Annotated in this window: 86 protein-coding genes and 1 tRNA gene (1 of these 87 running past the window's edge); 48 read left to right on the top strand and 39 right to left on the bottom strand. The window is 67.0% G+C overall.

Annotated features, from left to right (window positions below; all coding sequences use genetic code 11):
* The 4 genes from DB354_RS07220 to DB354_RS07205 all read left to right on the top strand — a co-directional run.
* On the top strand, positions 1 to 513 hold the 3' portion of the coding sequence (locus DB354_RS07220) for an efflux RND transporter permease subunit (RefSeq protein WP_107834780.1). The gene continues 2568 nt to the left of window position 1, outside the view; 513 of the gene's 3081 nt are visible here — the last part of the coding sequence; the start codon falls outside the window, past its left edge; the stop codon is at positions 511 to 513.
* 114 nt (positions 514 to 627) lie between these two features.
* Positions 628 to 1929 (top strand): TolC family protein, encoded by a 1302-nt coding sequence (locus DB354_RS07215; protein ID WP_158277411.1) that lies wholly within the window; start codon positions 628 to 630, stop codon positions 1927 to 1929.
* 82 nt (positions 1930 to 2011) lie between these two features.
* The gene (locus tag DB354_RS07210) at positions 2012 to 3223 is read left to right on the top strand and encodes a phospholipase A (RefSeq protein WP_158277410.1); all 1212 of its coding nucleotides are present in this window, start codon (positions 2012 to 2014) and stop codon (positions 3221 to 3223) included.
* A gap of 221 nt (positions 3224 to 3444) precedes the next feature.
* The gene (locus tag DB354_RS07205; RefSeq protein WP_158277409.1) at positions 3445 to 4074 is read left to right on the top strand and encodes an EF-hand domain-containing protein; all 630 of its coding nucleotides are present in this window, start codon (positions 3445 to 3447) and stop codon (positions 4072 to 4074) included.
* A 16-nt stretch (positions 4075 to 4090) separates the two neighbouring features.
* Here DB354_RS07205 and DB354_RS07200 read toward each other — a convergent pair whose 3' ends face one another.
* The 3 genes from DB354_RS07200 to DB354_RS07190 form a co-directional block, all read right to left on the bottom strand.
* On the bottom strand, positions 4091 to 4822 hold the full coding sequence (locus tag DB354_RS07200; RefSeq protein WP_107834776.1) for a LytTR family DNA-binding domain-containing protein: 732 nt from the start codon (positions 4820 to 4822) through the stop codon (positions 4091 to 4093).
* 271 nt (positions 4823 to 5093) lie between these two features.
* On the bottom strand, positions 5094 to 7922 hold the full coding sequence (ppdK, locus tag DB354_RS07195) for a pyruvate, phosphate dikinase (protein WP_107834775.1): 2829 nt from the start codon (positions 7920 to 7922) through the stop codon (positions 5094 to 5096).
* Between the two features lie 223 nt (positions 7923 to 8145).
* Complete coding sequence (locus DB354_RS07190; RefSeq protein WP_107834774.1) at positions 8146 to 8397, bottom strand: hypothetical protein; 252 nt, start codon at positions 8395 to 8397, stop codon at positions 8146 to 8148.
* Between the two features lie 219 nt (positions 8398 to 8616).
* Here DB354_RS07190 and DB354_RS07185 point away from each other — a divergent pair, with 219 nt between their 5' ends.
* Together DB354_RS07185 and DB354_RS07180 are read left to right on the top strand one after the other, a co-directional pair.
* Positions 8617 to 10359, top strand: coding sequence for an HDOD domain-containing protein (locus DB354_RS07185; RefSeq protein ID WP_158277408.1), 1743 nt, complete (start codon positions 8617 to 8619; stop codon positions 10357 to 10359).
* A 114-nt stretch (positions 10360 to 10473) separates the two neighbouring features.
* Positions 10474 to 12147, top strand: coding sequence for an NAD-dependent malic enzyme (locus DB354_RS07180; protein WP_107834772.1), 1674 nt, complete (start codon positions 10474 to 10476; stop codon positions 12145 to 12147).
* Between the two features lie 83 nt (positions 12148 to 12230).
* On the opposite strand, the gene DB354_RS07175 is transcribed toward DB354_RS07180, so the two are convergent.
* Positions 12231 to 13604 (bottom strand): DUF3300 domain-containing protein, encoded by a 1374-nt coding sequence (locus DB354_RS07175; protein ID WP_158277407.1) that lies wholly within the window; start codon positions 13602 to 13604, stop codon positions 12231 to 12233.
* Between the two features lie 159 nt (positions 13605 to 13763).
* Here DB354_RS07175 and DB354_RS07170 point away from each other — a divergent pair, with 159 nt between their 5' ends.
* From DB354_RS07170 to DB354_RS07155, 4 genes are all read left to right on the top strand, one after another.
* Complete coding sequence (locus tag DB354_RS07170; protein ID WP_107834771.1) at positions 13764 to 14633, top strand: NAD(P)-dependent oxidoreductase; 870 nt, start codon at positions 13764 to 13766, stop codon at positions 14631 to 14633.
* A 102-nt stretch (positions 14634 to 14735) separates the two neighbouring features.
* Positions 14736 to 15524: an aldolase/citrate lyase family protein gene (locus DB354_RS07165; RefSeq protein WP_107834770.1), complete on the top strand. Its 789-nt coding sequence runs from the start codon at positions 14736 to 14738 to the stop codon at positions 15522 to 15524.
* Between the two features lie 57 nt (positions 15525 to 15581).
* The gene (locus DB354_RS07160; RefSeq protein WP_107834769.1) at positions 15582 to 18944 is read left to right on the top strand and encodes a DUF4450 domain-containing protein; all 3363 of its coding nucleotides are present in this window, start codon (positions 15582 to 15584) and stop codon (positions 18942 to 18944) included.
* A gap of 190 nt (positions 18945 to 19134) precedes the next feature.
* Positions 19135 to 25257, top strand: coding sequence for an autotransporter-associated beta strand repeat-containing protein (locus DB354_RS07155; RefSeq protein ID WP_107834768.1), 6123 nt, complete (start codon positions 19135 to 19137; stop codon positions 25255 to 25257).
* A gap of 135 nt (positions 25258 to 25392) precedes the next feature.
* Here DB354_RS07155 and DB354_RS07150 read toward each other — a convergent pair whose 3' ends face one another.
* Positions 25393 to 26451 (bottom strand): aldose epimerase family protein, encoded by a 1059-nt coding sequence (locus DB354_RS07150; protein WP_107834767.1) that lies wholly within the window; start codon positions 26449 to 26451, stop codon positions 25393 to 25395.
* A gap of 234 nt (positions 26452 to 26685) precedes the next feature.
* Between DB354_RS07150 and DB354_RS07145 the strand changes: the two genes are divergently transcribed.
* The gene (locus DB354_RS07145) at positions 26686 to 26952 is read left to right on the top strand and encodes a glutaredoxin family protein (protein ID WP_107834766.1); all 267 of its coding nucleotides are present in this window, start codon (positions 26686 to 26688) and stop codon (positions 26950 to 26952) included.
* Between the two features lie 373 nt (positions 26953 to 27325).
* Here DB354_RS07145 and DB354_RS07140 read toward each other — a convergent pair whose 3' ends face one another.
* Complete coding sequence (locus DB354_RS07140; RefSeq protein ID WP_146180145.1) at positions 27326 to 28480, bottom strand: helix-turn-helix transcriptional regulator; 1155 nt, start codon at positions 28478 to 28480, stop codon at positions 27326 to 27328.
* A gap of 241 nt (positions 28481 to 28721) precedes the next feature.
* Here DB354_RS07140 and DB354_RS07135 point away from each other — a divergent pair, with 241 nt between their 5' ends.
* The 3 genes from DB354_RS07135 to DB354_RS07125 all read left to right on the top strand — a co-directional run bounded on the left by DB354_RS07135 (position 28722) and on the right by DB354_RS07125 (position 35383).
* Entirely contained in the window at positions 28722 to 29906 is a 1185-nt protein-coding gene (locus tag DB354_RS07135) for a thiolase family protein (protein WP_107834764.1), read from the top strand.
* Positions 29907 to 29917: 11 nt separating this feature from the next.
* On the top strand, positions 29918 to 31954 hold the full coding sequence (locus DB354_RS07130; protein ID WP_107834763.1) for a 3-hydroxyacyl-CoA dehydrogenase NAD-binding domain-containing protein: 2037 nt from the start codon (positions 29918 to 29920) through the stop codon (positions 31952 to 31954).
* 285 nt (positions 31955 to 32239) lie between these two features.
* The gene (locus DB354_RS07125; protein ID WP_107834762.1) at positions 32240 to 35383 is read left to right on the top strand and encodes a thiamine pyrophosphate-dependent enzyme; all 3144 of its coding nucleotides are present in this window, start codon (positions 32240 to 32242) and stop codon (positions 35381 to 35383) included.
* A gap of 292 nt (positions 35384 to 35675) precedes the next feature.
* Here DB354_RS07125 and DB354_RS07120 read toward each other — a convergent pair whose 3' ends face one another.
* The 6 genes from DB354_RS07120 to DB354_RS07095 all read right to left on the bottom strand — a co-directional run bounded on the left by DB354_RS07120 (position 35676) and on the right by DB354_RS07095 (position 43177).
* A complete protein-coding gene (locus tag DB354_RS07120) occupies positions 35676 to 36452 on the bottom strand; it encodes an enoyl-CoA hydratase-related protein (protein WP_107834761.1) in 777 nt (258 codons plus the stop codon).
* 222 nt (positions 36453 to 36674) lie between these two features.
* Positions 36675 to 37007: a hypothetical protein gene (locus DB354_RS07115; protein ID WP_107834760.1), complete on the bottom strand. Its 333-nt coding sequence runs from the start codon at positions 37005 to 37007 to the stop codon at positions 36675 to 36677.
* Complete coding sequence (locus DB354_RS07110) at positions 36991 to 38403, bottom strand: acyclic terpene utilization AtuA family protein (protein WP_107834759.1); 1413 nt, start codon at positions 38401 to 38403, stop codon at positions 36991 to 36993. Before DB354_RS07110 ends, DB354_RS07115 begins: the two co-directional genes overlap by 17 nt.
* A 6-nt stretch (positions 38404 to 38409) precedes the next feature.
* A complete protein-coding gene (locus DB354_RS07105) occupies positions 38410 to 40089 on the bottom strand; it encodes an acyl-CoA carboxylase subunit beta (protein ID WP_107834758.1) in 1680 nt (559 codons plus the stop codon).
* 74 nt (positions 40090 to 40163) lie between these two features.
* Positions 40164 to 41927: a methylmalonyl-CoA mutase family protein gene (locus DB354_RS07100; protein ID WP_107834757.1), complete on the bottom strand. Its 1764-nt coding sequence runs from the start codon at positions 41925 to 41927 to the stop codon at positions 40164 to 40166.
* 17 nt (positions 41928 to 41944) lie between these two features.
* Positions 41945 to 43177, bottom strand: coding sequence for a cobalamin-dependent protein (locus DB354_RS07095; protein WP_158277406.1), 1233 nt, complete (start codon positions 43175 to 43177; stop codon positions 41945 to 41947).
* A gap of 196 nt (positions 43178 to 43373) precedes the next feature.
* Between DB354_RS07095 and DB354_RS21950 the strand changes: the two genes are divergently transcribed.
* Both DB354_RS21950 and DB354_RS07080 read left to right on the top strand, forming a co-directional pair.
* Positions 43374 to 44735: an acyl-CoA dehydrogenase family protein gene (locus DB354_RS21950; protein WP_158277405.1), complete on the top strand. Its 1362-nt coding sequence runs from the start codon at positions 43374 to 43376 to the stop codon at positions 44733 to 44735.
* Between the two features lie 901 nt (positions 44736 to 45636).
* On the top strand, positions 45637 to 50481 hold the full coding sequence (locus tag DB354_RS07080; protein WP_146180143.1) for a putative Ig domain-containing protein: 4845 nt from the start codon (positions 45637 to 45639) through the stop codon (positions 50479 to 50481).
* Positions 50482 to 50643: 162 nt separating this feature from the next.
* Here DB354_RS07080 and raiA read toward each other — a convergent pair whose 3' ends face one another.
* The 4 genes from raiA to DB354_RS07060 all read right to left on the bottom strand — a co-directional run bounded on the left by raiA (position 50644) and on the right by DB354_RS07060 (position 52996).
* Positions 50644 to 51030: a ribosome-associated translation inhibitor RaiA gene (gene raiA / locus DB354_RS07075; protein ID WP_107834754.1), complete on the bottom strand. Its 387-nt coding sequence runs from the start codon at positions 51028 to 51030 to the stop codon at positions 50644 to 50646.
* 136 nt (positions 51031 to 51166) lie between these two features.
* Positions 51167 to 51538 carry a gamma-glutamylcyclotransferase family protein gene (locus DB354_RS07070; protein WP_107834753.1) on the bottom strand — a complete coding sequence of 124 codons (372 nt, stop codon included), beginning with the start codon at positions 51536 to 51538 and terminating at the stop codon, positions 51167 to 51169.
* Between the two features lie 100 nt (positions 51539 to 51638).
* Positions 51639 to 52580, bottom strand: a complete 942-nt coding sequence (locus DB354_RS07065; protein WP_107834752.1) for a protein phosphatase 2C domain-containing protein — start codon at positions 52578 to 52580, stop codon at positions 51639 to 51641.
* Positions 52577 to 52996, bottom strand: a complete 420-nt coding sequence (locus DB354_RS07060) for a serine/threonine protein phosphatase (protein ID WP_107834751.1) — start codon at positions 52994 to 52996, stop codon at positions 52577 to 52579. The genes DB354_RS07065 and DB354_RS07060 overlap by 4 nt, the downstream gene beginning before the upstream one ends.
* A gap of 258 nt (positions 52997 to 53254) precedes the next feature.
* Here DB354_RS07060 and DB354_RS07055 point away from each other — a divergent pair, with 258 nt between their 5' ends.
* The 4 genes from DB354_RS07055 to DB354_RS07040 all read left to right on the top strand — a co-directional run bounded on the left by DB354_RS07055 (position 53255) and on the right by DB354_RS07040 (position 60082).
* On the top strand, positions 53255 to 54289 hold the full coding sequence (locus DB354_RS07055) for a glutamine synthetase beta-grasp domain-containing protein (RefSeq protein WP_107834750.1): 1035 nt from the start codon (positions 53255 to 53257) through the stop codon (positions 54287 to 54289).
* A gap of 172 nt (positions 54290 to 54461) precedes the next feature.
* Complete coding sequence (locus DB354_RS07050; RefSeq protein ID WP_107834749.1) at positions 54462 to 56390, top strand: O-antigen ligase family protein; 1929 nt, start codon at positions 54462 to 54464, stop codon at positions 56388 to 56390.
* 11 nt (positions 56391 to 56401) lie between these two features.
* Entirely contained in the window at positions 56402 to 57697 is a 1296-nt protein-coding gene (locus DB354_RS07045) for a FecR domain-containing protein (RefSeq protein WP_107834748.1), read from the top strand.
* Between the two features lie 108 nt (positions 57698 to 57805).
* Positions 57806 to 60082 (top strand): adenylate/guanylate cyclase domain-containing protein, encoded by a 2277-nt coding sequence (locus DB354_RS07040; RefSeq protein ID WP_158277404.1) that lies wholly within the window; start codon positions 57806 to 57808, stop codon positions 60080 to 60082.
* Between the two features lie 19 nt (positions 60083 to 60101).
* Here DB354_RS07040 and ilvB read toward each other — a convergent pair whose 3' ends face one another.
* Both ilvB and DB354_RS07030 read right to left on the bottom strand, forming a co-directional pair.
* Positions 60102 to 61877, bottom strand: a complete 1776-nt coding sequence (ilvB, locus tag DB354_RS07035; RefSeq protein WP_107834746.1) for a biosynthetic-type acetolactate synthase large subunit — start codon at positions 61875 to 61877, stop codon at positions 60102 to 60104.
* A 255-nt stretch (positions 61878 to 62132) separates the two neighbouring features.
* Entirely contained in the window at positions 62133 to 63848 is a 1716-nt protein-coding gene (locus DB354_RS07030; protein WP_146180142.1) for a hypothetical protein, read from the bottom strand.
* A 434-nt stretch (positions 63849 to 64282) separates the two neighbouring features.
* On the opposite strand from DB354_RS07030, the gene DB354_RS07025 reads away from it, so the two are divergent.
* Positions 64283 to 65065, top strand: a complete 783-nt coding sequence (locus tag DB354_RS07025; protein ID WP_107835019.1) for a TIGR00282 family metallophosphoesterase — start codon at positions 64283 to 64285, stop codon at positions 65063 to 65065.
* Positions 65066 to 65156: 91 nt separating this feature from the next.
* Here the strand turns inward: DB354_RS07025 and DB354_RS07020 are convergent, their stop codons facing one another.
* The 9 genes from DB354_RS07020 to DB354_RS06980 all read right to left on the bottom strand — a co-directional run bounded on the left by DB354_RS07020 (position 65157) and on the right by DB354_RS06980 (position 75387).
* Positions 65157 to 66137, bottom strand: coding sequence for an acetyl-CoA carboxylase carboxyltransferase subunit alpha (locus tag DB354_RS07020; protein ID WP_107834744.1), 981 nt, complete (start codon positions 66135 to 66137; stop codon positions 65157 to 65159).
* Between the two features lie 311 nt (positions 66138 to 66448).
* Entirely contained in the window at positions 66449 to 67327 is an 879-nt protein-coding gene (locus DB354_RS07015; RefSeq protein ID WP_107834743.1) for a hypothetical protein, read from the bottom strand.
* Between the two features lie 36 nt (positions 67328 to 67363).
* Positions 67364 to 68983 (bottom strand): SPFH domain-containing protein, encoded by a 1620-nt coding sequence (locus DB354_RS07010; protein ID WP_107834742.1) that lies wholly within the window; start codon positions 68981 to 68983, stop codon positions 67364 to 67366.
* 12 nt (positions 68984 to 68995) lie between these two features.
* Entirely contained in the window at positions 68996 to 69568 is a 573-nt protein-coding gene (locus tag DB354_RS07005) for a hypothetical protein (RefSeq protein ID WP_107834741.1), read from the bottom strand.
* Between the two features lie 140 nt (positions 69569 to 69708).
* A complete protein-coding gene (locus DB354_RS07000; protein WP_107834740.1) occupies positions 69709 to 70047 on the bottom strand; it encodes a hypothetical protein in 339 nt (112 codons plus the stop codon).
* Between the two features lie 50 nt (positions 70048 to 70097).
* Positions 70098 to 71186: a tRNA preQ1(34) S-adenosylmethionine ribosyltransferase-isomerase QueA gene (queA, locus tag DB354_RS06995; protein ID WP_107834739.1), complete on the bottom strand. Its 1089-nt coding sequence runs from the start codon at positions 71184 to 71186 to the stop codon at positions 70098 to 70100.
* Between the two features lie 395 nt (positions 71187 to 71581).
* Positions 71582 to 72538: an FAD binding domain-containing protein gene (locus DB354_RS06990; RefSeq protein WP_107834738.1), complete on the bottom strand. Its 957-nt coding sequence runs from the start codon at positions 72536 to 72538 to the stop codon at positions 71582 to 71584.
* Complete coding sequence (locus tag DB354_RS06985; protein WP_107834737.1) at positions 72535 to 74709, bottom strand: xanthine dehydrogenase family protein molybdopterin-binding subunit; 2175 nt, start codon at positions 74707 to 74709, stop codon at positions 72535 to 72537. Before DB354_RS06985 ends, DB354_RS06990 begins: the two co-directional genes overlap by 4 nt.
* 12 nt (positions 74710 to 74721) lie before the next feature.
* Positions 74722 to 75387: a (2Fe-2S)-binding protein gene (locus DB354_RS06980; RefSeq protein WP_107834736.1), complete on the bottom strand. Its 666-nt coding sequence runs from the start codon at positions 75385 to 75387 to the stop codon at positions 74722 to 74724.
* A gap of 248 nt (positions 75388 to 75635) precedes the next feature.
* On the opposite strand from DB354_RS06980, the gene DB354_RS06975 reads away from it, so the two are divergent.
* A tRNA-Thr gene (locus DB354_RS06975) sits at positions 75636 to 75711 on the top strand.
* A 46-nt stretch (positions 75712 to 75757) separates the two neighbouring features.
* On the opposite strand, the gene DB354_RS06970 is transcribed toward DB354_RS06975, so the two are convergent.
* Positions 75758 to 76435: an LON peptidase substrate-binding domain-containing protein gene (locus tag DB354_RS06970; protein WP_158277403.1), complete on the bottom strand. Its 678-nt coding sequence runs from the start codon at positions 76433 to 76435 to the stop codon at positions 75758 to 75760.
* Between the two features lie 226 nt (positions 76436 to 76661).
* On the opposite strand from DB354_RS06970, the gene dnaK reads away from it, so the two are divergent.
* The 15 genes from dnaK to DB354_RS06895 all read left to right on the top strand — a co-directional run bounded on the left by dnaK (position 76662) and on the right by DB354_RS06895 (position 92015).
* Positions 76662 to 78614, top strand: a complete 1953-nt coding sequence (dnaK, locus tag DB354_RS06965; protein WP_107834734.1) for a molecular chaperone DnaK — start codon at positions 76662 to 76664, stop codon at positions 78612 to 78614.
* Positions 78615 to 78715: 101 nt separating this feature from the next.
* Complete coding sequence (gene groES / locus DB354_RS06960; protein ID WP_107834733.1) at positions 78716 to 79012, top strand: co-chaperone GroES; 297 nt, start codon at positions 78716 to 78718, stop codon at positions 79010 to 79012.
* Positions 79013 to 79062: 50 nt separating this feature from the next.
* Positions 79063 to 80694, top strand: a complete 1632-nt coding sequence (gene groL, locus DB354_RS06955) for a chaperonin GroEL (RefSeq protein ID WP_107834732.1) — start codon at positions 79063 to 79065, stop codon at positions 80692 to 80694.
* Positions 80695 to 80867: 173 nt separating this feature from the next.
* Positions 80868 to 81323 carry a hypothetical protein gene (locus tag DB354_RS06950; protein ID WP_107834731.1) on the top strand — a complete coding sequence of 152 codons (456 nt, stop codon included), beginning with the start codon at positions 80868 to 80870 and terminating at the stop codon, positions 81321 to 81323.
* Positions 81324 to 81452: 129 nt separating this feature from the next.
* On the top strand, positions 81453 to 82781 hold the full coding sequence (locus tag DB354_RS06945) for a 4Fe-4S dicluster domain-containing protein (RefSeq protein WP_107834730.1): 1329 nt from the start codon (positions 81453 to 81455) through the stop codon (positions 82779 to 82781).
* The gene (locus tag DB354_RS06940) at positions 82781 to 83332 is read left to right on the top strand and encodes a BMC domain-containing protein (protein WP_107834729.1); all 552 of its coding nucleotides are present in this window, start codon (positions 82781 to 82783) and stop codon (positions 83330 to 83332) included. Before DB354_RS06945 ends, DB354_RS06940 begins: the two co-directional genes overlap by 1 nt.
* Positions 83333 to 83398: 66 nt before the next feature.
* Positions 83399 to 84181 (top strand): MBL fold metallo-hydrolase, encoded by a 783-nt coding sequence (locus DB354_RS06935; RefSeq protein WP_107834728.1) that lies wholly within the window; start codon positions 83399 to 83401, stop codon positions 84179 to 84181.
* Positions 84182 to 84445: 264 nt separating this feature from the next.
* Complete coding sequence (locus DB354_RS06930; RefSeq protein WP_107834727.1) at positions 84446 to 85006, top strand: Rrf2 family transcriptional regulator; 561 nt, start codon at positions 84446 to 84448, stop codon at positions 85004 to 85006.
* A 112-nt stretch (positions 85007 to 85118) separates the two neighbouring features.
* Positions 85119 to 86585, top strand: coding sequence for a porin (locus tag DB354_RS06925; RefSeq protein WP_146180141.1), 1467 nt, complete (start codon positions 85119 to 85121; stop codon positions 86583 to 86585).
* 18 nt (positions 86586 to 86603) lie between these two features.
* On the top strand, positions 86604 to 87599 hold the full coding sequence (locus tag DB354_RS06920) for a sulfate ABC transporter substrate-binding protein (RefSeq protein ID WP_107834725.1): 996 nt from the start codon (positions 86604 to 86606) through the stop codon (positions 87597 to 87599).
* An 82-nt stretch (positions 87600 to 87681) separates the two neighbouring features.
* Positions 87682 to 88515, top strand: a complete 834-nt coding sequence (cysT, locus tag DB354_RS06915; RefSeq protein ID WP_107834724.1) for a sulfate ABC transporter permease subunit CysT — start codon at positions 87682 to 87684, stop codon at positions 88513 to 88515.
* A 46-nt stretch (positions 88516 to 88561) separates the two neighbouring features.
* Positions 88562 to 89434: a sulfate ABC transporter permease subunit CysW gene (cysW, locus tag DB354_RS06910; RefSeq protein ID WP_107834723.1), complete on the top strand. Its 873-nt coding sequence runs from the start codon at positions 88562 to 88564 to the stop codon at positions 89432 to 89434.
* 100 nt (positions 89435 to 89534) lie between these two features.
* Entirely contained in the window at positions 89535 to 90590 is a 1056-nt protein-coding gene (locus DB354_RS06905; RefSeq protein ID WP_107834722.1) for a sulfate ABC transporter ATP-binding protein, read from the top strand.
* A 90-nt stretch (positions 90591 to 90680) separates the two neighbouring features.
* Positions 90681 to 91664 carry a cysteine synthase A gene (gene cysK / locus DB354_RS06900; protein WP_107834721.1) on the top strand — a complete coding sequence of 328 codons (984 nt, stop codon included), beginning with the start codon at positions 90681 to 90683 and terminating at the stop codon, positions 91662 to 91664.
* A 126-nt stretch (positions 91665 to 91790) separates the two neighbouring features.
* Positions 91791 to 92015, top strand: a complete 225-nt coding sequence (locus DB354_RS06895; protein ID WP_107834720.1) for a hypothetical protein — start codon at positions 91791 to 91793, stop codon at positions 92013 to 92015.
* Positions 92016 to 92049: 34 nt separating this feature from the next.
* Here the strand turns inward: DB354_RS06895 and DB354_RS06890 are convergent, their stop codons facing one another.
* From DB354_RS06890 to coxB, 5 genes are all read right to left on the bottom strand, one after another.
* Complete coding sequence (locus tag DB354_RS06890) at positions 92050 to 92892, bottom strand: cytochrome c oxidase assembly protein (protein ID WP_107834719.1); 843 nt, start codon at positions 92890 to 92892, stop codon at positions 92050 to 92052.
* Positions 92893 to 92903: 11 nt separating this feature from the next.
* Positions 92904 to 93236, bottom strand: a complete 333-nt coding sequence (locus tag DB354_RS06885; RefSeq protein ID WP_107834718.1) for a cytochrome C oxidase subunit IV family protein — start codon at positions 93234 to 93236, stop codon at positions 92904 to 92906.
* A gap of 193 nt (positions 93237 to 93429) precedes the next feature.
* Entirely contained in the window at positions 93430 to 94284 is an 855-nt protein-coding gene (locus tag DB354_RS06880) for a heme-copper oxidase subunit III (RefSeq protein WP_107834717.1), read from the bottom strand.
* 72 nt (positions 94285 to 94356) lie between these two features.
* Complete coding sequence (gene ctaD / locus DB354_RS06875) at positions 94357 to 96339, bottom strand: cytochrome c oxidase subunit I (protein ID WP_107834716.1); 1983 nt, start codon at positions 96337 to 96339, stop codon at positions 94357 to 94359.
* A 65-nt stretch (positions 96340 to 96404) separates the two neighbouring features.
* On the bottom strand, positions 96405 to 97685 hold the full coding sequence (gene coxB, locus DB354_RS06870) for a cytochrome c oxidase subunit II (RefSeq protein WP_107834715.1): 1281 nt from the start codon (positions 97683 to 97685) through the stop codon (positions 96405 to 96407).
* Between the two features lie 253 nt (positions 97686 to 97938).
* Here coxB and DB354_RS06865 point away from each other — a divergent pair, with 253 nt between their 5' ends.
* On the top strand, positions 97939 to 98451 hold the full coding sequence (locus DB354_RS06865; RefSeq protein WP_107834714.1) for a lipoprotein: 513 nt from the start codon (positions 97939 to 97941) through the stop codon (positions 98449 to 98451).
* A gap of 229 nt (positions 98452 to 98680) precedes the next feature.
* Here the strand turns inward: DB354_RS06865 and DB354_RS06860 are convergent, their stop codons facing one another.
* The 3 genes from DB354_RS06860 to DB354_RS06850 form a co-directional block, all read right to left on the bottom strand.
* Positions 98681 to 99148 carry a DUF420 domain-containing protein gene (locus tag DB354_RS06860; RefSeq protein ID WP_107834713.1) on the bottom strand — a complete coding sequence of 156 codons (468 nt, stop codon included), beginning with the start codon at positions 99146 to 99148 and terminating at the stop codon, positions 98681 to 98683.
* A gap of 79 nt (positions 99149 to 99227) precedes the next feature.
* A complete protein-coding gene (cyoE, locus tag DB354_RS06855) occupies positions 99228 to 100112 on the bottom strand; it encodes a heme o synthase (RefSeq protein ID WP_107834712.1) in 885 nt (294 codons plus the stop codon).
* Positions 100105 to 101082: a COX15/CtaA family protein gene (locus DB354_RS06850; protein ID WP_107834711.1), complete on the bottom strand. Its 978-nt coding sequence runs from the start codon at positions 101080 to 101082 to the stop codon at positions 100105 to 100107. The genes cyoE and DB354_RS06850 overlap by 8 nt, the downstream gene beginning before the upstream one ends.
* A gap of 85 nt (positions 101083 to 101167) precedes the next feature.
* Between DB354_RS06850 and DB354_RS06845 the strand changes: the two genes are divergently transcribed.
* Positions 101168 to 102070, top strand: a complete 903-nt coding sequence (locus DB354_RS06845; RefSeq protein ID WP_107834710.1) for an SCO family protein — start codon at positions 101168 to 101170, stop codon at positions 102068 to 102070.
* Positions 102067 to 103209: a hypothetical protein gene (locus tag DB354_RS06840; protein ID WP_107834709.1), complete on the top strand. Its 1143-nt coding sequence runs from the start codon at positions 102067 to 102069 to the stop codon at positions 103207 to 103209. The genes DB354_RS06845 and DB354_RS06840 overlap by 4 nt, the downstream gene beginning before the upstream one ends.
* A 168-nt stretch (positions 103210 to 103377) precedes the next feature.
* On the opposite strand, the gene DB354_RS06835 is transcribed toward DB354_RS06840, so the two are convergent.
* Positions 103378 to 104148, bottom strand: a complete 771-nt coding sequence (locus tag DB354_RS06835) for an AMP nucleosidase (protein ID WP_107834708.1) — start codon at positions 104146 to 104148, stop codon at positions 103378 to 103380.
* Between the two features lie 805 nt (positions 104149 to 104953).
* Here DB354_RS06835 and DB354_RS22495 point away from each other — a divergent pair.
* The 8 genes from DB354_RS22495 to DB354_RS06795 all read left to right on the top strand — a co-directional run bounded on the left by DB354_RS22495 (position 104954) and on the right by DB354_RS06795 (position 113448).
* Complete coding sequence (locus DB354_RS22495) at positions 104954 to 107134, top strand: hypothetical protein (protein WP_199226809.1); 2181 nt, start codon at positions 104954 to 104956, stop codon at positions 107132 to 107134.
* A 184-nt stretch (positions 107135 to 107318) separates the two neighbouring features.
* Positions 107319 to 107564, top strand: a complete 246-nt coding sequence (locus DB354_RS06820; RefSeq protein WP_107834707.1) for a transposase — start codon at positions 107319 to 107321, stop codon at positions 107562 to 107564.
* 20 nt (positions 107565 to 107584) lie between these two features.
* Positions 107585 to 108565 (top strand): transposase, encoded by a 981-nt coding sequence (locus DB354_RS06815; RefSeq protein WP_107834706.1) that lies wholly within the window; start codon positions 107585 to 107587, stop codon positions 108563 to 108565.
* Between the two features lie 770 nt (positions 108566 to 109335).
* A complete protein-coding gene (locus tag DB354_RS06810) occupies positions 109336 to 110316 on the top strand; it encodes a transposase (RefSeq protein ID WP_107834705.1) in 981 nt (326 codons plus the stop codon).
* A gap of 248 nt (positions 110317 to 110564) precedes the next feature.
* Positions 110565 to 111032, top strand: coding sequence for a hypothetical protein (locus tag DB354_RS06805; protein WP_107834704.1), 468 nt, complete (start codon positions 110565 to 110567; stop codon positions 111030 to 111032).
* Between the two features lie 219 nt (positions 111033 to 111251).
* Complete coding sequence (locus DB354_RS06800) at positions 111252 to 111821, top strand: hypothetical protein (protein WP_146180140.1); 570 nt, start codon at positions 111252 to 111254, stop codon at positions 111819 to 111821.
* Between the two features lie 12 nt (positions 111822 to 111833).
* Complete coding sequence (locus tag DB354_RS21945; protein ID WP_146180139.1) at positions 111834 to 112274, top strand: hypothetical protein; 441 nt, start codon at positions 111834 to 111836, stop codon at positions 112272 to 112274.
* Positions 112275 to 112494: 220 nt separating this feature from the next.
* Entirely contained in the window at positions 112495 to 113448 is a 954-nt protein-coding gene (locus tag DB354_RS06795) for a YndJ family transporter (protein WP_158277402.1), read from the top strand.
* A 33-nt stretch (positions 113449 to 113481) separates the two neighbouring features.
* Here DB354_RS06795 and lipA read toward each other — a convergent pair whose 3' ends face one another.
* Together lipA and lipB are read right to left on the bottom strand one after the other, a co-directional pair.
* A complete protein-coding gene (gene lipA, locus DB354_RS06790) occupies positions 113482 to 114393 on the bottom strand; it encodes a lipoyl synthase (protein ID WP_107834701.1) in 912 nt (303 codons plus the stop codon).
* Positions 114394 to 114466: 73 nt separating this feature from the next.
* Positions 114467 to 115177, bottom strand: a complete 711-nt coding sequence (lipB, locus tag DB354_RS06785; protein ID WP_255420724.1) for a lipoyl(octanoyl) transferase LipB — start codon at positions 115175 to 115177, stop codon at positions 114467 to 114469.
* Between the last annotated feature and the right edge of the window lie 166 nt (positions 115178 to 115343).

Here is a 115343-nt window from a genome sequence, read left to right as displayed (position 1 = left end):
ACGTTCGCGCTCGCCGTGGTGGTGATCTTCCTCGTGCTGGCGGCGCAGTATGAAAGCTGGCGCGACCCGTTCATCATCATGATGGCGGTGCCGCTCTCGCTGGCAGGTGCGATGGTGTTTCTCTTCTTTGGGGCCGCGACGCTGAACATCTACACCCAGGTCGGTCTGATCACCCTCGTCGGGCTGATCACGAAACACGGCATCCTGATGGTCGACTTTGCGAATCGGCTGCAGGAGGAGGGCCACGATGTGCGGAAGGCGATCGAGCACGCTGCGGGCATCCGCCTGCGCCCGATCCTCATGACCACCGCCGCCATGGTGTTCGGCGTCCTGCCACTGGTTTTCGCCTCCGGCGCGGGCGCCGAGGCGCGGTTCAGCATGGGCCTCGTCATCGCGACCGGCATGTCGATCGGCACCTGTTTCACGCTGTTCGTCGTGCCGGCGTTCTATATCCTGATCGCTCACCGTCGCACCGGCACCGTCGCGGCGGCACCGCTTCCAGCCTCGCATTGAGGTGCAATGTCCCGCGCCGGGTCAGTGCCTTTTGGCCCGGCGTTGGGGCGCAACTTCTGTTTCAATCCGCTCTTCATGTCTCCGTATCGCTCTCTTTTCCGTCGCGCGCTTGGCGTGACCGTAACCATTGGCTGCAGTGTGGCCTTCGCGGCTTCCCCCGACCTGCCGGCGACACTGCCACGCCCGCTTACCCTCGAGTCCGCGCTCACGTTCGCTGCCGCCCGCAATCCGGCGCTGCTGCGCGTCAGCGAGCAGATTCGCGAACAGGAAGGCGTCGTGGTCACGGCCACGGCGAACCGGCTGCCGACGCTCGGCACGTCGGCCCAATACACGCGGCAGGAGGACTCCCTGCTCACTTCGCCGCTGTATGAGGACAACAACTGGACCGTGGCCGTGACGGCGCGCCAGGTGATTTACGCCGGCGGCGGCGTGCGCGCCCAGGTGCGGGCGCAGCGCGAACAGCTCGAAGCAGCGCGGCTGGCTTTCACCGCCGCGGTGAACGACACGCTGCTTGCCGTGCGCCGCCAGTTCTACGACGTGCTGCTCGCCCGCGAACTGATCGGCGTGCAGGAGGAGGCGTTGCGCGTGCTCGAGAACGAGCTCGCCAATGCGAAGCACCGCCGGACCGCGGGCACCGGTTCCGATTTCGACGTGTTGCGTGCAGAGGTCGCGGTCGCGAACGCGCGGCCGGCGCTGATCCGCGCCCGCAATACCTATCGGACGGCGCAGGATCAGTTGCGCGCGACGCTCGGGGCGTCCGGCGCGGACGGCGAGGCGACGGATTTGGGCGTCGAGGGCACGCTGGTGGTGCCGGCTCGCTCGGTCGCGCTGGCGGACGCCTTGGCCGCCGCGCGCGCGCAGCGGCCCGAGCTGTTGCGCCAGGAGCGCGTGGTGAAGGCGGCGGAGCAGGGGATCACCGCCGCCCGCAGCGGCTACCTGCCCACCGTGTCGGCCTCGGCCGGCTATCAGTGGACGAAGTCGCCGCTGATCACCGCGACCGAGAGCCATCTCGAGGGCTGGCAGGGCGGGCTGCAGGCGACGTGGTCAATCTTTGACGGTCGGGCCACGGCCGGCCGGGTCACTCAGGCGCGTTCCCGCGTGAACCAGGCGCGGATCGGCGTCGAGGAGCTGCAGCTTTCGGTCGACGTTGAGGTCCGCCGAGCCCATTCCGCGCTGGAGGAGGCGAGTGAGCTGCTTCGGTCATCCGAGAAAGTCGTGGAGCAGGCCCGTGAAAGCCTGCGCCTTTCCCAGGCGCGTTTCCAGGCTGGCACTGCCACGCAGCTGGATGTCCTGACCGCGCAGTCGCAACTGACCCAGGCGCGTTCGAACCTGGCCGGGGCGCAGCACGACTACGCCGTGGCGTTGGCCACCCTGAGTCGCGCCATGGGCGCCACGGCGGCCGCGTCGGGCGCTTGAGCGTTCGTCAATTGCGGTAAGTATCGCTGCCGTCCGGGCGCCGCTCCATCGCCCGGACAAAACGCCGATGGAGGAACCCAGCATGCATCGTTTCCTGCTCCGCTTCCTGCCCCTGCTTCTGCTCATCGCCGCGATGGTGCGGGCGGGTGAGGTGCGATTGACCTACAGCGTCGTGCCACCTGCCACGGCGGTTGGCCCTGGAGGTGTGCTCCAGGTGCAGGTTGCCGCCCTGAATGGCACCACGGAGGAGGCGCTGCCCGCGTGGCCGGGAGCGGTGGCAGGTGCGCTCATCATCGACGGACGACGTGAGCCGGTGGTGGTGCGCTGGGGCGCCGGGCCGACGCCGGTGGCCGTGCTCGCGGGAGGTTTTCAACTACGCACCCTGGAGGTTGCGCTCCCGCCGCGGTGGTCCGGATCGGCCATCCTGGAAATTGAGGCCGGAGCGGCGGGAATCCTCCGTGCCGGCATCGTCGTCACCGCGCCGTCGTCGCCCGCTTCATCTCCCGCCGAGGTGTCCCAGCGCCCGACCACGAGCCTCGTCCGGGTCAAGCCCGCCGCCGCGCGATTGCGGCGGGTGTTCGCCGACCGGCTCGCGCCCCACGAACCGATCTACTTCATCTACGGGCCGGACGACCCGACCGCGAAGTTCCAGTTCAGCTTCAAGTACAAGCTGCTCGATTTCCGCGACGTCGGGGAGCAGCGGATGGCGCGGACCCTGCATTTTGGTTTCACGCAGCGTTCGCTGTGGGACATCGCCGGCGTCTCGAGTCCCTTCTACGACACGAGCTACATGCCGGAACTCATCTACGAGTCGCTCGCGCCCGCGCCGGAGCAGAGGGATACCTGGGTGACCTGGCTGGGATTCCAGGTGGCGCTGAAACACGAGTCGAACGGCCGGGATGGCCCGATGTCGCGGAGCTTGAACACGGTCTATGGACGTTCGGCCGTGGCCTTTGGCGACCTCGATTCGTGGCACCTGCTCGTGGCTCCGGAGGTGTTCGCGTATGTCTCCTCGCTCGAGGACAACCCAGACCTGAAGGATTACCGCGGGTATGGTCGGCTGACGCTCTTGCTGGGGAAGAACGACGGACCCTCGGTCTCGGTCACGACGTGGGCCGGCAAGAAGCTCAACCACGGCAGCGTACAGGTCGACCTGACCCTGCCGATTCGGACGCAGCTCCTGAATTTCGAGACGTATTTTCTGATCCAGTACTTCAACGGCTACGGGGAGAGCCTGCGTTCCTATCGGGAACATTCGGAGACCGTGCGGGCCGGCTTCTCGCTCGTGCGGTGAGGACGGCGACGGGGTGGTGACCGGACGGAACGTTCGGATCGCGGGACGAAGCCGCCGGGGGGCGGGACGGGCTTCCTCAGGTCGTCAGGACCGGCGTCGATCATCTAGACGCGCCCCCGGCTTCGGCTGGTGGCGCTGCAGTCGGCAACACAAACGATGAAATGATCACGTCAGTCAGTAGTTCGTCCACCACCGCGCTCACGAGCGACGACCGCTCCGCCATGCTCCAGAAGCTCTTCGCCCGCATCGACCAGGATGGCGATGGGGCCATCACGGCGGAGGAGTTTACGGCGGCCATGGAAAAACGGCGCGGGCCGGAGGCTGAAAAGACGGCCGAAACCACCAGCGATGCCGCGTCCGCGTTTTCCGCCGCGGATGAAGACGGCGACGGGCTGGTCAGTGAGAGCGAGTTTCGCACGGCCATGGAAGCCATGCGGGGCCAGGGCAATCCTCCGCCGCCCCCGCCGCCCGCCGAGGAAGAGGGGAAGGGATTCGTGAACGACCTGTTTGCCGAACTCGACTCGGATGGCGACGGCGCCGTGAGCCTGGAATCGATCGTTGCCGCGCTGAGCGGCGGAGACGAAACGGCGACTGCAGCGGTATCCGGCAGCGAAGAAGCGACGGCCACGACGAGTGGGGCCGCAACGGAAACGGACACCGCGTTGCAGACCGCCCTGGCCACATTCGACACCGACGGCGATGGCAAGCTGTCCGCGCAGGAGTTTGGGCTGCTGATGCAGCGCCTGCTGTCGGCGCGAGAGTCGGAATCGACCGCATCCGCCTATACTGCCATGGGCGCTTCAACCGCCACCGGCGGCGTGGCGGGGGTGGCGCTGGATACGGAAGCCTGACGGCGTCCGACGACCCTCATCCGCGCTCCAAGAGCGCCTGCAGTTCGCGGGTGCCGCGGGTGAGGGGCAACTGGGTGCCATCGCGCAGCACCACGGACACGGCGCCGGAAGCCGGCGTCGTGACCGAGCGTATCCGGTCGATGTTGACGACGGTGGAACGGCTGATGCGGACAAACTGCGCGGCATCGAGCCGCGCCTCGACCGCGCAGAGGGACTCCCGGAGCACATGAGTGTCGTGGCCGGCGTGGAGGACGACGTAGTTGCCGGCGGCCCCGAGCCAGTCGACGTGCGCGGCGGGGACAATGTCGAGTTGCTGTTCGTTGCGGACGACGAAGCGGTGCAGGGGCGCGGCGCGGGGCGCGGTGGCGGCAGGCACTGCGCGGCAAGCCAGATGCCGGCGGACGCGGGCGAGCATCTGGCGCAGGCGTTCAGGACGGCACGGCTTCAGCAGGAAGCCGGCGACGTCGTGCTCAAACGCCCGCGCGGCAAGTTCGGCGTGAGGTGAGACCACCACGATCGCGGGCGCGGGGGTGAGACCGTCAAACGGGGAAAGGGAGAAGTCGCCGGTGGGACTCCGGCGGGGGCCGAGGAATACGAGTTGCGGACTCAGTTCGGCCAGCAAGGAACCCGGGGCGAAGGACGCATCGGTTTCCGCGACCACGTCGACTCCGGGATCGTCGGAGAGGAGCGTGCGTAAGTGGGTGCGGGCGGCCGCGTCGTCGTCGATGATCAGAGCGCGGAGATTCACAGCACGTAGACGAAGGTGGATCGCATGCGACCCTGAGGAAGAACGCGGGTGGTGACGAAAGCGGAGGAGGCAGGCGGCATCGCAGTCGATTGCCTAGCGCGCGGGCGGTGGCCTGGCAGCGCGTTTGCTGTGACGGCGGCGTGGGACGGGGTGAACGACGGGTGGGGTGAGATGAAGGCATGTCGGCCCGGGGTGGGGCGTGGCGGACGGCTGCGTCCGGGCGCAAAAAAGCCCCGCGCCGGGAGGCGCGGGGCGGGGAGAAATGACCGGATTACTTCTTGGCGGCCTGGGCCTCGACGATCGCGGCCTGGGCGGCGGAGAGCCGCGCGACCGGGACGCGGAACGGCGAGCAGGAGACGTAGGTGAGCCCCACCTTGTGGCAGAACTTCACCGACTCCGGATCACCACCGTGCTCACCGCAGATGCCGAGCTTGATCTCGGGCCGGGTCTGGCGGCCCTTGGCGGCGGCGATCTGGATCAGCTGGCCAACCCCGGACTGGTCGATCGTGGCGAAGGGGTTCTTCTTCACGATTTCGGCCTCCTGGTAGCGCGGCAGGAAGGAGCCCGAGTCGTCGCGGCTCATGCCGAGCGTCGTCTGGGTCAGGTCGTTCGTGCCGAAGCTGAAGAACTGCGCGGTCTGCGCAATCTCGTCAGCGGTGAGGGCGCCACGCGGGACCTCGATCATGGTGCCGACAAGATAGGTGAGTTTCACCTTCTTCTCGGTCTGGACCTCCTGGGCCACGCGGTTGACGAGATCAATCTGGAGGTCGAGCTCCTTCTTGAACCCGACGAGCGGGATCATGATCTCGGGCTTCACCTTGATGCCCTCCTTCTGCACGAGCGCGGCCGCCTCGAAGACGGCGCGGGCCTGCATCTCGGAGATCTCGGGATAGCCGATGCCGAGGCGGCAGCCGCGGAAGCCGAGCATCGGGTTGAACTCGTGGAGCTGATGGACGCGCGCCGCGATCTTCTCGGCGGGGATGCCCATCTTCTTGGCGAGGTCAGCCTGCTGGTCCGCGGTGTGCGGCAGGAACTCGTGCAGCGGCGGATCGAGGAAGCGGATGGTGGCGGGGAGCCCCTTGAGCTCGCGGAAGATGCCCGCGAAGTCATCGCGCTGGTAGGGGAGGAGCTTGGCGAGGGCCGCTTTGCGGTCGGCCAGGGTCTCCGCGAGGATCATCTCGCGCATGGCGTCGATGCGATCGCCCTCGAAGAACATGTGCTCGGTGCGGCAGAGGCCGATGCCGGTGGCGCCGAAGGCGACGGCATTGCGGGCCTGCGCCGGGGAGTCGGCATTGGTGCGGACCTGGAGGCGGGTGGCCTTGGCGCACCAGTTCATGAGGAGCTGGAAGCTCTTGAACTTCTCGGTCTCGCGCGCGGCGGGATCGTTGTCGATGAGGCCGCCGATGATTTCGGACGGAGCGGCCTTGAGCTGGCCGGCGTAGACCTTGCCGGCGGTGCCGTCGATCGACAGCCAATCACCTTCCTTGAAGGTCTGGCCGGCGACACGCACGATCCGGGCGGTGTAGTCCACTTCGATGGCGGCGGCGCCGCAGACGCAGACCTTGCCCATCTGGCGGGCGACGAGGGCGGCGTGCGAGGAGACGCCACCACGGGCGGTGAGGATGCCCTCGGCGGCGATCATGCCGCGGAGATCCTCAGGAGAAGTCTCGAGGCGGACCAGGAGGACCTTCTCGCCCTTGTCGGCGGCCTCGACGGCGCGCTCGGCATTCAGGTAGATCTTGCCGGACGCAGCGCCCGGGCCGGCGGGAAGACCGGTTGCGATGACGGCGGCCTTCTTGACCTCGCCCGCGTCGAACACCGGAGCGAGCAGCTGGTCAAGCTGGTCGGCGGGGTTGCGCAGCACGGCGGTCTGCCAGTCGATGAGCTTCTCCTTTACCATATCGACGGAGAACTTCAGCGCGGCCATGGCGGTGCGCTTACCGTTACGCGTCTGGAGCATGTAGACCTTGTTCTCCTGGATGGTGAACTCGAAGTCCTGCACGTCCTTGAAGTGCTTCTCGAGGGTACCGCGGATGCGCTCGAGCTCGCGATAGGCGTCGGGCAGATGGTTCTGCAGCTGTGCGACGGGCTCGGGCGTGCGGACGCCAGCGACGACGTCCTCACCCTGGGCATTGATGAGAAATTCACCGTAGAATTCCTTCACGCCGTTGGCCGGGTTGCGGGTGAAGGCGACACCGGAACCGGAGTTTTCGCCGGTGTTGCCGTATACCATGGCCTGAACGTTCACGGCGGTGCCCCATTCGGTCGGGATGCCGTACTTGCGGCGATAGACGATCGCGCGGTCGTTCATCCACGAGCCGAAGACCGCACCGGCGGCGCCTTCCAGCTGGTCCCACGGGGAGGCGGGGAAGTCCTTGCCGGCGCGCTCGAGCACCAGCTTCTTGAAACGGACGACCAGTTCCTTGAGGTCGTCGACGGTAAGCTTGGTGTCCTCGATCTCGTGGTTGCCGTAGCGCTCGTCCTTGAGTTCGCCGATCACGGTCTCGAACGGCTCATGGTCCTCGCCGGCGCGCTTCTGCACGCCGAGCACCACGTCGCCGTACATCTGGACGAAGCGGCGGTAGCAGTCCCACGCGAAACGCGGGTTATTGGTCTTCTTGCCGAGCGCCTCGACGGTCTGGTCGTTCAGGCCGAGATTGAGGATGGTGTCCATCATGCCCGGCATCGAGTCGCGGGCGCCGGAGCGGACGGACACAAGCAGCGGATTCTCGAGATCGCCGAACTTCATCCCGGTCTGCTTCTCGATCGAGGCGATACCCGCCTCCATCTGGCCGCGGAGCGCCTGCGGATAAGTGCGCTTGTTGGCGTAGTAGTAGGTGCAGACCTCGGTGGTGATGGTGAAGCCGGGGGGCACCGGGAGACCGATGCGGCACATCTCGGCGAGGTTCGCGCCCTTGCCGCCGAGCAGCGGCTTCATCGAGCCATTGCCATCTGTCTTCTTGCCGAAGAGGTAGACGTATTTCTGCGCCTTGCTGGCGGTGGACTTGACGGTCTTCTTGCCGGACGAAGCAGCGGGCTTCGCCTTGGCGGCAGGTTTGACCGTGCGGATCGATTTCTTCGCTTTGGATTTAGCGGCCATGTTGGGAGGTAGAGATATTACGGGAGTGAGATAAACGCGTTACGGGGCTCAACGCCAAAGGATGGAGGGCATACCGCGAGCCTTTCGCTGTCAACGGAACACCCCTGCGTGGTCAGCCGGCGCGCAGTAATTGCCAAAAAATGACACGGATTTGCGCTCGAAATCCGGCCTTGAGTGCGTTTGAGGCGCGCGCCCGTCCCGGCCGGACCGGCCCGCCGGCGACTCATTTTTCGCGGCTCGCGGCGCGCTGCTCGCGCTGGAAACGGAGCACCACGCGAAACATCTGCAGGGCCACCCAGAACAATGCCGCCATCAGCGCGGAGGTCAGGCCGCCCCAAAGCAGCACCATCGACGGGTTCGTCGAGGGCACATGCGAGGCGAGCACGGAGTACATGTAGAAGAAGAAGCCGATCACCAGCACGGCATCGACGACCCGGCTGGCGCGGTTGGTGGGTGTGGGGGTGGGCTGAGACATGGGAGGAAAAAGGAGAAGCACAAGGTACGGCTTGTCCACGGGAAACTCGATTTTTGGCGGGGCGCGGTTCCGCGGGGCGGGGGCGCTGACGCTATGCTTTGGCTCTAGTTGAGCGGGATTGTGCCGATGAAGGGCGGTAGTAATCCCATTCTTTTGCCGGCAGTTGGCACTCTGGTACCCCTGCCGTCTCCGCGATCCTTCCCTCGGCAAACCTGCGCAATGGCCAACATCCTCCTCCTCGATGATAGCGAAGTGGCGGGCCGAGCCATGCGTGGGATACTGGGCAAGGCGGGCCACCGATGCGCCGTTGCCACCAACCCCGATGATGCCTGGCGGATCCTGCGCGAGGGGGTTCTGGTCGACTTGGTATTCGTCGAGTTGCTGGTGGTGGGCAATCTCGGCATGGGCTTCATCCTGCGGCTCCGCGACGATCCTTATTTCAAGAACCTGCCCGTGGTCGTCTATACCGCGGAAACCGATACCAAGCAGGTGCGCAAAGCGTTGGACGCCAAGGTTCAAAACTACCTGATCAAGCCCTATCGCGAGCAGGTGATCTTTGCCGAAGTGGCCAAGGCGGCGGTCAATCCCTGGCGCAGCCTCCTTTTCGAGGAGCCGCGTTCGTTTTGCGCCCAACTCGGCTTTGGCCTGGATACGCTGACGAAGATGCGCCGGCAGGTCATGTTGGCGTACGACGAGGCGGTAAATATCTACCCGGGGTGGGCACGCTCCCGGGACAACGCGGAGGTGTATTCCCGCCTCGACACCTTGGCGAACGACGCCGAGTCGGCCGGCATTTGGGCCGGCGTCGACTACGTGCGCAGCCTGCGGGAACAGGCGGAACTCGGAAATTGGGACGCCTTCAAGGAATGCGCGCCCATGCTTGATTTCGCCAGCCGGCTTATCTTCTGCCAGATCAACCCCGATTATATTCCCGACGTGCTCAAGCCCGCCGAGGAGATCGAGGAAACACGCCAGGCGGCGGAACGGCCCAGATGGATGAACGTTGATGTCGACGTCAGCGGCCCCGTCCTTACCGCCGGCCTCATCGAGAAGGAAGTTGCCGGGCTGAATGGCTGTCCGGTGATCGATACCGCGGCGGCCACGTTCGCCATGGCCGCGGACGGTCGGGTGACGAGCATGACGCGGTGCATGGAGCTCGGGCACGACGATCCGGGAATCTGCGCCCAACTGTTGATTGCCGCCAACCGACTCGATCGTGACGACGGCGCGACGATCGACGACGCGAAGGCGGCGGTGACGCTGCTGGGCGAGATCCGGCTGAACGCGTTGGCGAAGTCCACGCTCATGATCAACGAGAAGTACCTCCGGGTTCCGCCGCTCAGCTGGCCGGATTACTGGATGTTCCTCGTCGGCGTCGCCCGGGTCTCGCAGTACATCTGTCAGTACCTGGAGTTTGATTACCTTCGCTCGGTCGCGTACACCGCGGGCCTGCTGCACGACATCGGCAAGCTGCTCCTGCTGCGGCTTCATCCCTGGGGGTTTGCGGCGACGGTCCGCTATGCGCAGCAGCGCAAGGTGCCCCTCCGGGATGCGGAGCGAAAGTACCTTGGCTGCACAACGCGCGACCTCGCCGTCCAGTTCGCGACGAACCAGAAGCTGCCGCCCACTCTCGTTGAGGTGATCCGTTCCGTGGAGACCCCGCTGGCCGCGACGCAGTACGCTGAACTCGTGGCGATCGTGGCCCTGGCGCGACATATCTGCCTGCACAACCGGATGGGGCACTGCGGCGACACGCCGGGCGACTCCTGTCCCCCAATCGTGTCTACGGAGGCCTGGCAGGTGCTGGAGCAGCGCCTTTTCCCGAGTTTCGACCTGCGAAAATTCGAAGCCCAAGCGCACGCGTGCTGTCGCGAGATGCGCATGGAACTGCTCGGGCAGCAGCAGCGGCATGGCGTCCGCCCGCGTCCCGAGGCGGCCGGCGAACTGGCGGGAGCATCGTAACCCGACCGGTCGGCGCGATTCTGCGTCATATTCCCGCGAGACTAAAATCGGCGCAGCACTTCGCAAAATGCGCGAAGACGTTGCGAAAAGGAGCCGGTTATCGTGCCCGCGCACATGACCCCCCCGGCTAATCCCCCCGGATTGTCTGCCCTTGGCGACGTCCCCTGCCTGTCCGGCACTGCGCTGCTGACGAATCCCCTGCTCAACAAAGGCACCGCCTTCACCGAGCGTGAACGGGACGCCCTCGGTCTCCGCGGCCTGCTGCCGCCGCGGGTGTTCACCCTCGAGGAACAGGTGGAACGCTCGCTCAACGCGGTCCGACGCAAACCCGACCCGCTCGAGAAGTACATTTACCTGGTCAATCTTCAGAACCGGAATGAGACGCTCTTCTACCGGCTGGTGATGGACCATATCGAGGAGTTCGTGCCCATCATCTATACGCCGACCGTGGGCCAGGCCTGCCTCGAGTACGGCGCGATCTTCCGGCGCCCGCGCGGCCTGTTCATCAGCCTGCGCGAACGCGGCCGCATTGCGGAGATCCTGCGCCATTGGTCGACGCCGAACGTGCGCCTGATCGTCGTGACCGACGGTGAGCGTATCCTCGGCCTCGGGGATCTTGGCGCCACCGGCATGGGCATCCCCGTCGGCAAGCTTTCCCTCTACACCGCCTGCGCCGGCGTGCATCCGGGCTATTGCCTGCCGGTCACGATCGACGTTGGCACCGACAACCCGGCGCTGCACACCGGCACGGCCTATATCGGCCTGCGGGAAAAGCGGCTGCGCGGTCCCGAGTACGACGCGTTCATCGAGGAGTTCATCGCCGCCGTGAAGACGGTGTTCCCGCGGGCGCTTCTCCAGTGGGAGGATTTTGGCAATACCAACGCGTTCCGGCTCCTCCGCCGGTACCAGAGCCAGCTGCCGAGCTTCAACGACGATATCCAAGGCACCGCCGCCACCGCGCTCGCCGGCTTGCTCGCAGCCCTGCGGCTCACCCGCGGCAAGCTCCAGGACCAGCGCGTGCTGTTCCTCGGCGCCGGCGAGGCCGGCACCGGCATCGCCGACCTGTTCGTCGCCGCCGCCCGCTCCGAAGGCTTGAGCGAGAGCGAGGCGCGTCGCCGCTGCTGGTTCGTCGATTCCAAGGGCCTCGTCATGAAGAACCGCGGCGACCGGCTCGCGGAGCACAAGGAACCGTATGCGCACGACCACCCGTTCATTCCGACGCTGACTGAGGCCGTGAAGGCGCTCAAACCGACGGCGCTGATCGGCGTGTCCGGCACGCCCGCAACCTTCACCCGCGAGGTGATCGAGATGATGGCCTCGTTCAACGAGCGGCCGGTCATCTTTGCGCTTTCGAATCCGACCTCCAAGGCCGAGTGCACTGCGGAGGCGGCCTACACGTGGTCCGAGGGCCGCGCGATTTTCGCGAGCGGTAGCCCGTTCCCTCCCGTCGAGTTCAAGGGCCGGCGTCATGTGCCGGGCCAGGGCAACAACATCTATATCTTCCCGGGCGTGGGCCTGGGGGCGCTCGCCTGCGAGGCGCGCGAGGTCACCGATGCCATGTTCCTGGCTGCGGCGCGCACGCTCGCGTCAATGGTGGAGGAACAGGATCTGGCGATCGGCCGCGTGTACCCGGCGCTCACCCGCATTCGCGACGTCTCCGCCCGAATTGCCGCAGCCGTGGCGCGCATGGCGCACGATGAGGGCCTCGCCACGTTGCCGCGTCCGGCGGACATCGAAGCTGATATCCGCAGCCGGATGTTCGATCCCGTGTACCGCGAGTACGTCTGATCCAGCGCTCCGCTGGATCCGGCAATGCTTGCGCCCGCGCCTTGACGGCGCGGGCGTTTTTCTTCCGGCCGAGCCGCCGACAATCAGTCCCGGTCCTTCTGCTTCGAGTCGTTCCGCTGCGGATCGGCGCGTGGCGGTTCGGTGCGATTCTGAACCGGCGCCGGCGGCGGCGTGTGATCCATCCGCGGGGCCGGGGCGGGCTCGGCGCGTTGGGGCGGCGGTGAAGACGGCGTCGGCTGCGGGCGATCCACGCGTGGCGCTGGCGCCGGGCGTTCATAACGCGGGCCGGGGTTGCCGTGATTCGTGGGCACCGCGTTGCGCATGGGGCGAGGCGGGGAGGTTGGCGCCGGTGCCGTCGTCTGCGGCGGAGGCGTGGTTGGACGGGGAGCCGGGTTCATTGCCGGATTGGGCTGGCGGTCGGGACGACGATTCTCGCGGGGAGACTGGCGGGAGACGTCAGGATTCCGGTTCGGCCCGGCGGCACCGGTGTTGACCGGAGGGGTGATGTGGGCCGGACCGGTGGTCGGCTCCGCCCGGGGGTGTGAGGGGGCGCGCCGATCGGGCTGGCTGCCGGGCCCGGGGCGGGGCGCGGGGCGATCGCGATCCGGGCGGTGCGGCGTCGGCCGGACCACGTCATGCGGACGACTGGGCGTGATCTGGGGTGGGCGGCGATCGGGCCGCGGGCGCCAGGGCTTGATGTCCGGGGGCGGCGGACCGTAGGGCGGCCTCACGTGGTGATTCCAGTCGCGATGATAGTCGCGCCAGTGCCGTTCGCGGTAGTCGTGGTGAACCGACCAGAGGCAGTGGTCCTGCCAGTCGAGTCCGTAGGAGAGCCACCAGCCGGCGGCGAAGCCCAGGCTGAATCCGTAGTAGGATTCAGAATACGAGCGGACGTACACCGCGTTCGGGTTGTAGTAGGGAATGTAGATGACCTCGGGCTCGACCGGCAGGATGAGGATCAGCGTCCCGCGATAGACCACCTGCTGCTGCGGGGTCGAGATGAGCGAGCCGGTCGCGATCGCGGTCCGCCGCAGGCGTTGCACGGCGTCCATCACGTCCCCGGGCTGGTTGGCGAACGCGTCGCCCAGTTGCTTCGTCCAGGCGAGATTGTCATCCATCCACCGCAGGACCTCCGGATAACGTGCGAGCGCCTGCACGCTGTCGTCCCACGGCTGCGCTTCCGCCTGGTTGGGATCGCCGCCGGCGGCCAGATAGCGCGCGGCGAGGACGACATCGGAGAGATTCGTGCTGGCGGGCAGGATGAGGGCGATGAGGGGATCCGGATAGAGGGCGATGGGGCCGAGCAGCACGTCGAGCTGTTCGGCGGTGAAGAGTGCGGCCGGGGCGACGGCCGACGTTGTGGTGGTGGCCACAACCGGGGTCGCGGAGGTGCGCGCGGGGGCGACGGCGCACCCCGGGAGCAAGGCAAGCAGGGCGAGGCAGGTAAGCGTTTTCATGAAAGCAGGACCCTGGGGTTGGGACTTCGAATGGGCGGCAGAGTGCCGACGATTTGACGCCACGCCCAGAGGAATTATTCGCCGCGGGCCGCGGCCAGCCCGCTTTTTCGCATCGCGCGCCACTGCGGCCGGGCTTTCACTCGGCGGCATTTCCGCCATATGCCGCCATCCATTGCATTCATCGGGACCGGAGTCATGGGGCGCAGCATGGCCGGGCACCTGCTCAAGGCCGGCCATACGCTGCACGTGTACAACCGCACCAAGGCCAAGGCGGAGTCGCTGCTGGCGGCCGGCGCCCACTGGCATGACTCCGCGGGGGACGCTGCGGCGCAGGCCGACGTGGTGATCACGATGGTCGGCTACCCGGCAGACGTGGAGCAGACCTACCTGGGCGCAGATGGCGTGATCGCCCGGGCCAGGGCCGGGGCGCTCCTGATCGACATGACCACATCGAGCCCGGTGCTCGCGCGACGGATCGCCGAGGCCGCGGCGCAGCGAGGCCTGGGGGCGCTCGATGCGCCGGTTTCCGGCGGGGATGTCGGCGCCAGGGAAGCCCGTCTCGTGATCATGGCGGGCGGGGCCGAGAGCGATTTCGCCCGGGCGCGGCCGATCTTTGAGCTGATGGGGAAGAGCATTGCGCGGCATGGCGGTCCCGGCGCGGGCCAACACTGCAAGATGGCGAACCAGATCGCCGTGGCCGTGGGCATGGTGGCGTGGTGCGAGGCGCTCGCGTATGCACGCCGGGCCGGACTCGATCCCGCCGGCGTGCAGGCGGCCATCGCGGGCGGCGCCGCCGGCAGCTGGGCCATGACGAACCTCGCCCCGCGGGCGTTGGCGGGGAATTTCGGCCCCGGCTTCTACGTGAAGCATATTCTCAAGGACCTGGGAATCGCCCTCGATTCGGCGGCCGCGATGAAGCTCGACCTCCCGGGGCTCGCGCTGGCCCGTCGACTCTACGACCAGGTTGCCAGCCAAGGCTGGACCGAGGAAGGGACGCAGGTGCTGTACCGGCTGTACGTGTCGCTTTGACGGCGCGCCGTTTCCTTTGGGCCACTGTTCCGTCCAGCCAATCCGTCCTTAACACCCGGGCCGCATCCGCCCAGCCTCCTGCCGCGTCCTTCCCGCGTCCCCATGAAACTTCCCTCCGACTTTCGCCAGCGCGTGCTCGCGCGTGAGTGGCTCTGCGGCACCTTCCTTAACCTGGGCTCGCCAGTCACGACCGAGATCGCCGGACTGGCCGGGTTCGACTGGGTGCTGATCGACCACGAGCATGGCCCGGGGGGTGAGGACACGCTCCTGCATCAGTTGCACGCCATCGGCTCGACGCCGGCGTTCCCGGTGGTGCGCGTGGCCGCCAACGAGGCCCCGCGATTCAAGCGCGTGCTCGACCAGGGCGCGTTTGGCGTGATGGTGCCCTACGTGAACTCGGCCGCGGAGGCGCAGGCGGCGGTCAACGCGATGCGCTATCCGCCCCGGGGCATCCGCGGGGTCGCGAAGTTCAATCGCGGCGCCGCCTACGGGAACGATTTCGACGAGTACTTTGCCCACGCCCACGAGCGCATCCTGGCGGTGATCCAGATCGAGACGCCGGCCGCGGTGGCGGCGGTGGATGACATCGCCGCCGTCGACGGCGCGGACGTCGTTTTCGTGGGGCCGACCGATCTCTCCTACAACATGGGCATCCCGAACCAGCTGCAGAGCGATGCGTTCAAGGATGCGATGCGGCGCGTGTGCGCGGCGGCCCGGCGGCACGGCAAGGCGGCCGGCATCCTCGTGCACAGTCCCGAACTGGTGCCGATGTGCCGGGAACTTGGATACACCTTCGTCGCGCTGGGCAGCGATGGCGGCGGCGTGCGCGCCGCGCTTCTGTCCTACGCGGCGGCCCTGCGCCAGGGCGCCCCGGGACCGGCGGGCCGCTGACGGTCTGAGCGGGTTGCGGCTGGCGGAAACGCCGGCACCGTTCGACAGTCTCCCGTGATGCGTTTTGTCCGGCTCGCGCTCGTCTCCCTCGCCCTGGCTGCCTGCGTTTCGCCCCTCGCGGCGCAGATCCGGCCGGCGGCCTCCCGGCTCACCCCCAATCTGGCGGACGCCATCGACCGGCCGTTGCGCTATCAGCCGGATGGCGCGGATTTCGTCATCACCAACGGCACCGAGCGGTTCAACCGTTCGCTTTACGGCGGCAACACCGCGTTTCGCGCCGACGGCGGCGACGCGCCGGAATTCGTCCTCTACCTGCCCGGCCGCGGCGGTAACCTCCGGTTCGCGGTGCGCACGCCCGCGGGCGCCAAGTGGCTGCATGACGCGGCGCAGATTGAAACCCGGTACCGGCCGGGCGAACTGCACTATTGCATCCAGGATCCGCTGCTCGGCGCCGGCGGCGAGATCCGCCTGGCCGTCCTCGCGTCCGCGGAGACCGAGGGCCTCCTCGTCCGGGTCGAGGCGGGTGGAATCGGCGCCGGCGTGGAACTGGGCTGGGCGTTTGGCGGCGTGAACGGCCAGCGCGGCAAGCGCGATGGCGACATCGGCACCGAGAGCGTCCCGATCAGCGAGTGGTTCCAACTCCGGCCCGAGTTCTGTCGCGGCAACCAGATTGAACTCACCGCCAGCGGCTTTGTGCTGCGCGCGCGCCCCGCCACGATCGTGGGCGTTGTGCCGGCCGGAGCGGTCGTCGCGGTGGCGGATGCCGGGCGCTGGGCCGACGCGGCCGCGGTCTTTGCCCCGGCATCGCCCGCGGCGGCTCCGGCGCTGCCCCTCGCCGTCGGGCGGGTGCCCCTCACGGCCGGCGGCACGCTCTTCCTTTCCCTGCAGCGCGTCGCGGCCCAGTCCGCAGTGCCCGCGGATCTGGCGACCTACCGGGAAGTCACGGCGGTCCGGCCGGGCGGCGACCGGCCGGCGAGCACGCCGACGCTGGCGGCCCCGTTCTCGCGCGACGAGTTGCCCGAGCGTTTCGCCGTGGCGACCGCTCATTTCGCGGCGGTGCGGACGCGCGTGGCTGTGGATACGCCGGACCCCTTCCTGAATGCCGCCGTGGGGGCATTGAACGTCGCCGCCGACGCGGTGTGGGACGAACCCCAGCAGGCCATCATGCATGGGGCGATTGCCTGGCGTACGAAGCTGCTCGGCTGGCGCGGGCCGTACGCCCTCGACGCGCTCGGCTGGCACGACCGGGCCCGCCGGAATCTCACCTATTGGTGCGGTCGCCAGAACACCGATCCCATCCCGCCGACGGTGCCGCCGGCGGACGAGGCGGCGAACCTCGCGCGCAACGAGGCGGGGCTGCACACCAACGGCGACCTCTCGAACTCACACTACGACATGAACCTCGGGTTCGTGGACGCGGTGTTCCGGCACCTGCAATGGACCGGGGATCTGACGCTCGCGCGCGAGGTCTGGCCGGTGATCCAGCGCCACCTGGCGTGGGAGCGGCGGCTGTTCCGCCGCGAGTTTGGGCCGGAGCGCCTGCCCCTCTACGAGGCGTACGCGGCGATCTGGGCGAGCGATGACCTGCAATACAGCGGCGGCGGGGCCATGCATGCCTCTGCCTACAATTACTACCATCACCAGCAGGCGGCGCGGCTGGCGCGACTGCTCGGCGAGGATCCGGCGCCGTATCAGCAGGAGGCGGACAGGCTGGCGCGGGCGATGCGCGCGTTGCTGTGGGTGAAGGACGATGCGACCGGAGCCGGCGGCTGGTTTGCCGAGGCCAAGGACTGGCTCGGCCTCCAGCGGGTGCATCCGAGCGCGGCCTTGTGGACGTTCTATCACACGCTGGACTGTGGCGTCCCGGATGCCCGGGAGGCGTGGCTCTTTTCCCAGTATGTCGACAGCCGGCTGCCGCAGCTGCCGGTCCGCGGCCCCGGCGTGCCCGCGGGGCTGCGGACGCTGGGCACGAGCAACTGGATGCCCTACGACTGGTCGATCAACAACGTGGTGATGGCGGAGGCCGTGCATGGCGCGCTGGGCTACTGGCAGGCGGGCCGGCCCGACGCGGCGTGGGCGGTCGCCAAGGGTTCGCTCCTGGCCGCGATGTACATGGGCATCTCGCCGGGCAACGTCGGCTCGATGTCGTACCTCGACGTTTATCGCCGCGAATCGCAGCGCGATTTTGCCGACGGCAGCGGGGTGCTCTCGCGCGCGCTGATCGAGGGGCTCTTCGGCGTGCAGCCCGACCGGCTGGCCGGCGAGTGGCGCGTGACGCCGGGGTGGCCGGCCGCCTGGACGCGGGCGGCGATCCAGCACCCCGACTTTGCGCTGGGTTTTACGCGTCAGGACGCGGTCGACACCTATCGCCTGAGCTTCCCGGCCGGAACCACGCCGCAGGGGCTGCGGCTCGTCGTGGCGGCGGTCCGCGACCGCGTGGTGGGCGTGACGGTAAACGGGCGCGAGGCGTCTTGGACGCCGGTGATGGAAGCCGTGGGCTTGCCGCGGATCGAGGTGCGCGCGCCGGCCGCCGCGAGCCACGAGGTGTGCATTCGCTGGGCGGGCGAGGCGATCCGGCCGACCGCCGCCTCAGCGGATACGTTCGTACCCGCGGAGCAAGGACAGATGCGCTGGCTCCGCCCGCCGCTGCCCCGCGCCGCGACCGCCCCCGTGGTGGTGCCCACGTTCGCCCTGCCGGCTGACGCGCGCTGCGAGCCCGTCGACCTGACCGCGGCCTTCAATGACCGCGTCACGCAGATCTTTCGGAACGAGTACCGTTCCCCGCGTTCACCGTTCGTCTCGCTTGCGCTGCCCAAGCAGGGCCTGGGGGGGTGGGCGGGTGGGGTGAACAAAACCGCGGAGATCGACGATCGCGGCGTGCGGGAGCTCGCCGCGCGGTCGGGTGGGCGTTTGACGCTGCCCAACGGCGTGCCTTTCGCGACGCCCGCGCAGGGGCCCAACGTGTTGTTTACGTCCCAGTGGGACAACTACCCCGACGATGCCACCCTCCCGCTGGCGGGCCGCGCGCGCGCCATCTTTCTGCTGCTGGCCGGCTCGACGAACGCCATGCAAAGCCGGTTCGAGAACGGTGAAGTCGTGGTCACCTACGCCGACGGCACGACGACCCGGCTGCCGCTGGTGAACCCCGAGACGTGGTGGCCCATCGAGCAGGACTACTTCCTGGACGACTTCCAATTCCGGAGCGAGGGACCGTTGCCGCTGCGCGTGGACCTCAAAACCGGGATCGTGCGCGAGCTGACGCGGCCCAGATTCAAGGGCCGCGGCGCCGTGGTGCCCGGCGGGGCCGCGACTGTCCTGGTGCTGCCGCTTGAGGCCGGGCGGGAGTTGAAGTCGCTCACGGTGAGATGCGTGGCGAATGACGTCGTCGTCGGCCTGATGGCGGCGACGCTGGTGCGCTGATGCGCAGCTGCAAGCCGCCGGCAAATAGCGCGGGCGGGTGGCGTGTAAGCCCGAGGTAAATCTGGCCGGCGGGGCAGGGCGCTCATCGCCGCTGCACCCCGGCAAGCCGCGGCGTTTTGCGGGGCGGAGCGGTTGCGACGCAGCCGGTTTTCACCTTGTGGCTGTCACTGCTCTCGGGCATTTACCAACCATGCTGTCCAGCCGGCATTTTATCCCTGTTTGCGCGGCATTTGCGTGCGCCGCCTTCGCGCAGGCCGAGAGCCCGACCTTGATCTGGTGGAATACGAGCGGAAGCGGAACCGATTTCGCGACCGCCGCCAACTGGGTCGAGAACACCAGCCCTTCGGCCAACGTCACCGTCGCGTTTGGCAATGTGGCGCTCGCGCAGCCCGTCGTGGATACCGCGGTGACCGTCGCCGGTATCAAATTTGATGCTACGGCGGGGAATTACACGCTCACCGGCGCCGGCAGCCTCACCATCACCGCCGGGGGAATCCAGAATCTGTCCGGCGCCACCCAGACGATCGCGGCGCCGATCATTTTCACCACCACCGCGTCGCCGATCACCGATGACCCGGCCGGTTCCGGCGGGTTGGTCATCTCCGGCAGCGTCACCAACAGCACCGGCTCCGCACTGCTCCTCAACGGCAGCGGGCTCGAGAGCGTGATCAGCGGCGCGATCGATTCGCCGCTTGGCCTCATCAAGGACGGTTCCGGCACCTGGACGCTCACGGGGACCAGCACGGGCGATCTCCAGGTGAACGCGGGCACGCTGGTGCTCGGCGCCTCCAACGTGCTCACGCCGGCTGCGACTATCACGCTGGGCGGGACGGGGTCGCTGACGCTCGCCGACAACCGCACGCAGACCGTCGCCGTGGTCGAGGGCGACACCGGCGCCAAGATCACGCTCGCCCCCGGATCCGCGCTGACGCTCGCTCCCGCCGCGGACGCGTCCGGCGGCTGGTATTTCGGCACGCTGCTGGGCGCCGGCAACCTGACCATCGCGGGCGGCAGTGGCTCCACGTTCGTTCTCGGCGCCAGCGACACCGATGGCTTCACCACCTATTCCGGCGCGATCACTGTCGCCAGCGGCACGGTCAATCTGGTCGCCGGGGCTACGCTGGGCAATGGCACCTTGAGCGTGGCCAGCGGCGCGACGCTGGGGGTGCACAACTCGGGAACCCCCATCATCAACAACCCGGTGACGCTCGCGTCGGGCGCGGTGTTGAAGGCGCTGGGGGGCGATAGCGGACTCTACTTTGGCGGCAACGTGTCCGTCCCGGCCGGCAACGCCGTGGTCAACCTCGGCGGCACGATCGCTTTCGCGGGCGGGCTCAAGGCGGTCTCGAGCACAACCAACCTGACCTTCGCGGCGGTGCCCAATCTCGCCAGTCAGCTGGTCCTCACCGGCCCCGTCGACGCCAGTGTGACCAGCCTGACGCTGAGCGGCGTGTCGTTGACGTTTGATTACAGCGGCGTCGACACGCTGACCGTCGCGGCGCCAATCGTGATGAGCGGAACGGCGACGCCCGTGACGAACAATAGCTCCGGGCAGGTGGTGCTGGCGGGTGGGATCACCAACAACACCGGCTGGGGACTGATGCTGACGGGGACGGGCGCCAGCGGCGTGGTCGCGGGCCCGATCACCGGCGTCGGTCTCGTGAAGTCCGGCTCCGGCAGTTGGACGCTCGCTGGAAGCAACACGTATGCCGGCGTGACGTCGGTGAACGAGGGCACGCTCGTGGTCGGGGCCAGCAATACCCTGCCGACGGCCACGACCTTGATCATTGCCAGCGGCGCGTGCGTCACCCTGGCGGCCGAAACCAGCAACACGATCGCGGCCTTGCATGGAGCAGTGGCCTCCAACCTCAACCTGGGCGCGCCGACCTCGAGCCTCACGGTCGCGCCCGCCGCGAACGCATTCGGCGGTTACTTCGCGGGCTCGCTGAGCGGCGCGGGCAACCTCACGCTCGCCGGCACGGGCAACACGACCTTTGTCATCGTCGGCAGCAACTCCGAGTTCTCCGGCAGCACCACGATCAGTGGCGGCACGCTCACCGTGAAGGGCTCGAATCCTCTCGGCGTTGGCAACGTGGCGGTGGGTGCGAACGCCACTCTGGCGGTCGCGCCGGACGCGATCTCCGACGTGGGATTGACCAATGCGGTCAGCGTCGCGAACGGCGCAACGTTGATGGGCCAAAACGCCCACGCCCTCGTGCTCAACGGCGATGTCACCGTGCCCACGACGACGGCCACGGTGCAGTTGGGCGACCTGGTTCAAATCGGCGGGATGCTGCGAAGTGCGAGTGGCACCACGGCGCTGACGCTCACCTCCAGCCCCGATCGTTTTGGTCACGCCCTGATCCTCGGCTCCATCGACACCAGCTCCATTTCGAGCGTTACGCTCAACGCCGCTGGTCTGCTTTTCGGCTCGGCTGCCGCGGTGCCGGTCGCGACCTCCTATTTGAAGGGCACCAATGGATACGTCGGAATCCTGAACCTCGGCAGTCCCGCGCCGGCGAGCGCGGCTTCCGTCCTCGGCCTCATCGACGCGCCCAACTTCTCCGGGGCGCTGGGCTTCGACTCGCCGACCGATGTGACCACCACGTTCGCCGATGCGATCGACCTGACGAATTTCGCCAACGTCACCCTTGGCTCGAGCACGAGCGCACAGCTCACCGGCACCATCACGCCGCACGCGAGCGGCTACAAATTCGGCAACGGCGGTGGGGCGCTCGTCATCAGCTCCACGCTGACCGGCGCGAACAACGTCAGCGTGAGTTCGGTGCCGGGCCTCGACGGCAATTATCTGGTGACCGTCTTTCGCGGCGCCAACGACTATACCGGCGGGCTCAGTGTCGCCAACTCGCTCGCGATTCTCGATTCCGCGACGGCGTTACCTGCGGGTTCCAGCGTAACGCTCGGGGCTTACGGCTACGTTGGCCTGACGGAGAACTTCGCCGGCGGCAGTATCGGTGATTTCGCGACGAACCGGGTGACTTCCTACACGGCCACGTCCGTCCTGGGAATTGATTCCACCAGCGGAATCAGCGCCCGCATGTCCGGCTACAACCAAGGTGGCCGCTCCTTCAGTGACACGATCGATCTCCGGCATCTGGGGTCGATCTACCTCGGCACGGCGACGAATGCCACGCTGAGCGGCCTCATCTACGCTCCGACCCAAGGTGGGGCCAATGGCACGCTTTCCCTGCTCGCGGCTGATGACGGCACGCTCGTCATCTCGTCGCCGCTGGTGAATGGATATGTCAACCGCGTGGTCGTCGGCGCCGGCGGCTCCCCCTATGCCAGTGGCATCGTGGGTCTGGTGGGCGCCAATACGTTCAGCGGCGGCACCACCCTCGAGAGTGGAGTGCTCGTGGTGACCCAGGACAGCACGGTGCACGACGGCACGATTCTCAGTGGCTCGCTCGGCACCGGCGCCCTGACCGTTGCCGCCACCGATGCGAAGAAGGCGCTTGTCGCACCTAGCGGCAACATCACGCTGCACAACCCGATCGTCCTCTCGGGCATCCTTGCGGTCCAGGTTTCGCTGAAGGAGGCGGGGGCGGACGAGCCCAATGACTTCGCCCGGCTGGCGAGCAGCTGGGCCGGCGACTCCCTGGTGCTCCGGGGGCTGATCAGCGGCACCGGCAGCCTGGACGTCTACGGCAATACCACCCTGACCGAGGCGAACACCTTCAGTGGCGGCCTGACGCTGCATGATGGCGTCCTGGCACTCGGGAACGATGCGGCGCTCGGCACCGGCACGTTCACCATTTCCCCGCAAAGCTCGCCGGTTTACGGGTTGTCGCTCGTGACGCTCGGCGGTTCCCGCACCATCGCGAACAACGTCGTCTTCGCCGGTCCGGCCAACGTCCCGCTGACCTTTGGCGGTCAGGGCGGGTTCACGTTCACCGGCTCGGTGGCCTTCAGCAACACCCTCTCGCTCGTCACGGGATCCGACCCCGTGTTCTTCAACGGCGTCGTGACTGGTCCCGGCCGCTTCTACGGCGCGGGCACGGCCGCCCTGGTGTTCAAGGGAGGCTCCTCCGGCATGACGGGTGGGGTCGAGTCGACCTCCGGCGCCATCGTGTTCGGAACCGCCGGCTCCCTGCCCACCACCCCTGCGTACGGCACCTTCGTGTCCCAGAGTGCCGGCTACATCGGCATCGGGTTTGTGCCGGCTGACGTCCAGACGACGTTCATCGACCGTTTCGACAAGCAAGGTACCTCCGGCGCGATCGGGTTCGATAGCGCGTCCGCCGCTTCGCCCAATACTTTTGCAGGCAACATCAACCTCACCGGCTTCACCAGCACCGCCCGCCTCGGCTCCGCCTCGGGCGCCATCCTCACGGGCACGATCACGCCGGTCGATACCACCTATCGTTTTGGCAACGGCGGCGGCCTGTTGCAGGTCACCTCCGCGCTGGTCGACGCCAACGGCGGCAACACGGTCCGCAGCGTGGACGTCACCTCCGCCGAAGCCAATCCGCTCACCGTGCGGCTCGTCGGCGCCAACACCTACACCGGCGGCACCGTGGTCTCCAACTCGGGCGTGATCTTCGGGGCCGGCGCGCTGCCGGCGAGCGGCCTGCTCAGCGGTTGCGGCTATATCGGGACCGAGGACGTCGCTGCGTTCGGCGCCACCCCCGATAGCTTCATCAACCGCTTCGCCAGTTCGACCAGCACGATCATCGGCTTCGATTCGTTCACCGGATCCTTCGCCGTCACGGGCAATATCACGCTTTCGTCCTTCGACAGCACCGCGACCGTGTTCCTCGGCACCGCCACCTCGGCGACGCTCGGGGGCAACGTGAGCATCACATTGTCCGGCACGGACACCGCATATCGTTTCGCCGGCTACAAGGGCGGCCAGCTCACGGTGCTCACGCCACTCTCCGGCGCCTTCGGCGTCATCGTCGGTGATGCCCGGTCCATCGCGACTTCGGTCTCCGGCGACGGGCTCGGCCTCGTCTCCAGCGTCACGCTGGCGGGCAACAACACCTACACCGGGGACACGACGCTGCAGGCCGGAACGCTGTACCTCGGCAGTGATACCGCGCTCGGCACGGGCACCCTCAACGTGACCTCGACGGCGGCCGTCAACGCGCTCGGCGCCTCGATCCTCACGGCGGGGGGGACGCGTACCATCAGCAACGCGATCAACCTGGGCAGCAGCTCCGTCGCGGTCGGTGGGGCCTACGACCTGATCCTCCAGGGCGTCGTCACCGGCGGCGATCTCCGCAAGGTCGGCGCGGGTACGCTCAGTCTGTTCGGCAGTCACAGTGACCGCACGGGCGATCTGCGCCTCGAGGAGGGCAATGTGATTTTCAACACCGCGGCCTCCGTTGGCGGTGGCGCGCTGGTCTTTGCCGGCGACTCCGCCGTGGGCGCGACGTTCCTCGACCACAGCACCGTGAACGGAATTTCCGATGCGCTTGGCACCGGCACCCTCACGCTCACCGGCAAGTCGCTGACGGTCGTGCAGGGGGCTGACGCCGTGTTTGCCGGCGCCATCGTGGGCGAAACGACGGGGCTTACCTATTCCGGTTCGGGCGCGACGCTGAAGTTGACCGGCACCAACACCTACACGGGCAACACGACGATCCTGGAGGGGGCGAACATCGTCGCCGGCTCCAGTGCCGCATTTGGTGCTACGTCCAACCTCGTGACGCTTTCCGGCGGCTCTCTCGCGGTCGGCAGTGGCGCCACCGTCTCCAATCGTATCGCCGTGACGTCCGGCATTCTCGGCGGCACCGGCACCTTCTCGGTTCCGAGCGGCACCACCGGCTTCAACATCGGGAGCGGTATAGTGCTCAGCCCCGGGATGGGCGGGATCGGCAGCGTCACCTTTGACGGCAGCCTGATCAGCACCAGCGTCCTCATCCTCAGCGGTGGCGGCGTGTACCAGTTTGGGATGAACGATGCGGTCACGATTGGCGGATGGGACATGATCATCGTCAACGGCGATGTCCAGGTCGCCGCCACCTCCGCCACGCCGTTCGTGTTCAGCCTGTCTTCCGTCGGGCTCGATGGCGCCAGCCTGATGGCCATGAACTTTGACCCGACCAAGGCGCAGTCGTGGACAATCCTTTCGGCGACTTCGATCACTGGTTTCACGGGATCGGATCAGTTCTGGGTTAATGCATCCAACTTCACGAACCAGCATGGTGGTCAGTTCACGATCGGGCTGTCGGGCAACACGCTGACGCTCAACTTCGATCCGGTCCCGGAGCCGTCCACCTACGCGCTCCTGCTGACCGGCCTCCTCGCCACGTACGTCCTTTCGCGTCGGCGGCGCTCGGCTCGCTGAGCCGCACGTGGCATCAGGCTCGTGCCGCGCGGCAGGCGAATGCCGCCGTGGCGGCGCGGCGGTGCAGGACGTTTCCCCGCTCGGCGGCGACACCCGCGCGTGCGTCGGCTGCGGGGGCGAAGACCGCCGCGGTGTTCAGCGCGCCTTGAAACGGAAGACCGTCGTCGAGCGGTACGACCGGCCCGGCCGCAGGATCACCGACGGAAACCCTGGCTGGTTCGGCGAATCCGGGAAATGCTGCGTCTCCAGGCAGAGGCCGCTGCGACGCGGGTAGGTGTGCCCGTTCTTTCCCGGCAGCGTGCCATCGAGGAAGTTGCCGCTGTAGAACTGCACCCCGGGCTCGGTCGTGAGGACCTCGAGTTCGCGTCCGGAGAGGGGCTCCAGCACCGTGGCCGCCAGGGCCAGGGATCCGCTGCCATCCAGGACGAAGTTGTGGTCGTAACCGGCACCGAACCGCAGTTGCTCATTGGGCCGATCGATCCGCTCGCCCACCGTGTGCGGGGCGCGAAAATCGAAGGGGGTGTCGGCCACCGGCGCAAGTTCACCAAGCGGAATCAGCCCCGCGTTCACCGGGGTGTACCGCGTCGCGTTGAGCGTGAGGACGTGCCCCAGCACGGAGCGCGAGCCTTCGCCGGCGAGATTGAAATACGCGTGATTGGTCAGGTTGACCGGCGTGGCCTTGTCCGTCGTGGCGCTGTAGTCGATCCGTAGCGCCTGGTCTGCCGTGACGGTGAATTCGACCGTGACGTCCAGGTTGCCCGGATACCCCTCTTCGCCCTCGCGGCTCTGGTAACGGAGGCGAAGGACCGGGTCGCCGCCCACCGTGGTCTGCTCCGCCTGCCAGAGCACCTTGTCGAAACCGCCGGGGCCGCCGTGCAGGTGGCAGGGAATTCCCGCCGGGGCGTTGTTCGTGGCGAGGGTGTAGGTCTTGCCATCGAGCGTGAAACGGCCGTGCGCGATGCGGTTGCCGCAGCGTCCCACCGTGGAGCCGAAGTAGGGGCACGTCGGCTGCGTGTAGCCGCGGACGGAATCGAAACCAAGGACGACGTCGGCCAGCTCGCCGTGCCGATCAGGCGCGAACAGCCGCACCAGGGTGCCGCCAAAATCTGAGATGTCCGCGCCAAAGCCGCCGTCGCGGCGCAGGCTGAACAGGTGGGTTTCACGACCGTCTGGGGTCAGGCCAAAAGCTTTCATGCCGGGGAGGCGGGAAGTCTGGACGGTTGGCCGGCGAAATCCAGCCTCTGGTGTGCTATTCCTTGAACGCCCAACCTCGGGACACGGGAGGAGGCCGATGACCGGCCGGAAAAACCGCCGCGGCGCGCTTCGGGGCCAGGCGCGTGCCGTCCCCGGATGACTCCTGGTGCTCGACGCGCGGTGCGCGCGGACGACGGAGGAACATCCGGCCCGCGCCCCTGACCATGCCGTCGCATGGTCGCCGACGATCTTCCCATCCTGTACACGAAGAATGGCTGCCCCTGGTGCCACGAAGCGGTCGAGTTCCTCGACCAGCATGGCGTGAGCTACAAGCTCCGCGAGGTCACGGGCGACCCCACGGCGATGGAGGAGATGCGCCGCAAGTCAGGCCAGACCAAGGCGCCGACGCTCGATTGGAAGGGGGACGTCCTGGCCGATTTTGGCGTCGACGAACTCGTGCCGTTCCTGCGCAAGCACAACGTCAAGCTGGAGGACAGCTGACGCGCGCAGGGTAGGGTGCTTGGCGCTCTGGCTGCCGCGCTGTTGCCTGCTGGGAGGCCCAAAGTGCCGCGGGGGTTGCTGGTGGTGTTGGCGTTGGCGGCGGAACTGACCGCGAACCTGGGCGCGTGGGGCCGCCTGTTGCCAGGCGACGCGCCAGGTTCGCGAACCAGTTTCTTAACTCGCACACTGGCTCGGGTAGTCAGCAGACATACCGTTTTTAAGTCGTGGGTATGGGGAACGACCTAAAAAGAACAGTCCACACACACACACTAGCAACTAACGGGAACGAGTGTATCGGACTCGGCCCCGGCTGACCATACACCGAATGGGCTAAAGCCAGCGGTGACGCGACCGCACGCGAACTGCTGATCTTCTAACGGTTGAGCAATGCCGCCACGCGGGTGCGGCTCCCCACCTCGAGCTTGCGGAAAATCGCGGCGAGCTGGGTCTTGATCGTCAGCGGGCTGCGATGCAGTTCGCCGGCGATCTCGCGCGTGCCCATGCCCTCGCGGACGCGCATCGCCACTTCGCGTTCGCGCGCGCTCAACCGGGCGAGGAGCGCCACGGCGCCCGGCGAAAGCGGTCGGTTGCGGTCGCCGCGGGGCCGCCGGTAATCGAGCTGAACCTCGAACGCCGGCCGGAGCAGCGGGTTCGTCAGCACGGGCCGGAGCACGATGTTCGCGTGCAGCCCGAGGTTGTCGTCACTGAGCACGCGAGGCTTCAACGCCGACTCGCGGGCCGAGTTGGGCGCGTTGAGCCACTGCGTGCGCATTTCACTGCACGCTTCGGCCAGCGCGGGTGGCAGCCGGAAAGTGCGCTTCGGGCTGAGGGCGGAAGCGCGACGTTCGCCGTGATTCCAGACAGCACAGGCGTGGGCTCCCTCGCGGTTGTACCAGAGTGGACGCAGGTCCCAGTCCACCAGCAGCAAGCCCACGGGTGCGTCTTCCAGCAGCCGGGAAACCTGTTCGCCGCGATAGACCGCCTCCTCATGGTCCAGCACCCGCCGCAGCGCGGCGGCAAAATGCGGCTGCAGCGACTCGGCCAGCCGCTGGTCACGCTGCGAGAAGTCCGACTCCGAGGGGCTGCGGTGAAAATTCCACATTCCGAGCACCTGCCGGCCCCGCCACGCCACGATCGACAGCTGCTTGTCCCAGCCTGCACGTCGCATAACGCGTTCGTAGTAAGCGGAATTGCGCAAATCGCGCAGCGTGACGCAATCCGATAGCCGAAACACCGGCGCGCCCACATGGCGGGTCAGCCACTCTTGGGCGGGGTGCGCCAGTGCCCGGGCATCGCGGGCGGCCGCGGGATGGCCCTGCCGGTAGGTGCGAAGCGCTGCGCCCTCGCCGGTCAGATCGAGCTCGAGCGTGACCGAGGTGCTCGGCATCGCGGCCCGACCGAGCAGGCGCAGGGCGTGCCAGAGATCACGTTGCGTGAGCGTGGCGTGCACCCGCAGCAAGTCCCCCGACAGGGCGGGAGGCGCGACTTCAGGGGAGATGAGGAGCGAGGGAGAACCGGAGGGACGCACGGCGCGAGTCGAGGGGATTTTCCGGGCCGGCGCAACATCGGCGCGGCGTCGTTTACTCCGTCTGGCGTATTGCCGGACGGGGGGCGCGCCGCCCGCGCGTGGCGGGCGCAGCAAATCCGCCGGTCACTTGCGGGCTGGCCGAACCCTGCTTTGTTGCGCGCCCACCCCTCCCACATGCCTCTCCCACGCAGGCCGGAATCGTTCCCCGCCGGGCGGCGCGTGGCTCCGCCGTGCTGACGCCATGAGCCACGCCGTGATCCTCGCTGCCACCCGCACCCCGATCGGCTCCTTTCAGGGCCGGCTCGCCGCGGTGCCGGCGCCCCGCCTCGGCGCGGTCGCCATCCAGGGCGCGCTCGCGGCGACCGGCCTTGCTCCCGCGCACGTGAGCGACGTGCTGATGGGCAATGTCCTGCAGGCCGGGCTCGGGCAGGCTCCCGCCCGGCAGGCCGCCTTGCAGGCCAACCTGCCCGCGTCCACCCGCTGCGTGACGGTGCACAAGGTCTGCGGATCGGGGCTGCAAGCCGTGATGCAGGGAGTCCACGCCCTCGCCGCGGGCGACGCCTCGCTCGTCGTTGCTGGCGGCATGGAGAACATGAGCGCCGCGCCGTACCTCCTGCCCAAGGCTCGCGAGGGGTTCCGGCTCGGCCACCAGCGGGTGCTCGATTCGATGGTGCACGACGGCTTGTGGGATCCCTATGCCGACTTGCATATGGGCGGCTGCGCTGAAGAGTGCGTGCGCCGATTTGCGATCAGTCGCGAGGAACAGGACGCCTACGCCGCCGAGAGTTTCCGGCGCGCCAATGCTGCCCAACAGGCGGGTCGGTTCGCGGGTGAGATCACCCCGGTCGTGGTGTCGGACGGACGTGCGGAGCGGCGCGTGGAACAGGACGAGGGGCCGGGACGCGTGAACTACGAGCGCCTGCGCACGCTCAAGCCGGTGTTCGAGCCGGGCGGCACCATCACGGCCGCCAATGCTTCGACGCTGAACGATGGCGCCGCGGCCCTGGTGCTGGCGCGGGAGGAGACGGCCACCGCGCTCGGCGTGAGGCCGCTGGCGCGCATCGTCGCGTTTGGCGCGCACGCGCAGGACCCGGTGTGGTTCACGACTGCCCCGATCTCCGCGGCGGGCAACGCGCTGCGCCGAGCGGGTTGGACCACCCGGGATGTCGACCTCTGGGAGGTCAACGAGGCTTTCGCCGTCGTGCCGCTGGTCTTCCAGCGCGAGACGGGCGTGCCGGCCGACCGGCTCAACGTGCGCGGCGGCGCGATTGCGTTGGGCCATCCAATCGGCGCCAGCGGGGCGCGTATCCTCGTCACGCTTCTCGCGGCGCTGCGCGAGCGCGGCGGGCGCCGCGGCCTCGCCGTGATCTGCATCGGTGGCGGCGAAGCGCTTGCGATCTGCGTGGAACGGGTTTCAGAAGCGTGAGCCCTTCTGCCATGGCCGCCGCCCTGCCAGTCCGTTTCACCGTGGACCGCGATGGAGTGGGGTGGATCGTCTTCGACGCCCCCGGCGCCCGGGCCAACGTCTGCAACGCCGCGCTCCTGCAGGCGTTCGCCGCCGTGCTCGATGCCGCCGAGGCCAGCGCCGCGGTCGCCCTGGTGTTGGTGAGTGCGAAGGAGCGGGTGTTCCTCGCTGGCGCCGACCTGCGCGTGTTGCAGAACCTGCCTGATGCCGCCACCGCGGCTGCGTTCTCCCGCCACGGGCAGCAGTTGCTGGAACGGCTGGCCCGGAGCCGCGTGCCGGTGGTCGCGGCGATCCACGGCGCGTGTCCGGGCGGCGGACTGGAGGTGGCGCTGGCGTGCGGCTGGCGCATCGCGAGCGACGCCCCTGAGACGCGGATCGGTTTTCCGGAGACAAGCATCGGGACGATCCCCGGCTGGGGCGGCAGCGTCCGGCTGCCCCGGCTGATTGGCGCGAAAGCCGCCCTCGCGCACATCCTCCGCGGTCAGTTGCTGCCGGCGCGCGAGGCGCTGGCGGCGGGCCTCATCGACGAATGCGTGCCCGCGGCCGACCTCCGGCGCCACGCGCAGCTCACCGCCCTGCGCCTGGCCGCCGATGGGCTGCCGAAGCGTCCCACGCCGCCGCCGCCCGAGCCGACGCTTTGGGCCGACACGCGTCGCGAGCTGGCCGTGCGCTGCGGCGGCCGACCCTATGCGGTGCTGCACGCGGTCGACGTGGTCCAGCATACCGCCGGGCTGTCGCTGCCCGGGGCATTCGCGATCGAGGCCGAGCGCTTCGGCGAGGCGACGGCGCAAGCCGACTGTCGCAACATGATCCACGCGTTCCTCCTGCGGGAGGCCGCCCGCAAGCGCACGCTCGACGGCTGGTTCACCGACCAGCCCTGCGCCGAGGTCGGGCCGCCGGTCCGCCGCGTCGGCGTGGTCGGCGCCGGGGTGATGGGCGCCGGCATCGCGCACTGGCTCGCCACCCGCGGCTTCGACGTCGTGCTGCGCGATGTGCAGCTCGAGTTTGTCGAGCGCGCGCTGGGCGTGATCCGCGGGTTGATCGACGACGGCGTGAAGCGCGGGCAGGCCACGCCGCAGGATGGCCGCATCGTCTACGGGCGTATTCGCACCACCACGACCTGGGAGGGCCTTGCCGACTGCGACCTCGTGATCGAGGCGATCGTCGAAAGCGTCGAAGCCAAGCAGCGGCTGTTTGCGGAACTGGCCGCCATCGTGCGGCCCGACACGCTCCTGGCCTCGAACACCTCTGCGCTGCCGATCGACGAACTCGCGGCGTCCGTCGCGGGGCGGCACCGCCTGCTCGGAATTCACTTTTTCAACCCCGTGAGCCGGATGGCGCTCGTCGAGCTGGTCATGGGCACGCGCACGTCCCCCGAGTCGGCGGCGCGCGCGCTGGAGTTCGTGCGCCTGCTCGGCAAGGCGCCCGTGATCTGCCGCTCCTCGCCGGGGTTCTTGATGACGCGCGTGCTCTTCTTCTATCTCAACGCGGCCGTGCGGGTGTGGGAGCAGGGCGTCGACGCCGGCGCGATCGATCGGGCGCTGCGCAACTTCGGCTGGCCAATGGGACCGCTGCGGCTGATCGACGAGGTGGGCATCGACGTCACCGCATTCATCTTTGGCGAACTCGCGCACTACTTCCCACGCCGCTTCACCGCGACCACGGCGTGCGACCGGCTCCTCGCGGCGGGGCTCAAGGGACGGAAGAATGGCAGCGGCGAGGGGTTCTATCGCTACGATGGGCGCCGTGAGGCCGTGAACCCCAAAGCCGCCGCGCTCGGGCGGACGACTGCCGACTCGGCCAAGCCCCTGCCCCCGCTGCAACCGCAGGAGGATGCGATCGTGCAAGCCCTCATGAAGGTCATGGTCGAGGAGGCGCGGCGTTGCCTCGCCGAACGCGTCGTGCTCTCGGCCGACGACGTGGATTTTGCGCTCCTTGCCGGCGCCGGCTTCCCCGCGTTCCGCGGCGGTCTGCTGCACTGGGCGGAGGAAGAAATGGCTGAATGCTGAAGGTGAAGCCGCGCCCCTTCTCCGCATCGCGGCGGCATTTTGCATGATGCGAATTCTGGCCAGCGGTCCTCAACCGCGACGGCGCCGGTCCGCTCCCTCTTTATGCGCGTGCTCTCGCGCCCACGTTTCCGCTTCTGGTCCCTTAGCCCGGACGGCGTAATCGGGCGGCGCCCCCGCGGCCGGAGTCGGAAAACGCGTTGCGAACCGAAGCCGCCTGCGCAGGGTGTCCGCAGTTGCCCACCTGGCCGTCTCACTCCGGCTCGTTCTCACCCCCACCGAGTGCCCATGACCACTGTCGCCACGCTATCGACGGAATTGAAGCGTCGTCTGCTGCTCACGATTCTGGAGAGCCGGCACGGCGATCTCCGCGAGGAGAGTCTCAACCGGCAGGGCAAGGGGCATTTCCATGTGTCGGGTCGCGGCCACGAAGCGATGGCCGCCGTCGGGCTGCTGATGGAACCCGACGATTACGCGTGCCCGTACTATCGCGACCGCGCGCTGGTGCTGGGCCGAGGAGTGTCCACGCGACAACTCGCGCTCGACTATATGGCCAAGCGCGAGTCGTCCTCGCACGGCCGGCAGATGCCGTCGCACTACAGCTTCCCCGACCTGCATATCTGGAGCGTGCCCACGCCCACCGCTTCGCAGCTCCTGCCGGCGTGCGGCATGGCGTGGGGCATGCAGCTCGACGGCAAGTCGAGCCTCACCGTCGCGACGGTTGGCGATGCCGCGGCGCGGCAGGGCGACTTCTATGAGACGGTGGCGTTCGCGAAGGAGCGGCGGCTCCCGCTGCTGCTCGTCGTCGAGGATAATGGCTATGGCATTTCGAGTCCCACGCGCCGCACCAACCCGCTCGCGCTGAACGTGCTCGCGCCCGACGAATGGGTCGTCGTCGACGGCTGGGATGTCGAGCACGTGTACCAGGTCGTGGGGGAACTCATGGCGCGGATCCGTACGGGCGAGGGCCCGGTGTTCCTGTGGGTGCGGATGGAGCGGCTCTCGAGTCACACCAGCTCCGACGACCAGAAGATCTACCGCTCGGCGGAGGAACTGGCCACGCTCGAGGAACGCGACCCGTTGCGCGTGCTGAAGGAGCAGATGATCGCCGAGGACCTCCTCAGTGTGTCCGAGTACGCGCGGCTCGAGAACGAGGTAAAGGAGCAGGTGCGCGCCGACTACGCCGCTGCGGAGGATGCGGAGAACCCGCTGCCCTCCGAGCTCGAGGCCAACGTGGTGCGGCCGATGCCTGACCTCGACGAGGAGATCTTCAAACCCGGCCGCTACCGCATGGGCGACACCATCAACCTCACGCTGCGCGCCGGCCTCGACGCTGATCCGCGGCGGATGATCTTCGGCGAGGATGTGCAGGATCCGAAGGGTGGCGTGTTCACCCTGACGAAGCGGCTCTCGACGGACTTTCCAGAGCAGGTATTCAACTCGCCGCTGGCCGAGTCGACCATCCTGGGCGTCGCCTGCGGACTCGCGAGCTACGGGCGCCGGCCGGTGTTCGAGCTCCAGTTCATCGACTTCATCTATCCGGGGTGGAACCAACTCGTGACGAATTTGGCCACGCTGCGCTGGCGGACGTTCGGGCGCTGGACGTGTCCCGCCGTGATCTACGCGCCGTACGGAGCGTATCTCCCCGGCGGGTCGCTGTGGCACTCGCAGGCCAACGAGGCGGTGATCGCGCATTACCCGGGGCTGAACGTGGTGATCCCAAGCACGCCGGAGGACGCCGCGGGCCTGCTCTGGAGCGCGATGCACGGCGAGGATCCGACGCTCGTGCTGATCCCGAAGCACATGCTCTGGGTGGAGCGCGACGTGGCGCGCACGATTACGGCGGTTCCAATCGGTCATGCGAAACGCGTGGTCGAGGGCAGCGACGTCACGATTGTCGCCTGGGGCAACACGGTCGAGAAGGCGCAGGAGGCCCTCGCCGAGCTGGGCGAGGCAGTGAGCGTGGAGCTGATCGACCTGCGTTCGATCGTGCCGTGGGACCGCGAGATGATCGAGGAGTCGGTGCGGCGCACCGGCCGGTTGATCGTGGTGCAGGAGGACACGGAGAACTGCAGCGTGGGACAGATGATCATTTCGCACCTGACGAGCCGGGCCGACGTGTGGAGCCGGCTCGTGAGCCCGCCGCTGCTGGTTTCCAAGGGCAACGTGATGATCGGCTACAATCCGATCTATGAATACACGGCGCTCCCCGACGCGAAACGCATCGTGCAGGCGGTGCGGCGCGTGATGACCGACCGGGCCGCGCCGCGGCCCGTCGCGCTCCAGCAGGAGGCGCCGCTGCAGCTGACGCCGAGCGGTCCCGGCCCAAGCGCCCGCGTCAAGGTGGTGCGTGGCCGGGACGTGCCGCTGGTGGTGCCGGTGATGGGCGAGGGAATTCGCGCCGCGCGAATCGTGTCACTGCTTAAGAAGCCTGGTGAGCCCATTGGGCTCGATGAGGCACTGTGCGAGGTGGAGACCGACAAGGCGGTGTACCCGATCGAGTCCGCGGTGGTGGGCGTCCTCAAGGAGTGGCGCTGCCAGCTGGGCGACCTGGTCGAGATCGGCCGGGAGATTGCGCGGCTCAGTGTGCCCGGTGCGCTGGAGACGACCGAGGCCGAGTCGGCGGCGGCGTCCGCGGCGGAGTCGCCCCGGGGAAGTGAACCGTCGCCTGTGGCGGTTGCGCCGGTGTTGCCGGCGGAGGCACCGAGTCTGCAAAAACTGCAGGAGACGGCGCGGGTGCCACGCTTCGAGGCGCCGCCACCCGCGGCGGGGCAGATCATGGCGCCGGCGCTGTCCCCGGCGATCACGCGGCGGCTGACGGGGCTCATCACCGCCAACATGCAACTCGATGCGCCGTGGCCGCCGATCCGGGCGGCGCGTGAGGCCGGCAAGGCGGCGGGCCGGGATTACTCGCCCTCCTTGTTGCTCGCCTGGTGTGTCGTTCGCGCGATGCAGCGCCATGCGCCCTTCCGGCGGCTGGTGCAGAAGGACGGCACGATCGTGGAGCACGAGACGTTCGACCTCGGGATCGCGGTGGCGCTCGAGGGCGACCGGCTCGCGACGGCCGTGGTGCACGGGGCGGCGAAGCTCGGCTGGGATGCCTTTGTTGCCACGTACACGCAGGCGATCGCCGACGTGCGCGCCGGCCACGTGGAGGACGTGCAGGCGCCGTTGAACATCACGAGCCTCGGCGCGTTCGGGGTGGAGGTTGCCACGCCGATTGTGGTGCCGCCGGCGATGAGCACGCTCTTCATCGGCAAGGCGCACGAGCGCATGGTGAACGACGAAGGCGTCGTGTATCCGAGCGAGGTCGTAACGCTCTCGCTGACCTTCGATCATCGCGTGGTCAATGGGGCCGGTGCCGCGGCCTTCCTACGGACCCTCAAGGACGGGATCGCCACGTTCACGTTGCCAGGCGAGACTGAGGCATAGGGGCCCGGCGGCGAGGCTTTCGCCACCGAACGGAGACGTCTGCGCGCCAGTTGGGTCCTCCTGACCTCAGCTCCCAATCTCGGCGCCTGGAGCGGGCGACACGGCCACCGCGCGTCCGCTTCCCGACATGGCGCGTCCGTCTGAAACTAACAAGGTGACCGTTGCTGACCCGATTCCGACGGAGCCAGCGTCACTTTGTCAGCGTTTCCGACGGGGACGGAGCGGAGTCTGCGGTCAGGACAAGGAACGCAGTAGAGCGGCCGGAGAAAGCGGGCACGTGCAGGGGCGCAGGTCACGGCGCCCAGTTGGGGCGGCGTTTCGCGTGGAAGGCGGCGATGCCTTCCTGGGCTTCGGCGGAAGTGCGGGCGGCGACGTGGATCGAGTGGGCGCGGGCGAAGTCCGCTTCGTAAGTCGAGGGCCAGAGTTCCGCCAACTCGCGCTTGGTCTCGCTCAACGCCTGCGGGGCGCCTTGCAGGAGCGAGCTGATGATCGACTGCACCTCCGCGTCGAGGGCGGCGGCGTCGGCGACAATCCGGTTCAGGAGGCCGATGTCGTGGGCGTGCTCGGCGGTGAAGAGCTTGCCGAGCAGGAGGAGCTCACGCGCGTCGCGTTCGCGCAGCTGGCGGCGAAGGAAAGTCATGATAATCGCCGGCACCAGGCCGCGGCGCACCTCGGGGTAGCCGAACTTGGCGTCGCGGGTGGCGATCGCAAAATCGGTTGCGCTCATCAGGCCCGCACCGCCGGCGACGGCCGCGCCCTGCACGGCGGCGATCGTCATGAGCCGTGTGCCGGACAGCCGCCGCAGCGCGCCTTCCACCAAGTCGGCCGATTTGGCGGCGTTCTCGCCGCGGGACATCTCCTCGAGGTCGAGGCCCGAACAGAACACGGTGCCCGCGCCGCGGAGCACCAGGATGCGCTGCGTTGGGTCTGCCTCGGCATGCCCGACCGCGGCGATGAGGTGGTCGAGCAGCGGCACGTTGAGCGCGTTGCGCTTCTCGGGGCGGTTTAGGGTCACGGTCGTGACCGGACCGGCGGTGGCAACCAGGACAGGGGCGGAGGAATCGCTCATGGAAGGAGAAAGGTAGGAAAAACATTAGCTGGAGGCCAAGCCGGCCGTTTCCGACAGAAAGCGGGCCAGACTTACCGCACGTTCGGCCAAAATGTGACGCGGTGACGCCCTAACCCCGTCCGGATGGGGTCAGCGTCACGGCGTCACAAGCCGCTGCTGGTCGGGACGGTTCATACTCAAGGGGCGTCACCCGTTCGCCGACTTTCACTTTCACTCTCACTGTCACTCCAGCCGCGGCGGGACCGCGGCCGGCTCGATCGCCATCTCCAGCAGCGCCATCCCGAGGGTCTTGCCCTGCGCGTCGATGCGGAGGGAGCGCGAGCCGCCGCCGCCGAGCACGTGCGGCAGTACGAAGTTGAGCGCCTCCAGGTTCGGTAGCTCGTAACGCGTGACCTCACCGACGCCGAGCGCGCGAAAATGGCGCGCCACGACGTCGGCCGTCAGATGCTGGCGCAGCCAGGCGTACGCGGCCGGCGAGCGCGCGAACACCGCCACGTTGGCGGAGTCACCTTTGTCGCCGCTGCGGGCAAACGCGATGTCACGCAGGTGCGGCATGGCGAAACGGTGACGCCTCCGAGACACCCCGGGACCGAGGGTCGAACCAGTGGATTTCCGGCCGGACTGCTTCCCGGTCGATGAGGCACGGCCAGTAACCGAAGATCGGCAGCGCGCGCGGTCGGGCGTTGGCGTAGCCGGTGGTGCCTTGAGGACCACATGTCACCAGCGGAGCGATCTCGCGTGCGAACCGCTCGACGGGCTCGTGCTCGTCAGCCGCGACGCTCACCCGCAGCACCGTCTCGACCATCCGGACCTCGGTCTCCGGCGCCACGATTCCCGGCATGCACGCGCCGGCGCCCAGGCACTCGATGACCGTTTCACGAAACAGGCAGCCGCGCGCGGCGAGCCGCCGCAGAAGTGCCTCGCCCGCGGCGCGCGCTTTGGTCACGGCGTCGTGCCCGAAAACCGTGAGCTGGCCGTGGGCCTTGAAGCCGTCGCGGTAGGTAGCGGACACCTTCAGCGTCTCCGGCGGTGGCCGGCCCCGTGCGCCCGCAACGCGTACCCGGTCGGCCCCGACTTCCTGCACGGTGACGCCGAGCAGCGATACCTGCGCATCGGGCGAGAGGTACGCGCCGGGATCGCCGATCTCGTAAAGCAATTGCTCGCGCACGGTGTCGCGCGTGACGGCCCCGCCGGTGCCCGCGGGCTTCGTGATTACGCAGCTTCCGTCCTCGACCACCTCGGCGATCGGGAACCCGATGTCGGTCACGTCAGCCAGCTGTAACCAGTCGGTGGAGAACCCGCCGCACGCCTGCGTGCCGCATTCGATGAGGTGTCCGGCGAGCGTCGCGCCGGCGATCTCGTCGTACTGTTCGGCCCGCCAACCAAAGTGCGCGAGGCACGGCCCGACGGTCAGCGACGGATCGGCCACCCGGCCGGCAATGACGATGTCGGCTCCGGCGCGCAACGCGTCCGCGATCGGCGCGGCGCCGATGTACGCGTTGGCCGTGACGAGCCGCGCGGCGACGCCCACGAGCGAAGCACCGGTCTCGAGATTCGCGAACGCGGCAGGTTCCGCGCGCAACGCGGGCAGCACGTCGTCGCCCGTGATCACCGCGATGCGGAGTCCCTGCAGCCCGGCTGCGTCGAGGACGGCGCGCGCCGCGCGGCCGCAGGCGAGCGGGTCCAGGCCGCCGGCGTTGGTCACCACGCGCGTGCGACTTCCGGCAGTCCACGCCGGCGCCAACGATCGCAGGACATCGAGGAAGTCACGCGCGAAGCCGGCTTGCGGGTCTTTTGCGCGCTGGATCGCCATGATCGAGAGCGAAACCTCGGCGAGGTAGTCGAGCGTCAGCACGTCGACCTCCGGCGCACGCGCGAGCAGGCGGGCGGCAGCCTCGGGTTGGTCGCCCCAAAAGGCGGAGGCGTTGGCGATGCGCAACGGGGCGGTCATGGCGGGCTACACCTGCAGGACGCCGGTGTGAAACGAGGCGCGCACGGCGGGCCGGGTCGCGTACGCGAGCGCGGTGGCGAGCACCTGGCGCGTGGTGTGCGGGGCGATGATGGCGTCGACCCAGCCGCGTGCGGCCCCGTAGCGGATGTCGGCCTGCTCGACGTAGTCCTTCTTCACCTGGGCGCGGAGCGCGGCGAGTTCATCGGGACTGCGGTCGCCGGCGCTGCGCGCGAGAATGTTGTACACCACGCCGCTGGCCTGGGCCGCGCCCATGACCGCGTAGCGCGCGCTCGGCCAGGCGAAGATGAAACGCGGGTCAAACGCCTTCCCGCAGAGCGCATAATTGCCGGCCCCATAGCTGCCGCCGACGACGACGGTAAGCTTCGGCACCGTCGAGTTGCTCATCGCGTTCACCAGCTTAGCACCGGCGCGGATGATTCCGCTCTCCTCGGCGTCGCGGCCAACCATGAACCCCGAGACGTCCTGCAGGAAAACGAGCGGCACGCGCGTCTGGTTGCAGTCCATGATGAACCGCGCCGCCTTCTCGGCGCTGCCGGCGTAAATCACTCCTGGCATCTGCAGCCCCGATTTAGGCGACTGCACACGCTTGCGCTGGTTGGCGACGATGCCGACCGGCTGGCCTGCGATGCGCGCGTAGGCGCACACGAGCGACTTCCCGTAGTCGGCCTTGTACTCGTCGATCGAGCCGGCATCGACGATGCACGCGAGCAGGTCGCGCGCGTCGTACTCGCGCCGGCCGTCGAGGCTGACGATGTCGTACACCGCGTTGGCCGGCTTGTCGGTCGGCCGTTTGCGCAACGAGAACTCCGGCGCGGCGGGCGACGCCGGCAGGAGCCCGACCAGCGATTTCAACCGCGCGAGGCAGGCGGGATCGTCGCGTTCCTTGAAATCGACGGTCCCGCTCACCTCGGCGTGCATGGTCGCACCACCAAGCGCCTCGCTGTCGACTTCCTGACCGATGGCGGCTTTGACCAACGACGGTCCGGCCAAGTACAGGCCGCTGCCTTCGGTCATGAGGATCTTGTCGCAGAGGACCGGGAGGTAGGCGCCGCCGGCCACGCAGTTGCCCATGATGGCGGCGAACTGCGGCAGCCCCGCGGCGGAGAGCACGGCGTTGTTGCGAAAGATGCGGCCGAAGTCGTCCTCGTCGGGAAACACCTCGTCCTGCATCGGAAGGAACACGCCGGACGAGTCCACGAGGTACACCAGCGGCAGCGCGCACTCGAAGGCCACGCGCTGGGCGCGGATGATCTTCTTGCAGGTCATGGGAACGAACGCGCCGGCTTTCACGGTGGCGTCGTTGGCAATGAGCATCACGGGCCGGTCGGAGACGCGGCCAATGCCGGTGACCACGCCGGCGGCGGTGAACGTGCCCCAGTCGCGGTACATCCCGTGCGCGGCCCAGAGCCCGAGCTCCAAAAACTCATCGGAAAAATCCAGGAGCGCGGCGATGCGTTCGCGCGCGGTGAGGCGGCCGAGCTTGTGCTGGCGCTCGCGGCCCGAGGCGCCGCCACCCTCGCGGAGCGTGGCCTCCTCGGCGGCGAGTTCGCGGCAGCGGGAGTCCCAGTCGGCAGAAGCGGCGGGCGTGCCGCCGGACGCCGCGGCATCCCTCCGCGACGTCGATGCCGTCGGTGTAGGCGAGGGCGCGCGGGCGGGGGCGGGCAAAGCTGCTCGCGCGGCTCGCGCGGCCGGTGCGGGCGAACCCGGACTAGGGACAGAGGTGGACAGGGGAGGCGGTTTCACACGGCGGGGCGGTATTGGCCGAGGACGGACTGCAGGCAGGCGGTGATCTGGCCGAGGGAGCAGACCTCCACGGTGCGGAGCAGTTCGGCGAAGACATTGCCCTGCGGCGTGCGCGCGACGTTCTCGAGTCGCTGCAGCGCGTCGGGCGCGCGGCGGGCATGGCGGCGCTTGAATGCGCTCAGCCGGTCGACCTGTAGTCGCTGCCGCCGCGGCGAGGTGCGGGCCAGCGGCACGTTCGGGAGCGATGGTTCGCCGGCATAGCGGTTGAGCCCGATGATCGCGCGCGCGCCGGAGTTGACCTGCTGCTCGTAGTGGTGCGCGGCCTCCTGGATGCGGCTGCGCTGGTAACGCTGTTCCATCGCTGGGATCACGCCGCCGAGCGCGTCGATCTCGCGGAAGACGGCCAGGACTTCCTGTTCGACGGCTCGTTCGAGCGCCTTCAATCCCGGCGCGCCCGCGAAGAGATTCATCGTGTGGCGGAAGAGTCCGCTCTCCTCGAGCAGGATGGACTGCGCGTGGGACGCGAGGCGCACGTACTCCTCGGTGGGCGTGGTGAACGGCTCGTCGGCGCTGTTGCTGTGGCAGGAGTTGGTGGCGTTGAGGTACGCGAGGAACAGCTCCACGGCGGTGCGGGTGAGGTTGTTCTTGAACTCGGCGGCGATGAGCGAGCGCCCGCTGGTTTGCGTGTGCAGCTTGAGCCGCTGGGCGGGCTCGGCGGCGCCGATGGCGTCACGCATCCCAATGGCCCAGATCCGGCGGCAGACGCGGCCGAGGACCGCGTATTCCACGTCGAGTCCGCAATCCAGAAAGAAGGACAACCGCGGACCGAAGGCATTCACGTCGAGGCCCCGTGCGCGGAGCATCTCCACGTAGGCAAACGCATTGCTCAGGGTGAACGCGGCCTGCTGCACGGGCGTGGCACCCGCCTCGGCGATGTGGTAGCCGCTGATGCTGATCGGATAGAACCGCGGCATCGCGGTGGTGCACCACGCGATCATATCGCCGAGGAAGCGCAGCGAGGCCTCGACGGGAAACAGCACCTCGTTCTGGGCCTGCACTTCCTTGAGAATGTCGGCCTGGATCGTGCCGCGGAGTTTCACGACGCAGTCCTCGCCGAAGCGGCGGCGCGCCGCGGCGACGTACATGGCGAGGATCGCGGGCCCGGGACCGTTGATCGTCATCGAGACCGAAGCGTTGGGCGCGGTCAGGTCGAAGCCGGCGAAGAGCCGCGCCATATCGTCGACCGTGTCGATCGCCACGCCGCCTTCGCCAACCTTGCCGAGCACGCCGGGGTGATCGCTGTCGAGGCCGTACAACGTCGGGCCGTCGAACGCGGTGGAGAGCCGCAGGCTTGGCTGGTGCCGCGCGAGAAAGCGGAAACGCGTGTTGGTGTCTTCCGCCAGGCCGAGGCCGGCGAACAGCCGCATCGGCTCCTCCCCGGGCGGAGGCGCGCCGGCCGCGGCGTCGGGCGCGAGGTACATTTCGCGATAGGCGGCGTTGGCGAACGGGAACTCGCCCGGCGCGCCCTCGCCGAGCAGGTACTGGGCAACGGCGCCGGGTTCGTCGGTGTCCGGCAGCGCGAGCCTCGGTACCGGCGTGCCGGTGGGCGAGCGGGTGGGGCGCACGCTGTCCCGCAGCGTGGACCAGCGTTGGCCGAGTTCGGCGGCGAACACGGGATCACGCCGGGCGCGATCGGTCTCGGCGGCCACGTGCCGGTTGTAGGCGGTGACGGCATCGGCGACTTGCGAGAGGAGGGGCATGGGGAACAGGAGGCGGCTCAAGTCTCGACGCAGAGCAGACACGGGCGCTCGCCGCCCGGTGGGGAGAGCCCGGCGCGCGCGGCGATGGCGGCGTAGAGCTGATCGACGCCCGGGTCGTCGTGGCGCGCGGCGGTGGTGAGATGCAGCGCGGGCGGGGGCGTGTCGCGGACGAGGGAGGCCGCGAGCTCGGCGCGCGCGGTGCCGCAGCGCGGATCGTCGCACTTGTTGAGCGCGACGAAATCGGCGCCATGGAGCAGGGCGGTCTTTTCGAGCTGGATGCGCCCGCCGTAGTGCGGCGGCAGCACGAAGAGCACGGCGTCGACGAGCGCGCGCTCGTCGCGTCCCAGCGTGCCAAACGGATCGCTCTCCTGCCCGATGCCGACGGACTCGACGATGATCAGATCGAAGCCGCCGCGCTCGCGCAGGACCTGGAGCGCGCCCGGCAATGCGGCGGAGCGGCCGGCCTGGGCACCGCGGGTCCCGAGCGAGCGGAAGAAGACGCGGTCGTTCTGCGCGTAAATGGCGGCGACGCGGTCGCCGAGGAGCGCGCCGCCGGAGCCGGGCTGGGAGGGATCGTTGGCGAGGATGGCGAGACGTCCGGCGCGTTGGTCGTGAAGAAAGCGCGCGGTGAGCTCGTCGATGAGCGTGGATTTGCCGGCGCCGCCTGGCCCGGCGACGCCGAGGACGAAAGGCGAACGAGGTGCGACGCGGCGGCTCGTCGCGTGGGCGCGAGCGGCGGCAGACGACTCGTTCTCCGCGAGCGAAATGGCGCGGCCGAGTGCGCGGTCGCCGTTGCCAGCGGCGAGACGCCGGCGCGTGGAGGCGTGGCGGAACAGCTCGTCGACCATCGCCGCCAGGGGAGTGCCGGCGAAGAAGATGCGGGCCACGCCGGCGCGCTGCAGGAGGCGGGCGTCGGCGGCGGTGATCGTGCCACCCCCGCCGCCGAAAACGGGGATGTCGGCGCCGCTGCGGGCACGGAGTTCGGCGAGCACTTCGCGGAAGAAGACGAGGTGGCCGCCGTTGTAACTGCTGATGCCCACGGCATCGACGTCCTCCTGTACGGCGGCGCGAGCGATGGCGGCCGCGGATTGGTGGTAGCCGAGGTACACGACTTCTGCGCCATGCCGGACCAGCTCATGGTTGACGGTCATGACGGCGCTGTCGTGTCCGTCGCAAAGCGGCACGGCGGTCAGGATGCGGGGCGGGGTGGGGGAACGGCGGTTGCGGCGCGGGGGTACGGCTACAGCCATGGCGGGGACGCTACCCAGAGTTGCGGTTCCGGCAAATGGGGCGCCGCGCCGGGTCGGCCTTTCATCCTTTAGGCGTAAAGCCCGGCAGGAGGCGGGCGCGGGCGGTTGCGCGTCGAGGCAAGTGCGGCAACGTGCGCGGCCCCGGGGCGGGTTTCCCCTCAACCCCACACTCGTTCCGCGCCGGGAGTTCCCACCCATGACGAACCCCACGATCGACCTCGTTGCCGACCAGAACTCACCCTGGCGCGGCCACCTCAGCGCCGCCGAGCGCGCCTTCCTGAACCGCGTTGCCGTCTTTGCGACGGACGAAGTCGCGCCGCATGCCGCGGCGTGGGACGAGGCGGAGGAACTGCCGCGCTCGGTGTTTCAGGCCGCGGGAGAAGTCGGACTGCTCGGCGTGACGGTGCCGCGGACGTTGGGCGGCCGCGGCTTCGGCTATGCGGCGTACGCGCTGGCGATCCGCGAACTCGCGCGCTACCAGGGTGCGCTTGCGATCGACATTGCCGCGCACAACGCGCTGGCGGTCGGGCACATTCTTTTGCGCGGCAGCAAGGCGCAGCACCGGCGGGTATTTCCGAAGCTGGTGAACGGCGAGTGGCTCGGGGCGTGGGCGCTGACCGAGCCCGAGGCAGGGAGCGATTCGGGCGGCGTGCAGACCGTGGCGCGGCCGGATGGCGACGGCGGCTGGGTGCTGAATGGCTTCAAGCGCTTCATCACGCTCGGGCGAAAGGCGGACGTGCTCGTGGTGATGGCGCGGTCGGACTCGGAGGCAACCGGAGGCCAGAAGCCAGAAGCCGGAGGCCGGAAGTCGGAGGACGGAGGTCGGAAGTCGGAAGCCGGAGGGCTGGCGAAGGACGGGGGCCGGAGGCGAGCGGCGGGGCTGTCCGCCGGCGGCGTGGCGAAGGTGGACGGCGGACGGGCGGGCGAGGAGGAGCGGCGGAAGGAGATCAGCGCGTTTCTTGTCGAGAAGTCACAGATCCGGCCCGTGCGCAAAGTGCCGACGTGCGGCCTGCGCGCGAGCGAGACGAGCGAGTTCAAGTTGGTGAATGCGCGCGCCGAGATGCTCGGTGAGCGCGGATCGGGACACACCGGCGCGCTCGCGTGCCTCGACAAAGGGCGCATTGGTGTGGCCGCGGTTTCGCTCGGGCTCGCGCGCGCGGCGCTCGATGCGGCGCTGAAGCATGCGACGACGCGCAAGCAATTCGGCAAGCACCTCGCGGATTTTCAGGCCGTGCAGTTCATGCTCGCGGATTGCGAGACGGAGTTGCGCGCCGCGGAGTTGCTGGTCCTCGAAGCGGCGCGGCTCGCGACGCTGGGAGTGCGGCATACGCGCGAATCATCGATTGCGAAACTCTTCGCGAGCGAAGCCGCTTCGCGAATCTGCAATCGCGCGCTGCAGATTCACGGCGGCTACGGTTACACGCGCGATATTCCCGTGGAGCGTTACTGGCGCGACGCGCGGCTCAGCGAAATCGGCGAAGGCTCGAGCGAAGTGCAGCGGATCGTGATCAGTCGAAGCCTGCTCAGCAGTTTTCGCAGTTTTCGCAGTTTTCGCTGACGCGAAAACTGATTCGGGAGGCAAGACGACCGAGACTGCGGAGAATTGTTGTCGGATTTCGCGGGAGGCGGCGTTGGTATCGCTGCGATCGCGCGAGCAGTCCTGCGGGAATTCCGCGCGACTGACTTTTGTTTTCGCCGTGGCGGCGAAAACAAAAGATCCGGACATTATCCGGACATTATCGGGCAGTATCTGGACATTATTCCGGAGTATCTGGACATTATTCCGGAAGTGGCCGGCCCTAGGCGCTTTATAATTGTTGCCCTCGGACCCTCTGGATCGAAGGAAGCGCGGTCGCGAAGACCGAGAAAGGAGGAAGACTACGAAGAGAGGAAACGGAAGCGGGGCGCAAGAAGGGCGGAATTGGGGCGGGGTAAGGGCAAGACGAGGGCGCGGAAAGGGCGCCGGCGGGGCGCGGATTTGCGCGCCGAGGGCGAAAAGCGCGCGCCCATTGGGGGCAATTTGGCGGAACGGGGGGAGGACCGGCAGATGTGATGAGTCTGCCCGGATCAGTCTGATCAGTCCGATCAGTCGGATAGGTCGGATAGGTCGGTTCTCGGCCGGCGTATGCCGGCCGAGAACGAGAACGAGAACGAGGAAGAGTAAGAGAAAGAGAGTGGCAGGGCGTCGGGTGGGGATTCACCCACCGCAAAGCTGGGTGACCACCCAACAGTCGGGGCAATCGGTTTGGCCTAGGATCGGCGCGGAATCTCCGGACAAAGCGTCCGCCGAAACAAGGACTCCAACTCAGTCCAAACCAACTATGACCTCCATGTTGTCTGCCCCTGGCGGGATTGGGCGAACGCCCCAGTCTCCTCGAAATCGCGGGTTCGCGCTCCCTTCGGCGCTCACCCTCTTTTGTGTGCTCCTGCTTTCAGCCTTACCGACTTTCGCGCAAAGCGTGGTCACGACGCTTGGCGCGGCGAATAGCCTGAACGGGCCGACGTTCCTGGCGCTGGACACCCGGACGATCGGCGGAGTGAACGCCACCTGGCTTTACGTCTCGGAACACGGCAACACCGATGACACCGGCGGCGGCCGCATCCTGCGCTACAACCTCACCTCCGGCGCGACGACCGCGACGGTCGTGGCGAGCGATTTCACCAGCCCCGACACGATCATCGTCGACAGCTCCGGTGACCTGATCATCGCGGACCGCGCGGCGAACACCGTCCGCCGGATCCCGAACACGGGCGGAGCGGGCTCCGTCGTGATCGCGACGGGGCAGGTGCACGGCCCCACCGGCATGGTGCGGGACGGGGCGGGCAATCTCTTCGTGGCTGAGCACGGCGACACCACCGGTTCCCTCGGGAACGGTGGTGGCGTCGTTTCCAAGTGGAACGCGTCCGGCGCGCTGGTCACGGCGTTCGGTGGCGACGGCCGCATCAACGGTACCGAGGGCGGCGGCACGGCCTTCGCGGTGACCGGCCCGTACGGCGTTGCGCTCGACGGCAACCGCCTCCTCGTCACCGACAGCTTCAGCTCCTTGATCCGCGTGTTCGACGCGACGACGGGAGCCTTCATCACGGAATACAGCACCGGCTCCGGCACGCTTCCGCTCGGCATGAGCATTGATTCGACTGGCGATCTCTGGGTGGCGGTGAGCAGCGGCGGTGGCACGGGCGCGACGCAGGAAGTCCGCCGCATGTCCACGACCGGTGGCGCGGCGTCGATGACGCTGACCGGCGGCCTCTCGCTGCCTTTCCACGCCGTGGTGGATACCGCGGCCAACCGCGCGTACGTCGGCGACTACAACAACGACCGCGTGGTGGTCTTCAGCCTCACGGGCGGCACCGGCTCGGCTCCGGTGATCAACAGCGCGGCGAGCGCGACGGCGACCGTCGGCCAGAATTTCACCTATCAGATCACGGCCTCCAATTCGCCGACGAGCTACGCGGCGACGGGCCTGCCTGCCGGGCTGACGCTGAACACGAGCACGGGCGTGATTGCGGGCATTCCGACCACGGCCGGCACGAGCACGGCGCAGCTCACTGCGACGAACGCGTCGGGCACGAGCGCGTCCTTTGCGCTTTCCTTCAACGTTTCCGCGGCGTCCTCGCCCGGCACTCCGGCGGCGCCGCTCGGGCCGACGGTGACGGCATTTGACCTGGTGCTCGCTTCGGTTGTCCCCGGCGTGAGCGCCGAGTGGGAGATCGTCTTCGACACGCCGGTTACCGGCGTCGATGTCGGCGACTTCATCGTCAACACGCAGGGCGCCGCGACCGCGACGCTCACCGGTGTCACGGCGGTCAACACGACGACGTACCGGGTCGCGATGAACTACACGGATACGAACGGCGCCATCCAGGTTGCGATCCGCACCTCCGGCACGGGCATCAGCGGCGGCGGCAATGCCTTCCGGGGCAGCGGTCTCACCGCGACTCCGGTCTATGGCACGGGCACGGCGCCGGCGGCCGACACCACGTTGCCACAGGTGGCCTCGGTCACGGCGGGCGCCGCGACGGGCAACAATGCCACGTTCACCGTCACCTTCAGCGAGGCCGTCACCGGCGTGGATGCGAACGACTTCATCATCACTGGCACGAGCGCGACCATCGGTGCGGTCTCGGGCAGCGGGACCACCTACACCGTTCCGGTCACGGCCTCTGGCAGCGGCACCGTGACGCTCACCGTCGTGGGCGGCGCGTCGTCCGCGATTCGCGACGCCGCTGGCAACTACCTCGGCGGCGTGGGCAACACCTCGGGCTCCGTCACGATCGCGGGCGGCAGCGGCGGTTCGGCGCCGACGATCTCCAACCAGACCGCCACCGGCACGGTCGGCAGCGCCTTCAGCTACCAGGTCTCCGCCACCGGCGCGACGAGCTACTCGATCACGAGCGGCACGCTCCCGGCCGGGCTTAGCATGTCGGCCGCCGGCCTCATCAGCGGCACGCCGACCGCCGCGGGCAGCAGCGTCGTCACGGTCCGCGCGACCAACGCCAACGGCAATGCCTCGGCGCAGCTGACGATCACGATCGACCCGGGCTCAACCGGCACGGTGCCGACGATCACCAGCGCCACGACCGCCACGGCGACCGTGGGCACGGCGTTCACCTACCAGATCACTGCAAGCGGATCGCCGACCGGCTTCACCGCGACGAACCTCACCGGCACCGGCCTCGCGATCAACGCCACCACCGGCGTGATCTCGGGCACCCCGACGACCGCGGGTACGATCTCCTCGCAGCTGCGCGCCTCGAACGCGAACGGCACGAGCAGCGCCGTTACGCTGACGATTACGGTCAGCCCCGCTTCGTCCGGCAGCGCGCCGACGATCTCGAATCAGACGGCCTCGGGCACGGTCGGGACGGCGCTCAGCTATCAGGTCTCCGCCACGGGCGCGACCAGCTACGCCATCACGGCCGGCACGCTTCCGAGCGGCCTGAGCATGTCGACCGCCGGTCTCATCACCGGCACGCCGACCGCGGCCGGCAGCAGCGTGGTGACGGTCCGCGCGACCAACGCCAACGGCAATGCTTCGGCGCAGCTCACGATCACCATCAGCCCGGCCACCGCCCCGTCCATCCCGGTCGTCACCGCGGCCACGGTCAACGGCACGGTCGGCGTGGCGCTCTCGCACAGCGTCGTGGCGACCAACAGCCCCACGGGCTATGCGATCGTCGGCCAGCCGGCCGGTGTCTCGATCAACGCCACCACCGGCGTGATCTCGGGCACGCCCACCGCTTCGGGCACCTTCAGCGCGACCGTCACCGCGACCAACGCGGCCGGCAGCGGCACCGGCACGATCACCTTCGTGATCGGCAACTCGCAGGAGCCGCCCAAGAAGGCGCAGACGATCAGTTTCAGCGCACCGACGAGCTCGATCGTCATCGGTATGCCGGTGCGCCTCGGCGCGTCCGCCAGCTCCGGCCTGCCCGTGAGCTATGTTGTGATCAGCGGCAGCGCGACGCTGCGCGGCGACATGCTGACGGTCACCGGGCCCGGCCCGGTCACGGTCCGCGCCACGCAGATCGGCGACAACACTTGGGCGCCCGCGAGCGCCACGATCACCGTGACGGCCGACAAGGCCGCGCAGGTCATCCAGGCGAACTCGACCATCCGGGAGATCGACGCCGACAGCAGCCTCACGCTGACGGCGACGGCGACCTCCGGCCTGCCGGTCACGTACACGCTGGTGAGCGGTCCCGCGACCCTCAGCGGCAACGTGCTCACGCCGACCGGCGCGGATGGCGTGGTGATCGTCCGCGCCTCCCAGGCTGGCAACGACTCCTACCTGCCGGCGGCGAATGTCGTGCTGACGTTCCACGTCAACGCGGTCGGCCAACAGGTCTACTTCGGCTCGCTGGGGACGGATCACGTGGCCGCCGCGGTGTCGCAGGACGGAAGCAAGGGCACGCTCGTGCTGCGCGTCAGCGCCACCGGTGAGGTCGTCGTGGTGCGGTTCAATATCGCGCTCGGCATGTTCCTGGCCCAGGCGACGTCCACGACGCCGAGCAAGGCGCCCGCTGCGGAGGACAACGTGATGGAAGGCCAGGTCGTCGAGGCGACGGCCGGGCGCACGGTCAGCGGCACCGTCGCCGACGGCGTGATCCGCGGCACGATCGAAGGCCTCGGCGCCTTCACGGCCAACGTGCAGCCGGCCAGCGGTTCGCTGGCGGACTACGCGGGCCTGTATGTCGCGACCATCCCGGGCTCGGCCCGCGGCGAGACGTACGTCTTCATCGCCGCCGACGGCACCGCCTACGGCCTCGTGGTCACCCCGACGTTCTCGGTCGCGGGCACGGGCACGGTCTCCGCCAACGGCGCGGTCTCGATCGACCTCTCGGACGGCGGCAAGATGACGGCGAACGTGAGCGAGAAGAAGGACGCCCTCACCGGCACGGTGAAGCTGTCCAACTTCGAGTCGCGCTTCGCGGGCATCAGCGTCTCGGTCAACGCGACCGACCGCATGGTGAACATCTCGTCGCGCCTGAAGGTGAGCAAGGATCCGAGCCACCCGTCGATCGTCGGCTTCGTGGTCAACGGCACGACGCCGAAGCAGATGCTGATCCGGGCGGTCGGCCCCACGATGTCGGTGTTCGGCTTCACGAACCCGCTGCCCGAGCCCCGGCTGAAGCTCTACAACGCCGCCGGCGTGGTGATCGCGTCGAACAATGGCTGGGCGGACAACGCAGATGTGACGGCTGCGGGCAAGACCCTCGGTGCGTTTGACCTGCCGACGGGCAGCAAGGACGCGGCGATGGTGGTGACGCTGACGCCGGGTCTGTACACGGCGATCATCGATTCGAACGGCGAAGGCACCGCGCTGATCGAAGTGTACGACGTTGCCTCCAACGCGCTCGTGCCGAGCAAGCAACTCGTGAACATCTCGACCCGCGGCTACGTGGGCACGGGGAACGACGTGCTGATTGGCGGCTTCGTGGTCAGCGGCAACCAGCCGAAGCGGGTGCTCATCCGCGCGGTGGGCCCGTCGCTGTCGAAGTTCAACGTGGGCGACCTGCTCGCCGATCCGGTGCTCAATGTCTATGACGGCGCCGGCAAGGTGATTGCGAAGAACGACAATTGGGGCACGCCGCAGACCGTCGGCAGCGCGCAGATCGCCGCCTCGGTGGCGGACATCAACGCCGCCTTCTCGGCCACCGGCGCGTTCCCGCTGGACAATGGAACCAAGGACGCGGTCGTCATCATCACCCTCGATCCGGGTTCATACACGGCGATGGTCTCGGGGGCGAACGGGACGACAGGCTCGGCCATGGTCGAGATCTACGAGATTCCCAACCCGTGATGAGCTGGCGCCCGGCGGATCGTGAGCCAGGGGCTCGCTCCGCCGGGTGCACCGGCTGCCCCAGTCACGGATTGAGTTGGTCCCGGACGTGCCGCCAGGCGCGCCCGGGACTTTCGTATTTGGAGAGCGAAAGAGTCAGCGCGGCGTCGGCGATGAAGGGCGTCAGCGGCCCGGGATCTTCGGCAGCGGGGCGTCGATCTCGATGTCCTCGGGGTGATTGCGCTTGTCCTTGCGGCGCTCGTGGCGGTCGCGGAGCAGCTTGTCGAGCTTGTCGACAAGCCCGTCGAGCGCGCTGTAGGCATCGTCGCTTTCGACATGGGCCACGAGGTCGGGACCACCGATCTCGATGTGGCCGGTGGCGGTGAAGTGGTTCTGGCGGCCGCGGGCCTGGTCCTTGTTCAGCCGGATGTTGAGGCGGATGATCCACTCGTTGTGCCGCAGGAGGACGCCGAACTTGTCGCGAATCACATCCTGCATCGCCGGCGTGAGTTCCACGTGGACTCCCTGGAGAATGAGTTTGGAGGCGAGGTCGTCGGGATTGGTATTCATGGCGCTCCAGACAACGAGGTGGGGGCTTGGTGACGCGGGCGCCGGACGGCGGATCAGCGGATGCAGGCGCGCCGACGCGGCGGGAGATGTAAATCGCGAGCGCGCCGGCCGTAGGGAGAAACGCGGCAACGTGGAGTCAAATCGGCCAGTGCGGCCCCAGGCGGGGGTAGTCGGACACCGGTAGCAGGTACACGTAGGTGTCGACCTCGAGCAGGTGGTGGGGCGGGCGTAACGGGAGCCGTTGGCGCCGATAGAGCCCCTCGGGCACGCCCTCGAAGCGATCGAGCGCGGCGAGGCAGGCGGAGCTGACGGACCAAAGTTCGCCGGCGACACCCTCGGCGTCGGCGGGATCGGCGACCAAGCCCGGGTATTCGCCGAGGTGGTACAGCGTGTGGCCCGGCACGGTCCGGGCGGGAGCGACGTACCGCTGCGCGGCGAGCAGGTGATGATTGGGGCCACCGCGTTTCAGCGTGCCGTAAACGAAGAGGAGATGCGGGCCGTTCGGCATGGCGGGGTTGGGGTGGCGGAGAGTCGAGGAACGCAGGCGGGAGGCCTCTCCGAGTGAGTGCTCCCGGCTGCCAGCATCCGCTACGCCGATGCAGCAGGTGTCAGGCCGCCGGCGCCGAACTGTTGTTGCCGGGAGCGCCGCCCTCAGTGCTGCCGGCGCGAATCTCGACGATGACGGCGGTGGTGTTGTCACGGCCGGACCGCTCGATCGATTCCTCGACGAGGCAGCGGGCGGGGGGGAGTTCGGCGCGTTCCGGCGGCGGCGTGCGGATGAGCTCCTCGAGTTGGCGGTCCCAGAGACCGTCGACGAGGCCGTCGGAGCAGAAGAGAAAACGATCGCCGGGATGGTGGTGGACGGCGCCGATGTGGGGTTCGACGAACTGGTGGCCGGCGCCGAGGACCTGCTGGAGGGCGTTGCGGCGCGGGTGGGTGCGGGCCTCGCGTTCGTTGACCTTGCCCTGGCGGCGGAGCCAGCCGACGTGCGTGTGGTCGTGGGTGACCTGGGTGAGGCCGCCCTCCTTGGGGAGGTAGTAGATGCGGCTGTCGCCGATGTGGGCGAAGTACATCCACTCCGGCGTGAACCAACCCAGGCTGAGGGTGGCGCCCATGCCGGCGCATTCCTCGTACGAGTAACCGAGCTTCAGCAGGTCGTTGTGGATCGCCATCACGAGTTCGTTGAGCAGGTCGGGGAAACCGCTGCCCATGCCGGCGGCGGCTAGTCGGAAGGCGCGCGGAAAGAGTTTGGTCACCCGGTCGACGGTGATGCGGCTGGCGAACTCGCCGGATTTGGCGCCGCCCATGCCGTCGCTGACCGCGAAGACGAAGTCGCCACCGCAAAGGGATGCGTCGCCGACCTTGCCCAAGTACCGGACATCGTGGCCGTCGAACGTCAGGGCCAGAAAGGCGTCCTCGTTGTTGGGGCGGACCTTGCCCACGTGGGTCATGCCGGACCAGTGCAGATGGATGGGCGGACGAGCCCCGGCGGGACCGGCGGCAGGCGCGGGCTCCGCGGAGGGCGGGAGGGACGGGTCGGACGGGGTCATGCGTCGGGAGAGGGCTTGAGGGTGGCGATCTCGTTGCCGGCGTCGTCGAGGATCGTGGCGAATTCGAAGTCGATGATGCAGAACCGGCCGTCGGAGGTGCGGTACGTGATGTTTCGTAACGCGCGGTCCTCGTGGCGGATGCCGTATTTCTCCAACTCGGCGAAGATCTCGACCTGGCGCTGCTCGCCCAGGTGTTCGACGCGGCCGCCGCAGTTGGTGGTGACGAGACGGAGGCCCTTCGGATCGGCTTCGAGAACGCGCGGGACGAAGTCGCACCCCCGGGCTTCGAGATGCCGCAGAACCCGGGTCTCGTGGTCGAACCGCTCCCGGGCACGATGCCCGCGGTAGGTCTTGTAGACCCGGCCGTCGAAGCCGATCCGCACCATGGCGCGGGCGGTGTCCTTCATCTCTTGCATGTCGTGCGGCGAGTGTCCGCGGCGGTCGGGACGGAAGCAAGGCCGTTGACGGAGGCCGGCGATTGGCGTCGGCGTCGGGCCTCGGCCGGAGCAGAAATCCGGTTGCTGCGAAAGAAAGTGAGCATGAATGCGATTTCTTCGTGAGGCTGGCATGCCCGCTGCTTAATTGCGTTCACTTCTTTCCGAGGGCTTTCTCTCGAAAACGCTTCACGCACCCCCGGTAAAGGTCCAATCACTCCTGCCCAACGCACGACACCTATGGCGAAGATCAAACTGGAATACATCTGGCTCGATGGCTATCAGCCGGTCGCGAACCTTCGTTCCAAGACGAAGATTATTGATGGCGAGTACGGCAGCTTGAAGCTGGCCGACTTGCCGGTCTGGGGCTTCGACGGCAGTTCAACGCGCCAGGCCGAGGGCAAGAGCTCCGACTGCCTCCTCAAGCCCGTCGCCCTCTATCCTGACTGTACGCGGACCAACGCGTATCTGGTCATGTCCGAGGTGCTGCTGCCGAATGGCCAGCCGCATCCGACGAACAGCCGGGCGACGATTCCGGATGACGAGGGTACCTGGTTCGGTTTCGAGCAGGAGTATTTCTTCTTCAAGAACGGCAAGCCGCTCGGCTTCCCGGATGATGGTTTTCCGGCGCCCCAGGGTCCGTACTACACCGGCGTTGGCTACAGCAACGTGGGCTCGATCGCCCGTGAGCTGACCGAGAAGCACATCGACATCTGCCTCGCGGCGGGGATCAACATCGAGGGCATCAACGCCGAGGTGGCGAAGGGCCAGTGGGAGTTCCAGATCTTCGGCAAGGGTTCGAAGAGCGCGGCCGACCAGATGTGGGTCGCCCGGTACATCCTGGTGCGTCTCTGCGAGGCGTACGGCGTCGACGTCGAGTTCCACTGCAAGCCGATCCGGGGCGTGTACAACGCGCCGCTCGACTGGAACGGCTCGGGCATGCACTCGAATTTCTCGACCAAGCACATGCGCGAAGTCGGCGGCAAGGACTACTTCGACCGCCTGATGGCCGCGTTCAGCAAGTACATGGACGAGCACATCGCCGTGTACGGGCCGGAGAACCACCTGCGCCTGACGGGTCTCCACGAGACGCAGTCGATCGACAAGTTCAGCTTCGGCGTGGCCGATCGTGGTGCGTCGGTGCGCGTTCCGCACAGCTTCATCAACAGCGGCTACAAGGGCTATCTCGAGGATCGCCGTCCGAACTCCGCCGCTGACCCGTATCTGGTCGCGGGCCGGATCCTTAAGACGATTCTCACCGTCCCGACCAAATAAGTCTCGGCAGAGGCAGACCGGGCGGCAGGCTCGGTTCAGCCCATTGCTTTCGCGGCGCCGCCATCGTGCGGCGCCGCTTTTTTGTAGCCGGGAAAGGCCCTTTGGGCCGGTGGGGAGAAACCGAGTTGCCGGTAGGGGGCCCTTCGGGCATCAGCGGCTCAACGCCTTTTCGATGCCCCCGACCACGCCGCTCGTCCGCATTTCACCCTGGGAATGGCTGCAGACCATGCTGCTGGCGGTGAACCTGCTGTGGACGACGCTGTGTCTTGGCGGCTACCTGCCGGGCACGATGGTGGTGACCAGTTGGCTGACTGCAGCACTTCTGCTGGTGCATGCGGTGGGCTGGTGGCAACGGGCGCGGCGTGGTGCCGGCTGGCGGCCTCATCCGGCAGGGTGGCTGTTCCTGCCGTTCCTGGCGTACGCGGCGGTCAATGTGGCGTGGGTTTCGCCCGTGCATTGGCTGGGCTGGATGGACTGGCTGACGTGGGCGCAGTTGATCGCGGTTTTCTGGGTGGTGCTGAACGGCAACGAATCGCGACTCACGCAGCGCCTGCTTTACGTCGTGCTGTTTACGTTGGCCGTCGTGGCGGTGGTGCTCGGCTGTCATCAGAAGTTTGTCGACCCCACGTGGCTGATGCTCGGTCGGACGCAGGCGGAGCAGTTTTTTGGGCGGGCGAGTGGTCCCTTTGGCATTCCGAACAGCCTCGCGGCGTTCCTGATGCTGCTGCTCCCGGTGGCGGGGGCGCTGACACTGCGCCGCGGCGCGAGTGCGGCCGAGCGGGTCTTCTACGGCTGGCTCACGCTCGTGCTGCTGCTGGGCGTGGGGATCACCATCAGTCGCGGCGGCTGGCTGGCGTTGGCGTTGGCGCTGACGGTGTGGCCGCTGCTGGCGGCGGGGGATTCATGGCGCCGGCGGATGGCGCGGGCGGTGCTGGCACTGGCGGTGGTCGCGGTGGTGGGGACGTTGACGTACGCGGTGTCGCCGGCCGTGCAGGAGCGGTTCGACGATTTGGCGCGCGGGATGGGGGAGCGCAGCCGGCCCATTCTCTGGCGCGCTGGTTGGAGCATGTTCGGCGAAAAGCCGGTGTGGGGGACGGGAGGCGGCAGCTTCGATGTGCTGTTCGAACGGTATCGTCCGGAGGGCTTCCTACTGACCCCGCGTTGGGCGCATAACGACTATCTCAATACGCTAAGCGATTATGGCCTCGTCGGCTTCCTGCTGTTTTTTGGCGCGGCGGGGGTCGTCGTGGTGCGCGCGTATCGGGGTGCGGGGCAGACGTCGGTTGGCGGAGCGGGAGGGGAACGGCTCGACGCGCTCGACGATCGCTGGGTGCGGCAGGCGCAGGGGATTGGACTGCTGGCCTTTGGGCTGCAGCTTTTCGTGGACTTCCATTTCAAGCTGCCGGCGCTCGCGATGACCTTTGCCACGCTCGCGGCGATCACGGTGCGCCGGGCTTGGCCGGCTGGTTCGCAGGCGGTCGCGCGAGGAAAGGCGTGGCTGGCGGTGCCGGGTGCGATGGCGCCGATCGCTGCTGCAGTCGCGACTGTTTGGGTGGTCGTGCCGCAGTACCGGGCAGAGAAGCTGAGGCAGGACGGACGTCGGCTCATCAACGAGTTGGCGGAGGAGGCAACCAGCTCGCCCCGGTTCCGCGAACACCTGGAACAGGCTCGGGAAGCGCTTTCGGCCGCGGTCGTCCTCGCACCCGGCAACGCGCAGGCCTGGGCCGATCTTGCGTACATGCGGGCCCAAGCATCGCGAGCGGACCCCCGGCGGGAGGCAATCTTGGGGCGACTCGCCGAAGCCGATGCCAACCGCGCGGTTGCGCTGGCGCCGCTCCTGGCCGAGGCGTGGGTGCGTCGCGGTGTCGCCCGGGACATGCAGGGAAGGTGGAACGAAGCCGGGGATGACTTTGCCAAGGCGATCAAACTTAGCCCCAAGTCGGTTCTGCCATGGTTCCATTACGCGTACCATCTGGCCCAAAAGCCCGCAGGTCATGAACTTGCTAAAGCATTGGTGGAGTTCTGCTTGAGGCTGGATGGGAAAAATTCCGAAAGCCTGCGGTTGCGCGACTCCCTGGCGACCGGCCATACTGGGCGGTAAGGAAACCCATCATGCACCCCCGGCTCACGCTCTGGTTGGCCTTCTTCATGTTTGCGGCGGTTGGCATCGTTCGCAGCCAGACACCGGCTGCGCCGGCTCCCGCCCCATCGATGCCGCCCGGCCAGATCGTCGCGAAGCAGGTGGTGGGCGCGGTGTCGATGGCGGTGAATGGCGTGACCTCCGAACTGAAGAACGACGCGCCGGTCCCGCAGTCTGCGATCATTACCACCGCCAAAGAATCCAGCGTCGTGCTGGTTTTCTCGAACGGCGCCACGACTCAGCTCGGACCTGACACCGTGCTTACGGTGGAAGAGTTTCTGCAGGACCCGTTCAGCGGGACGCTCGCGGTGGGTGAATTGAAGGAAGAGCCGACGCGGTCACGGACAAAGCTGCGCATGGCGCGTGGTGAACTCGTCGGCAAGGTGGCCAAGCTGCGCCACGCCGAAGGCTCGGCGTTTGTCATCCAGACCCCGGTGGGCGCGGCCGGCATCCGCGGCACCACGTTCCGCATCGTTTTCCGCCCGACCGGCACTGGTCAGGCCTTCGCCGTTTTCTCGATCAGCACGGTCGAGGGTAATGTGAACTTTCAGCAAGGCGGCGCTGGTGACCAAGGTGGGGTAGGCGGCGCCGGCCAGGGGCAGGGCCAAAGCCAAGGTCAGGGGCAAGGGCAGGGCCAGTCTGGCGACCAGGGGCAGGGCCAGGGCCAAGGGCAGTCGGGGGATCAAGGCCAAGGCCAAGGTCAGGGACAGGGCCAAGGTCAGGGGCAAGGTGGCCAAGGGGCTGGCCAAGGCCAGGGCGGCGGGGCATCGGGCCTCGCGGTGGTTGGCGGGCAGGAGGTTGTCCTTACCCTCTCGGTGGAGGTGAATCCGACGACCGGTCAGGTCGTGATGACCGCGCCGCCGACCGTGACCTCGACCCAGCCTATCAGCGCCGAAACACAGGCGCTCATTATCCAGATGGCGCAGACGCTCGTGACCACGGCGTCGACGACAAGCTTCAGTCAGGGCGAAACCAGTGGAGGCTCGACCAGCGGTTCGTCGTCTGGTGGCAGCGGTACGAGCGAAGGCAGTGGCACGAGCGACGGCAGCGGCACCACGAGCGATACCGGCACGACGTCTGGCTCCGGCACCACCACCGGTACAGGTACGACCTCCGGAACCGGTACGACGTCCGGGACGGGCACCACTTCGGGCACCGGATCGACCTCGGGTACGGGATCGACGGGCGGAGGCAGTACCCCGGCTCCGACCTCGCCGGCTCCCACGACGCCACCGGCCACTCTCACGCCTGGCGCCGGTGGCAGCTAAGCCTGGTGACGCGCGGCGCCCATGGCTTGCCAGGCCGCGCGTCTGAGCACAGCGCCGCGTCCGGAAATCAGCTTCCGTTCTGAATCCGCGCAGCTAGCCTCGCCCCCGATGTCGCTGTTTCAGAAGGGGAAACTGAGGTCCCAGCTTCATTGGCTTCTCCTGCTGCCAATCCCGCTGCTCTGGTGCGTGCTGCATCAGTACGGGGTGCTCGACGCGGCGGAAAACACCTCCGTCGACTGGCGCTTCCGCTACCGGGGCGAGCTCACGCCGCCGGTGAAGGTGATCTATGTGGACGTCGATTCGCTGTCACTCGATGCGATCGGCAACATGCCCTGGGACCGGGTCTATTTTGCGCGCGTGGCGGCGGCGCTGGTGAACGAGGCCAAGGTGAAAGCGGTGGGTTTCGACTTCGTGCTGTCCGAGGCCGGCATGGCTGAGTCCGCCGACCGCCGGAAGATGGTGATCGGCAACGTGGAGTTCGGCCGGTTCCTGCACAAGCAACCGCCCGTGGTGCTGGCGGCGGGTTACGGCGGATGGCACTTTATCGACGTGCATGGCAAACGGCGGGAGCGGGCGCTACCCCTCATCGCGCGCGAGCGACGCCGGCTGGAGGACATCGATCCGCCGGAGTTGCCTGCGTTTGAGACCAGTCCGGATCCGGACAAGACGCGGCCATTCAGTCCGCCGTTTTCCGGGTTGATCGACACCCTTGATCAGGACACCCGGCTGGTGCCGGCCTATGCGCCGACCGCCACGCGCACCTACCATCACATGGCGGTGGAGTTGGCCCGGCTCTACTGGGGGCTGCCGCCCGGCAGCATCAAGATCGGCGACGACTACCTCGATTTCGTGCGGCCCGACGGCGGGCGCGTGGCGCGCGTGCCGCTCAAGGACCGGCAGTTGATCGAGGTGAATTGGTTCACGCGCTGGCGCTCGCGGTACACGGCGCATGTGGAGTTCGTCGATCTCTATCACTATGCGGAGTCGCTGGTGTCGGGCACCGCTGAGGAAAAGGCGACGGCCCGGGAGTTCTTTTCGAATCCGGAATTCAAGGACGCCGTCGTGCTCGTCGGGCCGGTGGATCCGCTGTTGCAGGATATCGCTCCGACCTCGCTCGATCCGAACGCGGTGCCCCGCGTCGGCGTGCACGGCAACGTGCTGATGACGATCGTGTCGGGCCGGTACCTGCAGCACGTGCCGCGGGTGGTGGAGCACGCGATCATCTTTGGCCTAGCGGTCGTGATGGCGGCCTTTGCGGTGATGGGCGGTTCGCGCGCGGTATTCGCGAAGATCGCGGCGCTGCTCGTGGTGGGGGCGTTCGTGGCGGTGACGTTCACGGCGTTCAGCCGTGTCGACCTGGTGCTGCCGCTGGTGGCGCCGCTGGGGGCGGCCTTCAGCACGAGTTTTGCAGGACTGATCTGGCAGGTCGTCGCGGAGCAGAAGGCGAAGAGCCGCATCAAGGGCATGTTCGGCACGTATCTCGCGCCCGCGGTGGTGAACCAGATGATCAACTCGAAGCGAGACCCCGAGCTCGGCGGGCACGACGCGGAGATCACGGCCTACTTCAGCGACATCCAGAGCTTCTCGGCGTTTTCCGAGGTGCTGCCCTCATCCAAGCTCGGCGAATTGCTGAACGAGTACCTCACCGCGTGCACGGACATCGTGCAGTCGGAGATGGGCACGCTCGACAAGTACATCGGCGACGCGCTCGTCGCGATGTTCGGCGCGCCGCTGGATGCGCCGGACCACGCGTACCGCGCGTGCATCGCGTCGCAGCTCGTGCAGCTGCGCGCGGCCGAGCTGCGCGCGAAGTGGAAGAGCGAAGGCGACAAGTGGCCGGCGCTCGTGCACAATCTTCGCAACCGCATCGGCCTGAATACGGGCGTCTGCATGATCGGCAACATGGGCAGCCGGACGCGTTTCAACTATACGATGATGGGCGACAACGTGAACCTGGCGGCGCGCATGGAGAGCGGCGCGAAGAGCTGGGGCGCGTACACGATGTGCACGGAGTCAACGCGGCTGGCGTGCCTCGGGCACAACCCCGACCGCGTGGTGTTTCGGGCGCTGGGCCGGATCGTGGTGAAAGGCCGCACTCAGCCGGTGCCAATCCATGAGATCGTCGGGCTGAAGGAGAACGTCACGGATCAGACCCGCGAGTGCATCGCGCTCTTCGAGCGCGCGCTGGAGCGTTACTACCAGCGGGACTGGACCGGTGCGCACGGGCTGCTCGAGCAGAGCGGGCGGCTGGAGCCGAACCAGCCCGGCCGGGACGGTGGGGTGGGCACGAATCCGTCGCTGGTGTACGTCGATATCGTGCGCCACTGCCAGGTCGAGCCGCCGCCCCCGGATTGGGACGGCCGGTATGTGATGAAGGAAAAGTGAGGCGGCCGCGCGGCGCGCCTTACTTCAGGAGCATGTCCTTTACGGTGCGGCCGGCGGGGATCATCGGCAGCACGTGCTCGGTGTAGGGCACGACCACGTCGAGGACGAACGGGCCATCGTGGTCGAGCATCTCCTGGATGGCGTCCTTGAGCTCGCTCTTCAGGTGGACGCGGCGGCCGGCGATGCCGAAACCCTCGGCGATCTTCACGAAGTTCGGATAGAGGCCGTCGAGGTTGTCGGGGCTGCCGACGTTGGTCTCGTCGCCGAGAATCGTGTTGCCGCGGACGCTGCCGTAGAAGCGGTCTTCCCACTGCACCACCATGCCGAGGTGCTGGTTGTTCAGGATCATCGCCTTCGCACCGATCTTCTCGATCTTCGCCGTGGCGAGCTCCTGGATGTTCATCATGAACGAGCCGTCACCGTCGATATCGATGACCTGGCGGTCGGGGAACGCGACCTTGGCGCCGATCGCGGCGGGATAACCGAAGCCCATGGCGCCGAGCCCCAGCGAGCTGATATAGCGGCGCGGTTCGGAGAACCGGTAGAACTGGGCCGACCACATCTGGTGCTGGCCGACGCCGGTGGCGATGATGGCGTCGCCCTTGGTGAGTTCGTAGAGCGTCGCGACGGCGGCCTGCGGCACGATGTACTTGCTGTCGTCGTACCGGAACGGGTGCTGCTTCTTCCACGTGGCAATCTGCTCGTGCCAGGCGCGGGTGTCGGGGGGCGTGAACGACTGGGCGGCGAGGAGCTCGTTGAGCCGGCGCAGCGCGTGCTTGATGTCGCTGATGATGGGGAGCTGGACGCGCTTGTTCTTGTTGTGCTCCGACGCGTCGATGTCGATGTGCACGATCGTTGCGCGGCTGGCGAACTTGCCGGTGTCGCCGGTGATGCGGTCGTCGAAGCGGGCGCCGAGCGTGAGCAGCACGTCGGCCTCGTCGACGGCCCAGTTGCCGTACGCGGCGCCATGCATGCCGAACCACTGCATCGAGAGCGGGTGAGTCTCAGGGAACGCGCCCAGCCCCATGAGCGTGGTGGCGACGGGGATGTTGGTCTTTTCGGCGAACGCACGGAGTTCCTTGTGGGCCTCCGCGGAAATGATGCCGCCGCCGGCGTAGATCACCGGGCGCTTCGCGTTCGCGACCAAGGCGATGACCGCTTTGAGCTGTTCATCGGTGGCGAGCTGGGTGGCGGAGGCGTAGGCGCTGCGGAACTGGACGTTGGCCGGGAACGTCGGCGTGAACTTCGCCTGCTGCACGTCCTTCGGGATGTCGATGACGACCGGGCCGGGACGACCGCTGCGGGCGAGGTGGAACGCCTCCTTGAAGACGCGCGGCAGCTCCTTCACGTCCATGACGAGGTAGGAGTGCTTCACGATCGGGAGCGTCAGCCCGAAGAAGTCGGTTTCCTGGAACGCCATCTTCCCGATGTACTTCGAGTACACCTGGCCGGTGATCGCGACCAGCGGGACGGAGTCCATGAATGCGTCGGCAATCGCGGAAACGAGATTGGTGGCGCCGGGGCCGCTGGTGGCCATGCACACGCCGACGCGACCCGAGGCGCGGGCGTAGCCCTCGGCGGCGAACGAGCCGCCCTGTTCGTGCCGCGGGAGGATGACGCGGATCTTCTCGGTGCGGGCGAGCGCCTGATGCAGCTCCTGCGAGGCACCGCCGGGATACGCGAACACGACGTCGACGCCCTCGCGGACCAGGCACTCCACGACGCAGTCGGCGCCCTTCATTTCGCGGCCCACATCAGGTTTCGACGGCACGGCGGAGGAGGTGGCTTTTTTCATGCGAGAACGTGGTGGAGGTACACAGACGGCGGACAGCAAAGGCCATCGCTTTGATGCGACGCAAGGCCGGATTCCGGAGCGTCCGACGCCAAGTGTGTCACAAGCATCGCCGGTGGCAATCGGCAGGCCGGAGGTGCGCGGGCGATAAAAAAGAGAGCCCGGCAGCAATGCGGCTGCCGGGCTTGCGGAGCCGGCCATGATCGCGGGGCCGGCTCCGCCTGACTTTGCTTCTAACCCAAAGGGACGAAGTTCGGATCAGTAGGTGTAGGACGGAGTCTGCTGATCGAGCTTCACGAGGGCGGCATCGTAGAGCATGCGCCGTTGGGCGGGGGCGAGGCCCGGGAGGAGAACGGCGTCCTCATAATCGCGGTACTGGCGCCAGAGTTCCTCGACGAGGATGGTGCGGGAGTAGTCCGCCAGGATCAGGTCGACGATGCGGGTGGAGACGAGCGGGGCGAGCGGGCCGGAGGCGTTGATGAGGGCCTCGCGGATGGCTTCCTTCTCCTGCACGAGGCGATCGTACGTCTTGATCTGCTCGGCGTTGAAGGAGGCGAGCTCGGCGACGACCGCCTGGGCCTTGGCGCTGTCCTCGGCGTTCAGCTTGCGGCTGGGGACGAGCTGGATGCCGAAGCCACCGGCCATCTTCACGAACTCGACGCGAGAGGTGGAGAACTGCTTCGCGAGGTCGGCGCGACGCTTGTTCATCGTGCGCTGGTACCCGTCGCGGTCCTCGACGAACTTCGCGAGCCGGTTGCGGAACTCCTGCGGGATCGCCGGGGTAGCGGCGCGCGGGCGGTTCGGCAGCGGGTAGGCGACGAGCGCGCGACGGATTTCCTCGGCCATGGTGTCGAGCGCCGCGAGGCGGGTGGCCTGGGCCTCGGCGAGCGCCTTCATGGCGGCGGTGCGTTTCGAACCGAACCAGCGGCGGTCCTCGCGATAAAGGGCATCGCGCAGTTCCTTCTTAAGGGCGGACTTTTCCTTGGTGTAGTTCGCGATCAGCGTCCGGGTTTCGGCGGGCAGGCTGGCAGGAAGGCGGAAGCGGCTGGTCTCGGGGCTGAAGTACAGGTAGGGCCCGCGGGCATCGAGGCCGATCTCGGCCATGGGGCCGCGGCCGGAGTCATCGAGCTCCATCGCGTATTCGCGCAGGAGACGGCGCTGGGCGGGCGAGAGTCCCTCCTGGAAATAGGAGGCGCCGCGCATGAGCTTGGCCTCGTCGAGATTCGATTCCCAACGTGTGTCGTCACCGAGGCGCCAGTCGCGGGCCTCGTTCCAGTCGGAGCTGTTTGAGAAGAGGCTCCAGCCGGTGAACTCGTCGCGGATCGCGTAGCCCATCTTTTCGACCTCGAGGGCGCGGGGCTCCTGCTGGCGGGCGAAATCGGCGAGCTGGGCTTCGCGGGCTGCGGGGTCGAGCGCGCGGACAGATTCGATCTTGGCGCGGAGCTCGTCGACGAGGGCGGTCTTGGCCGCCGAGTAGTCGTCGATCATCTTGCGGCGCTTTTTCGAGAGGCTCTCCTCGTACAGGAACGGGCTGAGCGGCGAGTAGTACGGCTCGTTCACATGCTCGGAGAGTTCGAGCGGGATGGTTGAGAGGCTCAGGCTCGCCGAGCGCGTGCGATTGCGCGGATAGGATTCGCCGAGCGCGGGAGGGGTGGGAGGAAAGAAATAACGGCGTGGCCGCCAAGTCGTCGCGGAGGAGTAGCCCCAACCCGGGGTGAATGTGTTCCAATGGCTGCTGCCGTAGTACCCGGAGCTGCCTCCGTAGTAGGTGCCGCCCCAGACGGGCGTCGTGACGGTCGTCACGCTCGACTGCGGCTGTTCGATGTAGGCGTTGGACGAGACGGGCGCGCTACCTCCGCTCGAGGTGGGAGCCGTGGTGGTTGCCATCGCGGAGCTCGCGGTGGCAAACGAGAGCAGGGTCCCGGCAACGGCGAGGAGAGCTGGGCGAACGAGGAGAGCGGATCGTTTACACATGGCGGATACGGGGTTGAGAGAGAGAAAGGAAACGACTGGCGTAATCCTATGCGTGGCGCGTGCCAAGGCTTACAGTAATCGCGTTAGATGCTATTTATCAATATATTGCAGTGCCGATGCCGCCGATACGTGCCGACGTCCAGAGTGAGCGTTGGTTGCTGACAACCAATTTGGTGCCAAGTCGGCCGATTCTCCGGTTGTGGGCGCCCACATATGCTCCCGAAGGTGCAGGAGAATCAGGGGCTCGTACGCGCCCATATGCCTGCGGTTGTCTGACGCCGTGCTCCAGTCGCCGGCCTGAGCAGAGGCAGGTGTCGAAATCGGCGTCCGCGGAGCATCGTTGGCGGGGCGCTCCCGACGGTGCATTTGGGAGCAAGGGCGGGCGCGTCGATTTTTCGTGTGGCACCATGCCGGCGGAGCCTCAGGGTGAAATCATGCTCAAGCTGCTCTTTATCGGTGACATCGTGGGTCGTCCGGGCCGGGAGATCATCCTGGAGAAGTTGGGGCGCCTGCGGCTCGATATGGGCTTGGATTTCGTGATCGCGAACGCGGAGAACGCGGCCGCCGGGGCGGGCATCACGGGGTCGATTGCCAAATCGCTGCTCGAGGCGGGCGTCGACGCGATCACGCTGGGTGACCACGTCTGGGACCAGCGGGGCTGGGAAACGGAGATTACCCAGGTGGACAAGGTCTGCCGGCCCGCAAATCTCCCGGCGAAGTGCCCCGGGTGGGATCACGTGATTATCGAGACGCGCGGCTTCCGCGTGGCCGTGTTTACGGTGCTTGGCCGCAGCTTCATGAACACGAAGGCAGACTGCCCGTTCCTGACGGCGGATCGCCTCATCGATCAACTCAAGGCGCAGGCGGACGCGATCATCGTTGAAATCCACGCCGAGGCCACGTCAGAGAAGCAGGCGCTCGGCTGGTATCTCGACGGGCGCGTGACGGCGGTGGTGGGCACGCACACGCACGTGCCGACGGCGGATGCGCGCGTGCTGCCACGCGGCACGGCGTTCATGTGCGATCTGGGCATGACCGGTCCGTACACGAGCGTGCTGGGGCGGGTGGTCGACCCGATTATCGCGCGCTTCATGGACGGCATGCCGCGGCGGGTGGAAGTGGCGACGGAGGACGTGCGCATTTCGGGCGCGTTGATCGAGATCGACGCGTCGATGGCGAACGCGCGCAGCATCGAGTTGGTGACCGTCCGCCGCTGACCTCAGGTCGGCCCGAGACGCGCATGTCACCATGGGGCGGCTCACGTGAGGAGCCGCGCGCGGGGTGATATGCGTCGGAGTCTTGCCGGACTCAGCTCTTCACCTTGCCGGCTTCCTCGTACACGCCGAGGTGCCGGTAGCGCTGGTAACGGGCGTCGAGCAACTGGTCGGTGGAGAGTCCGCGCAGGTCGTTGAGATGCTTCTGGATGATGTACTTCAGCGCGCTCGCGGCCTGTTGCGGGTCGTGGTGGGCGCCGCCGAGCGGCTCCGGCACGACCTCGTCCACGACGCCGAGCTTCTCGAGGTGATCGGCGCTGACCTTCAATGCTTCGGCCGCCCTGGGCGCGGCGGCGGAATCCTTCCAGAGAATGGCGGCGCAGCCTTCGGGTGAGATGACGGAGTAGTAGCTGTTTTCGAAGATCAGCACGCGATCGGTGACGCCGATCCCAAGGGCGCCGCCCGAGCCGCCCTCGCCGACGACGATGGAGACCGTGGGCGTCTTCAACAGCGACATCTCGCGAAGGTTATACGCGATCGCCTCCGAGACGTGGCGCTCCTCGGACTCGACGCCGGGGAACGCTCCGGGGGTGTCGATAAAGGTGAGCACCGGGATGCCAAACTTCTCCGCGAGGCGCATGAGGCGAATGGCCTTTCGGTAGCCCTCGGGCTTGGGCATGCCGAAATTCCGGGCCATGCGCTCCTTGGGGTCACGGCCTTTCTGCTGGGCCACGATCATCACCGCCTGACCGTCGAAGTACGCGGTGCCGCCCACCAAGGCGCGGTCGTCGTTGTACTGCCGATCGCCATGCAGCTCCTGAAAGTTCTCACAGATCATCCCGACGTAATCGAGGGCGTAGGGGCGTTTCGGATGACGCGCGATCTGCACCTTCTGCCAGGGCGAGAGGTTGGAGTAGATGTCCCGCTGGGTGCTTTCGATCTTGGACTCGATTGCCTGGATCTCGGCGCGCAGATCGACGTTCGTTTCGATCGAACGCTGGCGAAGCTCGTCCAGCTGCTTCATCAGCTCGCGGAGCGGCTTTTCGAATTCCAGGACGTAGAGTGGGGATTCCATGCGGGCGGGAAACTAGGGGGCCGGCGCGAGCGCTGTCAACGGACCGCCCTAGGCTCGATTTCCAGCTGGGCGGAGACCGAAAGATGGGGGCATCGGCGCTGGACGAGGGCCCCCGGTGTGAGCAATTGGGCACGGTTTTCCGCGTTCATGAGAATTCCATAAATAACTTCAGGGAAGTGGGCTACGTGTGATGCAGAGGGTTTGCGTGCAGCTTTGGCCCACCTCAGAGGCGGGCTTGGCCGGGTGGCCTGGAAGGCCGACCGGCGAGGTTCGGAGCGGCGCGAGTGCTTGTCGCCCTGGCGCCCCTGACGTCAGCCCTTGCCGGACGGTTTGCGGCCGGCTTGGCTGGCGGCGAATTCGCGGGCGCGAGCCTGCAAGGTTTCGAGCGGGCTGGCCGGCGTCGGTTTCTTGTTCGGCGTCGCTTGGCCTTGGGCGGCCGTTGCCGGGTCCGAAGGCAGGACGGCGGCGGCGACGTGTTCGGCGCGATGCAGCCAGTCTTGGGCGGCCGAGAGGGTTTGGCCGATCCCCGTGTCCGGGAGCTTCAGCTCGGCATCGACGGCGTGGCCGATGCGCGCGAGCTTCTCGAGCGCGTTCTCGGCCCGGGCGAAGGCGGTGCCGGTCGGACCGGCGGGGACGACTCCGGAATCCTGATACCCGTTGACGAGCCACTCAAGAGCCCCGGTCTTCAGGTCGAGGAGCAGCCCGTGCACTGGTACCTTGGCGCCGATCAGCGGGCTGGCGCGCGCGATCTCTACGCTGCGCTGCACGTTCTGCCGCTCGGAGCCGAAGAGGCCGAAATACTCGACGAGGTTTTCGGGGAGGCGCTGCCGATCCACGCCGAGCGTGCCAAATCGCTCGAGCAGCTGGAGCATGGTGTTCTTTCCGGAGAGTCCATCACTGTGGCCGATGACCACGATCTCGCGGGCGCCCTTGAGCGCGCTGGCGAGGCCCAACGAGCGCATCGTGCTGCTGAGCGGTCCGGTGATGACGCCGCCGGCGTTGCGCAACCAGATGAACTGGTCGTCCGGCACGCCGAGCGCGTCGGGCAGCAGCGAGTTGAGACGCGCGTCGAAACAGGTAAGGGCGGCCACCGGCAGCGCGTCGGCAAAGGTGCCGGCGGGGATGAACGCGCTGCGGTCGCCTGCGACGCGGCGCCGGTTCACTTCGAGGATCGCTTCAAACAGGCGCATGGCGGATGGGCGGGCGACTGGCCGCGGAGGAATGACTCAGTCGCGCTTGGGCGTGACGTCGACGCCGAGTTTCAGCGGCGGCACCTCGGGCACACGCACGTCGCCGGCGGGCGCCGCGGCCGGGGTCTTGGCCATGGCGTTGCGGAGAACGGGCACTTGTTCGAGGAGCTTGTCGAACTTCACGCCGGTGAGGCTTTCGAGGACGGGCGGGAGCTGGGCGACAATCTGGGTGATGTCGCCGGTGAGCTTGCTGGCACCACCGCCGACGCCGTTGCCCGAGTTGATGATCACCATCTTCTCGGTCTTCGCGAGCGGCTCGCTGATCTTGCCGGCGACCTCCGGGAGGACGCGGACGATCATCTCGATCACGGCGGCCTGGTTGTACTCCTTGAAGGATTCGGCCTTCTGGCGCATCGCCTCGGCCTGCGCCTTGCCCTGGGCCTCGATGATGTCGGCCTCGGCGAGACCGCGTGCCTTGTTGGCCTCGGCTTCGGCGAGACCGGTGGCGCGGGCAACTTCGGCGTTGGCGAAACCGGTGGCCTTGGCGGCTGCGGCGGCGCCGGCGGCTTCGGTTTCCAACTGGAATTTGTGGGCGTTGGCGAGGGTCTCGACCTTGTAGCGCTCGGCGTCAGCCGGCTTCTGTACGTTCGCCTCGAGCTCGCGCTGGCGGCGGAGAATTTCCTGCTGCTGCAGCTCGATCTGCTTCTGCTTCTCGATGATCTGCACCTGCACCTCTTCGGCCTTCACGAGCTGGCCGGTCTTGAACTTCTGCAGGTCGTACGCGAGGTCGGCCTCGGCCTTCTTCTGGTTCACCGCGGCCTGGTACTGGGCGACGTTGGTCTGATAGTCGCGCTGCGCCTCGGCGATGCGGGTGTCGGCAACAAACTTCGCCTCCTGGCCGGCCTGCGTGGCCTGGGCGGACTTGATCATCGCGTCGCGGTCCGCCTCGGCCTGGGCGATCTGGGCGTCGCGCTTGACTTGCGCGATGCGGGGTTTGCCGAGGGCGTCCAGGTAACCCTGCGAGTCGCGGATGTCACGAATCGTGAAACTGACGATGCCGAGGCCCATGTTGGCCATGTCGCCAGCGGCGACTTCCTGGACCTTCGAGGCGAAGGCGTCGCGGTTCTGGTAAATCTCCTCGACGGTCATCGTGCCGAGGATGGCGCGGAGGTGGCCCTCAAGCGTCTGCGTGGCGATGTTGCGGATCTCGTCGTTTGACTTGCCGAGGAACTGTTCGGAGGCGGTCGCGATGGAGATGTCGTCGCCTTTGACCTTGATCTGCGCGACGCCGTCGACCTTCACCGGCACGCCCTTGCTCGTGTACACCTCGGGGGTCTGCACATCGATCGTGAGGAGCTCGAGCGAGAGCAGGTCGACCTTTTCAAAGACCGGCCAGACGAACACGCCGCCGCCCTTGACGATGCGGAAGCCAACGCTGCGCTTGGTGCCGTCGGGGTCGACGACCAGCCGCTTGCGGCCGGAGATGACGAGCACCTGGTTCGGCCCGACCTTCGTGTAGCGGCTGGCGAAGATCGCCAGGAAGACGAAGATGACGACGACCGTGATGCTCGCGATGGCGAGCGCCTTGAAGAGCGGGAAGTCGGTGTTGACGACGGCGGCCAAAACCGGGGCGGACAGGGGCAGCGTGACGTTCATGGGGAAAGAGACTCAGGCGATGGGTTCGACGAAAAACTGGGTGCCGACGACGCGCGTGATCCGCACGGTCTGGCCCATGGCGAGGGCAACGCCTTTTTCGGCGCGGGCCGGCGCGGTGTAGCGGGTGCTCGCCTGCACGTAGGCAATCTCGCCGACGCCATTCTCGGGGATCGGCGACATGAGCGACGCCGGCAGGCCGACGACGGAGGCGATGTGCGATTCGCTCGAGCTCTGGGTGCGGCGGAAGATCGCGTTAAACAGCGCCAATACGCCGAGCGCGACGAGCAGCGCGCCCACGATCGAGAGCGGAGCGCTCAGCCACACATCCGAGGTCGCGGGAATGTCGGTGAAAAGAATGCCGAACCCGCCGAACGCGGTGATGAAGCTGGCGAGCACGACCGGGCTGAAGAAGGAGATGCCGGGGATGCCGGCATCGTCGAACCCGGCCTCGGCGTGTCCGCCCGTCCCGATGTCCTGGCCACCGGCGACATCGTGGCCGCCGCCGAAAACATGACCCGCCACCGCGCTGATGAGCGTGAAGAGCAGGCCGACAACGAGACACACGGCATAGAAGAGTGTCGTCATGGTGGTAGCTGGAAGCGGCGGGATCGAACCAGCAGCCCCCCGGGGCAGCAAGCGAATCCCAGTTACTAAAATCGGGGAGATTTCCCCCGCTGGCAGTTGGGCGTCGGCCGGGCAGCCATTGGGCGAAGCCTGGTTGGCGGCTAACCCTGCTTCAGCTGCTCTTTCCAGCTCTTGATCTTGGCCTGCGCGCCGAAGTGCTCGGCCTTGGCCTTGTCGCCGCGCTCCATCCAGATCCGTGAGAGGGTCGTGTTGATGAACACGTCGTCGGGCTGGAGGGCGTGGGCGTGTTCGGCGGCGCGGAGGGCCTCATCCAGCTGGCGGACGGAAAAGCTCACCTCAGCGAGGGCGTGCCACGCTTCGAAGGAGGACGGCGCGGCCGTCGTCGCCTGCGCCAGCTTGCGCAGGGCCTCGCTGGTGTCGCCGACGGCGTAGTCGGCGGTGGCGTCTTCAATCAGCGTCTGGAGTTCGTCGGGCATCATGGCGGTGGGCGGCACACAGATGGGGCAAACCCGCGGAATGTCCAAATGACTCAGAGAATGAGCATCGCGTCACCGTAGCTGAAGAACCGGTATTCGCGGGCGATCGCCTCGGCGTAGAGCTCACGGAGCCAGGCGATGCCATCGGTGTTCCCGGGCGCGAGAAACGAGGCGACCAGGCACATCAGTGTGGAGCGCGGCTGGTGAAAATTGGTGATGAGCGCGTCGACGCCGCGAAACGCGCGCGGCGGGTAGATGAAGAGGCCCGCCTCCGCCACGACGTCGCGCTCGAGTGGTGCGGCGTTGCGGGCGAGGAAGTCCTCGATCGTGCGCACGCTCGTGGTGCCCACCGCGACGCGGCGGCCGGAGCGCGGCGGGAAGAGCGCGTGCTGGGTGGCAACGGGGACCTCGTACAACTCGCGGTGAATCTGGTGCTCCTCGACGGTGTCGGTGCTGATGGGTTTGAATGTGCCGAGCCCGACGTGGAGCGTCATCTCAGCGGTGCCGACGCCCTGCGCCGCGAGCGTTGCGAGCAACTCGGGGGTGAAGTGCAGGCCGGCCGTGGGGGCCGCGACCGCCACTTGGCGCGCGGTGTTGGCGTACACGGTCTGGTAACGCTCAAGGTCGGTCGCGCGCTGCTGCGGCGCGATCGCGTCAGGGCGGCTGATGTACGGCGGGAGCGGGACGTCGCCGACGCGATTGGCAACGGCGGTGATCGGTTCGTTGCCGGGCGTGGTGAACCGCACGATCGCGGCGCCGTCCGCCTCGCGGGCCACGATCCGCCCCGTGAACGCGCCGTCGGGATGAGCGAAGGTGGCATCGACGGGGAGACGCCGGCCCGGTTTCACGAGACAGCGCCAGGTGCGATCGTCGTCGGTCGGGCGCAACAGAAAGCACTCCACGGCGCCGCCGGTGGGACGCCGCGCATGCAAGCGCGCCGGCAGGACGGCGGCGTTGTTGCGGAAGAGCGTGTCACCGGCGCGGAGAAACTGCGGCAGGTCGGCAAAATGATGGTGGGCGAACGTGTGCGCCGCGCGGTCGACGACCAGCAGACGCGACGCATCGCGCTTCGCCGCCGGCGTCTGGGCAATCAGGTGCGGCGGGAGGACGTAGTCGAAAAGGTCGGTCGCGAGCGGCGGCATCGCCCGGGAACTGAAACGGCGGCGGTGCGGCTGGCGAGAAGGAAGCGGGATCACCCCGAGGGGGCAGCGCCGGCAGGATTCTTACTCTTCCTCTTACTCGTTCTCTTTCTCTCGATCGGTCGCCCGCTGCGTCGAGATGGGAGCTGTGGCGGAGGCGACACGGCGATCGACGGGACGGACGGGATGGTCCACGGGACGCGGGTGAAGGCAGATGCCGGACGGACGGGACGGATCGTTTCTGAGAGAACGAGAACGAGAAAGAGAACGAGAACGATTTGGGCGGGCGCTGAAGCTGCCCGCGACCTCAATCCCTCAATCCCTCAATCCCTCAATCCCTCAATCCCTCAATCCCTCGCGAGAAAGAGAAAGAGGAAGAGAAAGATACTTGGAGGAACTCAGGCTACCAGCTTCTGGAGGGTGCGGCGGATGAGGACGCGGGCGATCTGCAGCTTGTAGCTGTTGTCGTCGGTCGTGCGGGCGTCCTGCAGCAGCAGGTCCGCCGCGCGATTCGCGGTCGTCTCGGTCACGGGCTGGCCTTCCAGCGCGGCGTTGGCGGCCTCGACCTGCCACGGGGTGGGGGCGATGGCACCGAGAGCGACGCGCACCTGCGAGAGCCGGCCGGCGTCGACGCGAGCGGCGGCGGCGCAACTGACAAGCGCCCAGTCGAAGTCGCTCTTTTCGGCGAGTTGCAGATACGCGCTGCGCCGCGCGCCGGGCGTGATTTCGACGCGCAGGATGAGATCGGCCTCGCCGAGCGAGTTGTGCGCGCCGACGGTACGCCAGGCGTCGGCGTACAACTCGGCGATGGTGAGCGTGATGGTCTTTTCGCCGCGCTGGATGACGACGCGCGCGTCGAGCGCGGCAAGGGCGATGGCGAGGTTGGAGACGCACGGGCTGAGGCACATGTTGCCCGTGAAGAGGGAGTGGTACTTGGTCTGGCCGGTGCGGGCGAGGCACGTGCGGCCGCCCTTCTTGCGGCAGACGACGTCGCGGTGCCGGTAGTACCAGCAGCGGGAGTGCTGCGCGAGGTTGCCGCCGAGCGTGGCGACATTGCGGATCTGCGGCGAGCCAACGTCGGCGGCGGCCTCGGCCACGCCGGGCAGGTCGCGGCGGATCGCGGGATCGGAAGCCAAGGTGGTGAGCGTGACGTTCGCGCCGAGGGTCCACGTGGTGCCGGGGCGGACGTCGGTCCCGCCGGGCAGCGACTTCACGTTCACGAGTGTCGCCGGAGAGCTGATACCCTCCTTCATCTCGCCGAGCAGGTCCATGCCACCGGCAAGGAAGCGGCCGCCGCGGACGGCGGCGACGGCGGATGCGGCGGAGCGGGCGGTGACGTACGCGAAGGGTTTCATGCGTGACTCTCCTTGGCGGCAGGTTGGGCGGGGGCCGGTGCGGCGGCGCCTTGCGCGATGGTGGCGAACACCTGGTCCAGCTTGCGGCGGCGCTCGCCGTCGGGAGCCGGGACCTTGCCGAGGGCGGCAAGCACCCGGGCGGGCGTGATCGGGAGTTCGAAGACGCGCACGCCAATCGCGTTGGCGACGGCGTTGGCGATGGCGGCGGCGGTCGGGATCGTGCACGGCTCGCCGACGCCGATGATGCCGCGCTCCGGCATGTCGAGGAGCTCGATCTGGATCTCCGGGATGTCGGCCGCGCCGGGCAGCTTGTAGGTCTCGAAGTTCGGGTTGAGGACGACGCCCGTGCGCGGATCCATGATCCGCTGTTCATAGAGCGCGTAGCCGATGCCCATGATGACGCCGCCGTTGATCTGGCTCTCGCAGGTGAGGCGGTTGACGACGGTGCCGCAGTCCTGGACGGCAAGCATCTTGCGCAGCTTCACGAAGCCGGTCTCGGTGTCGACCTCGACCTCGGCGAACTGGACGCCGCAGGCACCGGTGTTGGAGAGACCGTCGCGGAACTTGCCGCGGACCTGGAGCGGGGCGCGCGTGATCTTGGCGCACGCGGCGGCCCAGTTGGGGCCGCGCGGATCCGGGAGTCCGCTGAGCTGCTTCAGCTCGGTGAGGGCGTTCTCGCAGGCGTCGTAGATGGCGGGGCCGATGGAGGCGGTGGTAAGGCTGCCGCCGCTGAGGCCGGACCAAGGCAGGCGGCTGTCGCCGACACGGACGGAGATGAGTTGCGGATCAATCTGGAGCTGCTCGGCGGCAACGACCTGGGCGACGGTGCGGGAGCCGGTGCCGAGGTCCTGGGTGCCGACGCGGACCTCGACCGTGCCATCGCGGTGAATTTCGATCTCGGCCTGCGACGGGTACCAGCGGCTCATCCAGGCGGCGCCGGCGCAGCCCATGCCGACCTTGACGGGTCCGGGAGTGGCGCCGGGCGCATGATATTTCTGTTTCCAGCCGAACTTCTCGGCGCCGATCCGGTACTCGCGTTGGCGAATCTCGCTCGGGTCGTTGAGGAGGCGGATCTCGACGGGGTCCAGGCCGAGCTTGGCGGCGAGGTCATCGAGCGCGGCCTCGATGCCGGCGGAGGCGACGGGGTGACCGGGGGCCCGCATCGGGCAGGACTGGCCGGCGTTGACGGCGACACTACCCTGGCGGACGCGCTGGTCGGTCGGCCGGTAGATATAAGGAGCGGGAAACGCGGCTTCGCCGCTGCCACCCTCGTTGCCGGCGCCGGTGCGGAAACCAGGAGTGCCGAACGACTCGAGTTGGAAGCCCGTGAGCTTTCCGTCGGCCGTCGCGCTCATCTTGATATGCTGGAACGAGGACGGCCGGTTGCCGACGGCGAACGCCTGCTCGAAGCGCGTGAGAATCAGGCGAACGGGCGCACGCGCGGCGCGGGCGAGGCGCGCGCAAAGCGGACTCTCCGGGTGCGGCGAGAGCTTCGCGCCGAAGCCGCCACCCATGTGCTCGCAGATCACGCGCACCTGATTCTGCTGCAGCTTGAGCATCTGCGCGAGGGTGTCGCGCGTGCCGAAGACGGCCTGCGTGGACGTCCAGATCTGCACGTCATCGCCGTCCCACTGGGCCACCGTGCCGTGCGGCTCGAGCGGGTGATGGATCTGAATGGGGGTGGTGTAGATGCCGTCGATGACCGCCGCGGCGGAGGCGAACGCGGCGTCGGCGTTGCCCTTTTCGCGGGGTTTGCCGCACGTGAGGTTGGCGGCCTTGCCGCGGACGGGCGGGGCGTCGGGGAGGGCGGCGTCGATCTCATCGACCACGACCGGTTTCGTTTCGGCGTCGACGCGGATGAGCGCGAGGGCGTCCTGGACGGCTTGCGCGGAGGTGCCGGCGAGGGCGGCGAGTTCGGCCCCATGGAAGCAGACGTCGAACTCGCCCTCGGCGGCGAGGACGCCGGCCTTGATTCCGGGCGCGGCGAGTGCGGCGGAGAGGTCGATGGCGCGGATGTGCGCGGCGGGCCACTTGGAGCGCAGGATGGCGCCGTAGAGCATCCCCGGGAGGTTGACGTCGGTGGTGAAGCGCGCGCGCCCGGTGACCTTGGCGGGACCTTCGAGGCGGGGGCGGGACTTGCCGAGATACTTGGATTCAGTCGGCCACGGCATGGCGGGGAGGGGTTAGGCGTTGGCGCGGCTGGCGGCGAGGGCGCGGCTGGCGGCGAGGGCGGCCGCGAAGATGCGCGGATAGGAACCGCAGCGGCAAAGGTGGCCGGAGCAGGCCTTGCGGACTTCGGCTTCGGTCGGGTGGGGGGTGCGCTTGAGGAGCGCGGTGAGGCTCATGACGAACCCCGGCGTGCAGTAACCGCATTGGAGACCGTCCTCCTTGATGATCGCCTGCTGGATGGCGGTGAGACCGTCGCGGGAGATGCCCTCGACCGTGGTGATCTCGCGGCCCTGGACCTCGATGGCGAGCATCATGCAGGCGTAAACCGGCACGCCATCGAGGAGGACGGTGCATGCGCCGCAGGTGGCGCGCTCGCACACCTCCTTGGGGCCGGTCTGGCCGGCGTGAAGCCGGAGCGCCTCGAGGAGCGTGACCCGCGGCTCAAGCTGGAGCGTGCGGCGTTCGCCATTGATGAGGAGCGTGACCGGGACGGCGCCGGGGCCGCGGGGCTGCTCGGCGTTGAGTTGGGCGATCTCCGCGGCCACCGAATGCGCGCCCATCGTGGCGGCGGTGACGGCCGTGGTGCCGAGGCCACGCAGGAAAGCGCGCCGCGAGAAAGGAGCGTTGAGGAGTGAATTCCCGGACGGGGAATCCTCCGGAGGAGGGGGTACGCGTGACATCGCGAGCGGAGTGCTCGCCGAGCGTGAGCCTCAGGGTTCGGCCGGTAAAGGGCCTTTCCTGCGCAAGTATTGACCAGTGAGCTGCAACAAATGCGGCGGGTGCAAGGTGCTGCGGCGGCGGTGGAAAACGCCGGCAAAATGAGTGACCCCGGAGCCGTGGCGTGGCCGCGAGTTTGAGCGGCGCGGCGCGGAGGAAATTGGGCTTGCGCTTGGCGGAGCGGCGGTTTTGTTCCGCACTTCACTCGCGTGCCAACATAGCTCAGTCGGTAGAGCAACGCTTTCGTAAAGCGTGGGTCGTCGGTTCAAATCCGTCTGTTGGCTCCATTTTCCGCTGGGGCGAAAGACGAAGGCTCGTCACCCGGCTTGCGGCTCAATTGTCGGCCACGCGGTTGTCGGGGAGTTTGCCCTGAAGCTTGTGGGCCAGCCGGAGCTGCTCGATCTCCGTCCGCAGGCGCGCGCCGAAGAGGCGAAGCCGGTCGTGGACATCCAGTGTTTCCAGCAGCCGCTGCTTCAGCGCCTGGTCGCTGCACAGGTTGAAGGCCGCGATGTCGACGAAGGCCTCCGGGTCCTGGATGGAGCGGATGAACTTCACCAGTTGGCGTGAGTCGGCCTCCGACAGCCGGCATTTCACGCTGAGCAGTCGGGCCACTTCGCCGCGCAGGCCCTCGTTGGCCTCCGGCGAGGCCCCCGGGTCGCTCGATTGGGCCTCGATGCGGATGCGCCGGTACGGCGTGTCCGATACGATCTCGAGAATCCGCACGCGACAAAGTCCCTGCAAAAGGAGGTTGGAGGTGCCGTCGTCGTTCTTTTGGCAGGCCCGCACAATGCCGAGGCTGGCAATCTGGTAAGGCGGTTCGAAGGCCCCCGGTTGCCCGACCTTCGTGGGATCGAGCCCGGCCACCGCGAACAACCGATGCGATGCCAGGACGTCCCGGAGCATGGCCCGATACCGGGGCTCAAAGATGTGCAGTGGCATCAGCGCCTGCGGGAAAAACGCCGTGTCGGGCAGCGTCATCACCGGCACCTCTTCAGGGATCAGTATCTCCATTTCGGTCATCGCGAGGGGCGGACGGTAGCGCTCGCTGTGCCAATATCAAATGCGACAACGGGCGAACACCGTGGCACACTTGGCACAAAAAGTGAGACACAGTGGCTTGAAGTACGCCACCTCGCAAACAGGCGAAATTGGATGGGTAAATTCGTAAGCGATTAAATATCAACGCATCTAGCGGCGATGTCTCACCTGAGGCACATGCATTGCTCAGGTTGGCCGCATGAGCCGTATTCTAGGTATCGATCTTGGAACCACGAACTCCTGCATGTCCGTCATGGAAGGCGGAGAGCCCGTGGTTATCCCCAATGCGGAGGGGGCTCGCACCACGCCGTCCGTCGTTGCTTTCACCAAGAACGGCGAGCGTCTGGTCGGCCAGGCGGCCAAGCGCCAGGCGGTGACCAACCCGCGCAACACCATTTTCTCCGCGAAACGTTTCATCGGTCGCAAGTTTGCCGAAGTCCGCGAAGAGGCGAAGAACATGCCCTTCAAGGTCGTCGAAGGCAAAAACGGCGACGCCTACATCGAGGCCCTCGTCGGCGACAAGACCGAGCAGTTTGCTCCCCAGCAGATCTCCGCCTTCGTGCTCGCGAAGATGAAGGCCGACGCCGAGGCCTACCTCGGCGAGAAGATCACCCAGGCGGTCATCACCGTTCCGGCGTACTTCAATGACTCCCAGCGCCAGGCCACCAAGGACGCCGGCAAGATCGCCGGCCTCGAGGTTCTGCGCATCATCAACGAGCCGACCGCCGCGTCGCTCGCCTACGGCCTCGACAAGAAGAAGGACGAGAAGATCGCCGTCTTCGACTTGGGTGGTGGCACCTTCGACATCTCCGTCCTCGAGATCGGCGACGGCGTGTTCGAGGTGAAGGCGACCAATGGCGACACCCATCTCGGTGGCGACAACTGGGACGAGGCGCTGATCAGCTGGCTCGTCGACGAGTTCAAGAAGGAGAACGGCATTGATCTCCGGAAGGACCCGATGGCCCTCCAGCGCCTGAAGGAAGAGGCTGAGAAGGCCAAGATCGCCCTTTCGTCCGCCCAGACCGTGGACATCAATCTGCCGTTCATCACGGCCGACGCGTCCGGTCCGAAGCACCTCAACGTGCAGCTGACCCGCGCCAAGATGGAGCAGATCTGCGACTCGCTGTTCCAGCGCTGCATCCCGCCGTTCAAGAACTGCGTGAAGGACGCGGAGCTGACGACCGCCCAAATCGACGAGCTCGTGCTCGTGGGCGGCATGACCCGCATGCCGAAGGTCGTCGAGATCGCGCGCCAGCTTGGCGGCAAGCAGCCGCACCAGGGCGTCAATCCTGACGAAGTGGTCGCCGTCGGCGCCGCGATTCAGGGTGGCGTGCTCAAGGGCGAGGTGCGCGACGTCCTTCTCCTCGACGTGACTCCGCTGACCCTCGGCATTGAGACCGCGGGCCAGGTCGCCACGCCGATGATCCCGCGCAACACGACCATTCCGACGAAGAAGACCCAGGTCTTCTCCACCTACAGCGACAACCAGCCGTCCGTCGAAATCGTGGTGCTCCAAGGCGAGCGCCCGATGTCGCGGGACAACAAGATCCTCGGCACCTTCCGCCTCGACGGCATCCCGCCGGCGCCGCGCGGCATGCCGCAGATCGAGGTCACGTTCGACATCGACGCCAACGGCATCCTGCACGTCTCCGCGAAGGACCTCGGCACCGGCAAGGACCAGAAGATCACCATCCAGGGCTCGTCCGGCCTTTCCAAGGACGAGGTCGAGAAGATGACCAAGGAGGCCGAGCTGCACGCCGAGGAGGACCGCAAGCGCAAGGAGTCCGTCGAGACCAAGAACCAGCTCGATTCGACGGTCTACCAGCTTGAGAAGACCCTCAAGGATTCCGGCGACAAGCTCCCGGCCAACATCAAGTCGAAGGCCGAGGACGCGCTGAAGGACGCCAAGAAGGATCTCGAAAGCAACGACGTCGCGCGCATGAAGGCGGCGATGGAGAAGCTCAGCGCCGTCGGCGGTGAACTCTACCAGGAGGCGCAGAAGGCCCAGCAGGCTGCCGGCGCTGCCTCCGGTGCGGGTGCCGCCGCGAGCGGCGAGGCCCCGAAGCCCGAGGCCTCCGGCAAGAAGACCGAGAAGAAGGCCGACGTCGTCGACGCCGACTTCGAGGTCGTTGACGAGGACAAGAAAAAATAGGTCAACCCATCACTCTAGCGTACCCGCAGCGCCCCGGCGCCGCGGGTGCGTTTTTCGTACGACCCAGAAAAATCCAACCTTCAACCCTAAACTCAACCAATATGGCGAACGTCAAAATCAAGCCCATCGGTGACCGTGTTCTCGTTGAACACATCGAGGAAAAAGAGCAGGTCCGCGGAGGTATCATCATCCCGGATTCGGCTAAGGAAAAGCCCCAGGAGGCGAAGGTGATCGCTCTCGGGACCGGCAAGAAGTCGGAAGACGGCAAGGTCACCCCGTTCGAGGTCAAGGTCGGCGACCGCGTCCTCATCAGCAAGTACGGCGGCACCGAGGTGAAGCTCGACGACAAGAAGTACACGCTCGTCCGTGAGGACGACATCCTCGGCGTCATCGGCTGAGCCTTCCGGGTTTCTCAAACTCTCCAACCAACAATTCTCACTTAGACACAATGGCTGCTAAACAACTCCTGTTCGACGAGGCCGCTCGTCAGAAAGTCCTCAAGGGCGTCGAGCTTCTCTCCCGCGCCGTCAAGGTTACTCTCGGGCCCAAGGGCCGCAACGTCGTCATCGACAAGAAATTTGGCTCTCCGACCGTCACCAAGGACGGCGTGACCGTGGCCAAGGAAGTCGAGCTGCCCGATCCCTACGAGAACATGGGCGCGCAGATGGTGAAGGAAGTCGCCTCCAAGACGAGCGACGCGGCCGGCGACGGCACCACCACCGCGACCGTCCTCGCCGAGGGCATCTACCGCGAAGGTCTGAAGAACGTCACCGCCGGCTCCAATCCGGTGTACCTGAAGCGCGGTATCGACAAGGCCGTCGAGGCCGCGATCGCCGAGCTCGCCCGCACCTCCAAGAAGGTCAACGACCGCGAGGAAATCCGCCAGGTCGCCACCGTTTCCGCCAATTGGGACGAGACGATCGGTGACATCATCGCCGACGCCATGGATAAGGTCGGCAAGGACGGCACCATCACCGTCGAAGAGGCCAAGTCCATCGAGACCACTCTCGACGTCGTCGAGGGCATGCAGTTCGACAAGGGCTACCTCTCGCCGTACTTCGCCACCAACGCGGAGGCCATGGAGGCCGTCCTCGAAGACGCGTATGTGCTAATCAACGAGAAGAAGATCTCGAGCCTGCAGGACCTCCTTCCGCTGCTCCAGATCGTCGCCAAGAGCGGCAAGCCCCTCCTCGTCATCGCCGAGGAAGTCGAGGGCGAAGCCCTCGCCGCGCTCGTCGTGAACAAGATCCGTGGCACGCTGAACGTCTGCGCCGTCAAGGCGCCTGGCTTCGGTGACCGTCGCAAGGCCATGCTCGAGGACATCGCGATCCTCACCGGCGGCCGCTGCATCACCGAGGACCTCGGCATCAAGCTCGAGAACGTCACGATCAGCGACCTCGGTCGCGCCAAGCGCATCACGGTTGACAAGGAAAACACCACGATCGTCGAAGGCGCCGGCAAGGGCTCCGACATCCAGGGCCGCGTGAAGCAGATCCGTCGTCAGATCGACGAGACCACCTCCGATTACGATCGCGAGAAGCTGCAGGAGCGTCTGGCCAAGCTCGCCGGTGGCGTTGCCGTCATCAACGTTGGCGCCGCGACCGAGACCGAGATGAAGGAGAAGAAGGCCCGCGTCGAAGACGCCCTCCACGCCACCCGTGCGGCGGTTGAGGAAGGCATCGTCGCCGGCGGCGGCGTCGCTCTCCTTCGCACCGCGAAGGCCATCGAGGCTCTCCAGCTCGAGGGTGACGAAAAGATCGGCGCGAACATCGTTCGCCGTGCGATCGAGCATCCGCTGAAGCAGCTCTGCGCCAACGCGGGCGTCGATGGCGGTGTCGTCGTCAAGGACGTCCTGGCCGGCAAGGCCAACTTCGGCTACAACGTCGCGACCGACAAGTACGAGGACCTCGTCAAGGCCGGCGTGGTTGACCCGACCAAGGTCACCCGCACCGCGCTGCAGAACGCGGCCTCCGTCGCCGGTCTGCTCCTCACGACCGAGTGCATGATCACCGAGATCCCGGAGAAGAAGGAAGCGCACGCTCCGGCGGGCGCCCCGGGTATGGGTGGCATGGACTACTAAGATTCCGTCTGCGAGGGCGGATCGATCCGCTCTCCCGATGTTTGGGAAACGCGCCACGCGAGTGGCGCGTTTCTTTTGTTTAGGGATGGCAACGCCGCCCGCGGACCCGCGCCGACCGGCGGCCCGGCCGGAATTGGCTTCCGACCGCCCGCGTTTCGGAGTCTGCTCGGCCCATGCGCATCGGAATGCTCGTCACGCTCATCGCGTCCTGTGTCTGCCTCCTCGGCGCCTCCGCGCCGCCGAAGCAGAAGGAGTTCTACGATCCCGACGTCCAGAAACTCATTGCCGTGAATGTGTTCGTCTTCGGTTCGGTGGGGCCTGCGGGCGAGTTGTCCCCCGGCGAACAAGCCTTCGCCGCGATCCTGAAAAAGTCGGAGTCGATCCGCTTCGTGCTCGCCGCCTTCGATCACGGCACGCCGGAGGCGAAGTGCTACGCGCTCGTCGCGCTTCGCGAGATGAGCGATGCCCTCTACGACACCAGCGAGCTCGCGGTCCGCAAGAACCCTCCGGCCAGCATCTACGTTCGGCAGGGAGGGGAGGATAAGCCGCTGCACCCATCCAAGGTCCTCGCTGCCATCGATGGCGGCCAATACCGCAAGTACTACCAGGCCCACGCGGAGGATCGCTGATCGCGCCGCCGCCGCGTCCGTGCGTCGCCGATCGTGCGGCGGCACCGGGCTGCCGAGTTACCCGGACGGTTCGATGGTTTCACGGTTGGCAGCCGCCCCGCCGCCACGCATATCCAACAGATCTCCAGCATGAACCTTGTCGAACAAGTCCGGGCTGCGGGCGTGGTGGGGGCTGGCGGCGGCGGCTTCCCGACGCACGTCAAACTCGCCGCGCAGGCCGACACCGTCATCGCCAACGGCGCTGAGTGCGAGCCGTTGCTCCACAAGGACGCGGCCGTGATGGAGCGCGAGGCTGAGTTGGTCGTGCGCGGCCTGGAACTCGCGATGCACGCCGTGCAGGCGAAGTCCGGCATCATCGGCATCAAGGCCAAGAACAAGCATGCCGTCGCCACGATGCAGGCCGCCTGTGCCGGCAAGCCGCTTCGCGTCCACCTGCTCGCCGACGTCTATCCCGCCGGCGACGAGTACGATCTCGTCTTCGAGACGACCGGCCGCCTCATCCCGCCCGGCGGCATCCCGCTCAAGGTCGGCGTCGTGGTCTGCAACGTCGAGACGTTCGCCAACATCGCCCGCGCGGCCAGCGGCCAGGCCGTCACCCACAAGACGCTCACCGTGGGCGGTGCCGTCCGCACGCCCGTCACACTTACCGTTCCGCTTGGCACTCGCCTCCTGGACTGCGTCGCCGCCGCTGGCGGCGCCACCGTGCCCGATCCTGTCCTCTGCCTCGGCGGCATGATGATGGGCGAGACGACGGCTGATTTTTCCCGGCCGGTCACCAAGACCACCGGCGGCATCATCGTGCTCCCGCGCGACCACCCCGTCGTGCAGCGCAAGTTGAAGCCCGCCGCGGTACAGCACGCCATCGGCAAGTCCGCCTGCGACCAATGCCGCTACTGCACTGAGTTCTGTCCGCGCTTCCTTCTTGGCTACGCGGTGCAGCCGCACCAGGTCATGCGCTCGCTCGCGTTCACCGCCACCGGCGAAGCCCACTGGAACGAGTGGGCCGCCCTCTGCTGCGCGTGCGGGCTCTGCACCCTCTACTCGTGTCCCGAGCAGCTGTTCCCCAAGGAAGCCTGCGACCGCGCCAAGGGCGAGTTGCGCAAGGCCAATGTGCGCTGGTCCGGCCCGACCGAAGTCCGCCCGCACGGCATGCGCGACGGCCGCAAGGTCCCAATCCGCTCGCTCGTGCAAAAGCTTTCCATCGGCGCCTACGAGCATCCCGCGCCGTGGGAGCCCCGCACGGTGACGCCGCGTGAACTCGTGCTGCTGCTGAAGCAGAGCGCCGGGGCTCCCAGCCGCGCCATCGTGCGCGTGGGCGAGCGCGTGGTCGCCGGACAACCGCTCAGCGCAATTCCTGATCAGGCGCTGGCCGCCATCATTCACGCCCCGGTCGCTGCGACCGTCGCCGAGGTGACCGACCAGGCCGTCGTGCTGCACTGCACCGGAGGAACAAATTAATGAACGAGAAATCCGTGGGTCTGATCGAGCTTTCGAGCGTCGCCGCCGGCTACCTGGTGGCCGACACCGTGCTGAAGGCCGGTGACGTGAAGCTCTACCTCTCGCGCTCCGTCTGCGCCGGGAAATACATGATCCTCGTCGCCGGCTCGGCCTCCGCCGTCGAGAGCGCGGTTGCCGCCGGTGTCGACGCTGCCAATGGCTGCCTCATCGATTCCTTCGTCGTCGCTCAGATCCATCCCGACGTGCTCACCGCGCTCGGCCGCACCGGCGTGACTCCGCCCGAGGGCGCGCTCGGCATTCTCGAGTCGTTCAATATCGGGTTCCTGCTGCGCGCCGCCGACGCCGTCGCGAAATCGTCCAGCGTCCAACTGCTCGAAATCCGGCTCGCGATGGCCCTCGGCGGGAAAGCGTTCTTCACCCTCACCGGTGATGTGTCGTCGGTGCAGGCTGCGGTCGCCGCCGGCCGAAAGGTCATCGGCGACGCCGGCATGCTCGTGAACGCCGTCGTCATCCCGCGTCCGCACCCCGACGTTTACCGCGAGATCGTTTGATAGCCTGTCGGACTTTGCCGACAGGCTACTGGACAATCTCGTCGGCCGTCGCACGATCCTGCGTTCATGGAGGTTATCTTTCTCGGCACCGGCACTTCGCAGGGCGTGCCCATGATCGCCTGCGATTGCGCGGTGTGCTCGTCGGCCGATTCGCGCAATAAGCGCACGCGCAGCTCCATTCACGTGGTGATGGACGGGCTGCACGTGCAGGTCGACGCCTCGCCCGAGTTCCGCCTCCAGTGCGTGCGGGAGAACATCCGCCAACTCGATTTCTTCATCCTCACCCACGGGCATGCCGATCACATCGCGGGCATGGATGACCTGCGCCGGTTCTGCGACCTCCTCGGCGGCGAAGCGCTCACCGTTTACTCCACCGACGAGGGCATGGGCCGGGTGTTGTCGATCTACCCGTACGCGATGTCGGAGCGCCCGATCTCGAAAGGCTACGCCGCCTTCAAACTTGTCGAGATGCCAACACTCCTCGAACTGCCGCAGGGCACGATCCGCTCGACGCTGCTGCCGCATGGCGGCGTGAACACGCTCGGATTGATCTTCACGGAGCGGAGCACCGGCGCGAAGTTCGTTTACTACACCGACTGCAAGCGAGTGCCGCGCGAAGCGGTGGAACTCGCGCGCGGCGCCGCCGGCGTCGTCCTCGATGGTCTCCGTCCGCTCCCGCACGATTCCCATATGAGCATCGACGAGGCCGTCGCCGTGGCGCGGGAGATCGGCGCGCCGCGTTCGTGGCTGACCCACCTCACGCACCTCAACGATCACGCGGAGCTGGCCGCGGCGCTCCCACCCGGCATTGCCCCGGCCTACGACGGGCTGCGGATTTCGTTTCCTTAGGCGACTCTCGCGCAGCTTGCCGCTGCTGTTGCGGCGATCGCTGCATCCACGATCTGGACACCCGGGCGGATGCTGCCGCACCCCGGCGATTGTCCCCGAAGTGGGCGTCCAGCCAGGCGCTCCCAAGGCCGGATTCGGGGCCTTGTCGGCCGCCGGGACGATGCGGTTTTGGTGAGTTCGCCAGTCTGCGTCATACGAGTAAATCCCTACAGATCAGGGCTTGCCTTAATTCCTACCAAGCCAATCTACATTCGCGAACTTGGAATGAAACTGTCTAAACGAGGCGAGTACGCGCTCCGCTCCCTGATCAACCTCGGAATTGCCGCTGAAGTAGGGCGGCCGCTGCTGCGCGTTTCCCAGTTGGCGGCCAGCGAGCAGCTGCCGATCAAGTTCCTCGAACAGATCCTCCAGCTGCTGAAGGAAGCCGGCTTCGTCCAGAGCGCCCGCGGCAAGTTTGGCGGCTATCGTCTCGCCAAGACCGCCCGTGATATCCGCATCGGCGATGTCATCCGCGTCATCGACGGCCCTCTCGCTCCCATCGGCTGCGTCAGCCAGACCGCCTACCAGAAGTGCTCCTGCCCCGATGAGGCGCACTGCGGGCTGCGGATGGTCATGCTCGACGTGTACAACGCGATCACCGGGATCCTCGACCGCTACACGCTGGCCGACGTCGTCGAAATCACGCTCCGCAAACTCCGCCGCGACGGGCTGGCGCTGCCGTTCGGTGAACCTGGCGCCGACACGGCCGGGAAACCGCATCCAGGCGCCCGGTTCGACGAGTCTGCCGGCGTCCTTCACCAGATTCTCGGCGACTACTCCATCTAGGCTCCTCTTGCTCCACTCCGGTCCGCTTCTGGCCCGGTCCCGCATCCACTTTTTCTCCGGCAGTCGCGTCCGCTGTCCGTTTTCCCACCAACAGACCAAAGCACTGATCCCGATGAAGCACGTGTTCTCTCTGCGCAGCCTCCTGGCTGCCTTGCTGGCGATTTCATCGCTGGCCTACGCCCAGCCCGTTGACCGGGCCGAGGTCGATGCCCTTCGCGCGCAAGTCCAGCGTCTCGAACAGCAGATCCAGCTTCTTACCCGCCAACTCGAGGCCCAAGCTCAGGCGCAGGCCCGGACGGCGCCCGCTCCCGCGCCTGCGGCTGTCGCGGCGGCTGTGGCGCCGGCGCCGAAGGCGGGTGCGACAACCTCCGCAGCCGCTGCTCCCTCCGCCGCGCCGAAGATCGCGATCACCGACAAAGGCGTGACCTTCACCTCCGCCGACGGCGCGAACGCCATCAAGCTCCGCGGCCTGGTGCAGTTCGACTCCCGACTCTTCCTCGACGACGCGCCTGGCGTGGTGAACAGCACCTTCGTGCTGCGCCGCGCCCGCGTGATCACCGAGGGCACGTTCGCCAAGAATTACGGCTACCAGTTCGTCACCGAATTCGGCGGCAGTAGCGTCAGCATCCTCGACGCCAACATCAGCGTCGCGCTCACGCCCGCCGCGCAGCTCAAGTTCGGCAAGTTCAAGGAGCCGCTCGGCCTCGAGCTCCTGCAGTCCGACTCGTGGACGTTCTTCAACGAGCGCTCGATGGCCACCAACCTCGTGCCCAACCGCGATCTCGGCGTGCAGCTCTCGGGCGACGTGATCGGCGGCAAACTCAACTATATGGTCGGCCTGTTCGGTGGGCTCGCCGACAACGCGAGCACCACCAACACCGACTACGACGAGGAGAAGGACCTCATTGGCCGCGTCTTCGCTTCGCCATTCAAGGACCAGGCTGACTCGCCGCTCAAGGGGCTTGGCTTCGGCGTCGCCGCCAGCGTCGGCCGGCAGAAGACCGCGTCCGGCCGCACCTCCGCCTACCGCACCGACGGCCAGCAGACGTTCTTCAGCTACCTCGCGCCGGTCGTCGCCGATGGCCAGACGTGGCGCGTCGCGCCGCAGTTCGATTACCGCCGCGGCGCATTCGGCGCCAACGGCGAGTATGTCCTCTCCGTCGTGAATCTCCGCTCCGCCGCCGGCGCGCCCAAGGCCGAGCTGCGCAACAAGGCCTGGCAGCTTTCCGCCGGCTACGTGCTCACCGGCGAGGACTCCTCACCGAACGGCGTCGCGCCGAAGAGCAACTTCGACTGGGCCGCCGGCACGTGGGGCGCCTTCGAGGTCACTGGCCGCTATGCGAACCTCACCATCGACGATGCCGCCTTCCCGGCGTTTGCCGCGCCCGGCGCCAGCGCGCAGGAAGCGGATGCCTTCGCCGTCGGCCTCAGCTGGTACCTCAGCAAGGTTGTCCGCTTTACCTTCGACTACTACCAGACCAACTTCGGCTTCCACGCCCTCGCTCCCGCCGTTCCCACCACGGCGATCCTGCGCCAGGACGAAAAGGCGTTCATCACCCGGTTCCAGATCTCGTTCTGACCGTAACCCACACCCAGCATGTTCAAGCAACTGCTCTTCATCGCGACGCTTGGTGCGGCGATGGTCTCCACCGCCGCCGCCAAGAAGATCGAGCTCACCAACGTCTCGTACGATCCCACGCGGGAGTTCTACCGCGACTTCAACGAGGCCTTCGCCCGCCACTGGAAGGCGCAGACCGGCGACGAGGTCGTCGTCAAACAGTCCCACGGCGGCTCCGGCAAACAGGCGCGCGCCATTATCGATGGCCAGCCGGCCGACGTCGCCACCCTCGCGCTTGCCGGCGATATCGACGCCCTGGCCGAGCGGGCGAAGGCGATTCCCGCCGACTGGCAGCAGCGGCTCCCCCACAACTCCGCGCCGTACACGAGCACCATCGTTTTCCTCGTCCGGAAGGGAAACCCCAAGGGCATCAAGGACTGGGACGACCTCGTGCGCCCGGGCGTGAGCGTGGTGACGCCCAATCCGCAGACCTCCGGCGGCGCGCGTTGGAACTACCTCGCGGCCTGGGGGTATGCGCGACGCAAATACGGCGGTGACGCCCAGGCCCGCGATTTCATCACCCGGCTGTTCAAGAACGTGCCGGTCCTCGATAGCGGCGCCCGCGGCTCCACGATGACTTTCGTGCAGCGGCAGATCGGCGACGTCGCGATCTCGTGGGAGAACGAGGCGTTCCTCGCGCTCAATCAGTTCGGCCGCGACCAGTTCGAGATCGTCGTCCCGTCCATCAGCATCCTGGCCGAACCGAGCGTCTGCTGGGTCGACCGCGACGTGAAGAAGCGGGGCACCGCCGAGGTCGCGAAGGCTTACCTCGAGTACCTCTACTCCGACGAGGGGCAGGAGATCGCGGCGCGTCACTTTTATCGTCCGCGCAACCCGGCCATCGCCGCGAAGCATGCCGGCACCTTCCCCAAGGTGGAGTTCCTGACGATCGACGGGGACTTCGGCGGCTGGGCCAAGGCGCAGAAGGAGCACTTCGGCAATGGCGGCGTGTTCGAACAGATCTATGGCAAGTAATCGCCAACCCGCTGCTCTTCCGCGGCGGCTGACCAACTTCGCCCAGCGCAACCGTGCGCAGGACGTCGCCCGCACCTGAACCATGCCCTTCTCTCGTTCCCGCCGTCACGTCCTGCCCGGCTTCGGCCTGTCGCTCGGCTTCACGGTCACGTACCTCAGCGTGATCGTGCTGCTGCCGTTGACGGCCGCGTTCGTGAAGGCGGCGGGAATGAGCTGGGCCGACTTCCTTCAGGCAGTCGCGGCGCCGCGCGTGCTGGCCGCTTACCGCTTGAGTTTCGGCGCCTCCTTTGCTGCCGCCGCGGTCAATACTGTGTTCGGCACGATCGTGGCGTGGGTCCTCGTGCGGTATTCGTTTCCCGGCAAACGCTTCGTCGACGCTCTCGTCGATCTGCCGTTCGCGCTGCCCACCGCCGTCGCGGGCATCGCGCTCACCGCGATCTACGCTCGCAACGGGTGGCTCGGCCAGTGGCTCGAACCGCACGGGCTGCGGGTGGCGTTCACCCAGCTGGGCGTGTTTGTCGCCCTCACGTTCATCAGCCTGCCGTTCGTGATCCGCACCCTCCAGCCGGTTGTCGGTGAACTGGAGCTCGAGATTGAGGAGGCGTCCGCGACGCTCGGCGCGAACCGTTGGCAGACGATCACGCGCGTGATCCTGCCGGAACTCGTTCCCGCCATGCTCACGGGCTTCGCCTTGGCCTTCGCCCGCGCGCTCGGCGAGTACGGCTCGATCGTCTTCATCTCGGGCAACATGCCGATGAAGACCGAGATCGTGCCACTCCTCATCATCACCAAACTCGAGCAGTACGATTATCACGGCGCGACTGCCATCGCCGTGGTGATGCTGATCGCGTCGTTCTGCCTGCTGCTCGTCATCAACCTGCTTCAGAAGTGGAGCCGGCGATCCCATGGCGTCTGAGTGCCGCCACTTCCTGTCGCGCTGAGCGTCTCCATCTTCTTCCGCCATGGCTTCCGCCGTCAGTTCCCTCGCTCATACCTCCGCCGCGCACGGCGCGCCGCGGGCCACGCATGATCCCGCATGGATGCGCTGGTTGCTCACGTTCACCGCGCTGGGGTTCCTGGGCTGCTTCCTGATTCTGCCGCTCGCGGCCGTCTTCGGCGAGGCCCTGCGCCAGGGCGTGCGGGCGTATCTCGCGGCGATCACCGAGCCCGACGCGATGTCGGCGATCAAACTCACGTTGCTCACCGCGGCCATTTCGGTGCCGGCCAACGTGGTGTTCGGCATCTCCGCGGCGTGGGCGATCTCGAAGTTCAAGTTTCGTGGCAAGAGCCTCCTCATCACCCTCATCGACCTGCCGTTCGCCGTCTCCCCCGTCATCTCCGGCCTGATCTACGTGCTGCTCTTCGGCCTCAACGGCTGGTTCGGCCACTGGCTGGATGCGCACAACCTCAAGATCATCTTCGCCGTGCCGGGCATCGTGCTGGCCACGACGTTCGTCACGTTCCCGTTCGTCGCCCGCGAACTGATCCCGCTGATGCAGTCGCAGGGCTCCGATGAGGAGTACGCCGCCATCACGCTCGGCGCGAACGCCTGGCAGATGTTCTGGCGCGTCACATTGCCCAACATCAAGTGGGGCCTCCTCTACGGCATCATCCTCTGCAACGCCCGCGCGATGGGCGAATTCGGCGCGGTGTCCGTCGTCAGCGGCCACATTCGCGGCGAAACCAACACCATGCCACTCCACGTCGAGATCCTCTACAACGAGTACAACTTCGTCGCGGCCTTCGCCGTCGCCTCGTTGCTCGCCCTCCTTGCCATTGCGACGCTCGTCCTGAAGGCCGTGATCGAGTGGAAACACGCCCGCACCCGCGGCTGAGGACCGTGCCTCCTCGTCCCACCATGAGCTTCAACCTTGAGAATCTCCCGGCCCTCGCGCTCCGCTCCCTGCGGACGGGTGGTTCCCGTTCCTTTACGTCATGAGCATCCAGGCGACGCGCATTCGAAAGACGTTCGGCCAGACGGTCGTGCTGGACGACGTCGACCTTAACGTCCCTCGCGGGAAACTGGTCGCCTTGCTGGGGCCCTCCGGCTCCGGCAAGACCACGCTGCTGCGCATCATCGCGGGCCTGGAACACGCCGACCCTGGCAGCGGGAAAATCCTGTTCCACGGGGAGGACGTCACCGACGTGCCCGCCGGCCGGCGCAAGGTGGGCTTCGTTTTCCAGCACTACGCATTGTTCCGACACATGACCGTGTTCGAGAACATCGCCTTCGGTCTCAATGTGCGGCGCCGCCGCGACCGGCCTTCGCAGGTCGAGATCGCTGAGCGCGTGCACCGGTTGCTCAAGCTGGTGCAGCTCGAGGGCATGAACGAACGCTATCCGACGCAGCTCTCGGGCGGGCAGCGCCAGCGCATCGCCCTGGCCCGTGCGCTTGCGGTCGAGCCGCGCGTGCTCCTGCTCGACGAGCCGTTCGGCGCGCTCGACGCCAAGGTGCGCAAGGACCTCCGCCGCTGGCTGCGCCAGTTCCACGACGAGGTGCACCTCACCACGGTGTTCGTCACCCACGACCAGGAGGAGGCGCTCGAGATCGCCGACGAGGTCGTGATCATGAACCAGGCGCGGGTGGAGCAGGTGGGCACGCCGCAGGAGGTCTATGACCGGCCGGCCTCACCGTTCGTCTATCGCTTCCTCGGCAACGTGAACGTGCTGCGCGCGGAGGTGCTCGCCGACAGCGGGCTGCCGCTCGGTCGCGCTGTCTCGCTCGAGGACGACGGCCAGTTGTTCGTCCGACCGCACGACATCCAGATCCTGCCGCACGCGGCCGGTGTCGTCGGCATCGCCGCGGTGGTCCGCTACGTCCACGCCGCCGGTCCGCAGGCGCGGGTATCGCTCGAGCAGGTGAGGACGCGCGAACCGGTCGAAGCCGAGATCTCCCGCGTCGAGCTCGAGTCCCTGCACCTGAAGGTCGGCGACCTCGTGGCGCTGCGGCTGCGCAGCGGTCATTCCTTCGGCGAGGACTACGCGATCTGAGCCTCCGCCGCGGACCAACTTTTCGCGGGCGCGGTTCGCGCCCGCGTCCCGATCCCGTTCATTTCCTTTTCACCCGATCCGACTCCCATCATGGCCAAAATCCACAACGACATCACCGAGACCATCGGCAATACCCCGCTCGTTCGCCTCAACCGCACCGCGGCCGCCCACAACGCCCAGGCGGAGATCCTCCTCAAGCTCGAGTTCTTCAACCCGCTCTCGAGCGTGAAGGACCGTATCGGGCTCGCGATGATCGAGGACGCGCTGAAGAGCGGTCGCATCAACCAAAACAGCGTCCTGATCGAGCCGACCTCGGGCAACACCGGCATCGCGCTCGCCTTCGTCGCCGCCGCCAAGGGGCTGAAGCTCATCCTCACGATGCCCGAGACCATGACCATCGAGCGCCGCAAGATTCTGAAGATCCTCGGCGCGCGCCTCGTCCTCACCGAGGGCGCCAAGGGCATGAAGGGCGCCATCGCCAAGGCCGAGGAACTCGCCGCCCGCATCCCCAACAGCGTCATTCTCCAGCAGTTCTCCAATCCCGCCAATCCCGCCGTCCACCGCGCTACCACCGCCGAGGAGATCTGGCGCGATACTGATGGCAAGGTGGACATCGTAGTCTCTGGCATCGGCACTGGTGGCACGATCACCGGCGTCGGCGAGGTGCTGAAGTCCCGCAAGCCTTCCGTTCGCATCGTCGCCGTCGAGCCCGACGCCTCGCCCGTGCTCTCCGGCGGCCAGCCCGGCCCGCACAAGCTCCAGGGCCTCGGCGCCGGCTTCGTGCCCGCCGTCCTCAACACCAAGGTCTACGATGAGGTCATCCGGGTGAAGGAGTCCGACTCCGGCCCGGTCAGCAAGCAGGTCAACCAGCTCGATGGCATCCCGGTGGGCATCTCCTCCGGCGCCGCCGTCTGGGCCGCCCTGCAACTCGCCAAGCGGCCGGAGAACAAGGGCAAGCAGATCGTCGCGGTCATTCCGTCGAGCAGCGAACGCTACCTTTCGTCCTGGCTGTTCGCCGACGTTGGGGTGGAGAGCGACTCGGTCGACGACCTGCTCGCGCCCGCCAAGGCCTGAGCGGGCCGGCACTTGCCCCGCGGATGTTCTCCGCCGGATGGTTTGCCGGGCACGGCCGGGAACCATCCGCGGCGCCGCGGGACGGTGGGGGACATGAACTGGGACGAAGATATTGCTTCCCGTCTCATGGCCGCCATCGCCTCGCTTCCCCCGGAGGAGCAGACCGACGCGGTGCACGCGGTTCTCAGCGGGGTCATCAAACAGATGCCCTGGAGCGCGCTCCTCGATGTGCGGGCGGAGATCGCCGCGATGTTTGAGGACGAGCACCTCGAGATTGTGCGCACCACGCTCGACATGATCGACGGCCAGATGGCGCTGCGGGAAATCGCGGGCGACGCGACTTGGCGATGAGCCGGTCCCGCGCTGGCAGGCGCGCGGTCGTCGCTCAGGCGGCCGGGAGCGGTTTTGGGGCGCCCGACGCGCCCGGGCCCCGGCGTTCGCCTTGCTCGTACCAGCGATAGAACGAAACCCCGAAGGCGCCGAGGCTCACCAGGATCGCCACGAGCTGCATGCTCACGCCCGCGAGAAGCTGGTCGTCCGCCGCTGAGAAGGAGGTAAACAGCCGCGGCGCGTACTCGTACACCGGGTATAGGATGTCGTGGGAGAAGGTGATGTAGGCGTGGACCGGCATCAGGCCGATGATGACGCCGAGGACGTACAGCATCTGGGTGCCATAGCCGACCGGCGGCAGTACGCGGGACGGGCTCATGATCGGCCACCAGTAGAGGAGCGCGGAGCCGAAGAACGCCAGATGCTCACCGACGTGGATGAGCTTGTTCATCAGCGCGGCATTGTAGAGCCAGGGCGCGTGCCAGCCGCCGACCACCAACAGGAATACGAGCGCGCAGATCAACGGGTGGGTGAGGAAGCGCAGCCCGGCGGACCACGGGGGTTGGCGCAGGAAGGGATCGATCATCCAGGACGGAATGCCCCACAGGAAGAGGATCGCCGCCGGATAGATCAGCAGCTGGTGCTGCAGCATGTGCGCGCTGAACAGGTACGCCTCGCCAATCTGGTCGAGCGGCGAGCCCACCGCGAAATAGAAGACCAGCAGCGCGCCGTAGAACCGGAATGCCTCGCGCTTCGGGAAGGGACGGTCCGCCGATTCCCCGTCGCGCACGAGGAGATGGGCCCGTAGCGGCCCAGCGAGAATCGCCCACAACCAGCCGACGAACACCAGCCCGCCGACGAGCAGCGGTTCGTTGTGCCAGTGCAGCCAGTCGATCATGGCGAGTGTCGTTACATCGGCAGGGGCTTGCTTGCCTCCGCCGCGAACAGGTGCAGGAGCGCCCACATCGTGCCGCCGGCGAGCGTGAGCCCGATGAAGAACAGAATCGTGCAGAACGGCTTATCCCACCGCAGGTGCATGAAGTAGAAGATGACGAACAGAAACTTCACCGCTGACATCACCACCAGCGCGGTGACCAGCAGCCACCGGGCAAACGGCAGGTAAACCGCGACGATCTCGATGCCGGTGATGACCGCGAGCAGCATCGCGATCTGCACATAGATCTGAAACTTGCTGACCTCGTGTTCCGAGGCCCCGTGAGAAGCTGCAGCCAAAGAGCTCATAAAAGTGAGGAGTGAAAGAGTGAGAGTGAAAGTGGACGGAGGACGAAGTTGCCCGAGGTGGAAAGGGAGGTGAGCGCGGTGGAAAGGTCGGTCAGCGGAGATTCAGATCAGCGGTTCGACCACTTTCACTTTCACTCTCACTTTCACTCCTTCAGGCCACTTTCACTTCGCGGATCGCGCCAGCGATCCGCGATCAGAGATACTCGAGCAGATAGACGGCGGTGAAGATCACGATCCAGACGATGTCCACGAAGTGCCAGTACAGGCCCATCGACTCGACATCGATGGCGTTGGTCTCGCCGAACTCGACCGCGCCGCGTGGCCGGGCGAACCAGACGAGCGCGCCGTAGGCGAGCAGCACGAGGAGCAGGTACACGAACTCCGCGCCGATGAAGTGCTGCAGGCCGGCGCCGATCGAGGCCGCTTCCTGCAGGCTGAACACGAGCGCAATCACGACCTTGAGCGACAGCAACAGCGCGGCGATGAGCACGCCCGCGTGGAGGAGGTTGTGCGACAGCCACGAGCGGTGCCACGCGTTGCCGACGGCCGGCTTGAACGAGCGTACATACATTAGGCTCAGCCAGAACACGCCGATCGCGACGTGGATGCCGTGCGTGCCGGTCAGCGTGTAGAACGTGGTTCCGAGCAGGCTGTTCGAGAGCGTCATCTGCTTCACGTGCACGAACTCGGTGAACTCGTACACCTGGCAGCCGAGGAAGATCATCCCGAAGAAAATCGTCATCAGCAGCGACGCCCGGCAGCTCTTCACATTGGCCTTCTGGATCGCGGAGACGGCCAGCGCCATCATCAGCGACGACATCAGGAGGATGAACGTGGAGAACGACGTGAGCTCCGGGCTGAAGATCTGCTTCGGGTCCAGCCCGCCTGCGGGCGGGTGCAGCCGGTAGATCAGGTGCGTCGAGATGAGCGCGCCGAAGAACATGCAGTCCGACGCCAGGAAGGCCCACATGAGGAGCTTCTTGTTCGGAATGCCCGTGGCGGTGCTCGGGTCGTGATGATGGTCAATCGTGGCGACGGCCGTGGTCATGAGCGGAAAGGGGGAGGTGAAAGAGGTGGACGAGGGGGCGGGAGGAACAGTGAGGCGGTCCTCCCGGGACGCTCAGGACTTGCCGACGTGCGACGTCGGCTCGGCGGTGCGGCCTTCCTCGTCGACGTGCAGGTGATAGCCCTCGGCGCCTTCCAGCGCCCAGAAGTAGATGCCGACCAACATGACAGCGGCGCCGAAGAGCGTCGTGCCGAGCTTGGCGTGGATGCCGGGCGCCGGGTTGGAGTCGAAGAACGCGACGCCGAAGGCGCCGATCAGGATGCCGACGCTGGTGACGAACGGCCAGATCGAGGGGAACGGCATGTGAATGCCGCCGTGGGCCGCCTCGGCGTGCGCGTATTCGGCCTGCTCCTTTTTGATCTCCTCCTGGTGGTGCTTCTCGTACCACCAGGCGTCGCGGGCGTGCACGGTCGGGATCACGCGGTAGTTGTACTCCGGCGGCGGCACCGGCAGCGACCACTCGAGGGTGCGGCCGTCCCAGACGTCACGACCGACGCGTTCACCCTTGAGGTAGGTGTAAACCATCGTCGCGAAGTAGATGAAGATGCCCACGCCCAGCGTGAACGCGCCCATCGTCGAAACGAAGTTGGCGGTGTTCCAGCCCATGTTCGCATCGTAGGTGAAGGTGCGGCGGGGCATGCCGTTCAACCCGAGGAAGTGCATCGGGAAGAACGTCACGTTGAAGCCGACGAAGATGACCCAGAAGGAGAGCTTGCCCCAGAACTCGCTGGCCTTGCGGCCGAACATCAGCGGGAACCAGTAGTGGATGCCCGCGAGCAGCGCGAAGAGCGAGCCGCCGATCAGCACGTAGTGGAAGTGGGCGATGACGAAGTACGAGTCCTGCTGCTGGGCGTCGGCCGGCGCCGCCGAGTGCATGACGCCGGAGAAGCCGCCGATCATGAACATCCACACGAAGCCCAGCGCGAACATCATGGGCGTACGCATCTGCAGGTGGCCGCCCCAGATGGTGCCGATCCAGTTGAAAATCTTCACGCCGGTCGGCACCGCGATCGCCATCGTCGCCATCGCGAACGCGGCCGTCGCGACCGTGCCCATGCCGGTGGTGAACATGTGATGGCTCCACACGCCGAAGCCAAGGAAGCCGATGCAGGCGCCCGAGAAGACGACGATCGGGTAGCCGAAGAGCGGCTTGCGGGAGAACGTCGGCAGAATCTCCGAGATGATACCCATCGCCGGCAGGATCAGGATGTACACCTCGGGATGGCCGAAGACCCAGAAGAGGTGCTGCCACAGGATCGGCATGCCGCCGTTCGACGCTTCGAAGAAGTTCGTGCCGAAGTTGCGGTCCATCATCAGCTCGACCAGCGCGATCGTGATCGCGGGGAAGGAGAGGATGACGAGGAAGGACGTGATCAGCGTCATCCAGGTGAACACCGGGAGCCGCATCATCGTCATGCCCGGCGCGCGCAGGTTGATGATCGTGACGATGAAGTTGAGCGAGGCGGCGATGGACGCGGCGCCGAGGAGCTGCAGGCCCATCACCCAGTAATCGATCGAGTGTTTCGCGATGAAGGTCTTCGAGGTGAGCGGGGCGTAGCCGAACCAGCCGCCGTCCGGCGCGCCGTGCGTGGCCGTCGGCAGGAACCAGCCGATGTTCAGGATGATCGCGCCGGCGACGAACGTCCAAAGCGAGAACGCATTGAGCCGCGGGAAGGCGACGTCGCGCGCGCCGATCTGCAGCGGCATGATGAAATTGAAGAACGCCGACGACAGCGGCATCACGGCCAGGAAGATCATCGTCGTCCCGTGCATCGTGAACATCGTGTTGTACTGCTGCGCCGTCAGCACGTTGTTGTTCGGGAACATCAGCTGCGTGCGGATCAGCAGCGCCTCGAACCCGCCGACGAGGAAGAAGAACAGCGCGAAGAGGCCGTAGAGGAGGCCGATGCGCTTGTGATCGACCGTGGTGATCCAGCTCATCAGGCCGGTCTTCGCCGTGGGGCGGGCGAAGAGCCGCGGCCGAGCCGGAGCCTTCTCCTCCTTGGTGAGGAATACGGGTTTAGCCAGTGCGTCCATGTGGGTGGTAAAGGAAGTGGGAGAGGGGAGGCCGGGTTGGGCTCAGGAGCGGGGGCAGGGGCGCGTCACTTCAGGCTGAGCAGGTAGGCGACGAGCGCCTCCTCGTCCTCGGCGGTGAGGGTGACGTTGTTGTCGGCGAAACCCTTCGCCATCTTGTTGCCGGGCTTCACCGCGCCCGGGTTGTGCAGCCAGCGGCGCACCTGCTCGGGGTTGTTCTCCAGCAGACCGGCGGCGAGCGTGGTGCGCGCGGCGAAGTGAGTGAGGTCCGGACCGGTCACGCCCTGGGCGCCGTGGCCGCGGACGGTGTGGCAGGCGATGCAGGTCTTGGCGGTGAAGAGCGTTTTGCCCTTGGCGATGAGCTCGGGGTTCTCGTGCTTCTCCGGTATCTGGTGCGCGCGCCAGGCGTCGAGCGGCGAAACTTCAAAACGGTCGGTGATGCCACTCTCGTTGACGGAGAAATCGTTCGGCGCGCGGAGCGACGCGAACTGGGCCTTGGGGCGGTCGGACTCGGCGACGTTGGCCGGGAGATCGCGGGCGGTCTGCGTCTGCTGTTCCAGCCAGGCGGCGAATTCCTTGGGCTCGAGCGCCACGACGCGGAAGCGCATCACGGCGTGCGAATCACCGCAGTACTCGGCGCATTGGCCCCAGAAGTAGCCGGGCTCGTCCGCCTTGAGCCAGATGAAGTTCGCGCGGTTCGGGATCATGTCCACCTTCCCGGCGAGCTTCGGAATCCAGAACGAGTGGATCACGTCGACCGTGCGCAGGTTGATGCGCACCGGGCGGCCGGCGGGGATGACGAGCTCGTTGGCGGTGACGAGCGGCGCCTTCACGTTGCCCTGCACCGTCGCCTGCTCGGTCGGGTAATCGAAGCGGAACCACCATTGGTAGCCGGTCGCGTTCACCTCGTACACGTTGGCGCGCTCCGCGGGAGCGACGTCGTAGGTGTACCAGATGCCCTTCAGCGTGGGCACGGCGATGATCACGAGCGCGCCGACGGAGAGGCCGATGAGGGAGAGCTCGATCAGGGGATTGCCATGGCTCTGCGGGGGCGGCGCGGCGTGCTCGTCGGCCGCGTTGCGCACACGGAACTTCCACGTGGCGTAGGCCAGCGTGCTGCCCACGAGGGCGAAGATCGTCAGTGTCACCCACCAGGTGACGTAGAAGACGTCGCGCTGCGCCGCCGCGACCGGTCCCGCCACGTGCAGCGTCGATTGGTGTCCGTCCATGCGCCAGAGCTCGGAGAGGTCGCAACCGGCGAGCAGGAGGACGACGGGAACGAAGGCGGCGAGGCACGCCCGGCGGGCGAGTCGTACCCGCGCAGACGGGGACAAACGTGGCAGGAACATGGGTGCGGTGGGAAGTGGGGACGCCGTTCGGCGGCGCCAAAGGGCCCGACACAGTCCCCGATCGACTGCGCATTTCAAGCTATAACATGCGCATTTCTTGCCATGGCTCGGCGCGTGCAAAAGTTGCCCATCATAGAGTTGGAAAGCGTCGCTAATGTCGCGGCATCGTGAGTTGCAGAACGGCTGATGAACGCATGGACGAGTGCGCGCGGCGGGTTGCGCGCGGAGCAAGTCGCCGCACGGTGCACGCGCCATGAAGATCCAGTTCATCCTCGTTCCCCTTGCCCTCGTTGCTCTTTCCGGCTGCGGCCAGAAGGGCCCGGCCACGAGCGCCGACGGTCCGGGGCACACCGCTGCTCACGCTGCCGGGACCGCGCCGACGAGCAGCGCGCGCACGATCGAGATCACCGCCAACGACCAGATGAAGTACAGCCTGACGACGATCACGGCCGCGCCGGGCGAGGAGCTGCGCGTGGTGCTGACGAACGCCGGCTCGCTGCCGAAGGAGGCGATGGGCCACAACTGGGTGCTGATCCAGGCGGGGATGGACCCGATCGCGTTTGGCGCTTCGGCCGCCGGCGCGCGTGAGACGCAGTACATTCCCACCAACCAGAAGGAGAAGATCATCGCCCACATCGACCTCCTCGGCCCCCGCCAAACCGGCGAGGTGACCTTCAAGGCGCCCGCCCAGCCCGGCACTTATCCCTTCCTCTGCACCTTCCCCGGCCACGCCGCCCTGATGCGGGGCACGCTGACTGTGGAATAAGGGAATGAGGGAATAAGGGACTGAGGGAGTGAGGAAATTAGGGGCCAGTCAGGGTCTTTCTCCGGGTCTTTCTCTTACTCTTCCTCTTTCTCTTTCTCTCAAAATTCCGACCTCCCCCCGGCCCGACCCGGCCGGCCGGGCCGATGGGCATCTGAGAGTAAGAGAAAGAGGAAGAGTAAGAGAAAGACCGGCCGCCGCGGCCCCTCACTCCCTTGGCCGGCGAACGCCGTCAGGGCTTCGCCGGCCACCAGACGTACAGGAACAGGTACACGAGCACGCCCGTCACGCTGACGTAGTACCAGATCGGGTACGTCCAGCGGGCCCAGGCGCGGTGGCGGTCGTACTGGCCGCGGATCGCGAGGAGGAGCGTGCGCGGCACCAGGAACGCGATCAGCGCGGCGAGCGGGATGTGCGTCCAAAGGATCGCCAGGTACAGCGTCCGTAGTGCGCCGGTCTCACCGAAGGGCGTGTGCACGCCCCGGCGCATCCCGTGGTAGGTGAGATAGCCGACGAGGAAGAGCGCGGACGCCACCAACGTACCGATCATGAGCCGGCGGTGGACGAGGATGAGCGCGGCGCGCCGCGCGGGATCGGTGGTGCGCTGGGCGCGTTTGATGAACACGAACCCGATCGTCATCAGCACCGTGGCGATGCCGTTGAACGTGGCGTTGAGCGCGGGAATGTCGGTGACCGTCATGAAGCGGGAGCCGGCGGCAGGCCGGGAACGAAGCGGGAAGCGTGGAACGGAGGGCGGGGCCGCGCGGCGAGGGGCGGCGTCAGACCAGGAAGAGCCGGTCGACGACAAGCGCCGCCAGCACCACCGGAAGATAGATGATCGAAGCGTAGAAGAGCTTGCGCGCCGCCCGGTCCCGGCCGACCGGGCGCAGGAACACGATCGCGCGCCAGAGGAACAACCCGCCGCCGAGCAGTGCCACCGCCCCGTACACGGGCGTCGCCAGCCCAAACGCCACCGGCAGCAGGCTCACGCCGAGCAGGAACACCGTGTTGATCAACGACCAGACCGCGACCTTGCCGCCCGCCTCGTCGCGCACCGGCAGCATCGGAAAGTGCACCGCGGAGTAGTCGCGCCGGTACACCCAGGCGATGGCCATGAAGTGCGGGATCTGCCAGAAATAGAGCACCGCGAACAGCACCCAGCCGAGCGCGGTGACGCGGCCTTCACCCGCGGCCCAGCCGATCAACGGGGGAAACGCCCCCGCCAGCGCCCCGATCTCCGTGCTCCAGGTCGACCAGCGCTTCGCCGGCGTGTACCAGCCGACGTACGATACGATCGTCAGCAGCGTGAACAGCGCCGCGAGCGGGTGCACCTGCGCGAAGAGCAGGAACAGCGCGGCGATGCACATCAACGTGCCGAGCACGAACGCCGAGCCCGTCGCCACCTTGCCGGACGGAATCGGCCGCGAGGCGGTACGGTGCATCTTTGCGTCCGTGTCGTGCTCCAGCCACTGGTTCAACGCCGCCACGCCGCCGGCCGCCAGCGAGGTCCCAACGACGACGAACGTCAGCTTGAGCAGGTCTCCCTCGGGCTTCGCCGCGAGGTAGCCGACGAGCGCCGTGATGACCGACAGCAGGCTCAGCCGCGGCTTCGTGAGCTCGAGATAGTCGCGGAAGTGCGCCGGCGGGTTGGCCACGTCAGTCATGGCGCACCTCGATCCGGTCGCGATGCGCGAACCACGTGAGCCAGAACGTCGTGGCCAACGTGAGCGCGCCCACCAGCACGTGCCCGGTGGTCATCTCCGCCTGCCGCTGCGTGTAGATGATCTGCATGCCCAGCAGGATCTGGAGCACCACGAACGCCACCAGCGCCGAAGCGGCCGCGCGCATCGCCGCGGTCGCGCCGGCGGCTCCGCGCACCGCGAAGGCGAACAGCGGCAACGCGATCGCCAGCGGCACCGCCATCGCGCGGTGCGCAAAGTGGATGCCGACGCGGAAGTCCCACGCGGCCGGCAGCCAGTGACCGTCGGCCGTCGAGTACGGAAAGGTCTCGATCGCGAGGCCCGCGCCGCTGTGGCGCATCACGGCCGCGATCGCGAGCTGGACGAACAGCAGCACGCAGCAGAGCAGTCCGAGCCGCCGCACGCGCCAGGTCATCGGGACCGCCCGCTCGCGCCAGGTGCGGGTGCACGCCACCGCGATGGCGATCAGGTTGCATACGAACAATTGCGCCAGCACCGCGTGCAGCATGGCGAACAGCCGCCCCACGCTGGTCTCGATCGCCTCGAGGTGAAACCGGTCGAGCAGCACGCGCAGACCGCCCACCAGCGCCTGCGCCAGCACCAGCGCCACGGCAAACCACGCCAGCCGCCGCAACCAGGGACGCTCGTCGGTGCGCCAGATCCAGAGCGCGAGCCCGATGGTGATCAGGCTCATCAGTCCGGCGCTCAGCCGGTGCGAGTGCTCGGCGAACATCGCGATGTTCTCGAGCCAGCCATGCGGGTTGAGCGAGCCGTTGGACAACGGCCAGTCGGGGAAGACCATGCCCGCACCGATGCTCGTGGTGAAGGCGCCTAGGGTGACGAGCACGAAAACCCACGCGCTCCCGAGCGCCGCGAAGAACGCGAGGCCGGTGCGGTGATTCGGACTCCGGTGGGATGTGGGCGGGAGATCCATTGAGACGGAACAGCCGGAAGGAACTGCGGATGCCGGTGACGGCAACCGCTTTGACAAATTTTCGGTCCGGGGAATCGGTGTCCGCATGAGAACTTATGTCGGCCTCGTCCTGACGGTGTTCGCGCTGATGACCGCGGCGTGCAGCCGCTCCGCCTCCGCGGACCAGCCGGCCGCGTCCGGCAAGACCGCGAGTGCCGAGAAGCGCTACCCGCTCACCGGCGAGGTGCTGCGCGTGACGCCCGAGGCGCATTCGCTGCGCGTGCGGCACGACCCGATCAAGGGGCTCATGCCGGCCATGACGATGGACTTCGCGGTGTCGGAGGCCGACCTGAAGCTGGTGAAGGTGGGCGACCGGATTCGCGGCGATCTCGTGCCAGTGCCGGACGGCGACTTCCGGCTCGAGCGGATATTCATCGCCGACAAAGTGGCCGACGACACCGTGGCCGACGCGGCGCGCCGGTTGCGGGAGGACACGCAGGAGCGCGGCCGCAAGGTTTACCGCGAGGTGGGGGAGAAGGCGCCGGCGTTTGCGCTCTACGACCAGAACGGCCGGGTGGTGCAGTTCGAGCGCTACCGTGGGAAGCAAATCATGCTGAACTTCATCTATACCCGGTGTCCGGTGGCGACGATGTGCCCGGCGGCGACCGAGAAGATGCGCGCGACGCAGCGGCTCGCGCGCGAGGCGCAGGTGAAGAACCTCGAGTTGATCTCGATCACGCTCGATCCCGCGTACGACACGCCGGGCATCCTCAAGCAGTACGCCGAGGGGCGAAACATCGACACGAGCAACTTCACGTTCCTGACGGGGCCGGAGCCGACGATCAAGGACCTGCTCGCGCAGTTCGGCGTGATCGCGGAGTTCCAGGGCGACCTGATCAACCACACGTTGACGACCCTGCTGATCAACGAGGACGGCAAGATCGCGCACCGCGCGGACGGCAGCCAGTGGGAGCCGAAGGAGTTCGTGGCGAGGATGCACAAATCATGAGGCAGGACCTCGACGGACCGGACACGACGACCACGGGCGCCGCGGCGGAGCGTGGCGTGTCGGCAGCGACTGGCCGGACCCGGACGGCGGAACGCGAGCCGGCGCCGGGAGCGGCGGGGCACCGCGAGGCGGCGGCGACGGCTTCGGCCGGTTCGGCGGTGCCGAGGTCGGGGCGGGGCGGGGCGCGGGCGCTACAGTTGCTTCTGATCACGGCGGGCGCGGTGGCGGTGTACGTCGGCATGCGGCTCCTGCCGACGGGGACGAACCTGAATCACATGGATTTCCGGGCGCAGGGCGGCAGCACCGTCGAGTTCTGCGATCCCGCGGCACCGCAATTTGTGCGGGTGACCGAGGCGCGCTCGCCGGTGTCCGCGCGAGTCGCAACGGCGCTGCCCGCGGCGCAGGGGCGTCCGGTGGAGGCGGTACTCTCGCTGCGCACTGCCAGCGGCAAGCCGGTTGGGCCGGAGGACCTGCTGGTCGTGCACACCCAGCGGCTGCACCTGATGGCGGTGGACCCGACGTTGACCGATTACCAGCACCTGCACCCGCAGCCGGGGGACGCGGCGGGGGAGTGGCGGTTCGCGTTCACGCCGCGAGCCGAGGGGACGTACCGGCTGTTTGCGGATTTCACGCCGGTAGCGACGACGCGCGGGCTGTACGCGAGCACCGATCTGCAGGTGGCGGCGGCAGCCGGCGCGGGCGCGGTGTCAGCTCGCCACGGGATGTCCGATCGCACGCCGCGGCAGACGGTTGAGCGCGATGGCTATCGCTTCACGCTACGGCCGGCGCGGCCCTTGCGCGTGGGCGAGCCGGTGGACTTCACCTTTGAAATCACGCGCGCCAGCGGCGGGGCGGTGCCATTGGAGCCGGTGATGGGCGCGTACGCGCACCTCGTGGCGTTCGATGTGGAGCGCAGCGGCTTTGCGCACCTGCATCCGATGCAGGCCGACCCGCTCGCGCGTCCCGATGCGATCCACCCCGCGATGGCATTCAATCTGACGGTGAAAGCGGCCGGGCCATACGTGATCTGGACGCAGGTAAACCTCGCCGGCACCGAAACCTTCGTGCCCTTCTGGATGACATTCGCCGCGGGCGACGAGCCCCGCGTCCGCCGCGCAGGCGTGAATCAAAGCGACTGAACAGCGAGGTTTTAGCCGCTAGAATGTGCAGAACGCGCAAAGTCGAACCGCCAATGTAGGGCCCGAATCGCGGCACAATCACCTGGTCCCCGCTTCGCGGCCCAAAACCCCAACCCCCGACTCCGGTTCGATCCTCCAACCCTATCAGTTTTCGCGCAGCGAAAACTGTTAGAACTGAAGGTGCTTCACCGTGAGGCCCTTGTTTATGAGCTGCTTCAACGAATTGATGCCGATGCGCAGGTGGTCGCGGACGTATTTTTCATTCACCTGGCGATCGCTCTCGGCGGTCTTCACGCCCTCGGGCGTCATGGGCTGGTCGGAGACGAGGAGCAGTGCTCCCGTCGGAATCTCGTTGTAGAAACCGGTCATGAAGATGGTCGCGGTTTCCATGTCGATGCACAGGGCGCGGATCTTCTGGAGGTACTGCTTGAACTCGTCGTCGTGCTCCCAGACGCGGCGGTTGGTGGTGTAAACGGTGCCGGTCCAGTAGTCGCGCGCGTGATCGCGGATGGTGGTCGAGATGGCCTTCTGGAGGGCGAAGGAGGGCAGGGCGGGGACCTCGGGCGGAAAGTAGTCGTTGCTGGTACCCTCGCCGCGGATGCCGGCGATGGGGAGAATCAGGTCGCCGACGGAGGCGCGGTGCTTGAGTCCGCCGCACTTGCCGAGGAAGAGGACGGCCTTGGGTTTGATGGCGCTGAGGAGGTCCATGACCGTGGCGGCGGTGGCGCTGCCCATGCCGAAATTGATGATGGTGATGTCGTCGGCGGTGGCGCTGGACATCGGCTTCTCGCGGCCGTGGACCGGCACCTTGTGCCAGCGGGCGAACATTTCGACGTAGTTGTCGAAATTCGTGAGGAGGATGTAGTCGCCGAACTTGGCCAGGGGCACGCCGGTGTACCGGGGCAGCCAGTTTTCGACGATCTCGCGACGAGTCTTCATGGCGAGGTTCTGCCGGGAGAGCCCCCTTATGACACGTCAAAAATGGCCGGGGGGACCGGCCGAGCGAGCCTGGGCCGCACTCACGCAGTCGTCGCCAGCCGCGTCTGTACCCCCAAAATGTGACGCCGTGACGCCCTCGTTTCTGGCAGATGGGGTCAGCGTCACGGCGTCACAGAACGCGGTCGCCCCTTTGGGGCCCTTGGGGTCTTGCCGAGGCCGAGCGGGGCCGATTCCCGCGCGATTTCCGCGATCCTGGCTGGCGGTAGGTGAGGCATCGGCCGGGCGGCCGCACCCGGGGGCGCGGGTCGCGCGCGGGCGTCCTTGAGCCTCCACCCGGGCGCAGTGCGCGTTCGACCCCGGAGAAGGGCGAGCCAGGTAAGCCATGGGATCACCTGCCTCCCGCCGGCGGCCACGCCGGCAGGTCAACTGGAGATAACCGCCAGATCTGGCGCGTTAGCTCAGCTAACTAGCCAAATCTGGCTAGTTATCTCGAGCGAGCGAAGCGTCCGGCGTCAGCGGTCCCTTACCTTTTACACATCCGCTTTCGCCAAAGGCTTTGGCGCGACAACGAGGTTATGCCAAACCCCGGGCGTCCGACTGGAGCGCCGATGGCGCTGAGTAACGGGTAAGGAGTGAAGGAGGTAAGGACGGAGAAGTTTTCGCACCGCGAAAAACTGGCACGATTGACGCCGGGGCGGCGGCATGGTTTCTCGTCGGCCAATCTTAGTGGCTGCTGTCCAGCACGGTGGCTGCCGTGGTGCCGCAGGTGCGGAGTCGCGTGCCTTGCTGGGCGCAGGCATTCCCCATGGAAATCTGGAGCTCGCCAGGGAACATCAAGATCATCGGCACCGAGGGGCACTCCCCTGAAACCCTCCGTCAGGAGATCGAGCGTGGCGGGCGGTTCGTGATCTACAGCTACAATTTCTCATTCGTGGTGATGAGCTTCAAGAGGGCCACGGCTATCTATTTTTTGCCGCCGGGACAGAACAGCATCCTGAAGGGTCTGCCGTTCACGTTGATTTCCCTGCTCCTGGGCTGGTGGGGCGTCCCGTGGGGCATCATTTATACGATCCAGTCGCTGCACCAGAACCTGACGGGCGGACGCGATGTGACACCGGAGGTCGAGGCGGCGCTGGCGCGGTTGGCTCCGGGAGCAAAGCCGGCGGACATGGAAACTGCCACGTCGGCCGGGCAGCGGGCGGCCGTGGCCCCCGCGCGACGGCGCGCGAGATGGTCCGAGCTTATCCCCGTGGCAGGAGTGGTGGCGCTGGTCGCCGGCGTGGTTTATCTGGTCGCGTGCGCGTTTAGCGGAAACACGTTGCGCGTCGCGGTCGTATCGGGACTGCCGGAACCCTACGTCGTGACACTCAACGGCACGGAATATCCGCTCAAGCCCGGGGTTCCGAAGCTGATCGAGGCGAGTGCGGGTGAGTTCACGTTGCGTGGTGCGCCAGGACGAAACGGAGTCGAAACCTTCGATGCCCGGCTAGGCTTCTTCTCCCGCCCGTTCGACCGTCGCGTGCTGATCGTGAATCCGGATCGGGCGGCGATCCTGTACACTGAGCAGGTGACGTACTATCCGGACACGGCAGTAGCAGCCAAGGAGGCGCCACGCCCGGTGACCTTGCACGCTAATCGTCTCTGGTACCATCTGCCGAGACCGGAGTTCTTCTTCGAGAAACCACCGAAGACCGTCTCCATGTCGTCCCGCAGCGGGGTGGTCCGCAAGGCGCAGATCGCGCAATGGATTGAACCGAATCTCGCTTCGCGGCAGTCGGCCTTGTCCGCGTATCTCGGCGACGCGGCGGGGCAGGAGTACATCGGAAACTACGTGCGCTTGCAGCCGAACGACGACCTGGCTCTGCGGCTGCTCGTTGCCTTGCTGCCACCGGCTGATGCCCGGCGCGTGCTGGAGTCGCGGCTGTCGGATCGCCCCGTGCTGGTCGAATGGCATCGCACTTACCAGTTCGTGATGGACCGCTCGTTTCCGGACTTCGACCTTACGGCCCAATACCACTCCGCCCTGCAGGCCGAACCAGGCGACGGTGCCATGATGTACCTATACGGCCGGCTGCTGTTGGATCCGGCGGCGGCGCGCCCCTTCTATGAGCGGGCGCTGCGGGCGAAAGTACCGTGTGCCTATGCCACGTACGCGCTGGCGACCGACCTCATGGGGCAGGGACGTTACGCGGACGCGCTGCCGCTGCTGGAACAGGCGGCAAAAGACGGGGTGGGCGGCGGAGCGATTGAGCTGCGGAGGCGTGACGCGCTGCTGGCGCTCGGTCGATTTGATGAATTGCAGTCCAATGCCCATGCGCGCGCCGTGGCTCAGCCGGACGACGCCGGCGCGTTTTTGGACGAACTCGTGCTGTCCCAGACTCGGACGCCTAACCGCGCCGCCGGCGAGAGGGCGATCGCGAGCTTTATTGCCGCATTTCGAGCCAGGCATGCTGGGGAGGACGGCGAGATGCTGAATTACTACCTCTCGGCCCAGTTGGCTTACGTGTTAGGTGATGAAGTGACGGCCGCTGCGCTGCTGCGCCGGGTCAAGACGGCGCAGGCAGAGTTTGAGGCCGCCGTGGACCGCAGGTCGCATACGGACGCAGCGACGGCTGCGGCGAAGATCAAAGGGGCGGAGAGCCAGCACCGGTTGATCATGATGCTCGCGGCGCAGGCGGCCGGCGATGGGCAGGGTGCGGAGACGCATTTCCAGCAGGCGCTGGAAGCGATGGCCAAGGAGGACCAGTATGGTCGGCGCCTCGCGCAGGGCTGCCGCGGGACGGCTCCGGTCGACCACGACGCGATCCTGCAGACGCCGATGTTTTCCGACGAGCTCCGGGTGCTCTTCACCGCGCTCGGGGTGCGCTATCCAGAGCAGCGCGAGCGCTACTTCAGTCGCGCGCGCGAGCTCGACCGCAGCCCCACGTTTCCGCACCTGCTGCTGCAGGCCGTGCGTGGGGAGCGGAAGCCGGACCTGAAAACCTGAACCGCAGCCGCTCGTGTTTCCCGTAGCGGCGAACCTGAGTAACCGATATTTGGAAGCTGGAAAGCCGGCAGCGGAGGAGAGAGCCAACGGGGACAAGAGAGCCAAGGGGGACAGACAAGAGAGCCAAGGGGGACAGACACGCAAATGGATTGACTAGAAGGTAAAAAACAATTGTCGATAGCGCATGCGGCGCGCGCGGATCAAAGTGAACTCGGAGCGGGAACCGGGCGTGTACCACTTGATCAGCCGGACGGTGAACGGGGAGTGGATGTTCGGCACGACCGCCAAGGAGATCCTGCGGCGGCAGCTGTGGCAGGTGGCAGACTTCGCCGGGGTTGAGATCCTCACCTACGCCATCATGTCGAATCATTTTCATCTGCTGGAGAGAGCCAAGGGGGACAGACACGCAAATGGATTGACTAGAAGGTAAAAAACAATTGTCGGTAGCGCATGCGGCGCGCGCGGATCAAAGTGAACTCGGAGCGGGAGCCGGGCGTGTACCACTTGATCAGCCGGACGGTGAACGGGGAGTGGATGTTTGGCACGACGGCCAAGGAGATCCTGCGGCGGCAGATGTGGCAGGTGGCAGACTTCGCCGGGGTTGAGATCCTCACCTACGCCATCATGTCGAATCATTTTCATCTGCTGGTGCGGGTGCCGCAGCGACCGGAGCTCTCGGACGCGGAACTGCTCCGGCGCTACGCGGTGCTTTATCCGAAACCGACCAAGTACCAAGTTGCGCGGCTGGAGGTGATCCGGGCCGGGCTGGCGGCGAACACCTCCGCCGCGGAGGCGTGGCGCGAGCGGCAGCGGGCGTTGATGTACGACGTATCTCAGTATATGAAGCTGCTGAAGGAGCGTTTCTCGATCTGGTACAACGCCCGACATCGGCGGTTTGGACCCGTGTGGGCGGATCGGTTCAAGAGCCAGTTGCTCGAGGGTAAGGAGCGGGTCGTCCAGACGGTGGCGGCGTACATCGATCTCAACTGCGTCCGGGCCGGAATCTCGCGGGATCCGAAGGACTACCGGTTCTGCGGGTACGCCGAGGCGGTGAGCGGTCAGGCCCGTGCGCGCCAGGGCTTGCAGTTGGTGGTGGGGGGAGACTGGGAGCAGGCGCAGTGCAGCTATCGGCTGCTGCTGTTCACGAGTGGGGGCGCGGCGCGCGAGGGCAAGGCATCGCTCCCCGTCGAGCAGGTGCGGGCCGCGGTTGAGGCCGGCGGGAAACTGAGCCTGCCCGACGTGCTCCGCTGCCGGATCCGGTATTTCAGCGAGGGAGTTGTCCTGGGTGGGCGGGAGTTCGTCGACGAGCACGTCGCCGCGTACCGGACGAAGCACAGCATGACCCATCGAGTGAAGCGTCACGACCTGCCGGACCCCGGCTGGGGTGAAATCGCCGGCCTGCGACCGCTTCGCGGAGCCTTGCTGAGCTGACCGAACTTGTGGCGAGTGTGGCGGGGTGCTGCGTATCGGCGGGGCTGCCCCTTGACGCGCGGCTCGGACCCGACGTTGGGCAAGCGGCGTCGACCGAAACGCGACGAGCGCGCCGAAAAATCTCGGCTGAGGCCCTATAACGCCGGCCTATCCCCGAAATCGGTGGACCACGGGCGATCTCTGCGCAGTTTCATGAGTTTCATGTGGCGAACATGTCCGTCCCCTTTATTAGTCCCAGCGCTAGGGTGTCGCAATCTCTGGCCGTCGTTTTGATGGGCGTCATTGCATGTGGCGAGCATGTCCGTCCCCTTTAGTTTAGTCCGTCCCCTTTAGTTTAGTCCTCAATGAAGAAGACCCAAGTTCGTTGTTGGAAGGAGCACGCTCATTGCGAGTCCGGGGAGTCGGTAGACGTATTCTTCACGCTTCCAGACTTCGGTGATAGCCCGCGCCTTTACACTTGTGCCGCTTGCGGTGCGCTCTTTGCCGTTAATCCCGATGATGAGCACTACCAGAAGAAGGACTTCCACCGCATGAAACATTTTTGGGGCTGCCCAGAGTGCGGTGCATCGCTTGCAAATGTGTTGGAATACCCGGAAAGCTTCTTGTGTCCATCGACACGGACCATCCAGCACCACTCTCGCTCTACGAGGGAGATTCCCCCTTACGGTGCTTCCATCATCAAGGAGTTTTGGAATCCGATAGGAGAGAGCCAAGGGGGACAGACACGCAAATGGATTGACTAGAAGGTAAAAAACAATTGTCGATAGCGCATGCGGCGCGCGCGGATCAAAGTGAACTCGGAGCGGGAGCCGGGCGTGTACCACGTGATCAGCCGGACGGTGAACGGGGAGTGGATGTTCGGCACGACCGCCAAGGAGATCCTGCGGCGGCAGCTGTGGCAGGTGGCAGACTTCGCCGGGGTTGAGATCCTCACCTACGCCATCATGTCGAATCATTTTCATCTGCTGGTGCGGGTGCCGCAGCGACCGGAGCTCTCGGACGCGGAACTGCTCCGGCGCTACGCGGTGCTTTATCCGAAACCGACCAAGCACCAAGTTGCGCGGCTGGAGGTGATCCGGGCCGGGCTGGCGGCGAACACCCCCGCCGCGCAGGCGTGGCGCGAGCGGCAGCGGGCGTTGATGTACGACGTATCTCAGTACATGAAGCTACTGAAGGAGCGTTTCTCGATCTGGTACAACGCCCGACATCGGCGGTTTGGACCCGTGTGGGCGGATCGGTTCAAGAGCCAGTTGCTCGAGGGCAAGGAGCGGGTCGTCCAGACGGTGGCGGCGTATATCGATCTCAACTGCGTCCGCGCCGGAATCTCGCGGGATCCGAAGGACTACCGGTTCTGCGGGTACGCCGAGGCGGTGAGCGGTCAGGCCCGTGCGCGCCAGGGCATGCAGTTGGTGGTGGGTGGAGACTGGGAGCAGGCGCAGTGCAGCTATCGGCTGCTACTGTTCACGAGTGGGGGCGCGGCGCGCGAGGGCAAGGCATCGCTCCCCGTCGAGCAGGTGCGGGCCGCGATCGAGGCCGGCGGGAAACTGAGCCTGCCCGATGTGCTCCGCTGCCGGATCCGGTATTTCAGCGAGGGGGTGGTCCTGGGTGGGCGGGAGTTCGTCGACGAGCATGTCGCCACGTACCGGACGAAACACAGCCTGACCCACCGCGTGAAGCGTCACGACCTGCCGGACCCCGGCTGGGGTGAAATCGCCGGCCTGCGACGGCTTCGCGGAGCTTTGCTGAGCTGACCGAACTTGTGGCGAGTGTGGCGGGGTGCTGCGTATCGGCGGGGCTGCCCCTTGACGCGCGGCTCGGACCCGACGTTGGGCAAGCGGCGTCGACCGAAACGCGACGAGCGCGCCGAAAAATCTCGGCTGAGGCCCTATACCGCCGGCCAATCCCCGAAATCAGTGGACCATGGACGATCCCCGCGCAGTTTTGTGTGGCGAACATGTCTGTCCCCTTTAGTCGACCTCCCCTTTAGTCGACCCTAATCATGAAAATCCGATGCTTGCTGTTCGGTCTGTTAATAGTGACGGCGTCCTCGATGAGCGCTTTTCAAAGTGAGTTTTGCTTTCCGGATCGCGTTCACGAGCGATACCAGTGCGGTCACGATGTCGTCGAGATCAGTGCCGGTCTTGCGTTAGGCAAAGCCGGGGGGACTGTCGAATTTCTCAAAGTCACCATAAACGGAGCGGCCGTCGACGTTCCCCAAGAGGCGCTTCGCCAAGTTGGCTTCGCCGTGAAGACCGTGTTCCACCTGAGAAGGGCTGTAGACTCTGAGTCAAAAGTGACGTACTTCGTGACGGCGCCGGTATCTGGCATCGAACGCGATGGGAGAACGCAAGACCTCGAAGGCGGTCGCTGGCAGCTTGAAATCTCAGCCGACAAAACGTGCCGGGTGCAGATCGAATACCGAGACAAAGGATCAACTGAGGTGCTTCAACTGTTGCCTCTCAAATAGCGGCGGGCCGTTTGGCAACAGACCGTCTTCCGAAAGCCTGACGGCGGCGGGAATCTACGAATGAGCCCCTGGGGCGAATGGCCCCGGGGATTTTCGATCGGGCGTACCTGAGTGGCCTTGGCGTGCTTCGCTGGGGCGGGCGCCTGCGGCGACGGCCTCGGGCGCCAGAATTCTGGTGCAAACGGGGGTGGGGGCGGTTTGATGGACTGTGCGGCGAACATGTCCGTCCCCTTTAGTCGACCCGCAGCTAAGGATTTGTCGCCTGATCAGCTAAAGCAGCGGTATGAGGGCGTGCGCGAGGATGTCCGAGGCTTCTTCATAAAGAACCCGAACGGTACCTACAAGATGTCCAGGGCTGACTTCGAAGTTGTAATGCAACAGTACGGTAAGGTGATTCAACGGAAGAACCTGTCTCTGCTTTCACCGCTGAAACTGATGGAATTCATGGTGACCGCGGACACGAATGTGTTCCGGTTTATTACGGCGGACAGGGAAAAGGGCTTGGAGCGGGTTTTCACTACGCTAAAAAACTTCGCGATCGAGGGCGGTCCTACTGCAACCGCCCCGGGTGGTGACGTGAACTACTTCCTGCAGGGTATGATTCTCGCTTCAGTTGGAATTCATCCCGGGTCCAGCAATCAAGCGATCTCTGAGGTAATTATCGCTTGGAACGTGAAACAAGCGATCGAGAAGGGGTCAATGAGTGACATTAACCAGATCGGACGCGTGATCCCGTGGGCACAGCAGGGATTCGACTACTATTACGACAACGTCCGCGGCACGAAATAAATATCCTACCTCATGAATCAAATTATAGCACTGCGCAGTGTGATAGTTCTGCTCATTGTGTTGCTGACACCCGGCTGCTTGGGTTCGTCTTCATCGAACAGGGACCGAGTGATTCACCATTTGGCGCAGCCTGAGAATCGGGCACGGCTTGTTCGATGGGTCGATGAAAATGTTCGAAATCGGAACTGGGATTTGGAGAAACTGGATCTTGGAATGGATGCGAGCCCGGGACGCGGGGCAATCAACGTGCCAATTGAGTGGTCGATCGCAGGCCTCAAAGCACATCCAGGCCAGGAGGTGCGACTGATCATAAACGCGAAGCACAAGGTTTCTGCTGTTTACTTCGGCGATCCACGGCTAGGTGTCGTCGTGGCGCTTAATGGCGATTACGGAGTCGATGCAGACTTACTCCACGTTATCGACAGCTCGGTGGCTGTGTATTCGCGCGACTAGCAAGCGTCAGCGTTGTTCAGAAATCGACAATTTCCCGAAGTCCTGACGCGGCAGACATCCACGAATCGGACCAAGGGGCGAATGGCCCCGGGGATTATCGAAAGGGCGTACCTGAGTGGCCTTGGCGTGCTTCGTTGCGGCGGGCGCCAGCGGCTGCGGCCTCGGGCGCCAGAATTCTGGTGCAAACGGGGGTGGGGGCGGTTTGATGGACGGCCTTTCGATGAAGACTGGGGCCAAGACTGTCATTGGGGTGGTGGCGTGCGGGGTGTTCCTGGCGGTGGCGCGGGCCACGCCGGGCTCTCTCGCGTGGTCGCATGGGATGCTGCTGGCGATCGTCCTGGTCGTCATCCCGCTCGTGCTCGACCTCCTGGTCGAGCGGCGCGACTCCGCCAAGGTCGCCCGCTCCCTCAACTGGGCGCGCCAGGCCCAGCTGCCGGCCGGGCTCTGCCTCCTGCTCGCCTGCTGGTTCAACCCAGGCTGGCTCGGGTTCCTCTGCGCCATCCCGTGGGCCGGCGTCACGGCGATGCTCGCGGGCGTCGGACTCGCCCGCATGCTGCGCGACCGGTTCGCGCGTCCACTCGACCGGCTCACCGGCGACGTCGGCCTGATGTACCTCGCGCTCGGCGCGCTGTGGGTCATGGCGGAACGCGCCGGACTCCGGCCCGCCGGCTTCGAACCGGCGGCGGTCGCGCTCGCCGCGATCAACTTCCACCTGATCGGCTTCCTCGTGCCGTTCTTCGGCGGGATGGTCGCCCGCGAAATGCCTGACTCGCTCTTCGCCGCCCGTGGACTCGTCGGCGTCGTGCTCGGCGTGCCGACCCTCGCCGCCGGCATGACCATCAATGCCTTTGGCTGGACTCCCGTCGTCGAAGCCGCCGGCGGGTGCGGCCTCGCGCTCGGCGGCATGACCCTCGGTGTGCTCCACGTACGCTATGCGCTGGATGCGGTGAGCGTGTCCGGTGTCGCCCGCGCGCTCATCGGCATCGCCGGCACCGCGCTGTTCTTTGCGATGGTGGTCCTGGCGGCCTACGCCGCGCGGTCCTACGTCGTGGTCTTCCCCTGGTTCGAGCCGCCGCAAATGCGGGCCGTGCAAGCCACGCTCCTGGCGCTGGGCTACGGCCTGCCCAGCGTCGCCGCGTGGTCCGTCTTCCAGCGCACCAAGCCGAGAAAGTAGTCTTCTGTTTTCGCCGCCGGCGAAAACAGAAGCCTAGGCCCGCTCGTCGGCGAGGGCGTTGGCGGTGTTGAGGTGCTGCGGGCCGGTGTACTTCTGCGACTGCTCGTCGGCGTGGTAACTGGACCGCACGAGCGCGCCGCTCTCGATCACGCCGATGCCAAGGCTCAGGCCAAATTCCTTCCAGTGCTGGAACTCCTCCGGCGTGGCCCAACGGGCGACCGGCAGGTGCTGACGCGTGGGCTGCAGGTACTGGCCGATCGTCACGATGTTGGTCTGGTCGGCCGCGATGTCCCGGAGCGTCTGCTCCACCTCGGCCTGCTCCTCGCCGAGGCCGAGCATGATGCCGGTCTTGGTGACGAACCCGCGGCTCTTGGCGTGACGCAGGACCGAGCGCGAACGGTCGTAACGGGCCTGGACGCGGACGGGCTTCTGCAGCCGCTCCACCGTCTCGAGGTTGTGGTTGAAGATGTCGGGCTTCGCATCGAGCACCACGTCGACGTGGGCGGTGTTGCCCTTGAAGTCGGGGGTGAGGACCTCGATCGCGGTGTGCGGGTTGCGGTAGCGGATGGCGCGGATGGTGGCGGCCCAGACGCTGGCGCCCCCGTCGGCAAGTTCGTCGCGGGCGACGCTGGTGACCACGCAGTGCCGGAGGTTCATCTTGGCGACGGCCTCGGCGACGCGGGCGGGTTCGCCGAGGTCGAGCTCGGTCGGGCGGCCGGTGGCGATCGCGCAGAAGTTGCAGGAGCGCGTGCAGATGTTGCCCAGGATCATCACCGTCGCGGTGCCGCGGGACCAGCACTCGCCGAGGTTGGGGCACTGGGCGCTTTGGCAGACCGTGTGCAGGTGGTTGTTGTCGACCAGGTGGCGCGTCGCCGCGTAGCCCGGACCGCTGGGCAACTTGGCCCGCAACCAGGAAGGTTTGCGCGAAGTTTCTGCCGGAGACATGGCGTGCAAACGCATACGAAGACCCGCGAAGCGCAAGCGGCTTTTCCGACTCGGCCCGCGCGGGCGCGAGGCGTCAGACGGCCGGCACCGGCGCCGGGTTTTCGGCGAGAAAACGCGGCAGCAGCGCGCGGAACTCCGTGTCGAGCACGGCTTTGACCTCGGCTTCGGAGACCGGGTGGCCGAGTTCGACCTGCATGGACGTGACCGTGCCCTCGGCGGCGGTGATGCCGCAGGGGACAATGCCGCCGAAGTGGGCGAGGTTGGCGTTCACGTTGAGCGCGAACCCATGGTAGGTGACCCAGCGGCGGACGGCCACGCCGATCGCGGCGATCTTGCGCTTGCCGAGCCAGATGCCGGTCTTGCCCTCGCGGCGCGAGGCGGCGAGCCCAAGGTTGCCGAGCGCGTTGATCATGACCTGTTCGAGCAACCGCAGGTAGGCGTGGAGGTCGCGGTGCGTGGCGAGCGAGATGATTGGGTAGCCGACGATCTGCCCCGGGCCGTGGTAGGTGATGTCGCCGCCGCGGTTGGTCTTGCTGACCTCGACGCCCTCGCGGCTGAGCTGCTCGGCGGACCAGACAAGGTGGGCGTCGGCTCCCCCGCGCATGCCGATGGTGAAGACCGGCTCGTGCTCGGTGAAGACGAGCGTGTCGCCGATCTCGTCGGCGATCCGCTGCGCGACGAGCGCCTCCTGGCGCGCGAGGGCGTCGGCGTAACGGGTGCGACCCCAGTCGATCGTGGTAAGCATGGCGGCCGCAACCCTCGCCGCTTCTTGCGCGTCGCGCAAGAAGCGGCGAGGGCTGCGGCCGCCAGGGAGTGAGGGAATGGGGGATTGAGGGAGTGAGTGGCCTGCCGCACACAGGGGCCGCGCTCAGGGGTCTTTCTCTTACCCGAAACGATGCGGTTGAAAGGGAGCCACCGTCTGAGAAGTGATTGGGGTTGAATGAAAAAGA

It is taken from the genome of Opitutus sp. ER46, assembly GCF_003054705.1.
GTDB lineage: Bacteria > Verrucomicrobiota > Verrucomicrobiia > Opitutales > Opitutaceae > ER46.
This window is presented reverse-complemented; position numbering and strand designations above follow the sequence as displayed.

Excerpts from the sequence above, each read along its gene's own strand:
- DB354_RS07210 (WP_158277410.1), top strand. The coding sequence starts at position 2,012 with ATGCATCGTTTCCTGCTCCGCTTCCTGCCCCTGCTTCTGCTCATCGCC.
- DB354_RS07205 (WP_158277409.1), top strand. The coding sequence starts at position 3,445 with ATGCTCCAGAAGCTCTTCGCCCGCATCGACCAGGATGGCGATGGGGCC.
- ppdK (WP_107834775.1), bottom strand. The coding sequence starts at position 7,922 with ATGGCCGCTAAATCCAAAGCGAAGAAATCGATCCGCACGGTCAAACCT.
- DB354_RS07190 (WP_107834774.1), bottom strand. The coding sequence starts at position 8,397 with ATGTCTCAGCCCACCCCCACACCCACCAACCGCGCCAGCCGGGTCGTC.
- DB354_RS07185 (WP_158277408.1), top strand. The coding sequence starts at position 8,617 with ATGGCCAACATCCTCCTCCTCGATGATAGCGAAGTGGCGGGCCGAGCC.
- DB354_RS07180 (WP_107834772.1), top strand. The coding sequence starts at position 10,474 with ATGACCCCCCCGGCTAATCCCCCCGGATTGTCTGCCCTTGGCGACGTC.
- DB354_RS07175 (WP_158277407.1), bottom strand. The coding sequence starts at position 13,604 with ATGAAAACGCTTACCTGCCTCGCCCTGCTTGCCTTGCTCCCGGGGTGC.
- DB354_RS07170 (WP_107834771.1), top strand. The coding sequence starts at position 13,764 with ATGCCGCCATCCATTGCATTCATCGGGACCGGAGTCATGGGGCGCAGC.
- DB354_RS07165 (WP_107834770.1), top strand. The coding sequence starts at position 14,736 with ATGAAACTTCCCTCCGACTTTCGCCAGCGCGTGCTCGCGCGTGAGTGG.
- DB354_RS07160 (WP_107834769.1), top strand. The coding sequence starts at position 15,582 with ATGCGTTTTGTCCGGCTCGCGCTCGTCTCCCTCGCCCTGGCTGCCTGC.
- DB354_RS07155 (WP_107834768.1), top strand. The coding sequence starts at position 19,135 with ATGCTGTCCAGCCGGCATTTTATCCCTGTTTGCGCGGCATTTGCGTGC.
- DB354_RS07150 (WP_107834767.1), bottom strand. The coding sequence starts at position 26,451 with ATGAAAGCTTTTGGCCTGACCCCAGACGGTCGTGAAACCCACCTGTTC.
- DB354_RS07145 (WP_107834766.1), top strand. The coding sequence starts at position 26,686 with ATGGTCGCCGACGATCTTCCCATCCTGTACACGAAGAATGGCTGCCCC.
- DB354_RS07135 (WP_107834764.1), top strand. The coding sequence starts at position 28,722 with ATGAGCCACGCCGTGATCCTCGCTGCCACCCGCACCCCGATCGGCTCC.
- DB354_RS07130 (WP_107834763.1), top strand. The coding sequence starts at position 29,918 with ATGGCCGCCGCCCTGCCAGTCCGTTTCACCGTGGACCGCGATGGAGTG.
- DB354_RS07125 (WP_107834762.1), top strand. The coding sequence starts at position 32,240 with ATGACCACTGTCGCCACGCTATCGACGGAATTGAAGCGTCGTCTGCTG.
- DB354_RS07120 (WP_107834761.1), bottom strand. The coding sequence starts at position 36,452 with ATGAGCGATTCCTCCGCCCCTGTCCTGGTTGCCACCGCCGGTCCGGTC.
- DB354_RS07115 (WP_107834760.1), bottom strand. The coding sequence starts at position 37,007 with ATGCCGCACCTGCGTGACATCGCGTTTGCCCGCAGCGGCGACAAAGGT.
- DB354_RS07110 (WP_107834759.1), bottom strand. The coding sequence starts at position 38,403 with ATGACCGCCCCGTTGCGCATCGCCAACGCCTCCGCCTTTTGGGGCGAC.
- DB354_RS07100 (WP_107834757.1), bottom strand. The coding sequence starts at position 41,927 with ATGCCCCTCCTCTCGCAAGTCGCCGATGCCGTCACCGCCTACAACCGG.
- DB354_RS07095 (WP_158277406.1), bottom strand. The coding sequence starts at position 43,177 with ATGGCTGTAGCCGTACCCCCGCGCCGCAACCGCCGTTCCCCCACCCCG.
- DB354_RS21950 (WP_158277405.1), top strand. The coding sequence starts at position 43,374 with ATGACGAACCCCACGATCGACCTCGTTGCCGACCAGAACTCACCCTGG.
- raiA (WP_107834754.1), bottom strand. The coding sequence starts at position 51,030 with ATGAATACCAATCCCGACGACCTCGCCTCCAAACTCATTCTCCAGGGA.
- DB354_RS07070 (WP_107834753.1), bottom strand. The coding sequence starts at position 51,538 with ATGCCGAACGGCCCGCATCTCCTCTTCGTTTACGGCACGCTGAAACGC.
- DB354_RS07065 (WP_107834752.1), bottom strand. The coding sequence starts at position 52,580 with ATGACCCCGTCCGACCCGTCCCTCCCGCCCTCCGCGGAGCCCGCGCCT.
- DB354_RS07060 (WP_107834751.1), bottom strand. The coding sequence starts at position 52,996 with ATGCAAGAGATGAAGGACACCGCCCGCGCCATGGTGCGGATCGGCTTC.
- DB354_RS07055 (WP_107834750.1), top strand. The coding sequence starts at position 53,255 with ATGGCGAAGATCAAACTGGAATACATCTGGCTCGATGGCTATCAGCCG.
- DB354_RS07050 (WP_107834749.1), top strand. The coding sequence starts at position 54,462 with ATGCCCCCGACCACGCCGCTCGTCCGCATTTCACCCTGGGAATGGCTG.
- DB354_RS07045 (WP_107834748.1), top strand. The coding sequence starts at position 56,402 with ATGCACCCCCGGCTCACGCTCTGGTTGGCCTTCTTCATGTTTGCGGCG.
- DB354_RS07040 (WP_158277404.1), top strand. The coding sequence starts at position 57,806 with ATGTCGCTGTTTCAGAAGGGGAAACTGAGGTCCCAGCTTCATTGGCTT.
- ilvB (WP_107834746.1), bottom strand. The coding sequence starts at position 61,877 with ATGAAAAAAGCCACCTCCTCCGCCGTGCCGTCGAAACCTGATGTGGGC.
- DB354_RS07030 (WP_146180142.1), bottom strand. The coding sequence starts at position 63,848 with ATGTGTAAACGATCCGCTCTCCTCGTTCGCCCAGCTCTCCTCGCCGTT.
- DB354_RS07025 (WP_107835019.1), top strand. The coding sequence starts at position 64,283 with ATGCTCAAGCTGCTCTTTATCGGTGACATCGTGGGTCGTCCGGGCCGG.
- DB354_RS07020 (WP_107834744.1), bottom strand. The coding sequence starts at position 66,137 with ATGGAATCCCCACTCTACGTCCTGGAATTCGAAAAGCCGCTCCGCGAG.
- DB354_RS07015 (WP_107834743.1), bottom strand. The coding sequence starts at position 67,327 with ATGCGCCTGTTTGAAGCGATCCTCGAAGTGAACCGGCGCCGCGTCGCA.
- DB354_RS07010 (WP_107834742.1), bottom strand. The coding sequence starts at position 68,983 with ATGAACGTCACGCTGCCCCTGTCCGCCCCGGTTTTGGCCGCCGTCGTC.
- DB354_RS07005 (WP_107834741.1), bottom strand. The coding sequence starts at position 69,568 with ATGACGACACTCTTCTATGCCGTGTGTCTCGTTGTCGGCCTGCTCTTC.
- DB354_RS07000 (WP_107834740.1), bottom strand. The coding sequence starts at position 70,047 with ATGATGCCCGACGAACTCCAGACGCTGATTGAAGACGCCACCGCCGAC.
- queA (WP_107834739.1), bottom strand. The coding sequence starts at position 71,186 with ATGCCGCCGCTCGCGACCGACCTTTTCGACTACGTCCTCCCGCCGCAC.
- DB354_RS06990 (WP_107834738.1), bottom strand. The coding sequence starts at position 72,538 with ATGAAACCCTTCGCGTACGTCACCGCCCGCTCCGCCGCATCCGCCGTC.
- DB354_RS06985 (WP_107834737.1), bottom strand. The coding sequence starts at position 74,709 with ATGCCGTGGCCGACTGAATCCAAGTATCTCGGCAAGTCCCGCCCCCGC.
- DB354_RS06980 (WP_107834736.1), bottom strand. The coding sequence starts at position 75,387 with ATGTCACGCGTACCCCCTCCTCCGGAGGATTCCCCGTCCGGGAATTCA.
- DB354_RS06970 (WP_158277403.1), bottom strand. The coding sequence starts at position 76,435 with ATGGAGATACTGATCCCTGAAGAGGTGCCGGTGATGACGCTGCCCGAC.
- dnaK (WP_107834734.1), top strand. The coding sequence starts at position 76,662 with ATGAGCCGTATTCTAGGTATCGATCTTGGAACCACGAACTCCTGCATG.
- groES (WP_107834733.1), top strand. The coding sequence starts at position 78,716 with ATGGCGAACGTCAAAATCAAGCCCATCGGTGACCGTGTTCTCGTTGAA.
- groL (WP_107834732.1), top strand. The coding sequence starts at position 79,063 with ATGGCTGCTAAACAACTCCTGTTCGACGAGGCCGCTCGTCAGAAAGTC.
- DB354_RS06950 (WP_107834731.1), top strand. The coding sequence starts at position 80,868 with ATGCGCATCGGAATGCTCGTCACGCTCATCGCGTCCTGTGTCTGCCTC.
- DB354_RS06945 (WP_107834730.1), top strand. The coding sequence starts at position 81,453 with ATGAACCTTGTCGAACAAGTCCGGGCTGCGGGCGTGGTGGGGGCTGGC.
- DB354_RS06940 (WP_107834729.1), top strand. The coding sequence starts at position 82,781 with ATGAACGAGAAATCCGTGGGTCTGATCGAGCTTTCGAGCGTCGCCGCC.
- DB354_RS06935 (WP_107834728.1), top strand. The coding sequence starts at position 83,399 with ATGGAGGTTATCTTTCTCGGCACCGGCACTTCGCAGGGCGTGCCCATG.
- DB354_RS06930 (WP_107834727.1), top strand. The coding sequence starts at position 84,446 with ATGAAACTGTCTAAACGAGGCGAGTACGCGCTCCGCTCCCTGATCAAC.
- DB354_RS06925 (WP_146180141.1), top strand. The coding sequence starts at position 85,119 with ATGAAGCACGTGTTCTCTCTGCGCAGCCTCCTGGCTGCCTTGCTGGCG.
- DB354_RS06920 (WP_107834725.1), top strand. The coding sequence starts at position 86,604 with ATGTTCAAGCAACTGCTCTTCATCGCGACGCTTGGTGCGGCGATGGTC.
- cysT (WP_107834724.1), top strand. The coding sequence starts at position 87,682 with ATGCCCTTCTCTCGTTCCCGCCGTCACGTCCTGCCCGGCTTCGGCCTG.
- cysW (WP_107834723.1), top strand. The coding sequence starts at position 88,562 with ATGGCTTCCGCCGTCAGTTCCCTCGCTCATACCTCCGCCGCGCACGGC.
- DB354_RS06905 (WP_107834722.1), top strand. The coding sequence starts at position 89,535 with ATGAGCATCCAGGCGACGCGCATTCGAAAGACGTTCGGCCAGACGGTC.
- cysK (WP_107834721.1), top strand. The coding sequence starts at position 90,681 with ATGGCCAAAATCCACAACGACATCACCGAGACCATCGGCAATACCCCG.
- DB354_RS06895 (WP_107834720.1), top strand. The coding sequence starts at position 91,791 with ATGGCCGCCATCGCCTCGCTTCCCCCGGAGGAGCAGACCGACGCGGTG.
- DB354_RS06890 (WP_107834719.1), bottom strand. The coding sequence starts at position 92,892 with ATGATCGACTGGCTGCACTGGCACAACGAACCGCTGCTCGTCGGCGGG.
- DB354_RS06885 (WP_107834718.1), bottom strand. The coding sequence starts at position 93,236 with ATGAGCTCTTTGGCTGCAGCTTCTCACGGGGCCTCGGAACACGAGGTC.
- DB354_RS06880 (WP_107834717.1), bottom strand. The coding sequence starts at position 94,284 with ATGACCACGGCCGTCGCCACGATTGACCATCATCACGACCCGAGCACC.
- ctaD (WP_107834716.1), bottom strand. The coding sequence starts at position 96,339 with ATGGACGCACTGGCTAAACCCGTATTCCTCACCAAGGAGGAGAAGGCT.
- coxB (WP_107834715.1), bottom strand. The coding sequence starts at position 97,685 with ATGTTCCTGCCACGTTTGTCCCCGTCTGCGCGGGTACGACTCGCCCGC.
- DB354_RS06865 (WP_107834714.1), top strand. The coding sequence starts at position 97,939 with ATGAAGATCCAGTTCATCCTCGTTCCCCTTGCCCTCGTTGCTCTTTCC.
- DB354_RS06860 (WP_107834713.1), bottom strand. The coding sequence starts at position 99,148 with ATGACGGTCACCGACATTCCCGCGCTCAACGCCACGTTCAACGGCATC.
- cyoE (WP_107834712.1), bottom strand. The coding sequence starts at position 100,112 with ATGACTGACGTGGCCAACCCGCCGGCGCACTTCCGCGACTATCTCGAG.
- DB354_RS06850 (WP_107834711.1), bottom strand. The coding sequence starts at position 101,082 with ATGGATCTCCCGCCCACATCCCACCGGAGTCCGAATCACCGCACCGGC.
- DB354_RS06845 (WP_107834710.1), top strand. The coding sequence starts at position 101,168 with ATGAGAACTTATGTCGGCCTCGTCCTGACGGTGTTCGCGCTGATGACC.
- DB354_RS06840 (WP_107834709.1), top strand. The coding sequence starts at position 102,067 with ATGAGGCAGGACCTCGACGGACCGGACACGACGACCACGGGCGCCGCG.
- DB354_RS06835 (WP_107834708.1), bottom strand. The coding sequence starts at position 104,148 with ATGAAGACTCGTCGCGAGATCGTCGAAAACTGGCTGCCCCGGTACACC.
- DB354_RS22495 (WP_199226809.1), top strand. The coding sequence starts at position 104,954 with ATGGAAATCTGGAGCTCGCCAGGGAACATCAAGATCATCGGCACCGAG.
- DB354_RS06820 (WP_107834707.1), top strand. The coding sequence starts at position 107,319 with ATGCGGCGCGCGCGGATCAAAGTGAACTCGGAGCGGGAACCGGGCGTG.
- DB354_RS06815 (WP_107834706.1), top strand. The coding sequence starts at position 107,585 with ATGCGGCGCGCGCGGATCAAAGTGAACTCGGAGCGGGAGCCGGGCGTG.
- DB354_RS06810 (WP_107834705.1), top strand. The coding sequence starts at position 109,336 with ATGCGGCGCGCGCGGATCAAAGTGAACTCGGAGCGGGAGCCGGGCGTG.
- DB354_RS06805 (WP_107834704.1), top strand. The coding sequence starts at position 110,565 with ATGAAAATCCGATGCTTGCTGTTCGGTCTGTTAATAGTGACGGCGTCC.
- DB354_RS06800 (WP_146180140.1), top strand. The coding sequence starts at position 111,252 with ATGTCCGTCCCCTTTAGTCGACCCGCAGCTAAGGATTTGTCGCCTGAT.
- DB354_RS21945 (WP_146180139.1), top strand. The coding sequence starts at position 111,834 with ATGAATCAAATTATAGCACTGCGCAGTGTGATAGTTCTGCTCATTGTG.
- DB354_RS06795 (WP_158277402.1), top strand. The coding sequence starts at position 112,495 with ATGAAGACTGGGGCCAAGACTGTCATTGGGGTGGTGGCGTGCGGGGTG.
- lipA (WP_107834701.1), bottom strand. The coding sequence starts at position 114,393 with ATGTCTCCGGCAGAAACTTCGCGCAAACCTTCCTGGTTGCGGGCCAAG.